Origin of the sequence: Aureimonas populi, from assembly GCF_017815515.1 — a bacterium.
In the GTDB taxonomy this organism is placed as follows: domain Bacteria; phylum Pseudomonadota; class Alphaproteobacteria; order Rhizobiales; family Rhizobiaceae; genus Aureimonas; species Aureimonas populi.
This window is the reverse complement of sequence record NZ_CP072611.1, coordinates 2,363,942-2,475,513: the sequence shown is the minus strand read 5'-3', so window position 1 is coordinate 2,475,513 and position 111,572 is coordinate 2,363,942. Positions and strand designations below refer to the sequence as shown.

108 protein-coding genes, 1 tRNA gene and 1 pseudogene (2 of these 110 running past the window's edge) are annotated in these 111,572 nt (G+C 68.0%); 53 read left to right on the top strand and 57 right to left on the bottom strand.

Annotation, left to right across the window (positions count from 1 at the left end; translation table 11 throughout):
• Positions 1-295, top strand: partial view of a phenylacetic acid degradation bifunctional protein PaaZ gene (gene paaZ / locus J7654_RS11570; protein WP_209740483.1) — the 3' portion only. Its footprint begins 1,748 nt before the window's first position; only the last 295 of its 2,043 coding nucleotides appear in the window; its start codon lies off the left edge, out of view; it ends in the stop codon at positions 293-295.
• 56 nt (positions 296-351) lie between these two features.
• Here paaZ and paaE read toward each other — a convergent pair whose 3' ends face one another.
• The 8 genes from paaE to J7654_RS11530 form a co-directional block, all read right to left on the bottom strand.
• Positions 352-1,428 (bottom strand): 1,2-phenylacetyl-CoA epoxidase subunit PaaE, encoded by a 1,077-nt coding sequence (gene paaE, locus J7654_RS11565; RefSeq protein ID WP_209736079.1) that lies wholly within the window; start codon positions 1,426-1,428, stop codon positions 352-354.
• Between the two features lie 7 nt (positions 1,429-1,435).
• Positions 1,436-1,936: a 1,2-phenylacetyl-CoA epoxidase subunit PaaD gene (gene paaD / locus J7654_RS11560; RefSeq protein WP_209736078.1), complete on the bottom strand. Its 501-nt coding sequence runs from the start codon at positions 1,934-1,936 to the stop codon at positions 1,436-1,438.
• The gene (gene paaC, locus J7654_RS11555) at positions 1,930-2,703 is read right to left on the bottom strand and encodes a 1,2-phenylacetyl-CoA epoxidase subunit PaaC (RefSeq protein ID WP_209736077.1); all 774 of its coding nucleotides are present in this window, start codon (positions 2,701-2,703) and stop codon (positions 1,930-1,932) included. The genes paaD and paaC overlap by 7 nt, the downstream gene beginning before the upstream one ends.
• A 73-nt stretch (positions 2,704-2,776) precedes the next feature.
• Complete coding sequence (gene paaB / locus J7654_RS11550; RefSeq protein ID WP_209736076.1) at positions 2,777-3,064, bottom strand: 1,2-phenylacetyl-CoA epoxidase subunit PaaB; 288 nt, start codon at positions 3,062-3,064, stop codon at positions 2,777-2,779.
• Between the two features lie 11 nt (positions 3,065-3,075).
• The gene (paaA, locus tag J7654_RS11545; RefSeq protein WP_209740481.1) at positions 3,076-4,068 is read right to left on the bottom strand and encodes a 1,2-phenylacetyl-CoA epoxidase subunit PaaA; all 993 of its coding nucleotides are present in this window, start codon (positions 4,066-4,068) and stop codon (positions 3,076-3,078) included.
• Between the two features lie 78 nt (positions 4,069-4,146).
• Positions 4,147-5,037, bottom strand: a complete 891-nt coding sequence (gene paaX, locus J7654_RS11540) for a phenylacetic acid degradation operon negative regulatory protein PaaX (protein ID WP_209736075.1) — start codon at positions 5,035-5,037, stop codon at positions 4,147-4,149.
• 8 nt (positions 5,038-5,045) lie between these two features.
• Positions 5,046-5,669 (bottom strand): TetR/AcrR family transcriptional regulator, encoded by a 624-nt coding sequence (locus J7654_RS11535; protein ID WP_209740479.1) that lies wholly within the window; start codon positions 5,667-5,669, stop codon positions 5,046-5,048.
• A 63-nt stretch (positions 5,670-5,732) separates the two neighbouring features.
• Entirely contained in the window at positions 5,733-6,224 is a 492-nt protein-coding gene (locus J7654_RS11530; protein ID WP_209736074.1) for an Lrp/AsnC family transcriptional regulator, read from the bottom strand.
• Between the two features lie 155 nt (positions 6,225-6,379).
• Between J7654_RS11530 and J7654_RS11525 the strand changes: the two genes are divergently transcribed.
• The 6 genes from J7654_RS11525 (at position 6,380) to J7654_RS11500 (ending at position 14,613) form a co-directional block, all read left to right on the top strand.
• Positions 6,380-8,464 (top strand): alpha-ketoacid dehydrogenase subunit alpha/beta, encoded by a 2,085-nt coding sequence (locus J7654_RS11525; protein WP_209736073.1) that lies wholly within the window; start codon positions 6,380-6,382, stop codon positions 8,462-8,464.
• 1 nt (position 8,465) lies between these two features.
• Entirely contained in the window at positions 8,466-9,704 is a 1,239-nt protein-coding gene (locus J7654_RS11520; protein ID WP_209736072.1) for a dihydrolipoamide acetyltransferase family protein, read from the top strand.
• Between the two features lie 123 nt (positions 9,705-9,827).
• A complete protein-coding gene (locus J7654_RS11515) occupies positions 9,828-10,973 on the top strand; it encodes an ABC transporter substrate-binding protein (protein WP_209736071.1) in 1,146 nt (381 codons plus the stop codon).
• 85 nt (positions 10,974-11,058) lie between these two features.
• Positions 11,059-12,096, top strand: a complete 1,038-nt coding sequence (locus J7654_RS11510; protein WP_209736070.1) for a branched-chain amino acid ABC transporter permease — start codon at positions 11,059-11,061, stop codon at positions 12,094-12,096.
• 4 nt (positions 12,097-12,100) lie between these two features.
• Positions 12,101-13,870, top strand: a complete 1,770-nt coding sequence (locus J7654_RS11505) for a branched-chain amino acid ABC transporter ATP-binding protein/permease (protein ID WP_209736069.1) — start codon at positions 12,101-12,103, stop codon at positions 13,868-13,870.
• Complete coding sequence (locus J7654_RS11500) at positions 13,870-14,613, top strand: ABC transporter ATP-binding protein (protein ID WP_209736068.1); 744 nt, start codon at positions 13,870-13,872, stop codon at positions 14,611-14,613. Before J7654_RS11505 ends, J7654_RS11500 begins: the two co-directional genes overlap by 1 nt.
• Positions 14,614-14,626: 13 nt before the next feature.
• Here J7654_RS11500 and J7654_RS11495 read toward each other — a convergent pair whose 3' ends face one another.
• Positions 14,627-17,278 (bottom strand): CHASE domain-containing protein, encoded by a 2,652-nt coding sequence (locus tag J7654_RS11495; RefSeq protein WP_209740477.1) that lies wholly within the window; start codon positions 17,276-17,278, stop codon positions 14,627-14,629.
• 328 nt (positions 17,279-17,606) lie between these two features.
• Between J7654_RS11495 and J7654_RS11490 the strand changes: the two genes are divergently transcribed.
• The 9 genes from J7654_RS11490 (at position 17,607) to argC (ending at position 25,550) form a co-directional block, all read left to right on the top strand.
• Complete coding sequence (locus J7654_RS11490; RefSeq protein WP_209736067.1) at positions 17,607-18,185, top strand: NADPH-dependent FMN reductase; 579 nt, start codon at positions 17,607-17,609, stop codon at positions 18,183-18,185.
• Between the two features lie 256 nt (positions 18,186-18,441).
• Positions 18,442-19,467, top strand: a complete 1,026-nt coding sequence (locus J7654_RS11485; RefSeq protein ID WP_245195478.1) for an SOUL family heme-binding protein — start codon at positions 18,442-18,444, stop codon at positions 19,465-19,467.
• A 136-nt stretch (positions 19,468-19,603) separates the two neighbouring features.
• Positions 19,604-20,872 carry a cytochrome P450 gene (locus J7654_RS11480; RefSeq protein WP_209736066.1) on the top strand — a complete coding sequence of 423 codons (1,269 nt, stop codon included), beginning with the start codon at positions 19,604-19,606 and terminating at the stop codon, positions 20,870-20,872.
• 17 nt (positions 20,873-20,889) lie between these two features.
• Positions 20,890-21,327, top strand: coding sequence for a PaaI family thioesterase (locus J7654_RS11475; protein WP_209736065.1), 438 nt, complete (start codon positions 20,890-20,892; stop codon positions 21,325-21,327).
• A 218-nt stretch (positions 21,328-21,545) separates the two neighbouring features.
• A complete protein-coding gene (rplM, locus tag J7654_RS11470) occupies positions 21,546-22,010 on the top strand; it encodes a 50S ribosomal protein L13 (protein ID WP_209736064.1) in 465 nt (154 codons plus the stop codon).
• Complete coding sequence (gene rpsI, locus J7654_RS11465) at positions 22,010-22,480, top strand: 30S ribosomal protein S9 (protein WP_209736063.1); 471 nt, start codon at positions 22,010-22,012, stop codon at positions 22,478-22,480. Before rplM ends, rpsI begins: the two co-directional genes overlap by 1 nt.
• A gap of 112 nt (positions 22,481-22,592) precedes the next feature.
• Positions 22,593-23,567, top strand: a complete 975-nt coding sequence (locus tag J7654_RS11460) for a magnesium transporter CorA family protein (RefSeq protein ID WP_209736062.1) — start codon at positions 22,593-22,595, stop codon at positions 23,565-23,567.
• Between the two features lie 28 nt (positions 23,568-23,595).
• A complete protein-coding gene (gene speB, locus J7654_RS11455; protein WP_209736061.1) occupies positions 23,596-24,570 on the top strand; it encodes an agmatinase in 975 nt (324 codons plus the stop codon).
• Between the two features lie 59 nt (positions 24,571-24,629).
• The gene (gene argC / locus J7654_RS11450) at positions 24,630-25,550 is read left to right on the top strand and encodes an N-acetyl-gamma-glutamyl-phosphate reductase (protein ID WP_209736060.1); all 921 of its coding nucleotides are present in this window, start codon (positions 24,630-24,632) and stop codon (positions 25,548-25,550) included.
• 4 nt (positions 25,551-25,554) lie between these two features.
• On the opposite strand, the gene J7654_RS11445 is transcribed toward argC, so the two are convergent.
• Positions 25,555-26,619, bottom strand: a complete 1,065-nt coding sequence (locus tag J7654_RS11445) for a COX15/CtaA family protein (RefSeq protein WP_245195477.1) — start codon at positions 26,617-26,619, stop codon at positions 25,555-25,557.
• Between the two features lie 115 nt (positions 26,620-26,734).
• Between J7654_RS11445 and J7654_RS11440 the strand changes: the two genes are divergently transcribed.
• Positions 26,735-26,944 carry a DUF2842 domain-containing protein gene (locus tag J7654_RS11440; RefSeq protein WP_209736059.1) on the top strand — a complete coding sequence of 70 codons (210 nt, stop codon included), beginning with the start codon at positions 26,735-26,737 and terminating at the stop codon, positions 26,942-26,944.
• Here the strand turns inward: J7654_RS11440 and J7654_RS11435 are convergent.
• Positions 26,910-28,277, bottom strand: a complete 1,368-nt coding sequence (locus J7654_RS11435; RefSeq protein WP_209736058.1) for a P-loop NTPase family protein — start codon at positions 28,275-28,277, stop codon at positions 26,910-26,912. The two genes, J7654_RS11440 and J7654_RS11435, sit on opposite strands and share 35 nt — an antisense overlap.
• Positions 28,278-28,461: 184 nt before the next feature.
• Between J7654_RS11435 and J7654_RS11430 the strand changes: the two genes are divergently transcribed.
• Positions 28,462-29,019 (top strand): polysaccharide biosynthesis/export family protein, encoded by a 558-nt coding sequence (locus J7654_RS11430; RefSeq protein WP_209736057.1) that lies wholly within the window; start codon positions 28,462-28,464, stop codon positions 29,017-29,019.
• A 94-nt stretch (positions 29,020-29,113) separates the two neighbouring features.
• Positions 29,114-30,655, top strand: a complete 1,542-nt coding sequence (locus tag J7654_RS11425) for an undecaprenyl-phosphate glucose phosphotransferase (protein WP_209736056.1) — start codon at positions 29,114-29,116, stop codon at positions 30,653-30,655.
• Here J7654_RS11425 and J7654_RS11420 read toward each other — a convergent pair.
• The 12 genes from J7654_RS11420 to pcaD form a co-directional block, all read right to left on the bottom strand.
• On the bottom strand, positions 30,649-31,524 hold the full coding sequence (locus J7654_RS11420) for a glucosamine kinase nucleotide-binding domain-containing protein (protein ID WP_209736055.1): 876 nt from the start codon (positions 31,522-31,524) through the stop codon (positions 30,649-30,651). The two genes, J7654_RS11425 and J7654_RS11420, sit on opposite strands and share 7 nt — an antisense overlap.
• Positions 31,525-31,529: 5 nt before the next feature.
• Positions 31,530-32,555 carry an ABC transporter ATP-binding protein gene (locus tag J7654_RS11415; protein ID WP_209736054.1) on the bottom strand — a complete coding sequence of 342 codons (1,026 nt, stop codon included), beginning with the start codon at positions 32,553-32,555 and terminating at the stop codon, positions 31,530-31,532.
• The gene (locus J7654_RS11410; RefSeq protein ID WP_209736053.1) at positions 32,552-34,123 is read right to left on the bottom strand and encodes an ABC transporter permease; all 1,572 of its coding nucleotides are present in this window, start codon (positions 34,121-34,123) and stop codon (positions 32,552-32,554) included. Before J7654_RS11410 ends, J7654_RS11415 begins: the two co-directional genes overlap by 4 nt.
• 17 nt (positions 34,124-34,140) lie before the next feature.
• Positions 34,141-35,133, bottom strand: coding sequence for an iron ABC transporter substrate-binding protein (locus tag J7654_RS11405; protein WP_209736052.1), 993 nt, complete (start codon positions 35,131-35,133; stop codon positions 34,141-34,143).
• A gap of 284 nt (positions 35,134-35,417) precedes the next feature.
• Complete coding sequence (locus J7654_RS11400; protein WP_209736051.1) at positions 35,418-36,461, bottom strand: 3-carboxy-cis,cis-muconate cycloisomerase; 1,044 nt, start codon at positions 36,459-36,461, stop codon at positions 35,418-35,420.
• Between the two features lie 4 nt (positions 36,462-36,465).
• Positions 36,466-37,671 (bottom strand): 3-oxoadipyl-CoA thiolase, encoded by a 1,206-nt coding sequence (pcaF, locus tag J7654_RS11395; RefSeq protein WP_209736050.1) that lies wholly within the window; start codon positions 37,669-37,671, stop codon positions 36,466-36,468.
• 2 nt (positions 37,672-37,673) lie between these two features.
• Positions 37,674-38,345 (bottom strand): 3-oxoacid CoA-transferase subunit B, encoded by a 672-nt coding sequence (locus J7654_RS11390; RefSeq protein WP_209736049.1) that lies wholly within the window; start codon positions 38,343-38,345, stop codon positions 37,674-37,676.
• Positions 38,342-39,076, bottom strand: coding sequence for a 3-oxoacid CoA-transferase subunit A (locus tag J7654_RS11385; protein WP_209736048.1), 735 nt, complete (start codon positions 39,074-39,076; stop codon positions 38,342-38,344). The genes J7654_RS11390 and J7654_RS11385 overlap by 4 nt, the downstream gene beginning before the upstream one ends.
• Positions 39,077-39,119: 43 nt before the next feature.
• On the bottom strand, positions 39,120-39,746 hold the full coding sequence (gene pcaG, locus J7654_RS11380) for a protocatechuate 3,4-dioxygenase subunit alpha (protein WP_209736047.1): 627 nt from the start codon (positions 39,744-39,746) through the stop codon (positions 39,120-39,122).
• Position 39,747: 1 nt separating this feature from the next.
• Positions 39,748-40,467 carry a protocatechuate 3,4-dioxygenase subunit beta gene (gene pcaH / locus J7654_RS11375; RefSeq protein WP_209736046.1) on the bottom strand — a complete coding sequence of 240 codons (720 nt, stop codon included), beginning with the start codon at positions 40,465-40,467 and terminating at the stop codon, positions 39,748-39,750.
• Positions 40,464-40,874 carry a 4-carboxymuconolactone decarboxylase gene (pcaC, locus tag J7654_RS11370; RefSeq protein ID WP_209736045.1) on the bottom strand — a complete coding sequence of 137 codons (411 nt, stop codon included), beginning with the start codon at positions 40,872-40,874 and terminating at the stop codon, positions 40,464-40,466. Before pcaC ends, pcaH begins: the two co-directional genes overlap by 4 nt.
• Positions 40,875-41,657: a 3-oxoadipate enol-lactonase gene (gene pcaD, locus J7654_RS11365; protein WP_209736044.1), complete on the bottom strand. Its 783-nt coding sequence runs from the start codon at positions 41,655-41,657 to the stop codon at positions 40,875-40,877.
• A 108-nt stretch (positions 41,658-41,765) separates the two neighbouring features.
• Here pcaD and pcaQ point away from each other — a divergent pair, with 108 nt between their 5' ends.
• Positions 41,766-42,719, top strand: coding sequence for a pca operon transcription factor PcaQ (gene pcaQ, locus J7654_RS11360; RefSeq protein WP_209736043.1), 954 nt, complete (start codon positions 41,766-41,768; stop codon positions 42,717-42,719).
• Between the two features lie 198 nt (positions 42,720-42,917).
• Positions 42,918-42,994 (top strand) — tRNA-Pro (locus J7654_RS11355).
• Between the two features lie 181 nt (positions 42,995-43,175).
• Here J7654_RS11355 and J7654_RS11350 read toward each other — a convergent pair.
• Positions 43,176-44,621, bottom strand: a complete 1,446-nt coding sequence (locus tag J7654_RS11350) for an aldehyde dehydrogenase (protein ID WP_209736042.1) — start codon at positions 44,619-44,621, stop codon at positions 43,176-43,178.
• 315 nt (positions 44,622-44,936) lie between these two features.
• Here J7654_RS11350 and J7654_RS11345 point away from each other — a divergent pair, with 315 nt between their 5' ends.
• The 3 genes from J7654_RS11345 to J7654_RS11335 all read left to right on the top strand — a co-directional run bounded on the left by J7654_RS11345 (position 44,937) and on the right by J7654_RS11335 (position 47,969).
• Positions 44,937-45,914 carry a tripartite tricarboxylate transporter substrate-binding protein gene (locus J7654_RS11345; protein WP_209736041.1) on the top strand — a complete coding sequence of 326 codons (978 nt, stop codon included), beginning with the start codon at positions 44,937-44,939 and terminating at the stop codon, positions 45,912-45,914.
• Positions 45,915-45,977: 63 nt separating this feature from the next.
• Positions 45,978-46,448: a tripartite tricarboxylate transporter TctB family protein gene (locus tag J7654_RS11340; RefSeq protein ID WP_245195476.1), complete on the top strand. Its 471-nt coding sequence runs from the start codon at positions 45,978-45,980 to the stop codon at positions 46,446-46,448.
• A 15-nt stretch (positions 46,449-46,463) separates the two neighbouring features.
• Entirely contained in the window at positions 46,464-47,969 is a 1,506-nt protein-coding gene (locus J7654_RS11335) for a tripartite tricarboxylate transporter permease (RefSeq protein ID WP_209736039.1), read from the top strand.
• 95 nt (positions 47,970-48,064) lie between these two features.
• Here J7654_RS11335 and J7654_RS11330 read toward each other — a convergent pair whose 3' ends face one another.
• The 6 genes from J7654_RS11330 to J7654_RS11305 all read right to left on the bottom strand — a co-directional run bounded on the left by J7654_RS11330 (position 48,065) and on the right by J7654_RS11305 (position 52,253).
• Positions 48,065-48,568: a MerR family transcriptional regulator gene (locus J7654_RS11330; protein WP_209736038.1), complete on the bottom strand. Its 504-nt coding sequence runs from the start codon at positions 48,566-48,568 to the stop codon at positions 48,065-48,067.
• A gap of 17 nt (positions 48,569-48,585) precedes the next feature.
• Positions 48,586-48,936: an integration host factor subunit alpha gene (locus tag J7654_RS11325; RefSeq protein ID WP_209736037.1), complete on the bottom strand. Its 351-nt coding sequence runs from the start codon at positions 48,934-48,936 to the stop codon at positions 48,586-48,588.
• Between the two features lie 89 nt (positions 48,937-49,025).
• Positions 49,026-50,003 (bottom strand): beta-ketoacyl-ACP synthase III, encoded by a 978-nt coding sequence (locus tag J7654_RS11320; RefSeq protein WP_209736036.1) that lies wholly within the window; start codon positions 50,001-50,003, stop codon positions 49,026-49,028.
• The gene (plsX, locus tag J7654_RS11315; protein WP_209740471.1) at positions 50,000-51,034 is read right to left on the bottom strand and encodes a phosphate acyltransferase PlsX; all 1,035 of its coding nucleotides are present in this window, start codon (positions 51,032-51,034) and stop codon (positions 50,000-50,002) included. The genes J7654_RS11320 and plsX overlap by 4 nt, the downstream gene beginning before the upstream one ends.
• A 111-nt stretch (positions 51,035-51,145) precedes the next feature.
• The gene (locus tag J7654_RS11310; RefSeq protein ID WP_209736035.1) at positions 51,146-51,712 is read right to left on the bottom strand and encodes a DUF177 domain-containing protein; all 567 of its coding nucleotides are present in this window, start codon (positions 51,710-51,712) and stop codon (positions 51,146-51,148) included.
• A complete protein-coding gene (locus tag J7654_RS11305; protein ID WP_245195475.1) occupies positions 51,702-52,253 on the bottom strand; it encodes a ubiquinol-cytochrome C chaperone family protein in 552 nt (183 codons plus the stop codon). Before J7654_RS11305 ends, J7654_RS11310 begins: the two co-directional genes overlap by 11 nt.
• Positions 52,254-52,413: 160 nt before the next feature.
• On the opposite strand from J7654_RS11305, the gene J7654_RS11300 reads away from it, so the two are divergent.
• A complete protein-coding gene (locus J7654_RS11300; protein ID WP_209736034.1) occupies positions 52,414-52,917 on the top strand; it encodes an outer membrane protein assembly factor BamE in 504 nt (167 codons plus the stop codon).
• Positions 52,918-52,960: 43 nt separating this feature from the next.
• Here the strand turns inward: J7654_RS11300 and nusB are convergent, their stop codons facing one another.
• The 9 genes from nusB to J7654_RS11255 all read right to left on the bottom strand — a co-directional run bounded on the left by nusB (position 52,961) and on the right by J7654_RS11255 (position 60,449).
• Positions 52,961-53,461: a transcription antitermination factor NusB gene (gene nusB, locus J7654_RS11295; RefSeq protein WP_209736033.1), complete on the bottom strand. Its 501-nt coding sequence runs from the start codon at positions 53,459-53,461 to the stop codon at positions 52,961-52,963.
• Positions 53,462-53,464: 3 nt separating this feature from the next.
• On the bottom strand, positions 53,465-53,911 hold the full coding sequence (locus J7654_RS11290) for a 6,7-dimethyl-8-ribityllumazine synthase (protein WP_209736032.1): 447 nt from the start codon (positions 53,909-53,911) through the stop codon (positions 53,465-53,467).
• A gap of 98 nt (positions 53,912-54,009) precedes the next feature.
• Positions 54,010-54,621, bottom strand: a complete 612-nt coding sequence (locus J7654_RS11285; protein ID WP_245195768.1) for a riboflavin synthase — start codon at positions 54,619-54,621, stop codon at positions 54,010-54,012.
• Positions 54,618-55,736, bottom strand: coding sequence for a bifunctional diaminohydroxyphosphoribosylaminopyrimidine deaminase/5-amino-6-(5-phosphoribosylamino)uracil reductase RibD (ribD, locus tag J7654_RS11280; RefSeq protein WP_209736030.1), 1,119 nt, complete (start codon positions 55,734-55,736; stop codon positions 54,618-54,620). Before ribD ends, J7654_RS11285 begins: the two co-directional genes overlap by 4 nt.
• A gap of 1 nt (position 55,737) precedes the next feature.
• Positions 55,738-56,223, bottom strand: a complete 486-nt coding sequence (gene nrdR / locus J7654_RS11275; protein ID WP_209736029.1) for a transcriptional regulator NrdR — start codon at positions 56,221-56,223, stop codon at positions 55,738-55,740.
• 3 nt (positions 56,224-56,226) lie between these two features.
• Positions 56,227-57,543, bottom strand: a complete 1,317-nt coding sequence (gene glyA, locus J7654_RS11270) for a serine hydroxymethyltransferase (protein ID WP_209736028.1) — start codon at positions 57,541-57,543, stop codon at positions 56,227-56,229.
• 165 nt (positions 57,544-57,708) lie between these two features.
• On the bottom strand, positions 57,709-59,037 hold the full coding sequence (locus J7654_RS11265) for a L,D-transpeptidase family protein (protein WP_209736027.1): 1,329 nt from the start codon (positions 59,035-59,037) through the stop codon (positions 57,709-57,711).
• Between the two features lie 304 nt (positions 59,038-59,341).
• Entirely contained in the window at positions 59,342-59,854 is a 513-nt protein-coding gene (gene ldtR, locus J7654_RS11260; protein ID WP_209736026.1) for a transcriptional regulator LdtR, read from the bottom strand.
• Positions 59,855-60,023: 169 nt separating this feature from the next.
• A complete protein-coding gene (locus J7654_RS11255; RefSeq protein WP_209736025.1) occupies positions 60,024-60,449 on the bottom strand; it encodes a DUF6163 family protein in 426 nt (141 codons plus the stop codon).
• Positions 60,450-60,628: 179 nt separating this feature from the next.
• Here J7654_RS11255 and hemB point away from each other — a divergent pair, with 179 nt between their 5' ends.
• From hemB to J7654_RS11240, 3 genes are all read left to right on the top strand, one after another.
• Complete coding sequence (gene hemB / locus J7654_RS11250) at positions 60,629-61,657, top strand: porphobilinogen synthase (protein ID WP_209736024.1); 1,029 nt, start codon at positions 60,629-60,631, stop codon at positions 61,655-61,657.
• Positions 61,658-61,717: 60 nt separating this feature from the next.
• Positions 61,718-62,197, top strand: a complete 480-nt coding sequence (locus tag J7654_RS11245) for an RDD family protein (RefSeq protein ID WP_209736023.1) — start codon at positions 61,718-61,720, stop codon at positions 62,195-62,197.
• A gap of 89 nt (positions 62,198-62,286) precedes the next feature.
• Positions 62,287-63,045, top strand: coding sequence for an arginyltransferase (locus J7654_RS11240; RefSeq protein WP_209736022.1), 759 nt, complete (start codon positions 62,287-62,289; stop codon positions 63,043-63,045).
• 226 nt (positions 63,046-63,271) lie between these two features.
• On the opposite strand, the gene parC is transcribed toward J7654_RS11240, so the two are convergent.
• On the bottom strand, positions 63,272-65,521 hold the full coding sequence (gene parC, locus J7654_RS11235; RefSeq protein WP_209736021.1) for a DNA topoisomerase IV subunit A: 2,250 nt from the start codon (positions 65,519-65,521) through the stop codon (positions 63,272-63,274).
• A gap of 199 nt (positions 65,522-65,720) precedes the next feature.
• Here parC and J7654_RS11230 point away from each other — a divergent pair, with 199 nt between their 5' ends.
• The gene (locus J7654_RS11230) at positions 65,721-66,890 is read left to right on the top strand and encodes a hypothetical protein (protein ID WP_209736020.1); all 1,170 of its coding nucleotides are present in this window, start codon (positions 65,721-65,723) and stop codon (positions 66,888-66,890) included.
• Between the two features lie 309 nt (positions 66,891-67,199).
• On the opposite strand, the gene aspS is transcribed toward J7654_RS11230, so the two are convergent.
• The gene (gene aspS, locus J7654_RS11225; RefSeq protein ID WP_209736019.1) at positions 67,200-68,990 is read right to left on the bottom strand and encodes an aspartate--tRNA ligase; all 1,791 of its coding nucleotides are present in this window, start codon (positions 68,988-68,990) and stop codon (positions 67,200-67,202) included.
• Positions 68,991-69,187: 197 nt separating this feature from the next.
• On the opposite strand from aspS, the gene rnd reads away from it, so the two are divergent.
• Positions 69,188-70,339, top strand: coding sequence for a ribonuclease D (gene rnd / locus J7654_RS11220; protein ID WP_209736018.1), 1,152 nt, complete (start codon positions 69,188-69,190; stop codon positions 70,337-70,339).
• Here rnd and J7654_RS11215 read toward each other — a convergent pair.
• From J7654_RS11215 to J7654_RS11200, 4 genes are all read right to left on the bottom strand, one after another.
• A complete protein-coding gene (locus J7654_RS11215; RefSeq protein WP_209736017.1) occupies positions 70,336-71,856 on the bottom strand; it encodes a Ppx/GppA phosphatase family protein in 1,521 nt (506 codons plus the stop codon). The genes rnd and J7654_RS11215 overlap by 4 nt on opposite strands.
• A complete protein-coding gene (locus tag J7654_RS11210) occupies positions 71,840-74,023 on the bottom strand; it encodes an RNA degradosome polyphosphate kinase (RefSeq protein WP_245195766.1) in 2,184 nt (727 codons plus the stop codon). The genes J7654_RS11215 and J7654_RS11210 overlap by 17 nt, the downstream gene beginning before the upstream one ends.
• Before the next feature lie 277 nt (positions 74,024-74,300).
• Entirely contained in the window at positions 74,301-74,996 is a 696-nt protein-coding gene (locus J7654_RS11205; protein ID WP_209736016.1) for a P-loop NTPase family protein, read from the bottom strand.
• On the bottom strand, positions 74,993-76,189 hold the full coding sequence (locus J7654_RS11200; protein ID WP_245195474.1) for an AI-2E family transporter: 1,197 nt from the start codon (positions 76,187-76,189) through the stop codon (positions 74,993-74,995). The genes J7654_RS11205 and J7654_RS11200 overlap by 4 nt, the downstream gene beginning before the upstream one ends.
• 123 nt (positions 76,190-76,312) lie before the next feature.
• Here J7654_RS11200 and purM point away from each other — a divergent pair, with 123 nt between their 5' ends.
• Positions 76,313-77,386: a phosphoribosylformylglycinamidine cyclo-ligase gene (purM, locus tag J7654_RS11195; RefSeq protein ID WP_209736015.1), complete on the top strand. Its 1,074-nt coding sequence runs from the start codon at positions 76,313-76,315 to the stop codon at positions 77,384-77,386.
• Positions 77,383-78,045, top strand: coding sequence for a phosphoribosylglycinamide formyltransferase (purN, locus tag J7654_RS11190; RefSeq protein ID WP_209736014.1), 663 nt, complete (start codon positions 77,383-77,385; stop codon positions 78,043-78,045). Before purM ends, purN begins: the two co-directional genes overlap by 4 nt.
• Here the strand turns inward: purN and J7654_RS11185 are convergent.
• Positions 78,042-80,150, bottom strand: coding sequence for a molybdopterin-containing oxidoreductase family protein (locus tag J7654_RS11185; protein ID WP_209736013.1), 2,109 nt, complete (start codon positions 80,148-80,150; stop codon positions 78,042-78,044). The two genes, purN and J7654_RS11185, sit on opposite strands and share 4 nt — an antisense overlap.
• Before the next feature lie 96 nt (positions 80,151-80,246).
• Between J7654_RS11185 and J7654_RS11180 the strand changes: the two genes are divergently transcribed.
• The 3 genes from J7654_RS11180 to J7654_RS11170 are packed head-to-tail and all read left to right on the top strand — an operon-like array spanning position 80,247 to position 82,238.
• Entirely contained in the window at positions 80,247-81,095 is an 849-nt protein-coding gene (locus tag J7654_RS11180; protein ID WP_209736012.1) for a 23S rRNA (adenine(2030)-N(6))-methyltransferase RlmJ, read from the top strand.
• A 47-nt stretch (positions 81,096-81,142) separates the two neighbouring features.
• The gene (locus J7654_RS11175; RefSeq protein ID WP_245195473.1) at positions 81,143-81,619 is read left to right on the top strand and encodes a hypothetical protein; all 477 of its coding nucleotides are present in this window, start codon (positions 81,143-81,145) and stop codon (positions 81,617-81,619) included.
• Between the two features lie 22 nt (positions 81,620-81,641).
• Positions 81,642-82,238, top strand: coding sequence for a glutathione S-transferase (locus J7654_RS11170; protein ID WP_209736010.1), 597 nt, complete (start codon positions 81,642-81,644; stop codon positions 82,236-82,238).
• 64 nt (positions 82,239-82,302) lie between these two features.
• Here J7654_RS11170 and J7654_RS11165 read toward each other — a convergent pair whose 3' ends face one another.
• On the bottom strand, positions 82,303-82,947 hold the full coding sequence (locus J7654_RS11165; protein WP_245195472.1) for an outer membrane protein: 645 nt from the start codon (positions 82,945-82,947) through the stop codon (positions 82,303-82,305).
• 308 nt (positions 82,948-83,255) lie between these two features.
• Here J7654_RS11165 and uvrC point away from each other — a divergent pair, with 308 nt between their 5' ends.
• The 4 genes from uvrC (at position 83,256) to J7654_RS11145 (ending at position 86,727) form a co-directional block, all read left to right on the top strand.
• Positions 83,256-85,289: an excinuclease ABC subunit UvrC gene (gene uvrC / locus J7654_RS11160; RefSeq protein ID WP_209740461.1), complete on the top strand. Its 2,034-nt coding sequence runs from the start codon at positions 83,256-83,258 to the stop codon at positions 85,287-85,289.
• A 91-nt stretch (positions 85,290-85,380) separates the two neighbouring features.
• Positions 85,381-85,965, top strand: a complete 585-nt coding sequence (pgsA, locus tag J7654_RS11155) for a CDP-diacylglycerol--glycerol-3-phosphate 3-phosphatidyltransferase (protein WP_209736009.1) — start codon at positions 85,381-85,383, stop codon at positions 85,963-85,965.
• A 49-nt stretch (positions 85,966-86,014) separates the two neighbouring features.
• A complete protein-coding gene (gene moaD, locus J7654_RS11150) occupies positions 86,015-86,266 on the top strand; it encodes a molybdopterin converting factor subunit 1 (protein WP_209736008.1) in 252 nt (83 codons plus the stop codon).
• Between the two features lie 5 nt (positions 86,267-86,271).
• Positions 86,272-86,727: a molybdenum cofactor biosynthesis protein MoaE gene (locus tag J7654_RS11145; RefSeq protein WP_209736007.1), complete on the top strand. Its 456-nt coding sequence runs from the start codon at positions 86,272-86,274 to the stop codon at positions 86,725-86,727.
• Between the two features lie 50 nt (positions 86,728-86,777).
• Here the strand turns inward: J7654_RS11145 and ndk are convergent, their stop codons facing one another.
• Entirely contained in the window at positions 86,778-87,200 is a 423-nt protein-coding gene (ndk, locus tag J7654_RS11140; protein ID WP_209736006.1) for a nucleoside-diphosphate kinase, read from the bottom strand.
• 141 nt (positions 87,201-87,341) lie between these two features.
• Between ndk and J7654_RS11135 the strand changes: the two genes are divergently transcribed.
• On the top strand, positions 87,342-89,240 hold the full coding sequence (locus J7654_RS11135; protein ID WP_209736005.1) for an ABC-F family ATP-binding cassette domain-containing protein: 1,899 nt from the start codon (positions 87,342-87,344) through the stop codon (positions 89,238-89,240).
• A 70-nt stretch (positions 89,241-89,310) separates the two neighbouring features.
• Positions 89,311-89,810 (top strand): annotated as a pseudogene (locus tag J7654_RS11130) (hypothetical protein).
• Positions 89,811-90,057: 247 nt separating this feature from the next.
• Here the strand turns inward: J7654_RS11130 and J7654_RS11125 are convergent.
• Positions 90,058-90,510, bottom strand: coding sequence for a DNA polymerase III subunit chi (locus J7654_RS11125; protein ID WP_209736004.1), 453 nt, complete (start codon positions 90,508-90,510; stop codon positions 90,058-90,060).
• A 6-nt stretch (positions 90,511-90,516) separates the two neighbouring features.
• Positions 90,517-92,019, bottom strand: coding sequence for a leucyl aminopeptidase (locus tag J7654_RS11120; RefSeq protein ID WP_209736003.1), 1,503 nt, complete (start codon positions 92,017-92,019; stop codon positions 90,517-90,519).
• Positions 92,020-92,407: 388 nt separating this feature from the next.
• Here J7654_RS11120 and J7654_RS11115 point away from each other — a divergent pair, with 388 nt between their 5' ends.
• The 6 genes from J7654_RS11115 (at position 92,408) to rsmA (ending at position 100,067) form a co-directional block, all read left to right on the top strand.
• A complete protein-coding gene (locus J7654_RS11115; protein ID WP_209736002.1) occupies positions 92,408-93,595 on the top strand; it encodes an LptF/LptG family permease in 1,188 nt (395 codons plus the stop codon).
• Positions 93,592-94,671: an LPS export ABC transporter permease LptG gene (gene lptG, locus J7654_RS11110; RefSeq protein ID WP_209736001.1), complete on the top strand. Its 1,080-nt coding sequence runs from the start codon at positions 93,592-93,594 to the stop codon at positions 94,669-94,671. Before J7654_RS11115 ends, lptG begins: the two co-directional genes overlap by 4 nt.
• Position 94,672: 1 nt before the next feature.
• On the top strand, positions 94,673-97,120 hold the full coding sequence (locus J7654_RS11105; protein ID WP_245195470.1) for an LPS-assembly protein LptD: 2,448 nt from the start codon (positions 94,673-94,675) through the stop codon (positions 97,118-97,120).
• A 162-nt stretch (positions 97,121-97,282) separates the two neighbouring features.
• Positions 97,283-98,209 (top strand): SurA N-terminal domain-containing protein, encoded by a 927-nt coding sequence (locus tag J7654_RS11100; protein ID WP_209736000.1) that lies wholly within the window; start codon positions 97,283-97,285, stop codon positions 98,207-98,209.
• Positions 98,206-99,249: a 4-hydroxythreonine-4-phosphate dehydrogenase PdxA gene (gene pdxA / locus J7654_RS11095; protein WP_209735999.1), complete on the top strand. Its 1,044-nt coding sequence runs from the start codon at positions 98,206-98,208 to the stop codon at positions 99,247-99,249. Before J7654_RS11100 ends, pdxA begins: the two co-directional genes overlap by 4 nt.
• Positions 99,246-100,067 (top strand): 16S rRNA (adenine(1518)-N(6)/adenine(1519)-N(6))-dimethyltransferase RsmA, encoded by an 822-nt coding sequence (rsmA, locus tag J7654_RS11090; protein WP_209735998.1) that lies wholly within the window; start codon positions 99,246-99,248, stop codon positions 100,065-100,067. Before pdxA ends, rsmA begins: the two co-directional genes overlap by 4 nt.
• On the opposite strand, the gene gmk is transcribed toward rsmA, so the two are convergent.
• From gmk to fabD, 7 genes are all read right to left on the bottom strand, one after another.
• On the bottom strand, positions 100,064-100,741 hold the full coding sequence (gene gmk, locus J7654_RS11085) for a guanylate kinase (RefSeq protein ID WP_209735997.1): 678 nt from the start codon (positions 100,739-100,741) through the stop codon (positions 100,064-100,066). The genes rsmA and gmk overlap by 4 nt on opposite strands.
• A complete protein-coding gene (locus J7654_RS11080) occupies positions 100,738-101,625 on the bottom strand; it encodes a YicC/YloC family endoribonuclease (protein WP_209735996.1) in 888 nt (295 codons plus the stop codon). The genes gmk and J7654_RS11080 overlap by 4 nt, the downstream gene beginning before the upstream one ends.
• A 30-nt stretch (positions 101,626-101,655) precedes the next feature.
• Positions 101,656-102,831, bottom strand: a complete 1,176-nt coding sequence (gene mltG / locus J7654_RS11075) for an endolytic transglycosylase MltG (protein WP_209735995.1) — start codon at positions 102,829-102,831, stop codon at positions 101,656-101,658.
• A gap of 76 nt (positions 102,832-102,907) precedes the next feature.
• Positions 102,908-104,173, bottom strand: coding sequence for a beta-ketoacyl-ACP synthase II (gene fabF / locus J7654_RS11070; RefSeq protein WP_209735994.1), 1,266 nt, complete (start codon positions 104,171-104,173; stop codon positions 102,908-102,910).
• 42 nt (positions 104,174-104,215) lie between these two features.
• Positions 104,216-104,452 carry an acyl carrier protein gene (locus J7654_RS11065; protein WP_185983259.1) on the bottom strand — a complete coding sequence of 79 codons (237 nt, stop codon included), beginning with the start codon at positions 104,450-104,452 and terminating at the stop codon, positions 104,216-104,218.
• Positions 104,453-104,590: 138 nt separating this feature from the next.
• A complete protein-coding gene (fabG, locus tag J7654_RS11060) occupies positions 104,591-105,328 on the bottom strand; it encodes a 3-oxoacyl-[acyl-carrier-protein] reductase (protein WP_209735993.1) in 738 nt (245 codons plus the stop codon).
• Positions 105,329-105,359: 31 nt separating this feature from the next.
• A complete protein-coding gene (gene fabD / locus J7654_RS11055) occupies positions 105,360-106,289 on the bottom strand; it encodes an ACP S-malonyltransferase (RefSeq protein WP_209735992.1) in 930 nt (309 codons plus the stop codon).
• 497 nt (positions 106,290-106,786) lie between these two features.
• Between fabD and rpsF the strand changes: the two genes are divergently transcribed.
• From rpsF to alr, 6 genes are all read left to right on the top strand, one after another.
• The gene (rpsF, locus tag J7654_RS11050; RefSeq protein ID WP_209735991.1) at positions 106,787-107,239 is read left to right on the top strand and encodes a 30S ribosomal protein S6; all 453 of its coding nucleotides are present in this window, start codon (positions 106,787-106,789) and stop codon (positions 107,237-107,239) included.
• Complete coding sequence (gene rpsR, locus J7654_RS11045; protein WP_209735990.1) at positions 107,240-107,488, top strand: 30S ribosomal protein S18; 249 nt, start codon at positions 107,240-107,242, stop codon at positions 107,486-107,488. It begins immediately after the preceding gene.
• A gap of 162 nt (positions 107,489-107,650) precedes the next feature.
• Positions 107,651-108,616, top strand: coding sequence for a hypothetical protein (locus J7654_RS11040; protein ID WP_209735989.1), 966 nt, complete (start codon positions 107,651-107,653; stop codon positions 108,614-108,616).
• Positions 108,617-108,634: 18 nt separating this feature from the next.
• Positions 108,635-109,231: a 50S ribosomal protein L9 gene (rplI, locus tag J7654_RS11035; RefSeq protein WP_209735988.1), complete on the top strand. Its 597-nt coding sequence runs from the start codon at positions 108,635-108,637 to the stop codon at positions 109,229-109,231.
• A 238-nt stretch (positions 109,232-109,469) separates the two neighbouring features.
• Positions 109,470-110,957, top strand: coding sequence for a replicative DNA helicase (locus J7654_RS11030; RefSeq protein WP_209735987.1), 1,488 nt, complete (start codon positions 109,470-109,472; stop codon positions 110,955-110,957).
• A 6-nt stretch (positions 110,958-110,963) separates the two neighbouring features.
• Positions 110,964-111,572, top strand: partial view of an alanine racemase gene (alr, locus tag J7654_RS11025; RefSeq protein ID WP_209735986.1) — the 5' portion only. 546 nt of this gene lie beyond the right edge of the window; the window shows 609 of its 1,155 coding nt (coding positions 1-609); it begins with the start codon at positions 110,964-110,966; its stop codon lies off the right edge, out of view.

Genomic DNA, 111,572 nt, shown 5'->3' with positions numbered 1-111,572 from the left:
CTTCCCCGGCCGCGTGGCGCATGGATACCTGATCCTGTCCTTTGCGGCGGGGCTGTTCGTGGACCCGGCGCCCGGCCCGCTGCTGGCCAATTACGGCCTGGACAACCTGCGCTTCCTCAAGCCCGTTTCGCCGGGCGACGACATTCGCGTGCGCCTGACGGTGAAGAACAAGCGCCCGGCGCGCGAGCCGGACTATGGCGAGGTGCGCTGGGACGTGGAGATATTCAACCAGGAGGACGAGACGGTGGCGCGCTACGACCTCCTGACCATGAGCGCGCGGCCAACCGCCCACTGAAACGGCGAGAACGCCGGCGTCGCGGCCGGCGTTCTCGCCGTTCGAGCCTGCCGGTCCTACATCGCGTCGAAATCGATCGTGATCCGGGGCGTCTTCGCGTGGGCCTGGCAGGTGAGTACGAAGCCGGCTTCCAGTTCCCAGGGTTCCAGCGAGTAGTTCACCGTCATTTCCGCCTCGCCCGCCACCACCTTGGCGCGGCAGGTGGAGCACATGCCGCCCTTGCAGGCATAGGGCAGGTCCATGCCGGCGCGCAGCGCCGCGTCGAGGATCGCCTCGCCCTCGGCCACCGGCACGTCCACACGCTTGCCGTCCACCACCATGGAGGCGACGGTCGCGGGCGGCTCGCCGGCCTTCACAGGCGGCTTCGGCCGTGGCTTGCCGCCCAGCGCCGAAACGAAGCGCTCCACATGGACCTGCTCCTCCGAGAGGCCCATTTCCCGGCACGCCGCCTCCACCTCATCGCTCATGCCGGCGGGCCCGCAGACGAAGACATGATCCACCGCGCTCGCCGGAACGAGGGAGGTGAGGAGCACCCGCACCTTCTCCGCGTCCAGCCGGCCGTTGAGGATGGGCACGTCCTGCTCCTCGCGCGAGAGAATGTGGAATACGGAGAGGCGGCCCATGAACCGGTCCTTCAGTTCCTCCAGCGCCTCGCGGAAGAGCATGTCGGCCATGGAGCGGTTGCCGTAGAAGAGGAAGAAGCGGCTCTCCTTCTCGCGCGCCAGGACGCCGCGCACGATGGACAGGATGGGCGTGATGCCCGAGCCGGCGGCAAAGCCCACATGGACCCTGCCCTCGCCACCCTCGGCCGCCAGGCCGAAGCGGCCGGTTGGCGTCATCACGTCCAGCGCGTCGCCGCGCTTCAATTCGCGCGTGACGTAGGAGGAAAACAGGCCGCCATCCACGCGCTTGACCGCGATGCGCAGCTCGCCCTCGCCCGGCCCCGAGCAGATCGAATAGGAGCGGCGCAGATCCTCCCCCTCCAGTTCCTTGCGCAGCGTCAGGTACTGGCCCGGCGCGAAGCCGTAGTCGGACGACAGCTCGCCCGGAATGTCGAAGGCGATCGAGACGGCGTCGGCCGTCTCGCGGCGCACGTCGGAAACGGTCAGCCGGTGGAAGCGGGGATGGGACATCGGGCTCTCAATGGCACTTGAAGTAGTCGAATGGCTCGCGGCAGCTCCGGCAGCGCCAGAGAGCCTTGCACGAGGTGGAGCCGAACTCGGACAGGACCTGCGTGTCGGCCGAGCCGCATTGCGGGCATTCCACCGCCTGCTCGCCGAACAGCGCGCGCCGGCCTGTGCCCGCCCCGGGCGGGGCGATGCCGTAGGCCCTCAGCTTGGCGCGGCCCTCCTCGCTCATCCAGTCCGTGGTCCAGGCGGGCGAAAGAACGGTGCGCACCTTCGGGCGCGCGATGCCCGCCTTCTCCAGCGCGATCTCGATCTCGAAGGCGATCATGTTCATCGCCGGACAGCCCGAATAGGTCGGTGTGATCGCCACCTCCACCTGGCCGCCCTCGCCCACCGTGACCTTGCGCAGGACGCCCAGATCCTCGATGGTCAGAACGGGAATCTCAGGGTCCACCACCTGCGCGGCCGCCTCCCAGGCGCGCCGGCACAGGGCCCGGTCCGGCTCGGCTACCATTTCGCGCCCGGCATGGAGCGCTGAAGATATTGCAGGTCCGACAGGATATGGCCGAGATGCTCGGAATGATGGCCTATCCGGCCGCCCTTCTGCATCCAGCTTCCCTGCGGCGGCGTGAGGGTAGCTTCCTCCAGCACGGCGGAGACGGTGCGCTCGAACCCGGCCCGCAGGTTCTCGGGGTCGACGATCCGTCCATCCGCGATCAGCGAGCGTTCGGCCTCGTCCACCTGGAACAGTTCTCCGGTGAAGGGGAACAGCGCGTCGAGCGCCTCCTGCGCGCGCCGGTGGCTCTCATCCGTGCCGTCGCCGAGCCGCAGCACCCATTCGGCCGAGTGGCGCAGATGATAGGCGCTTTCCTTCTCCGACTTGGCGGCGATGGCGGCCAGCGTCTCGTCCGAGCAGTCCATCATCGCGCGCCAGTAAGGGTCGGCGAACGCGGAGTAGAGGAACTGGCGCAGGATCGTGCGCGCGAAGTCGCCGTTCGGCTGCTCGACGAGCAGCAGGTTGCGGTACTGGCGCACGTCGCGCAGATAGGCCAGCGTGTCCTCGTCGTTCCCGCGCCCCTCGGCCCGGGCGGCATAGGCATAGAGTTCCCGTGCCTGGCCGATGAGGTCGAGCCCCATATTGGCGAGCGCCATGTCCTCTTCCATCATGGGCGCGTGGCCGCACCATTCGGAAAGCCTGTGGCCGAGGATGAGCGCATCGTCGGCGCGGCGCAGCGCGTAGAGAACGAGCGGCGTCTCCTCGACGGTGATCGAAGCGGTCATTTCATGCCTCCCACGCCGGCGGGCTGGCCGCGCGGCGCCTCCTTCAAAGGGATCGAAACGGCGGGTCGCCCGCCTACATGTGCCCGACTTCGTCCGGCACCTCGTAGAAGGTCGGGTGCCGGTAGACCTTGGTCTCGGCCGGCTCGAACATCATCGCCTTGTCGGCCGGGTCGGAGGCCGTGATCGCCTCGGAGGGCACGACCCAGACCGAGAGCCCCTCGCCCCGGCGCGTGTACAGATCGCGCGCCGCCTGGAGAGCCAGCGTCGCATCGGCGGCGTGGAGCGAGCCGACATGCTTGTGCGCCAGGCCGTTGCGCGAGCGGATGAAGACCTCCCAGAGCCTCGAATTGGGCGTCGCCATGCCTGCCTCCCTCACGCCGCGGCCCGGGCCGCGCGCGCCTCGCGCTTGGCGGCATAGGCGCTCGCCGCCTCGCGCACCCAGGCACCCTCCTCATGCGCCTTGCGGCGCGCGGCAAGCCGGTCGCGGTTGCACGGGCCATTGCCGGCCAGCACCGCCTTGAACTCCTCCCAGTCGATCTCGCCATAGCGCCAGTGGCCGGCTTCCTCGTCGAAGGCAAGGTCCGGGTCGGGCAGCGTCAGGCCCAGATATTGCGCCTGCGGCACGGTGGCATCGACGAATTTCTGGCGCAGCTCGTCGTTGGAGAAGCGCTTGATCTTCCATCTGGTGGACTGGTCCGAATGCTGGCTCGCGGCATCGGGCGGGCCGAACATCATCAGGCACGGCCACCACCAGCGGTCCAGCGCATCCTGCGCCATCGCCTTCTGCTCGGGCGTTCCCTTCGCCAGCGTCACCATGATCTCGTAGCCCTGGCGCTGGTGGAAGCTCTCCTCCTTGCAGACGCGGATCATCGCGCGGGCATAAGGCCCGTAGGAGCAGCGGCAGAGCGGAATCTGGTTCATGATCGCCGCGCCGTCCACCAGCCAGCCGACGGCGCCGATATCGGCCCAGGTCAGCGTCGGGTAGTTGAAGATGGAGGAATATTTGGCCCGTCCCTCCAGAAGCTGGTCCACCAGCTCCTCGCGGCTCGCGCCCAGCGTCTCGGCCGCCGCGTAGAGGTAGAGGCCGTGGCCGCATTCGTCCTGCACCTTGGCCAGGAGCGCGGCCTTGCGGCGAAGCGAGGGGGCGCGCGTGATCCAGTTGCCCTCCGGCAGCATCCCCACGATCTCGGAATGGGCGTGCTGCGAAATCTGGCGCGTCAGCGTCTTGCGATAGGCGGCCGGCATCCAGTCGTTCGGCTCGATGCGCTCCTCGGCGTCCACGCGCTCCTGGAAGCGGGCGGCAAGGCCGGCATCCTCCATGGGGCGGGCGTCCGTATCGGCCTGGTTGAGAGCCTGCGTGTACATGACAATGCCTCCCTGCATCTGGAACCATTATATGTTACGAAATCTCTCTGCGTCAATTCCATTTCGTAACATGTCGCATCAGGCGAAGCGCCGCGCGAGGGCGGGTCCGGCGGCAGGGAGCGGACCGTCCTCGTTCTCTCCATGCTCGTCCAGCCAGCGTTCGGAGGGAGCGAGAAGCTGCGGATAGACGATGCGGCACAACGCCCTCGCCTCGCCGCCCGGCCAGTGGGCCGGCAGAAGCTCCGCCGGCAGGATGGGATCGCGCAGGATGATGCGACGATACTCATGGATGAGAAGCAGACGCGCGGCCATTGCCTCCGGCGGCGCGAAAGCCTCGCCCGCTTCCAGCGCGCGGCGCAGCGGTGCGAAGGCTTCGATGAAATGGGTATAGGACTGCGCGAGGCGCGCCAGCGGCCATGTCGCCGCCGCCAGTCGCGCCGCCTCGCCCTCCACCAGCGTGGCCTCCAGGCGGAAGAGGCCCTTCGGCAAGGGCGCCTCGCGCCTCGGCGCGATCCAGAGCCCCGGCGCCGGGCTGCCGAAACCCGCTTCGGCCAGCCGGGCACGCAGGGCATCGCGCCCGCCCTCCTCCACATCCTCCAGCAGCAGCGTCAGCCGCCCGTCCCAGGCCGGCGGGTGCGGATCGTAGATGTGCCCGGAGGCCGCGCCGAACGTCTCGCGCCCGCGCTCGGTCAGGCGGTAGTGGCTGTTGCGCCCTCGCGCGGTGCGTTCCACCCACCCGTCGGCGGCCAGCCGCGACATGGCCGTGCGCACGACGCCCGGCCCGTAGCCGAGTTCGGCCAGAAGCGCCGTGAGCGTGCCGAGCCAGAGCGAGCCGCCGCGCGGGGCCACCGCGTCTCCGTAGAAGGTGACGATCAGCGACCATGCGCGGGAAGGGCGCGTGCGCAGCAGCGAGAGCCCTGGTTGCAGCGCCGGGTGGAGGGCGCCGGGTTCGGCGGGCACGGTGTCCATGGCCGGTGTCAGGCGGCCGGTTCGGGCTGCGGCGCGGCCACGCGCGCGGCTGCCCCGGCCAGCACGAGGTCGCGCACGAGGCGCGCATAGTCGCGCCGCGACATGCCCTTGCCTTCGCGGAACCAGAGATAATGCCAGTTCAACATGCCGAAGAGCGACATGGTCAATGGCTTCAGAAGCGCGGGCCGCCCGGCCAGCGCCGGCACGGCGGCCTCGATGGAGCCGGAAAAGATCGCCACGAGCCGGCGCTCCAGGCTCTTGAGCGCTTCCTGCCGCTCCGGCGAGAGAAGCTTGAGATTGGCCAGTTGCACCTGATGCTCCGCGTCCGCGTCACGATAGGCGTCCAACAGAGCGGCGCAGAGCGCGTCGAGCTGGTCGCCCGGCGACAGGTCGGGCCGCAACGCCGCTTCCGCGACCTCGACGAGCTCTCGCAGATGCGTGTCCACGATATCGAACAGCACCGATTCCTTGTCGCGATAGTAATGGTAGAGCAGGGCCTTGGAGACGCCGCAGGCATCGGCGATCATCATGATCGAGGCGCCGGTGAAGCCGCGCTCGGCAAAGAGGCGGGCCGAGCGCTTCAGGATCAGCGCGCGCTTCTCCTCGTAGTCCTGCGCCCTCGTCCGCGCCATGTCCTGCTCCGCCATGCCTTCCAGAATCCGCCGCAGGATAATCATGTCCGACCGTCCGGTCGATCAATTTATGCCGGGGCCCTCGGCGATGGGCAGGGCGCTGGTGTGCTTGATCTCGCGAAGCGCGAAGTTCGAGTTCACGTGCTGGAAGGCGGGGGAGGAGAAGATCACCTCCTTGAGGAAAGCCTCGTAATCCGCCGGGCTGCGCGTGACGATGCGCAGCAGATAGTCCGCCCCGCCCGTCATCGAATAGAACTCCAGCACCTCCGGGCGCGCGAGCACGACCGCTTCGAAGGCTTCCAGGTCCGGCCTGTTGTGGCGGGCGAGCACGATGTTGCAGAAGACGGTCTGCCCCAGTCCGAGCCTCTGCCCGTCCAGCCGCGCGACATAGTCGCGGATGAAGCCGCGCTGCTCCAGCGACTTCAGCCGCCTCCATGTCGGCGAGGGCGAGAGGCCGACGATCTCGGCCAGTTGCTGCACGCTGAGCCGCGCATCCTGCTGGAGAGCCACCAGGATCGCACGCTCGTGGCGGTCCAGACCTGCGATCTCATTCATCCCCCGCCTCGCTTCGCGAAATATTTTGCCCGAATTTACGCGGTTTCCGAAACAAACCGGTCCGCATTCTTCCTCATGGAGGCGGATGAGGCAAGCTTCCCCCCGCGAGCCGTCGCATCATGGTCTTGCTCATCAACGCTTCGGGAGGAACGGCCATGAGTCTGCCGGCACAGCGCGACGCCATCGAGGAGAACGACGCGCCCGCCGTGGACTGGCCGCGCGTGGTCCGCCTTCTCTCGCTCTCGCGCCGGCTCGACGAGGTGGAGGAAACGCGCCTCATCCCGCAGAAAAAGGTGCTCTACCAGTTCTCCGCGCGCGGCCACGACATGGCGCAGATCCTGCTCGGTCTCCAGCTCCACCACCGCCACGACGCCGTCGCCGGCTATTACCGCTCGCGCCCGCTGCTCCTGGCGCTCGGCGTCTCGCCCGAGCACGCACTGACCGGCTCCATGGGGCGCGAGGGCGGCTATTCGGACGGGCGCGACATCGGCGTCGTGTTCAACCATTCCAGCCGCGAGGGGCCGAGCGCGCTGCCGATGTGCGGCGGCGTCGGCACGCAGTACACGCCCGCCGCCGGCCATGCGCAGGCGGTGGAGTATCGCCGCACCGTGTTGCGGGACGCGGCCTATGAGGGCGCCATCGCGGTGGCGCTCGGCGGCGACGCCTCGGTGGCGACGAACGGCTTCTGGTCCGCCCTCACCATGGCGACAACGCTCTGCCTGCCCATGCTCTTCTACGTGGAGGACAATGGCTATGGCATCTCCGTGCCCGGCACGCTCCAGACCCCCGGGGCCGACATCGCGGCCAATCTCGCGAGCTTCAAGGGCCTGCACATCCTGTCCGGCGATGGCGTCGATCCCGTGGAAGCCGCGTGCCTCACCGCGCAGGCCGTCGCTTTCGTGCGCGAGCGCCGCGCGCCCTGCCTGTTGCGGCTGAGGGTGCCGCGCCTTCAAGGTCACAGCTTCCAGGACACGCAGGCCTACAAGCCGGCCGCGACGGTGGAGGCGGAGTGGGGGCGCGATCCCCTGCCGCGCCTCAAGAGCCATCTCGTGCCGGGCATGATGGGCGAGGCGGAATGGGAGCGGATCGAGAGCGAGGCGCGCGAGGCCGTGGAGGCCGCGCTCGCCCATGCGGAGGCCCAGCCCGTGCCGAGGCCCGACGGCATCACGCGCTTCGTGTTCTCCGAGGCCGAGCCGCAGGCGGCAGGCGGCCTTCGCGCCGAGGGCATCGAGCCGAGGGGCGGCACCGACACGCCCGCTCCGTCCGGCCCGCGCATCAACATGGTGACGGCGATCCGCCGCGTGCTGGACGCCGAGTTGGCCCTGAACGAGAGCATGGTGGTGTTCGGCGAGGATATCGGCCCGAAGGGCGGCGTCCACGGCGTCACGCTCGGCCTTCAGGCCCGGCACGGGGCTCACCGCGTCTTCGATACGAGCCTTTCGGAAGAAGGCATCGTGGGGCGCGCGGTCGGCATGGCGATGGCCGGGCTGATGCCCGTGCCGGAAATCCAGTTCCGCAAATATGCAGACCCGGCGATGGAGCAGATCAACGACGCCGGCACCGTGCGCTGGCGCACCGGCAACCGCTTTGCCGCGCCCATGGTGCTGCGGATGCCTATCGGCTTCTTCAAATGCGGCGACCCTTGGCACAGCCAGACCAACGAGGTGCAGTTCGTCCATTCGCCGGGCTGGAAAGTGGCAGTGCCTTCGAACGCGGAGGATGCGGTCGGCCTCCTGCGCACGGCGCTGCGCGGCGACGATCCGGTGATGTTCCTGGAGCATCGCGCCATGCTGGACGCGGGCTGGGCCCGGCGCGCCTATCCCGGCGACGATTACATGCTGCCCTTCGGGCGCGCGCGGACGACGATGGCGGGCGAGGCGCTGACCATCGTCACCTGGGGCGCCATGGTGGAGCGCTGCGAGGAGGCCGCGCGCCGGAGCGGGCATTCCGTGGAGGTGATGGACCTGCGAACCCTGATGCCGTGGGACGCGCGGGCCGTGCTGGCCTCTGTGCGCCGCACGCGGCGCTGCCTCGTGGTGCACGAGGATTTGAGGACCGGCGGCTTCGGGGCCGAGATCGTCGCCACCGTCGCCGAGGAGGCCTTTCTCGATCTCGACGCGCCGGCCTGCCGCCTCACCATGCCGGACATTCCCAGCCCCCACAGCCCCGCGCTGCTCGACCACGCCGTCCCCTCCGTCTCTCGGATCGCGGCCAGGATCGCCGAACTGGTGGAGTATTGAGATGAGCGCCCGGGAGACAGACGCCGCCATCGACGTGACCGCGCCGGTGGAGCAGGAAGGCACGAAGGCCGTGGTGCGCGCCTGGCTGAAGACGGTGGGCGAGCACGTTGCCGAAGGCGAGGCGCTGGTCGAGCTGGAAACGGACAAGGTTGCCGTCGAGGTGCCCTCCCCGGCTTCGGGAATGCTTGTCGAGATCGTCCTTGTCACCGACGAGGCCGCCGCGCCGGGCGCGGTGCTCGGGCGCATCTCCCCCGGTGAAAGCGGCTCGGTCGAAGCGCTCCCGCCCGAGAGCGCTCCTGACCGGCCCGCCCCTCCGGCAGCCGGGTGCGCCTCCATCTCCGATTTCGACCCCGCACTGCGGCTCTCTCCCTCCGTGCGCAAGCTGCTGATGGAGACCGGGCTCGACCCCGCGGGCCTCGACGGCACCGGCAAGGACGGCCGGCTGACACGCGCGGACGTCGCGGCCGCCGCCGGCGCGCCGGCGCCCGAAGTGGCGAAGCCCGCGCCCGGCCCAGCCGCCCGGCCCGCGCCGGGGCCTGCGGGGAGACGCGTGCCGCATAGCCCGATGCGCCGGCGGATCGCCGAGCATATGGCGCATTCGGTGGCGGTCGCGCCGCACGTCACGGCGGTGTTCGAGGCCGATCTGTCGGCCATCCTCGCCCATCGCGCGCGCCACAAGGCGGCCCTGGCCCAGAAGGGCGTCGGCCTGACGCCCACGGCCTATTTCATCGCAGCCAGCGTGGAGGCGATGAAGGCGGCGCCTGCCATCAACAGCCGCTGGCACGAGGACGCGCTGGAGCTTTTCGACGATTGCAATATCGGCATCGGAACCGCCCTCGCCGGGGGCGAGGGCCTGATCGTGCCGGTGGTGGAGCGCGCCCAGACCCTGTCGCTGGAAGGGATCGCCGCGCGCCTGACCGAACTGACCGGCAAGGCGCGCGCCGGCCGGCTGGCGCGCGAGGACGTGCGCAACGGCACCTTCACCATTTCCAACCACGGCGTGTCCGGCTCGATCCTGGCCAGCCCCATCGTCATCAACCAACCGCAATCGGCCATCCTGGGCGTGGGCAAGATGGAAAAGCGCGCCGTCGTGCGGCAGGTGGAGGGCACGGATGCGCTGCTCATCCGTCCCATGGCCTATGTCACCCTCACCATCGACCATCGGGTGGTGGACGGGGCCGAGGCCAATGCGTGGCTGACGCGCTTCGTGGAGGTGCTGGAAGGCTGGCGCGAGGGCTGAACCCGCTGCTTGCATTAACCGTCCGATTGGTCAATTATACCTTTGGCGAAGGGGACGGGGCAGGTACAGCCTTACCCCTGCGCCGGGAGGAATATCCGGTCGCGACCGGTACGGGAGGAAATCATGAAAGCTTTGTTTGCCGCCCTTCTGGGGACGGCCGCTCTGGTCGTGCCCGCAACCGCGCAGACGGTGAAGATCGGCGCGGTGATCTCCGAGACCGGCCCCGGCGCCTCGCTGGGCATCCCGGAGGCGAATTCGCTGCGCCTTTTGCCCACCGAGGTCGACGGGCACGACATCCAGTACATCATCCTCGACGACGGGTCTGACGCCACGCGCGCCGTGACCGCCATGCGCAAGCTCGTCGCGGAGGATCGCGTGGACGCGGTGATCGGCTCCAGCGTCACGCCGGCCTCGCTGGCCATGGTGGAGGTGGCGGGCGAGCTTCAGGTTCCCACCATCTCGCTCGCCGGCTCCGCCGCCATCGTCACGCCGGTCGAGGGCGCGCGCGAATGGATGTTCAAGACCGCCCAGAACGACGCGCTGATGGCCGGGGCCATCGCAGACCACATGGCGGCCAACGAGGTCGAAACGGTCGGCATCATCGCCTTCAGCGATTCCTACGGCGACAACTGGATCAGCGTCGTTACCCCGCTCCTGGAGGAGAAGGGCATCGAGATCGTGGCCAGCGAGCGATACGCCCGCACCGATACCAGCGTGACCGGGCAGATGCTGCGCGTCACCTCCTCCCGGCCCGACGCGGTGTTCGTGATCGGCGCGGGAACCCCGGCCGTCCTGCCGCAGCAGGCGCTGGTCCAGCGCAACTACCAGGGCCTCGTCTACCAGACGCATGGCGTGGCTAATTCCGATTTCCTGCGGGTGGGCGGCGCGGCCGTCAACGGCGCCATCATGCCGGTGGGCCCGGTGGTGGTGGCCGAGCAACTTCCGGACGACCACCCCTCGAAGGAGGCTGCCGTCGCCTACAAGGAATCCTACGAGGCGGCCCACGGGGCTGGCTCCGTCTCGGCCTTCGGCTCCTACGCGCACGATGCCGGCATCCTCCTGCAGAACGCCATTCCGGTGGCCGCCCGGAGCGCGGAGCCGGGAACGCCGGAGTTCCGCGCCGCGCTGCGCGACGCGCTGGAGGGGCTCAGCGACGTGACCTATGTCAACGGCGTCGCCACCATGAGCCCCACCGACCATATCGGCCAGGACGAGCGCGCCCGCGTCATCGTCACCATCGAGGACGGCGGCTGGAAGCTCCTGCCCTGATCTTCGGCGATCGAGACGCCTTCCGGCCGGCCGCGTCAGCCCCGGCCGGAACCGTTGCCGCTAGATAGCCCCGAAGGTCGGCCCGTTGGACTTCAGCATCTTCCTCATCCTCCTGCAGGACGGCGTCGTGAACGGCGCGATCTACGCACTTCTGGCGCTCGGCCTCGTCCTGATCTTCACCGTCACGCGCATCGTGTTCGTGCCCATCGGGGACTTCGTCTCCTATGGCGCCCTCACGCTCGCCGCGCTGGAGGCGGGGCGAGCGCCGGGAACGGTCTGGCTGCTCCTCATCCTCGGCGGTCTCTCCACGCTGATCTCTTTCTGGTTCGCCAGAAACGGCCTCACGGCGGCGCGCGTGGCGCGCATTCTCGGCGAGGGCGTCGTGCTGCCGCTCGTCGTGTTCCTGGCCATCCGCACCTTCTCCTTCGCGGAGGGTTCGCAATATGTGCGCGTGCTGGCGGCGCTCGCGGTCGTCACGCCCATCGGCCTCTATCTCTACAACATCGTCTATCGCCCCATCGCCCATGCCAGCGTGCTGGTGCTGCTCGTCGTCTCCGTGGCGCTGCATCTGGCCATGGTCGGGCTCGGCCTCGTCTTCTTCGGCGCGGAAGGGTCCGGCACCCAGCCGCTTTCCACGCTCACGCTCGAACTGGGGCCCTTGTTCCTCACCGGCCAGGCCATCGCCGTCGTCGCCGTCACGCTCGCGCTGATCGCGGGGCTCTTCGTGTTCTTCGACCGCACGCTGATGGGCAAGGCGCTGCGCGCCACGGCCGTCAACCGGCTGGGGGCGCGGCTCGTCGGCGTCTCGCCGGTGCTGTGCGGCAAGCTCGGCTTCGTGCTCGCCACCGCCATCGCGACGCTGTCGGGCATCCTCGTGTCGTCGCTCACGACGATCTACTACGACACGGGCTTCATCATCGCGCTGAAGGGCTTCGTGGCGGCCATCGTCGGCGGGCTCGTCAGCTACCCGATCTCGGCGCTCGCGGCCGTCCTCGTGGGCGTGGTGGAGGCCTTCTCCTCCTTCTACGCCAGCGCCTTCAAGGAAGTGATCATCTTCATGATGATCATCCCCGTTCTCCTGTGGCGCTCCTTCCGGACGCCCGTGGTGGAAGACGAGGAGTAGAGCGATGCGCAAGGTCCTGCCGCTTCTCGCCCTGGCGCTCGCCGCCGCGCTGGTGCCGCTCGTGCCTGGATTCCCGCCCTTCTGGGTTACGCTCCTGTGCTACATCGCGATCTTCGCGATCGTGGCCATCGGCATCGTGATCCTCACCGGGGTGGCGAACATCCTGTCCTTCGGGCAGGCGATGTTCATGGGCATCGGCGCCTACACGACCGCCGTCCTCACCACTCGCTACGGGGTCTCGCCGTGGCTCGGCCTGCCGGCGGCGATCCTCGTCACCGGAATTCTGAGCCTGTTCGTGGGGGCCATCACCCTGCGCCTGCACGGCCATTACCTGGCGGTCGCCACCATCGCCTGGAACATGAGCTTCTTCTACCTGGCGGGCAATCTCGACTTCCTGCGCCGCTATGACGGCATTTCCGGCATCCCGCCGCTGCGCTTCCTCGGCACCAGCCTGTCGGACCCGCGGGACTTCTGGTATCTGGCGCTCGCGGCGCTCGTCCTCGTGGTGGCGATGACGGCCAAGCTTCTCGATTCGCGCATCGGCCGCGCGGTGCGCTCGCTCCGGGGCGGGGCACTGGCGGCCGAATCCTTCGGCATCGACACCTATCGCGCGCGCGTCTTCGCCTTCGTCTATGCCGGCATCCTGGCCGCCGTCGCGGGCTGGCTCTACGCCCATCTCCAGCGCGCGGTGAACCCCTCGCCCTTCAGCCTCAACGCCTCCATCGACTTCCTGCTGATGGCGGTGGCCGGGGGCGTGGGGCATATCGGCGGGGCCATCCTCGGGGCCGGCCTCGTCACCATCGTGCGCGACCAGTTGCAAGGCATCCTGCCCGGGCTGATCGGCGCGCAGGGCAATTTTGAGATCATCGTCTTCGGCGCGGTGCTGATCCTCATCCTGCAATTCTCCCCGGAAGGCCTCTGGCCGCATGTGAGAAACCTGTTCTCCCGCCGCCGGCGCGAGAAGACGCGAGACCTCGCAGGCGCCGGGCCCCTGGAAAAGCGCGCGCAGCCGCAGCGAGGCCGGCCGCTTCTGACCGTCGAGGGCCTGCGCAAGCAGTTCGGCGGGCTCGTGGCGGTCGACGATATCGGCTTCGACATCCGCGCGGGCGAGATCGTGGGGCTGATCGGGCCGAACGGCGCGGGCAAGAGCACGAGCTTCAACCTGATCACCGGCGTCCTTTCGCCGACGGCCGGGGCGGTGACGCTGGCGGGCGAAGCCATTTCCGGCCGCCCCGCGCGCGCCATCGCCCGGCGCGGGGTCGCGCGCACCTTCCAGCACGTCAAGCTGGTCCACGGCATGAGCGTGATCGACAACGTGGCCATCGGCGCGCATCTGCGCGGCCGCGCCGGCCCCCTCCGGGGCATTCTGGGACTCGACGCGGACGAGGAAGCCCGGCTCTATGCCGAGGCACGGCGGCAGATCGCGCGCGTGGGGCTGGCCGCGCACGAGGGCGCGGTCGCGACCGACCTGGCGCTCGGCCAGCAGCGGCTGGTGGAGATCGCCCGTGCGCTGTGCCTCGATCCGGTGCTGCTTCTGCTCGACGAGCCGGCCGCCGGGCTGCGCCATGCGGAAAAGGAAGCGCTTGCCGGTCTTCTGGGCACCCTGCGCGCCGAGGGCATGGCCGTTCTCCTCGTGGAGCACGACATGGATTTCGTGATGGGCCTGACGGACCGCCTCGTGGTGATGAATTTCGGCTCCGAGCTCGCCAAGGGCCGCCCGGCCGAGGTGCAGGCGAACCCCGCCGTCATCGAAGCCTATCTGGGAGCGGCTTGATGGGCGATCTCATCCTCAAGGTTCGCGGCCTTCGAGCCGGCTACGGCCATGTCGAGGTCATTCCCGATTTGTCGCTCGACATGCGCGCGGGCCAGGTCGTCACCATCCTGGGGCCGAACGGCGCGGGCAAGTCCACCCTTCTGAACGCCCTGATGGGCGCCCTGCCCTCGCGCGGCTCGGTGGAGTGCTTCGGGGAGGCGTTCGACCGGCTCGACGTGGAAGAGCGCGTCGGACGCGGCCTCAGCCTCGTGCCCGAGCGGCGGGAGCTGTTCGTGACCATGAGCGTGGAGGACAATCTCAAGCTCGGCGGCTTCCGCCTGCGCCGCCAGGGGCGCGAGGCGCAGCGTCTGGAGCGGATGTGGGCATTGTTCCCCCGGCTTCTGGAGCGGCGGAAGCAGCTTGCGGGCACGCTTTCGGGTGGAGAGCGGCAGATGCTGGCCATGGCCCGGGCGCTGATGGGCGAGCCGAGGCTCCTGATGCTGGACGAGCCGAGCCTGGGCCTCGCGCCGCTGATCGTGCAGGACATCCTGTCCATCGTATCGGAGCTGCGCTCGCTCGGCGTTTCCATCCTGCTGGTGGAGCAGAACGCGCGGGCGGCTCTGCGCATCGCCGATTACGGCTATGTGCTGGAGGGCGGGCGCGTGGTGCTGGAGGGGGCCGCGCGCGACCTGGAAGGCGACGCGCGCGTGATCGAGACCTATCTCGGCACCAAGGCGCTCTCGCGCGCGGCCGCGCCCGCCTGAGGCCGATCCGGGCCTACGATTCCTCCGGCGGCTTTGCGGCGACCCTGGGCATCACCACCGTGAAGGTGGTTCCCGCGCCGGCCTGCGAGGACAGCTCGATGCGCCCGCCCAAGGCCCTCACCAGCGCCTTCACGTGGGCCAGCCCGATCCCCTCGCCCGGCCTGTCCTGCTGGCCGGCGCGGCGGAACAGGTCGAACACGCGATCGCGGTCCTTGGCCTCGATCCCGCGCCCATTGTCCTTCACGCGGTAGACGACGCGCTGGCCGCGCTCCTCACCGGTGATCCGGATGAGGGCGGGGCGGTCGGGATGCGAGTACTTGATCGCGTTGTCGATGAGGTTGCCGAAGATCTGCTCCACGCTGAGCCTGTCCGAGACCAGGCGCGGGAGGTCCGGCGCGATCTCGACCGTCGCCTCGATCTCCTCGGCCTGGTGGCGCTGCGCGTCGGCCAGCCCCTGCAGCAGAGTGGGCATGTCCAGTGGCTCGGGGGTAAAGGTGCGCCGCCCTTCGCGCGAGAGCTTGAGGATGGCGGCGATCAGCCGTTCCATCTTGACGATACCCGCCTTGATGAAGCCGAGCGCCTCGTCGAAGTCGCTCTCCGCCTCGATCCGGGCGGGATCGTCTGCCGGCTTGGAGGCCGAGGCCAGAAGCTCGTCCTTCACCGCCGAAAGCTCGCTGGTGAAGCCCATGACGTTCACCAGCGGCGCGCGCAGATCGTGGCTGACGATGTAGGCGAAGCGCTGGATCTCCTCGTTGGACTCCTTCAGCTCCGTCTGGGCCTCCCGCTGCTCGGTAATGTCCGTGTGGACGCCCACCCATTCGCGCACCGAACCGTCCGCATCGCGCACGGGCACCGCACGCACGGCGAAGGTGCCGAAGCTGCCGTCCACACGCAGCACGCGGTGCTCGTGCACGAAGGTGCGCTTCTCCTCCACAGCCGCGCTCCAGAGCTCCAGTGTCCGAGCCAGATCGTCCGGATGGATCGCCGCCGACCAGCCGCCGTCCTGGTATTGCTCGACCGCCTGCCCGGTCATGCTCTGCCATCCCGGCTGCTCGCCAACCATTCGCCCCTTCGCGTCGGTGGTCCAGAGGATGCCGCGAACGGCCTGCACCGCCGCCTTGAAGCGATCCTGCCCGGCCTTGACGGAAGCGAGCAGCCGGGCATTCTCCAGCGCGGCCGCCGCCTGGCCCGCGAAGCCGGCGATCAGCTTCTCCTCCTTCTCGGCGAACATACCTGGCTCGGGATGGCCGAACAGGAGCGCGCCCAGCCGCTCGCCGGAGCGGGAGACGACGGGAACGGCGAGATAGCTGCGAACCGGCAGGTGCCCCTTGGGCATGCCGCCGAGCGAACCGTAGCGTGCATCGCGCGAAACGTCGGCGGAGCGCACAACCCCGCCCCCCGCGAAGGTGGGGGAGAACAGGTCGGTGGGGCGCGGCAGGCCGAACCGCGTGAAGGCCTCGCGCGGGGCCCCGGCAAGGCTGAAGAGCCGCCAGGCCTCGTCCGGATTGCCGTCCACGCCCGGCGCGATCCGCTCGAAGAATGCGCCGTAGGCAGCACCGGAGAGGCTGGTCGCCGCCTCGATCACGGTGCGCACGAGGCGCTCCATGTCCAGTTCGGAGGCCAGGGCGTTGCCCACGCGGTTCAGCCGCTCCAGCCGCTCCGTTTCCTCCTGCAGGTCGGCGCGGGCCTTTTCCGCTTCCAGTGTGGTGCGCGCCTGCGCGAAGGCGGCCGCCGTCAGGAAGAGCGTTGCAAGAAAGCCGAGCCCGAACAGATAGGGCAGAAGGTCGGCGTAGGAGTCGCGCGCGAAGGACGCGCCGGGCGCGAAATCCACGGTCCAGCTCCGGCCCGCGATCTCTATCACCTGCCGCGTCGCCGTGCCCGTCGGCTCCCCGCCACCTTGCGTCCGCTCGAGCTCGGCGGAGCGATAGAGGAGATTGCCCGCCGAGGGCTCCAGGCCGTCATGGACGCTGTAGACGAGATCGCGCCCGCCGAAGGCGCCGGTCTTGTCGATGGCGCGGCTGAAGAGGTCGCGGGCGCGGAACGGGCTGTAGGCCCAGCCGGCCAGCAGCGCCCGCCGCTCCTCCACCGTCACGGGAAAGAGATTGTCCTCGTAGACCGGCAGGTAAATCAGGAAGCCGGGCTGCTTGTCCTGGTCGATCTCCTGGACCAGCTCCACCATGCCGGACAGCGCCGGGACGCCGTGATCGCGCGCGCGCTCCATCGCCTCGCGGCGCACGGGGTCCGTGTACATGTCGTAGCCGATCGCCGCCGCGTTCCGCTCGTCCTGCGGTTCCAGGAACACGATGGCGCTGTATTGCTCGCGCGGCTCGGGAGGTGTCACGCGGAACCCGGGGAAGCCCTCTTCGCGCATCTGCGTTTCCACGGCGCGGCGCTCGCCGGCGTCGAACCAGCCGGCGAAACCGATGCCCTGTATGCCCGGGTAAAGCTCGGCGACGGCCAGCCGCGCGACATAGCTGGCGAAATCCTGCCGGCTGACCGTTTCGTTGGCGGAAAACAGGCCGGCCGCACCGCGCAGGAGCGCGACATAGGTGTCGATCCGGTCCGAGATCGCCTCCACGCGCTGATCCACGAGGCGCTCGAACCGCTCCGCGTCTCGGGCGTCGCTCAGGCGCTTGAACTGGAGCGTGACCACCGCCGTGCCCATGAGGCCGACGAGAAAGACGAGCAGCGGCAGCCCGATGTGGCGCAGGCGGCGCATCTTCGCGAGCACGGGGCGAGGCTGCTTTCGGGCGGGCGCGGTGATGGCCGAAGCTCCTCTCCATCGGATGGAGAGCGTTCATCGCCTCCCCTTTCCGCTTGCTGCGGATCGGACCGGCTGTCAATCCGGGCATCTTACGCAAGACGCCCGAAAGGCCGGGCGAGGCGCCCGGTTCCCGGCACCGGAGCCGACGCATTGTTCAAGCCTTTCGGCTCTTGCAACGCATCCATGGCGGGCGCAAATGTCGAGAACGGGTTCACGGAAAGGCCATGCCATGAAGAACATTGCCGTCATCAACGGGTCGCTGCGCAAGGATTCGCTCAATCGCACGCTCGCCGAGGCGATCGCCGGCCTTGCAGCGGAATCGATGCGCTTTCAGTTCGTCGAGATCGGCGACCTGCCTCTCTACAACGAGGATTTGTGGGCGCAGCCGCCGGAATCCGTGCTGCGCCTGAAGCGGGAGGTCGAGGCGGCCGACGCCGTGCTCTTCGTCACGCCCGAATACAATCGTTCCTTCTCGCCCGCGATCAAGAACGCCATCGACTGGGGCACCCGCCCGTGGGGCCAGAATTCATGGGAATCCAAGCCGTCCGCCGTCATCGGCACGAGCCCGGGCGCAGGCGGGGCGATGGCCGGGCAGAATGCGCTGAAGAGCCTGCTGACCGTCGTCGATACGGTGCAGATGGGCCAGCCGGAGGTCTACTTCCAGTTCAAGCCCGAGCTGTTCGCGGCGGATGGCAGCGTCGCGGATGAGAAGACCCGCGAGTTCCTGATGCGGTGGGTGAGGCGCTTCGACGGCTTCATCGAGCGCGTCTCGCCGCCCAAGACGAGCGCGCAGGCCGACGCGGCCTGAAGAGGCCGTAAGAGGCGCAAAAAAGGGCGGCACGGGGCCGCCCAATTTGGCTGGAGTATCAGGTCATGAAGAACCTGATAACCTTAAATTCGCCAGGCGGCGGAAGGTTGCCATCCTTCCTCCTGGCCGCTTGCATCCGCTGGCGTGCGGCGCAACCATGCGGGGCATGAAGCGTTAAGCCGGTGGCACCTGTCGCGTGGGACCATCGCCGTTCCTCGCGCTCGCGACCTAAGAAGACAATGTTTGGCAGGAGAAGATGATGTTCCGCGACAAGCCATCGGCCTATGAACGCATGACGGACGCGCTCGGCGACATGGGGGAACGGATCGCCGAGCTTGAGGCCCAGCTCGTGGAGCGCGTGAACCCAAGGCCCTCCCGGCTGGAGCGGCTGCGCCGCACCGTCAGCCACGAGATCGGGCGCCTGCCCGGCCTGTCGCACGAAACGCCCGGCTACCTGCCCTCCTTCCTGTCCGGCCTCTCGCTTCCCACCGCGTCCGAGGCGCAGCGCTCGCTCAAGCGCGCGCAGCGCTCGCTTGCGGAGGGCGCGCACGAGGCGCGCGAGCATCTTCCCACCTTCTCCAACTGGCACTGGCCCGAGCTTCGCGCGCCGCGCTCCGTCAGCTTCCGGCGCGGCCGCGAAGCGCAGCGGGGCCTGGACTATTTCCGCGCCCGGCCCGAGCTGACCACGGCGCTGGTCGTGGGCGGCGCCGTGCTGGCGGTGGGGGCGACCTTCTACGTCACCAAGAAGATCGCCGAACATGCGGAAGAGCCGGACTACGAGACCGTGCGCAAGGATGGCGACGTCGAGATCCGCGATTATGACGCGATGATCATCGCCGAGACGGTCAAGAGCGGCTATCATGAGAAGGCGCGGCGCGCCGGGTTCGAGACGCTCTACGACTTCATCCGCGCCAACAACCGGTCCGGCAAGAAAATCGCGATGACGACGCCGGTTCTCCAGCAGCTTTCCGAGGGCGAAGGCCGCTCAAAAGGCTGGGCCGTGCGTTTCGTCATGCCGAAGAAATACACCAAGGCCAGCCTGCCCACGCCCGTTTCGGACGAGGTGACGATCGAGGAGATTCCGGCCCGGCGCATGGCGGCGGTCAGCTTCTCCGGCTCCTTCACCGCCTCGCTGGCCAGCAAGAAGCTGATGGCGCTCTACAACTACCTCGCGGACGAGGGGCTGAAGCAGAAGGGCGATCCGATCTATGCCTTCTACAACCCGCCGTGGGTGCCAGGCTTCATGCGGCGCAACGAGATTCTGATCGAAGTCGAGCGCTGAATTCCGGATCTTGCCGTGCCAACGCGCCCGCCCTTCGGCGGGCGCTTTGCATTGCGGCCCCCCAACGTTCCCGGCGTTCGCGGGGCAGGCGCGGCCCGTCTTGCCCTTTGCGCGCCGTTCGGCGACACAAGCTCATATGCGCCGCACAGACCCCTCCCCACCGACCGACCTTCCCGCCAGCCTCGTCTTCGGCCCGAACGAGGATTGCTTTCGCCTCGATCCGCGCGAACCGGTTTTCTACCTCGACCCCTACCCCGCTTACGCTGCCCTGCGCGAACGCACGCCGCTGGGCTTCTGGGAGGAGGCGGGCTGCATCGCGGCCTTCGAGCACACCACGGTCTCGCGACTTCTGAAGGACCGGCGGCTCGGCCGTATTCTGCCGGCGGGGCCGGACGGGCGGCCTGCCCGGGACGTGCCGGCGCATCTGGAAGCCTTCTACGCGCTGGAGGCCCACTCGCTCCTGGACCTCGAGGCGCCCACCCATACGCGCCTTCGCGCCCTGGTTTCCAAAGCCTTCGTCTCGCGCAATGTGGAGCGGCTGGAAGGAACCATCGAAACCCTCGCCAACAGGCTGATCGATGCATTCGAGGCGGACGGGGAGGTCGAACTGGTGACCGCCTTCGCCGAGCCGCTGCCCGTCGCGATCATCTCCGACCTCATCGGCGTGGATCGTTCGCACGCGCCGCTGCTCCTCCAGTGGTCGCACGCCATGGTCGCGATGTACGGCTTCCTGCGCGACCGCGCCGTCGAGGAGGCGGCGGACCGGGCGTCGCGCGAGTTCCGGGCCTTTCTGCAGGAGACGATCCGCCGCAAGAGGCGGTTTCCGGCGGACGATCTCGTCTCGGCGCTGATCGCGGCGGAAACGGAATCGGGACGCCTGAGCGAGGACGAGATGATCTCGACGCTGGCCGTCCTCCTGAACGCCGGCCACGAGGCCACTGTCCATGCCATCGGCAACGGCACGCGGGCGATCCTCGAAAGCGGCCTCGACCCGCAAGCCCTTTTCGCGGACGAGGCAAGCGGGGAAGCGAGCGTGGAGGAGGTCCTGCGCTTCGATACGCCTCTGCATCTCTTCCGCCGCGTCGCCTTTCAGGACATCGAGCTGGCCGAGGGCCGGTGGCTGAGGCGCGGCGAGGAGATCGCGCTGATGCTCGGCGCGGCCAATCGCGATCCGGCCGTCTTCGCCGCACCCGACCGGTTCGATCCGGCGCGCGGGCGCAACGGGCATGTCGCCTTCGGCGCGGGCATCCATTTCTGCATCGGCGCGCCCCTCGCCCGGCTGGAACTGCGCGTGGCGCTGGCCACGCTGTTTCGCCGCCTGCCGGCCCTGCGCCTTGCGGGCGAGCCGCGGGCGCGCGACAGCTTCCACTTCCGGGGCCTGCCGCGCCTCGACCTTGCGTTCTAGAAAAAGGCGAGGCCTCCATGTTCCGACCGGTCATGACCGCCCAAGAGGTCGTCGCGTTTCTGGACAGCGAGTTCCCGCAGATCAGGACGGGCCAGAGCCCGATCGAAGTCGATGCGGTGGGCCCCGGCACGGTTCATCTGCGCCTCGCGGCCGAGGAAAGCCACCTTCGGCCCGGCGGCACGGTGTCCGGCCCCAGCCTCTTCGCGCTTGCCGATGTCGGGGCTTACCTGGCCGTCGTCGCCCATCTCGGCCCACAGGCGAAAGATGTGGTGACGACGAACATGTCCATCAACTTCCTCAAGCGGCCCCGGCCGGGCCTGATCCGCGCCGAGGCTCGCCTCCTGAAGCTGGGGCGCCGTCTGGCCGTGGCGGAAGTGGCCGTTTTCGCGGCAGCCGATGACGAACCCTGCGCCCACGCCGTGGGAACCTACGCCATTCCGACGCTCACCACGTGAGGTATTGAAATACCATTATTGTGGTATAATAAAACCACAAACGGCAAGCTATTGAAATAAAGCGATTTTCTTCCGAGAAGTCATGTCTTCAAAGATGGATTTCGGCTTGCGCGCCGGGCGGATTGGCTCTAGAAGGCGGCTCTCGAAGCTGCGTCCGGCAAGGGCGCGGCGGATGCGCCGGTTTCCCCGGCGAAACGACATTACCCAAGGGTTCGACCATGAAGACCTTCTCGCAGAAGAACGAGACGGTGGTGAAGAAGTGGGTCCTGATCGACGCCGAAGGGCTCGTCGTCGGCCGCCTCGCCTCCCTCGTCGCGCTTCGCCTTCGCGGCAAGCACAAAGCCACCTTCACCCCGCATGTCGATGATGGCGACAACATCATCATCGTCAACGCGGACAAGGTCGTGTTCACCGGTAAGAAATACCAGGACAAGACCTACTACTGGCACACCGGCTATGCCGGCGGCATCAAGGAGCGCAAGGCGCGCGAGATCCTCGAGGGCCGCTTCCCCGAGCGCGTGCTCGAGAAGGCCGTCGAGCGCATGCTGCCGCGCGGGCCGCTGGGCCGCCGCCAGTTGAAGAACCTGCGCGTCTACGCCGGCGCGGAGCATCCGCATGAGGCCCAGTCGCCCGAGACGCTGGACGTCAAGGCGCTCAACTCGAAGAACACGAGGGCTGCATAATGGCCGATCTGAACTCTCTCCAGGACCTGGGCTCCGCCGAGGTGGAGACCGCCGCGCCGGTCCACGTCCAGAAGCTCGACGCGCAGGGGCGCGCCTACGCCACCGGCAAGCGCAAGGACGCGGTCGCCCGCGTCTGGGTCAAGCCCGGCTCGGGCAAGATCATCGTCAACGACAAGGAGTTCGCGGAGTATTTCGCGCGCCCCGTGCTGCAGATGGTGCTGCGCCAGCCGATCGTCGCGGCCGACCGTGACGGCCAGTTCGACATCATCGCCACCGTCGCCGGCGGAGGGCTCTCCGGCCAGGCCGGCGCGGTTCGCCACGGCATCTCGCGCGCCCTCACCTTCTACGAGCCCGGCCTGCGCGCCGTGCTCAAGAAGGGCGGCTTCCTGACGCGCGACTCGCGCACCGTGGAGCGCAAGAAGTACGGCAAGGCCAAGGCCCGCCGGTCCTTCCAGTTCTCGAAGCGCTAAGCTTCGGCGCTTTCTTCAAGACATCGGATGCCCGGCCTTTCGCCGGGCATTTTCTTTTGGCACTGCTCCATCATCTACTGCGCAGGACCCTGGCCACCGGACGCCGAGCGACATGCTGACCGCCTACGCCCACCGCAACCAGCACCTGGAAGAGCTGGCGCAGGACGATCCCGCCGATCCGGTCTGGATCGACCTCATCGAGCCTTCCCCGGCGGAGAGCGGCGCGGTGGAGAAGCGCCTCGACCTCACTCTGCCCACGCTCGCCGACATGCAGGAGATCGAGCTGTCCTCCCGCCTCTACGAGGAGGACGGCGCGCGCTTCATGACGCTGATCGCGCTGTTCGGGCTCGATACGGACGAGCCGGTCCGCACCCCCGTGACCTTCGCCCTGAAGAACGGGATTCTCGTCACCCAGCGCTACGCCGACATCAAGACCTTCATCGGCTACAAGAAGCGCGCCACGCGCTCCAAGGCGGGCCCCTGCGACTCCGGCGGGCTGGTGATGCTGGGGCTTCTGGAATCCATGATCGACCGGCTGGCCGATGCGCTGGAGCAGATCGCATCGGAGATCGACCTCCTGTCCCGCGAGGTGTTCCGCAACCGGCGGGGGCGCGAGAAGGCCAAGGAGCGGGACCTCGAGGGCCTGATCGGGCGAATCGGCCGCCAGGGCGAGTTGATCAACATGATCCAGGAAAGCATGGTCTCGCTCTCGCGCGTCGTGACATATCTTTCCGCGACGGAGACGGACGAGCGCAAGGTGAGCCGTGAAAGCCGCCAGCGCGTGAAGATGATGCAGCGCGACGCCACCTCGCTGGGCGAGCACGCTATCTTCCTTTCCGACAAGATCACCTTCCTTCTCGATGCCACGCTCGGCCTCATCACGCTGGAGCAGAACAAGATCATCAAGATCTTCTCCATCGTCTCCGTCTTCTTCATGCCGCCCACCATGATCGCCTCGATCTACGGCATGAACTTCGAGAGAATGCCGGAGCTTCAGTGGGCCGCCGGTTACCCTTATGCGCTCGGCCTCATGGCGCTTTTCGCGGTGCTGCCGTTCCTGTTCTTCAAGGGCAAGGGGTGGATGTGATAGGCGCTCCTTTCAAAGGAGCATGTCCATGGCCGGCAAGTGCATAGACCACGCCTTCACCGCGACGAGCGCGCTCGGGGCAGCGAGCGATCCCACCTATGCGGGCGCGCCCTCCTTCATGCGCCGCCGCTTCACCAAGGAACCGGACGGCGCGGCCGTGACCGTCTGGGGCGTGCCCTTCGACGCCTCCGTCTCCAACCGGCCGGGCGCGCGCTTCGGGCCGCAGGCCATCCGCCGCGCCTCGATGATCTTCGACAACGACCCGCAATACCCCTTCTCGCGCGACCTGTTCGAGGCGATGAGCGTGGTGGATTACGGCGACTGCCTCCTGGACTATCGTCTGCCGGAGACGGCGCACGAGGCGATCCGCACGCAAGCCGCCTGGCTTCTGGAGCGAACCGGATTTCTCCTGACACTGGGCGGCGACCATTCGATCACCTTCCCGCTTCTCCAGGCGCACGCCGGACAGCACGGGCCCCTCGCGCTCGTGCATTTCGACGCGCATCAGGACACCTGGCCCATCGCCGTCGCACCCTCCGGCGAAAGCCGCGTGGACCACGGCTCCTTCCTGATCGCGGCCGTGGAAGCCGGGCTGGTCGATCCGGCCGCCTCCATCCAGATCGGCATCCGCACCCACGCGCCGGAGAGCTGCGGGCTGGAGATCATGCACGGCGACGAGGTGGAGGACATGAGCGCCGCTGCCATCGCGGAGCGCATCGCCAGGCGCGTGGGCAATCGGCGCACCTATCTGACCTTCGACATCGACTGCCTCGACGTCGCCTACGCGCCGGGCACCGGCACGCCCGTCGCGGGCGGCCCTTCCAGCGCGAAGATGCTCTCGGTTCTGCGAAAGCTGGGAGTGCTCGACATGGTGGGCGCGGATGTGGTGGAGGTGGCGCCGGCCTACGACCATGCCGACATGACAGCTATCGCGGCGGCCACCGTCGCCATGTATATGCTGGGCTTGCGGGCGGAGGCGGCGGGCGGCTCGCCCGATGCATGAACGCGCTGACGACCTGATTCCGCCGGCCCGGCCAAGCGACTGAAAGCAGGAGACTTTCCATGAAACCGCGCATCTTCATCGACGGCGAGCACGGCACGACCGGCCTTCAGATCCGCGCACGCATGGAAGGGCGCGGCGATGTCGAGCTCCTGTCGATCCCGGAAGCGGAGCGGCGCAACGCGGCGATGCGCGAGGACCTCCTGAACGAGGCCGACATCGCGATCCTGTGCCTGCCGGACGACGCCTCGCGCGAGGCCGTCGCCTTCCTCTCCGGCAACAATTCCACGCGGATCATCGACACCTCCACGGCGCACCGGGTCGATCCGGCCTGGGTCTATGGCTTTGCCGAGATGACGAAGGAGCAGGCCGCGCGGATCGCCGCCGCGCGGCTCGTCGCCAATCCAGGATGCTACCCGACCGGCACCATCGCCCTCCTGCGGCCCCTGCGCGAGGCAGGCCTGCTGCCCGACGACTACCCCGTCTCGGTCAACGCCGTGTCCGGCTACACCGGCGGCGGCAAGCAGATGATCGCGCAGATGGAGGATGCGAGCCGCGAGGATCACATCGCCGCGCCGCATTTCCTCTACGGCCTCGATCTCGCGCACAAGCATCTGCCGGAGATGCGCGCGCACGGGCTGCTGGCACGCGAGCCGATCTTCGCACCCTCCGTCGGGCGTTTCGCACAGGGTATGATCGTGCAGGTGCCGCTACAACTCGAAAGCGCCTCGGCATCCGACCTGCACGCCGCGCTCGCGGCGCATTACGCGGGGCAGGATCTCGTGGAGGTCGTGCCCCTGGCCGAGAGCGCCGGCCTGAAGCGCCTCGACCCGACGGAGCTGGCCGGGACGGACCGCATGAAGCTCTTCGTCTTCGGCGCACCCTCGGGCAGCCGGGCGAACCTCGTCGCCCTTCTGGACAATCTGGGCAAGGGCGCTTCGGGCGCGGCCGTGCAGAACATGGACCTGATGCTGAGCGCCTGAACGATCAGGCCGCCACGGGGGCCGGATACGGCCCCTTCAGCCGCCGCGCGTGGACCACGGCGGCGGCCAGCACCACGATGGCCCCGCCCTGGTGCAGAAGCGCCAGATCCATCGGCACAGCCAGAAGCAGGGTGGCGATGCCGATGCCGGCCTGGATCGTCACCAGCGCCAGGAGCCAGCGCGTTTCGCGGGTGCGGGCCAGCAGCGCATAGGCCAGCACCACGCCGAAGAGCACATAAGCGCCGACGCGGTGCGTGAACTGCACCGTCATGACGTTCTCGAAGAAATTTCGCCAGAGCGGCTCCATACGCAGGAGATTGCCCGGCACCCACTGACCGTCCATCAGCGGCCATGTGTTGAAGGTCAGCCCCGCGTTCAGGCCCGCGACGAGCCCGCCCAGATAGATCTGCAGGAGCGACAGGCCGAGCACAGCGGCGGCGAGCGGAAACCGCCCCTGCCGCTCCGCCCGCCGGTCCGCCGCCAGCCCCTCCGCCACCCAGAGGACGGCGGTGAAGATGATGCAGGCCAGGGTGAGGTGGACGGCGAGCCGGTACTGGCTGACATCCGTGCGCTCGACGAGGCCGGAGGCCACCATCCACCAGCCGACCGCTCCTTGGAGCCCGCCCAGCGCCAGAAGCGCGAGAAGGCGTGGCTTCAGCCGGCTTTCCACGCGGCCGGTGAGCCAGAAGAAGGCGAGCGGGATGGCGAAGGCGAAGCCCACGGCGCGCGCCAGGAAGCGATGCGCCCATTCCCACCAGAAGATGACCTTGAACTCGTCCAGGCTCATGCCGCGATTGACGAGCTGATATTGCGGGATCTGCCGGTAGAGGTCGAACTCCTCCTGCCATTCCTGCGCCGACAAGGGCGGGACGATGCCGTGGATGGGCTTCCATTCGGTGATGGACAGGCCCGCCTCCATGATACGCGTGCCCCCGCCCACCAGGACGATGGCGAAGATCATCAGGGCGACGACATGAAGCCAGAGGCGGATGGCGCGGCGGTTGCGCACGTCTTCCAGCGTCAGGGCGGCCTCTTCGCGTTCGAGGCCCATCAGGGGCAGCGTGGTCATGGGCGTCTCGTCGGGCTTGCGCTCACGCGCTTCAACCGTCATGTGAACCCAAACGCGCGCCTTCGCAAGGAACGCGTTTCGTCGCAGGCTCATGACAGGGCCCGAGGAGAAGACGATGCCGGTACGGATGAAGAAGCTGATCGGGACCATCGTCCTGGTGCTTCTGGTGATGATCTACGCGATCTTCGCCACGGCCGTCGCATCGCTGTATCTCGGCGAGGCGAGCGGCCTGGTGCATCTTCTCTACTTCCTGTTCACGGGTCTGATCTGGATCGTGCCCGCGATGGTGCTCATCCGCTGGATGGAGCGCGAACCGAAGCGGTAGCGCGCGGAGGCGCTTCAGCGACGAGGACATCGCGCAATCCGGCTTCGGCCAGCCCGGCCAGGCGCCGGGCCCGCGCCGCCTGCGGCGTCTCGCCCGGCGCGAACAGCACCGCCGCGCCGGTGTCGGCCAGCGCCGCCACCTCGCCCGGCTCCATCGTTCCGCATTCCACCAGCACCTGCTCATAGGCCCGGCGCGCCGTGTCGAGTGCCGCCTCAATGCGGCCCGGAGCGCGCTCGCGCCAGCGCTTGCCCGCCGGCAGGAGATGCGCGCCGCTCATCCTGTCGCGGCGAACAAGAGCGGAAAGGTCGATGCCGGCGGCCAGCCCGTCCAGCCCCGGCGAGGCGACGCCCAGCGCGGCCGCGCTCCACACCTCCTGGGCCGGTGAAAGATCGACGAGCAGCACGCGCTGGCCCCGTTCGCTCAGGAGCCGCGCGAGATCGAGACTGGCCGGCGACGCATCCGGGGCCGAGAGGACAAGAAGCCGCGAGACCGGCTCATGCGCGAGCGCCTCGGCGAGATGATCCAGCGAGACGGGCTCGTCCCCGGCAGGCGGCTCGGGCAGTCTGCCGGCCGGAACGGCCTTCGGCGCGGGCGCCGCTACGGGCCGGGCCGGCGCGGGAGCGGGAAACGGCTCGCGGGCGGTCCAGCGCCGCGCGAGCGCGCCGAGGAGAACGCCGATCAGGCCGGCCAGCGCCCCGAAGGCACCGGCCGCCAGCGTGGTGGAAAGCACGGGGGGCGGCACGGCGCGCGCCTCGCCGGGCGGCCGGATCGCGGCGGCCGGCGCCAGTTCCCCGGTCTCCGCTTCCAACTGCGCGACACGCTCGTCGAGGTCGTTGAGGTGAAGCTCGACGATCGCCAGCCGGGGATGCCCGGGCGGAAGGGTTTGCGACAATTCATCGAGGCTCTCGCCGAGGCGCGCACGCTCGGCGCGAAGCCGGAGGAGTTCGGGCGAGGCCGCCGCCGCGACGCGCTGCTCCGCCCCGCTCTCATCCAACATCGTCGCCGCCTCCGCTTCGGCCCGCGCCAGCGCGCCGCGTCGCGCGGCTTCGGCCGAGGCGGCGCGGGCCGTCACGACAAGCGCATCGCCTTCCCGCGAGACGCGAACGCCCCCACGCCCCGTCAGCCCTTCGACCAAGGCGGGCGGAGCGGCCGGCACGGAACGGTCCACTCCGGCCGGCACATCGACCAACGCCACCGCCTCGAAGGAGGGCGCCACCAGTTGCAGGGCAAGGAAGGCGGCGGTGGCGAAGACGAGCGCGCTCGACAGGATCGTGCGCGCACCGCGCGCGATGCCCCGCCGCCTCCGCTTTCCCGCCCCCTCGCCGTCCTTCATGTCCTGCTCTTTTCGAATCGTCGCAGCAGGGTTGGCATTCCCTGCGCGGGTCGGTGCGAACGATAGTGAAGTGTCTTCAAGCAGCAAGCAAAAGGCGAATTTACGGTCATTTAACCTTAACGCGGATAATGCTGTGGATAGTCGTTCGACGCGCGAGCGGCGGGAGTTTCGGAGTTACAAGCCCATGCGGACGCGGATCTTCGCGCTCGGCCTCGCTCTGGCCGCCCTGCCTGCCTGCGCGAGCTACCAGCCCGTTCCCCCCGCCTTCCATGAGGAGCTGAACGGCCCGTACCATCTCGATTCCGGAGATCGCGTGCGCGTCACTGTGTTCGAGCAGGAGAGCCTGACCAACACCTATGCGGTCGATCAGGCCGGCTTCCTCGCCCTGCCGCTGGTGGGGCAGGTTCCCGCGCGCGGCAAGACCACGGGGGAGATCCAGTCGGTTCTGGCCTCGCGCCTCTCCGACGGCTTCCTGCGCGACCCGAATGTGGCGGTGGAGGTCGACCAGTATCGGCCCTTCTTCATCATGGGCGAGGTGCAGACCGGCGGCCAGTATTCCTACGTGCCGGGCATGACGGTGCAGAACGCCATCGCGGTGGCCGGCGGCTTCACCCCACGCGCCAACCAGCAGAGCGTGGACATCACCCGGCAGGTGCAGGGGCAGGTGATGACGGGGCGCGTGCTCGTATCGGACCCCATCGTGCCCGGCGACACGCTGTATGTGCGCGAGCGCCTGTTCTGATTGAGCGGACGCGCCCTCTCGTCTAAAAGGAAACGCAACCTTCGGCCACTAGCGTTCCCGCGATGGCATCGCGTCAGGTATATCGGACGAGCCCATGCGGAGGACGACAGCATCCGGCGAGAAGAAGGACGGCAATCTCGCGCCGGTCCTGACCGTCGTGCCGGGCGGCACGCCGGACCCGGAACTGAACCCCGCCGCCCTTCGGGCCGCCGGGCAATTCTCGCGCCGTGTCCTTTCCCCGCGCATGTTGACGGGCCTTCTGCGCCTGTTCGAGTTCTGCACTCTCTTCGCCATGGGCATGCTCGCCTACGCGCTTTATGTCGGGCATAGCTGGCTCTTCCTTCCGCAATACCTGTTTTCCAGCTTCGTCGCAGCGCTCGCCTCGGTCCTCGTCATCTGGGCATGCGGCGGCTATCGCCTTTCCGAGCTGCGCGGGCGGCTTCGGCAGACGGCGGCGCTCGCCTGCGGCATCGCCGGCGGCGCGGCCATCGTCGCGCTGGCGGTGTTCTTCGTACGGATGCAGGACGACTATTCCCGCGTCTGGCTGCTCCTGTGGTCGGCGCTCGGCTTCTGCACCCTCTTTCTTGCCCGCGTGGCCTTGAGCGCGCGCCTGCGCCATTGGGCGCGCAACGGAGTGATGGAGCGCCGCGCCGTGCTGGTCGGCGGCGGGGGCGCGGCCGAGACGCTGATCCGCAACCTGGAACGCCAGCGCGACAGCGACATCCGCATCTGCGGCATCTTCGACGACCGGGACGACCGCCGCTCGCCGCCACTGGTGGCGGGCTACCCCAAGCTCGGCAGCGTGCGCGAGCTGGTCCAGTTCGCCCGCATCGCGCGCATCGACATGCTGATCGTGACACTGCCGATGACGGCGGAAAAGCGCATCCAGACCCTGCTCAAGGATTTGTGGGTGCTGCCGCTCGACATCCGCCTTTCCGCCCAGTCCTCCGACCTGCGTTTTCGGCCGCGCACCTATTCCTATGTCGGGCAGGTGCCGTTCATCGACGTTCTGGACCGGCCGCTGGCCGACTGGGACTGGATCGCCAAACGCGCCTTCGACCTGGCCTTCGCCAGTCTCGCCCTCGTCGTCCTCTCGCCGCTGATGCTCGTGACGGCGCTTCTGGTGAAGCTCGACAGCCCCGGTCCGGTCTTCTTCCGGCAGAAGCGGCATGGCTTCAACAATCAGGTGATCGACATCATCAAGTTCCGCTCGCTTCGCCACGAGATGGCGGACCCCACGGCCAGCCGGATCGTGACCAGGAGCGACCCGCGCGTGACGCGCGTCGGGCGCTTCATCCGCAAAACCTCCATCGACGAGCTGCCGCAACTCTTCAACGTCATCACGGGCGAATTGTCGCTGGTGGGGCCTCGGCCGCACGCGGTCTACGCCAAGTCCAGCATGAACCAGGCCTTCGTCGAGATCGTGGAAGGCTATTTCGGCCGCCACAAGGTCAAGCCGGGGATCACGGGCTGGGCGCAGGTGAAGGGATGGCGCGGGGAGATCGACGACCCCGCCAAGCTCACCAAGCGCTTCGAGCACGATCTGCATTACATCGAGAACTGGTCGGTCCTGTTCGACCTCTATATCCTCGCCATCACGCCCTTCACGCTCCTGCGCTCCTCCAGCGCCTATTGAGGCAGCGTCTCGGCGGCGAGAACCAGCGCCCCGTCCAGCCCGTCGCCCAGCGGGGAAGCGAGGCACGAAATGATGTCCCCCGGCAGCAGCGGCGCGTAACGCCCCGCCATGCCGCCGAGCAGCGAGATGGCCGGCACGCCGAGCGCCAGCAGCCGGCGAAGGGCGGGCTCGACCGCCGCCAGCGCCCGCGCGACGATGGCCTCGGCCACCGCGTCCCCCGCATCCAGCCGATCCCAGACCAACGGAGCGAAACGGCCGAAATCGCCCGGCCGCGCCTTTCCGGCGAAGATCGCGAGATGAGCCGGATCGTTGTCGAACCCGCCCATCACCTCGTCCGTCAACGCGCTGCGCTCGCCGAGCCCGTCATGGGCGTCGAGCGCGGCGGCAAGGGCCGCGCGCCCGATATCCGCACCCGAGCCGCGATCAGAGACGGCCAGCCCCCAGCCGCCGAAGACCGTATGGCTCCCTTGCCGGCGAGCCACATAGGCCGTTCCCGTGCCGAAGATGGCGATGCCGCCATCGGCCCCGCCATGGGCGCCGAGGCAGGCGATCACGGCGTCGCTCGCCAGGCGATAGGACGCGAAGGGCAGCGGCTCGGCCGCGAAGGCACGCGCCGCATCCGGCACATTGGCCCCGGCAAGGCCGAGCCCGGCATGGCAGCGCGCCAAGGCGGTCGCATCGAGGCCAGCCGCAGCCAGGGCGTCCTCGACGGTCCGGCGCACGACGAGCGCCGCTCCGCCGGGGTCGGAGAAGATGTTGGCGCTGCCGCCCCGCGCCTCGCCGAAGACGAGGCCGTCGGCCGTCGCCACCCGCGCCCGGCAGTGGGTGCCGCCGCCATCCACCCCGACGAGAAGCCGCTGCCTGTCCATCCGTCCTACTCGGCCACGATCACGGCGGGCGCGCGCGCCACGAGGCGCACCGCATCGCCCGGCCGGAAGGGGCAGGTGAAGTCCGTGTCCACCTGGTACTGCTCCCCGCCGAGGCCCACCCAACAGGTCATGTCGTGCCCCTTGAACTCGCGTTCCAGAACCAGCCCGGCCCCGGCCTCGCCGTTCGTGGCCTCCGCCAGTTCCAGATATTCCGGCCGTATGGAAAGCAGCACTTCGCCCTCCCCCTCCCCTTCGACGGGAAGAGGCCCGAGCACGGTGTGGGCCATGCGCTCGCGAACCGTCGCCCGCACGAGGTTCGTGCGGCCGAGGAAGCTGGCGACGAAGGCGTTTTTCGGGCGGCTGTAGAGATCGGAGGGCTCGCCCGTCTGCTCGATGCGCCCGGCGCGCATGACGCTGACGCGATCCGCGAAGGACAGGGCCTCCTCCTGATCGTGCGTGACGAGGACGGCGCCGATGCCGCTCTTCTTGAGAAGCGCGCGGACCTCGCGCCGCGTCGCGTGGCGCAGCGAGGCGTCGAGATTGGAGAAGGGCTCGTCGAGGAGGATCAGACGGGGGCGGCCCGCGAAGGCCCGCGCCAGCGCCACGCGCTGCTGCTGGCCGCCGGAGAGCTGGTCCGGATACCGGCCGGCCAGATCCTCCAGTTCCACCATCTTCAGATAGGGCAAGGCCGCCCCTTCCCTCTCGCCGCGCCTGAGATCGGCCAATGCGAAGGCGACGTTGCGAAGGACCGTGAGGTGCGGGAACAACGCGTAGTCCTGAAAGACGATGCCGATCGCGCGCCTTTCGGGCGCCAGATGCTCGATCCGCTCGCCGCCCAGCGAGATTTGGCCTTCGTCCTGCGTCTCCAGCCCGGCGATCATGCGCAGGGTGGTGGACTTGCCGCAGCCGGACGGGCCGACGAGCGCCACGATCTCCCCCGGCTCCACGTGGAAACCGGCGCCCTCCACCGCCTTCACGCCCTCGAACGCCCTGGACAGGCCGCGAACCTCCAGTCGCGCCGCGCGGCTCATGAACGCCCTCCCTCATACCGCAGGATCAGGCCCACGAAGAGGCTGGAGAACAGGATGGTGACGAGCGCGTAAGGGGCGGCTTCGAGAAGCATCCCCTCGGAGGTGCGGGCAAAGACGTTCATGGAGAGCGTCGTATAGCCGGTCGGGGCCAGAAGGAAGGTGATCGGCAGTTCCTTCACGATGAGAATGAAGACCAGCATCCCGCCCGCCACGAGGCTGCGCGACAGGAGCGGCAGCGTAACCGAGGCGAAGGCGCTGGCGGGGCCACGGCCGAGGACGCGCGCGGCCTCCTCCACCCGCCCGCCCATTTGCAAAAGCGCGCTGCGCACCGGGCCCATGGCGAGAGCCACGAAGCTGAGCGCGTAGGAGGCCACGAGCAGCGGCAGCGTCTGGTAGAGGAAGGGAGCAAGGCCGAGCGCGAAGAACACCATGGCCAGCGCGAAGGCCAGCGGCGGCACGGCGTAGCCGAAATAGGCCAGCCGCTCGATGGCCCAGGAGGTGCGGGAGGGATAGCGCACCGTCAGGACGACGAGCGGCAGCGCCAGCAGCGCGGCCAGCACCGCCCCCGGCAGCGCCGCGCCGGCCGTGCGCAGCGCCGTTGCCCGCAGCAGCGCCCAGTCCACCTCCACCGCGCCGAAGCCGAACCAGAACAGGATGACCATCAGCGGCAGGCCGAGGGAGGCGGCGAAGACGAGCGCGAGGAAGGCATGGGCGAGCGGACGCCAGCGCCCGAGGGGCACGAGCGAGGCGCGGCGCGCGACGCCCGTGCCGACGCGCGAGAAGCGCCGCCCGCGCAGCGCCAGCCCCTCGGCGACGAGGAAGCCGAGCGTCAGCGCCATCAGCATCAGCGAGAGCCAAGCGGCATAGAAGCGATCGAAAGCGCCGGCATACTGGTTGTAGATGGCGAAGGAGAAGACCTCGTAGCGCATCAGCGCCACGACGCCGAAATCACCGAGGACGTAAAGGCCGATCACCAGCCAGCCGGAGAGAAGCGCGGGCACCAGATGCGGCAGCGTGACCGCGAAGAACGTGGCGCGCTGCGAGCGGCCAAGGCTTCGCGCCGTTTCCTCCAGCGCGGGATCGAGGCCCAGAAGCGCAGCGCGCAGGTTCAGGAAGACATAGGGAAACGTGTAGAGCGACAGCGCCACGGTCGCACCCGCCCAGCCCTGCAGGCGCGGGACGGTGAGGCCGAAGAAGTGATTGAGAAAGCCGTAATAGCCCGACAGGCCGATCAGCGCATAGGCCATCACATAGCCGGGCACGGCCAGGGGCATGACCGCCAGAATCGACAGGAGCTTCTTGTGGCGCAGGTCGCTGCGCACGATCAGCCAGGCGAGCGGCAGGGCGATGAGCGTGGTCGTGGCCAGGACGCCGGCCGTCAACTTCAGCGTGTTGAGAAGGAGGGTCGCCGTATAAGGGCGGAAGATGAGCGCCTGAACCGCGCTCCACTCCGCACTGAAGGCCCGCACCACGAGATAGACGAGCGGAACCGCAAGGCCCGCCCCGACGACCAGCGCCGGGACGAGCAGGAGAAGCGGGGGCCGCCGCGCGGCCGCGTTCGGGGACATCGGCGGCAGCAGGGCCCCTAGAGGAGGTTGGCCGACCGCAGGAGTTCCAGCGTGCCCTCCAGGTCGGACAGCTCGTCCAGCGGCACCTCCGGCGAGGCGGTCTCGACCGTGGAGACGCTGGCGAGCGTGGCGTTGGGAATCACGCCCGCGATCACCGGATACTCGTTGCCGGCCGAGGTGAAATATTGCTGCACGGCGGGCGTCAGGAGGAATTCGGCGAAGCGCTGCGCCTCCTCCTTGCTGTCGCTGGTCTCCAGGATGCCGACGCCGGCGACATTGATCAGATTGCCGATATCGCCTTCCGCGAAGAAGGTCTGCTCCACCGGGAAGCTTGAGTCCCGGCCCTTGAAGCGGCCCAGATAGTAGTTGTTCGTGAGCGCGACATCGATCTCGCCATCGGCAATGGCCTGCACGAGCGCCACGTTGTTGCGATAGGTCTTGGCGTTGTTGGCAACCATGCCATCGACCCATTCCTTCGCCGCTTCCTCGCCCTCATGCACGCGCATCGCCGTGACGAACGCCTGGAAGGAACCGTTGGTGGGCGCCCAGCCGACACGGTCGCTCCATTCCTCGGCGGTCAGGTCCTTCACGCTCTCGGGAAGCGTATCCTCCGGCGCGCGCTCCGGCGAATAGGCCAGCACGCGGGCACGGGCGCTCGTGCCGATCCACCGGCCCTCTGCGCTCTTGTAGCGGTCGGGCTGGTCCTCGCTCACGCTGGCCGGGATCTCCGCGAACAGATCCTGCGTCGCTCCCAGCGCGCCACCGTCCTGCGCCCAGAACACGTCCGCGGGCGAGTTCGCGCCCTCCTCCTGGAGAAGCGCTGCAAGCTCGGCGGTTCCGCCGTAGCGCACTTCGACATCGATCCCGGTCTCGTTTTCGAACATCTCGATCACCGGGGCGACGAATGATTCGCCGCGGCCGGAATAGACCGTCAGCTCCTGCGAAAAGGCGGCGCCGGTAGGCGCCAGGATCGCAAGGCCGGCCAGACCTGAAAGAAGGGCTCTCTTCATCGACGAATTCTCCTGACTACGATTCTCGGACGCCCGCAAAGCAGGGCGCCGGAGCCAGGGGAGCAGGCGCAGGATGCTGGAAATCCTCAAGCAGGAAGACTTTCCAGAATAGAGCCATTCTAATCTACGTCGAGATCGAACCTCTCATACACCTTGCAAGAATAACTATCCAACCCTCCCAGCTTCGGGAGGAGTTATATAAACCTGACAAGAGAGGTCAAGCTTGATTCAACGCGACACGCGACGGCCTGTCGATCCGACGACCTTATGATCAGGCAGACATACTATTGCGCAATTTCAGGAAAGGAGGCGCCCTCAAGCAGGGCAGCGGCATGGCGCAGGCTGGCGCCGGCGGTTTCCGCCATCTGCGGCAGCACCATCCATTCCAGGGTCCAGGCGGCGCCCGAACGCTCGTTCTCGTGAACCATGGACTGGTGAAGCGTGCCGAGCAGCCCGGCATTGAAACGCGCCAGCGCCACCAGGACTTCAGCCGAAACCGGGTTCTGCTTATGGGCCATGGCGGACGAGCCGCCGCCCCCCGAGAGCTTGAGCGTGGCCACTTCGTTCTGCGCCATCAGCGCGATGTCCTGCCCGATCTTGCCCATCGTGCCGGAGAGGAGCGCCAGCGCCTGCCCTACCTCCATCACAGGCTCGCGCGCGGACTGCCAGGGCAGGCCATCGGCAAGCCCGAGCCGTTCGGCCATGGCGGCGCGAAGGGCGGCAGCGTGGCCGCCGAAGCTCGACCCGTCCCCGACAGGGCCGCCGAGTTGGACCGGCAAGGCGGCGCGCACCTCCGCGAGCCGTTGCGCATGGCGGCTCAAGGGGTCGCGCCATGTCCGCAGCTTCGCGGCCACCGTGAACGGCAGCGCCGCCTGCATCCGGGTCTGCGCCATCAGCCTCTGGGCGCCATGGCGCCCGGCGAGCCGATCGAGGATCGACAGAAGCACCACGAGCCGCTCGTTCAGGAGGCCGAACACCGCCTTCAGGCGCAGCATCGAGCCGGTATCGACGATGTCCTGGCTGGTCGCCCCGACATGGACGTCGTCCGCATGGTCGCTATCGATGGCTGCCCGGAGCTGGCGGACGAGCTCGGGGACCGGCACGCCGTCGCGCACAAGGCCCCGGCGAATGGCTTCTTCATCCGGCCGGATATCCCGGCAGACGGACGCGATGCGCGCCGCCACCACCGGCGATAAGATGCCCAACGCCCCCTGCGCCTCGGCAAGGGCCGCCTCCACCTCCAGCATCGCGCGGATGTCTGCCTCCGGTGCGAAGAGCGCCGCGATCTGCGCATCGCCGGCGAGGCTGGAGAGAAGCGGCCCGCTCATCGGCTCAAGCCACCTCGAGCGCGATGGCGATGCCCTGCCCGACGCCGACGCACATGGTGGCGAGAGCGCGCTTGCCGCCGTTCAGCGACAGCTCCAGCGCGGCGGTGCCGGCGATGCGCGCGCCCGACATGCCGAGCGGATGGCCGAGCGCGATGGCGCCGCCATTGGGGTTCACATGGCCCGCATCCTCGGCGATCCCCAGATCGCGCAGGGTTGCGATGCCCTGGGAGGCGAAAGCTTCGTTGAGTTCGATCACATCGAAATCGCTCGGCGCGATCCTGAGCCGCTCGCAGAGCTTCCTCGTGGCCGGCGCGGGGCCGATGCCCATGATGCGCGGGGGAACGCCCGCAGCCGCCCCGCCGAGGATACGCGCGATGGGCGTCAGGCCATATTTGCGGGCCGCCGCCTCCGAGGCAACGATGAGGGCGGCCGCGCCGTCGTTGACGCCGGATGCGTTGCCGGCCGTCACCGAGCCGCCCTTGCGGAAGGGGGTCCTGAGCTTGGCGAGCCCTTCCAGCGTCGTGTCGGCGCGCGGATGCTCGTCCTTGTCCACCAGCTTCGGGTCGCCCTTGCGCTGGGGGATGGTGACGGGAACGATCTCGGCGGCCAGTCGCCCGTTCTCCTGCGCCGCCACCGCCTTCTGCTGCGAGCGCAGCGCGAAGGCATCCTGGTCCTGCCGCGATACGCCGAACTCCTCGGCCACGTTCTCGCCCGTCTCCGGCATGGAATCGACGCCGTATTGCTCCTTCATCAACGGGTTAACGAAGCGCCAGCCGATGGTGGTGTCGTGGATCTCGGCGTGGCGCGAGAAGGCCGCTTCGGCCTTGGGCATGACGAAGGGCGCACGCGACATGCTCTCCACGCCGCCGGCGATCATCAGCTCCGCCTCACCCGCCTTGATCGCGCGCGCGGCCATGATGACCGCGTCGAGCCCCGAGCCGCAGAGTCGGTTGACCGTGGTGCCGGGCACCTTTTCCGGCAAGCCGGCCAGGAGCAAGGACATGCGCGCGACATTGCGGTTGTCCTCCCCCGCCTGGTTGGCGCAGCCGAAGATCACGTCGTCCACCGCCTCGAAGTCCACGGACGGGTGCCGCTCGATCAGCGCCCGCAGCGGGACGGCGCCCAGATCGTCCGCCCGCACGGAGGAGAGGACGCCGCCGAAGCGGCCGATAGGGGTTCGCAGATAAGCGCAGATGAAGGCTTCAGCCATATTCAAAGCTCCGGGGCGGTCAGGTCGCCGATCATGTCCGGGAGCACGAGCTCGGCCCCGGTCCTGGCTTGCAATTCTTCCACCGAAAGGGCGGGCAGCTTCTCGCGCAGGACGAAGCGCCCGTTCTCGATATCGATCACCGCAAGGCTGGTGTAGACGCGCGTGACGCAGGAAACGCCCGTCAGCGGCAGCGCGCATCGCTTCACCAGCTTGGGTCGCCCGTCCTTCGTCACGTGATCGGTGATCACCGCGACGCGCTTTGCGCCATGCACGAGGTCCATCGCCCCGCCCACCGCCGGAACGCCCTTCGGCCCGGTCGACCAGTTGGCGAGGTCGCCCGTCTCGGCCACCTCGTAGGCGCCCAGGATCGCCACGTCGAGATGGCCCCCGCGCACCATGGCGAAACTGTCGGCGTGGTGGAAGAAGGCCGTGCCGGGCTTTTGCGTGACAGCCTTCTTGCCGGCATTGATGAGGTCCCAATCCTCCTCGCCGGCGGCCGGCGCGCCACCGAAGCCGAGAATGCCGTTCTCGGTGTGGAAGATGGCTTCACGGCCGGGAGGCTGGAAACGGGCCACCATCTCCGGCAGGCCGATGCCGAGATTGACATAGGCGCCGTCCGCGATGTCCTGCGCCGCGCGCCAGGCGATCTGGGCGGAAGAAAGTCGGTCCGTCATCGCGAAACCTCCGGATAATGGGCGTCTGCGCGGTTCAGCTCCTCCTCCTGCGCGGGGTCGGGCACCTCCACCACGCCCTGCACGAAGATGCCCGGCGTCACCACATGCTCGGGGTCTATCGCACCCGGCTCCACGATCTGCGAAACCTGCGCGATCGTCACCGCCGCCGCCATGCACATGACCGGATTAAAATTGCGAGCCGCCTTGTTGTAGATCAAATTGCCCAGCCGGTCGCCGCGCAGCGCCTTCACCAGCGCGAAATCGGCCTTCAGCCAGCGCTCGCGCACGTAAGGGCGGCCGTCGAACTCCTCCACCGGCTTGCCCTTCGCCAGATCCGTGCCGAAGGAGGTGGGGGTGTAGAAGGCCGGAATGCCGGCGCCGCCGGCCCTGATCCGCTCGGCCAGCGTGCCCTGCGGCACGAGCTCCAGCTCGATGCCGCCCGCTAGATACAGATCGGTGAAGACGCGCGGGTCCGCCGAGCGGGGGAAGGAGCAGATGAGCTTCTTCACCATGCCCTGCCCGATCAGCGCGGCGAGCCCCACATGGCCGTTGCCCGCATTGTTGTTGACCACGGTCAGGTCCTTCGGGTGGCCGGTCGCCACGTAGCGGTCGATCAGCGCGTGGATCAGCTCGATCGGCGCGCCCGAGCCGCCAAAGCCCCCGATCATCACCGTCGCCCCGTCCCCGACGCCCGCCACCGCGTCCCGGAGACTTGCGATCGTCTTGTCCAATGGATTTCTCCTTCGCTCTTGGTGCGCCGGTGAGCGTAGCGGCTTACATATCGAGGAAAACGGTTTCGCCCTCGCCCTGAAGGCGGATGTCGAAGGTGAAGACGGGCAGGCCGTCGCGCTCCGAGCGCGGGGCGATCAAGGTGCCGCGGCGCGCCGGATCGTCGATGCGGCCCAACAGCGGATCGGCCCCGTTCGCCTCCTCCTCGTCACCGAAATAGAGGCGCGTGTGCAGGCCGATATTGATGCCGCGCGCCACAATCCAGACGGTGACGTGGGGCGCCTGCGGACGCCCGTCGGGATAGGGCGCCGCGCCGGGGCGGATGGTCTCGAACCGGTAGAACCCCTCGTCCGCCGAAACGGGCTGGCGCGCCCATCCGGCAAAGTGCGGGTCCGCCTCGCCGCGCGTCTCGTGCGGCGAATTGTACAGGCCCTGCGCATCGGCCTGCCAGATCTCCACCAGCGCGTCGCGCACCGGCGCGCCGTTGCCGTCGTAGACATGGCCTTCCAGGATGACGCGCTCGCCCCTCGTCTGCGGCCCCACGATGGCCAGGCCGAGATCCTGGCTGTAGACGCCCGTGATCTCCACCCAGTTCGGGTTGGTGCCGATATGGACGTAGGGGCCGGCGGTCTGGGACGGGGATTCCTTCAGGTAGTCGAGCCGCTGGACCATCTCAGTTGCCCTCCCTGCGGTTCTCGAACATCGTGGAGCGCCGTCCGCGCAGGACGATGTCGAACCTGTAGGCCAGCGAATCCATGGGAATGGTTGCGTTGCGGTCGAGCGCGGCGACGAGTTGCTCGACCGCCGCCCTGTCGGGGATGGTCTGGACGATCGGGCACTGCCAGATCATCGGGTCGCCTTCGAAGTACATCTGCGTGATCAGCCGCTGGGCGAAAGCCTGCCCAAAGATCGAGAAGTGGATATGCGCCGGCCGCCAGTCGTTGACGCCGTTCGGCCATGGATACGCGCCCGGCTTGATGGTGCGGAAGGAATAGCGCCCCTCCCCGTCCGTGATGCAGCGCCCGCATCCGCCGAAATTCGGGTCGATGGCGGCCAGATAGCTTTCCTTCTTGTGCCGGTAGCGGCCGCCGGCATTGGCCTGCCAGAACTCGACCAGGGCGCCCGGCACGGGCCGGGCGTTCTCGTCCAGAACCCGGCCGTGGACGACGAGGCGCTGCCCGATCGCATCACCCGTCCTGGCGAAGTTGCGGATCAGATCGTTGTCCAGCTCGCCGATCGCATCATGGCCGAAGACGGGCCCCGTCATCTCGGAGAGGGTCGCCGGCAGCGAGAGAAGCGCGTTCCGGGGCGAGCGCAGAACCGAGGTCTTGTAGCCCGGCGTGTAAGCCGGAGGATGCCAGGCGCGGTCGCGCTGAAAGAAAGAACCGTTCACTTCGCCTCCTCCTTTTCCGCCTTCATCTCCGCCAGGGTCTTCTTGGCGATCCGGATCGCGCGGTTGGCGGCCGGCACGCCGGCATAGACGGCGACATGCATCATCGCCTCGGCGATATCGGCCTCGCTTGCTCCGGTGTTCCCCGTCGCGCGCACATGCATGGCCACCTCCTCGTCATGGCCGAGCGCGGCCAGCAGCGCGATGGTGACGATGGACCGCTCGCGCCGGGTGAACCCCTCGCCCGCCCAGACCGTGCCCCAGGCACCCTCGGTGATGAAGGCCTGGAAGCGCTCGTCGAATTCGGTGATCGCCGCGCTCGCGCGGTCCACATGCGCATCTCCCAGCACCGAGCGGCGAACCGCCATGCCGGCGCGATAGCGCTCGCTGGGCGGTCCGGCCTCGCTCATTCAGGCGTCCTTTCGAAAATGGGAGGCGATGAGCGCCGCCGTCTCGGCCGGCTTCTCGATACAAGGCAGATGCGCCGCGCCCGCGATCGTCTCGAAGCGGCAGCCGGGGATGAGCGCGGCGGTGGCGCGCACCAGATCGGGCGGCGTGGACATATCCTCATCGCCGACGATGGCGAGCGTGGGAATGGCGATACGCCCGGCCTCGGCCGTCAGATCGGCGTCCCGAATGGCCGCGCAAGTGCCGGCGTAGCCCTCGCCCGGCGTGCGCTCCAGCATGTTCAGCCAGCCGGCCCATTCGTCCGGACGCTGAGCCGCGAAGCCTTGCGTGAACCAGCGGCCGATCACGCTCCGGGAGATGGGGGGAAATCCCTGCCCCTCCACAGCCGCGATCCGCTCCGCCCACATCTCCGCCGTGCCGATCCTGGCGGCTGTGCCGCACAGGACGAGCGAGGACACTCGCTCGGGCGCGCGGGCCACGATCTCCTGCGCTATCAGCCCGCCGACGGAAAGCCCCACCAGAGCCGCATGGGGCCAGTCCAGCGCATCGAGGAGACCCGTCAGGTCGCCTGCGTGATCGGCAATGGTGTAGGGGGCGGGAGGCGCGTCCGACAGGCCGTGGCCGCGCTTGTCGTAGGCGAGAATCTCGAACTCGCCCGACAGGCGCTCCACCACCTCGTCCCAGATGCGCAGGTCCGAGCCGAGCGAGTTGAGGAGGACGACTCGCGGCCCGCTCCCCACACGCTTGTAATGCAGGACGACCCGACCGACGCGTTTGAATGACATGAACTTTCAGCGCTCCTCTCACTGAATGCCGCCCCGTGATAGACGCCTCGCCTCGTCATGTAAAATAATGATATGGGCGGGCAGTATAACCAGGAGGTTTTGCCTGCCGTGCTCGATCCCGCCGTGCGCCTGCGTCACTTGAGCGCTTTCGTGGAGGTGGCGCGCGCCGGGAGTCTGGTGCGCGCCGCGCGAACCCTCCACGTCACGCAGCCGGCCGTTTCCAAGACGATCCGCGAACTGGAGATGCTTCTGGAGGTGGAGCTTTTCGACCGCTCGCGGCGCGGCGCGGCCCTGACCCGCTTCGGCGAAATCTTCCTGCGCCACGCGGAGGCGGGCCTGCTCTCGTTCCGGGAGGGCGCGCGCTCCATCCAGGAGGCGAAGGCGCCGGGCGCGCTGCCCTTGCGCATCGGCGCGCTCCCCACCGTCTCGGCGCGGCTGATGCCGCTCGCGGTCAAGCGCTTCCTCGCCGAAGGGCTGGGCGCGGTGCCACGCATCGTCACGGGGCCGAACGCCTTCCTGATGGGCCAGCTTCGCGAGGGGGCGCTCGACATCGTGATCGGGCGCATGGCCGAGCCGCACGAGATGGATGGGTTCATCTTCGAGCCGCTTTATTCGGAGGAGCTTTGCTTCGCCGTTCGTCCAGGCCATCCGCTGCTGGCCGAGCGGCCATTCGACCCGAGCCGGATCGTCGAGCACGAGGTGCTGATGCCGCCGCCCGGCTCGGTGATCCGGCCGACGGTCGACCGCCTGTTCCTGGCCTCGGGCATCGCGCGGCCGCAGCGCACCATCGAAACGGTCTCGCTGGCGTTCGGCCGCAGTTACCTGAGGGTCAGCGACGCGGTGTGGATCATCTCGGAGGGGGTGGTTGAGGCCGACGTCGCCGAGGGCACGCTCGCCCGGCTTCCGATGGACACCTCGCAGACGCTGGGCGCCGTGGGCGTCACGCGACGCCGCACCGCGCAGATGACGGCCGCGCTGGAGATCTTCCTCAGCGAGGTGCGGGGCAGCGCCGCCGCGCTCGCCGGACACGAGACCGCAGCGCCCCGGCTGGCCCGCTCCTGAGCCGGAGCCGAATCGCCCGCAATCGACGGCGTTCCCGCCACGGTCTTTCGACCGCCTGGCGAACGCGGCGAACGCCCCGCCCACCTCGCTGTCGTGCACCGTTCCCCTGGCAGGCCCGGCGCTATACGATGAAAATCATGCTTCCGGGGACTCGAGACGAGTTGAGTTCGCGGCCCGGCGCGACTATAGAGAGCCAGTCGGAGCGTAGCGCAGCCTGGTAGCGCACCTGAATGGGGTTCAGGGGGTCGGAGGTTCGAATCCTCTCGCTCCGACCAATCACAGCCCAAGTGCAGATGAGCCGGGTTCGCGCCTCGATGGCGAATTCCGTGCCCTGCGCGTCTTTCCACGAACAATGCCCCGTCCAGTTTCGGCGTCCGCGCGGCACCTTCATGAGCCCAGGGGACGGGCGCCGCATCATGCGGCGGCCCTCTCCTGGTGCCGGGATCGTCGCGCGGGTCAGAACGGATAATGTTGGTTCGGGTCCTCGATGGTGATCCAGCGCAGTTCGGTGAACTCGGCGATGCTCGCGGTTCCGCCGAAGCGGCCGTAGCCGGAGGCCTTCATTCCGCCGAAAGGCATCTGCGCCTCGTCGCCGACCGTCGGCCCGTTCACGTGGCAGATGCCCGATTCGATGCGGCGGGCAACGTCGAGCGCGCGCGAGACATCGCGCCCGAACACGCCGGCCGAAAGCCCGTATTCGGTATCGTTGGCCAGCTCCACCGCGTGGTCCGCGTTTCTCGCGCGCACCACGCAGACCACGGGGCCGAAGCTTTCCTCGCGGAAGAGCCGCATCTGCGGCGTCACCTTGTCCACGATGGTGGCCGGCATGATGGTCGAGGAACTCGCCCCGCCCGTCGTCACGCTGGCTCCGGCCTGCACCGCGTCCTCGATCAGCTCCTCCACCCGCTCGACAGTGGAACGGGAGACCACCGAGCCGAGGACCACCTTGTCGCGAGGGTTCCCGAAGGGCAGCTTCGATGACTTGGCGGTAAACTTCTCCACGAAGGCGTCGGCCACCTTCTCGTCGACGATGATACGCTCCGTCGACATGCAGATCTGCCCCTGGTTCATGAAGGCCCCGAAGGCGGCCGCGTTCACGGCCGCGTCGAGATCGGCGTCGTCGAGGATCACCAGCGGCGCCTTGCCGCCGAGTTCCAGGAGCACGGGCTTGAGATACCTGGCGGCCTCGGCCGCGATGATCTTGCCGACCCTGGTCGAGCCCGTGAAGTTGATGCGCTTTACCTTCCTGTGGGCGATCAGCGCTTTGACGACCTCGGGCGCATCCTCGGCCGAATGGGTCACGACGTTCAGAACGCCCGCCGGCAGCCCCGCCTCGCCCAGCGTCTCGGCGATCATGCGGTGGGTGCGGGGGCACATCTCGGAGGCCTTCAGCACCACCGTGTTGCCGCAGGCGATGGGCATGGCGACGGCGCGCACCCCCAGGATGACGGGCGCGTTCCACGGCGCCATGCCGACGAGGACGCCCACGGGCTCGCGGTAGCCCATGGCCAGCGTGCCGGGCTTGTCGGACGGGATCACCTCGCCCTTGATCTGCGTGGTTGCAGCCGCAGCCTCGCGCAGGATCTTGGCGGCGAACATCACGTTGAAGCCCATCCAGGGACCGGTCGCGCCGGTCTCGGCGATGCCTGCCTCGATGAACTCGGCGGTCTTCTCCTCCAGAAGGTCAGCCGCCTTGTTCAGGATGGCGCGCCTTTCGGAAGGGCCGGTCCTCGACCAGGCGGGAAACGCACGGGCCGCCGCCTCCACCGCCGTGTCCACGTCGGCGGCGCGAGCGGCCGCCGCACGCGTGGCCACCGAGCCCGTCACCGGGTCGAGCCGCTCGAACGTGGCCTCCGCCGCCGCGTCGACATCGCGCCCGTCGATCAGCAATCCAATGTCCATTTCCAACCTCCCTCTTGCGGTGATGGCGTTGCCTGCGCCGCCAGCGCATGCCTGCCCCGCTTCTATAGGTAGAAGCCTCGGCGCGGCTTGTCATGAGCCTTGTCGGCGACCGCCACCGAACCTCCCGCGGCCCCGCAGGCCCGGTCTGTCACGAAATCTTGCAGCGGGCGACGGAATCGTATCGCAAACCGGCTGCAACGGGTTTATGACGAATCATCTCGTCTTGTCTGGTGGAGGTCCGAACATGCGGATCGGCAAGAACAGATGGTCTGTTACGGTCCCCGTCCAGGGCACGTTTCTTCAGGGAGGTATTTCATGACATTCAAGGCTCAGGCGTTGGCAGCCGTTGCGCTTGTCGCACTCGGTTGCGGTTCTGCGACGGCGCAGGACTATCCCACCCAGCCGATCACCATCGTCGTGCCCTTCTCGGCCGGTGGACCGACCGACACGGTGGCACGCCTGGTCGCCCAGTCGATGTCCTCCACGCTCGGCCAGCAGGTGCTGATCGAGAATGTCGGCGGCGCGGGCGGCACGCTCGGCGCTGGCCAGGTGGCGCAGGCCCAGCCGGACGGCTACAGGCTCCTCCTCCACCATATCGGCATGTCGACTGCGCCCTCGCTCTATCGCCAGCTCGCCTTCGATCCGCAGACCGACTTCACGCCCGTGGGCCTCATCACCTCGGTGCCCATGACCATCGTGGCGCGCAGGGACTTCGAGCCCACGACCGCCGAGGAGTTCATCGCCTACCTGCGCGAGAACGGCGAGGACACGACCTACGCCAATGCCGGCATCGGCTCCGCCTCCCATCTCTGCGGCATGTTGCTTCAGGAAGCGCTGGGCGTACAGATGATCACGGTTCCCTACCAGGGGGCCGCCCCGGCGATGACCGACATCCTCGGCAGCCAGGTCGATGTGCTCTGCGACCAGACGACCAACACCACCAACCAGATCAGGGGCGGCGAAGTGAAGGCCTATGCCGTCACCACGCCCGAGCGCATCGAATCCTTCCCCGATCTTCCCACCACCGCCGAAATCGACCTTCCCGCCTTGCAGATCGGCGTCTGGCACGGCCTCTACGGCCCGGCGGGCATGGACGAGGCCATCGTGGAGAAGCTGGAAGGCGCGCTCCAGACGGCCCTGGCGGACGAGACGGTGATCGCCCGCTTCGCCGATCTCGGAACGGCTCCCGTGACGGCGGAGGAGGCCACGCCGGCGGCCCTCGCCGAGGAGCTGAACTCCCAGATCGAGCTGTGGCGGCCGATCATAGAATCGGCCGGCCAATACGCCGACTGACGAAGGGACGGGCCGCGCTTCATGAGAAGCGCGGCTTTTTTTTCACCTATCGGAGGACCAGGGTTGCATAGTTCGACCCATACCAAATCGCAGCGCGACATCATCGCTGGCGGCATCTTCCTCGCCATCGCCGCCACCTTCGGCTTCATCTCCCTCGGCTACGAGATGGGCACACCGCTTCGCATGGGGCCGGGGTTCATTCCCCTGACCCTGGCCATCATCCTCGCCATCCTCGGCGTCGTCATCATCGTGTCCGGGATACGCAAGAACGAGACGGTCGAGACCAGCCCGGTTTCGTGGACCGGCAGCGCCCTCGTCGTCGCCAGCCTCGTCATCTTCGGCGTCTTCGCCCGGCAGCTCGGGCTCGTGCCGATCGTTTTCCTCTGCACGGCGCTCACCGCCTTCGCCTCGCGCAACAACACGCTCCTGTCGGCGCTCACCATCGCCGCGGCCATGTCCATCCTCTGCTATCTCATCTTCAAGATCGGGCTCGGCATCACGCTGCCGACCTTCGGTCCCCTCTTTGCCCTCTGACGGAGGCCGGGACTCATGGATCTCCTTGCGAATCTGGCCCTCGGCTTCGAGACGGCGCTGACGCCCGTCAACATCTTCTGGTGCTTCATCGGCGTCCTTCTCGGCACGCTGGTCGGCGTCCTGCCCGGCATCGGCCCCACGGCGACCATCGCCATGCTGCTGCCGATCACCTTCACCTTCTCGCCCGTCACCGCCCTCATCATGCTCTCCGGCATCTATTACGGCGCGCAATATGGCGGCTCGACCACGGCGATCCTCATCAACCTGCCGGGGGAAAGCTCATCGGCGGTCACGGCGATCGACGGCTACCAGATGGCCAGAAAGGGGCGAGCGGGCCCGGCCCTGGCCACGGCCGCGCTCGGTTCGTTCTTCGCGGGCTGCGTCTCGACGCTGCTCCTGGCCATCGCCGCGCCGCCGCTCGCGGCCGTCGCGCTCAATTTCGGCGCACCGGAATATTTCGCGCTGATCGTGCTCGGCCTCCTGGTGTCCATCTCGCTGGCGCACGGCTCGGTCGTCAAGGCGCTGGGCATGATCGTGCTCGGGCTCCTGCTCGGCACGGTGGGGCAGGACATCTACACCGGCACGCCCCGCTTCACCTTCGGCCAACTGGAGCTCTACCAGGGCATCAACTTCGTGTCGGTGGCGGTGGGCGTCTTCGGCGTCTCGGAGATCTTCCGGAACCTGGAGAACGAGCGCGACCGCGAGGTGATGGTGAAGAAGGTCTCCAACCTCTGGCTGACGAAGGACGACTTCAAGCGCATCACCATGCCGGTGCTGCGCGGCACGGCGCTCGGCTCCATCCTCGGCGTGCTGCCGGGTGGCGGCCACGTCCTGTCCTCCTTCGCCTCCTATTCGATGGAAAAGAACCTGTCGAAGAACAAGGCCGAGTTCGGCCATGGCGCCATCGAGGGCGTGGCGGGGCCGGAAAGCGCCAACAACGCCGCCGCGCAGACCTCCTTCATACCGCTTCTCACGCTCGGCATCCCGGCCCATCCGGTGATGGCGCTCATCGTGGGGGCGTTCATCCTCCAGGGCATCACCCCCGGTCCGAACGTCATCAATACGCAGCCGGCGCTCTTCTGGGGCATCATCGCCTCCATGTGGATCGGCAACGTCCTCCTGGTGATGCTGAACCTGCCGCTGATCGGCCTCTGGGTGAAGATGCTGACGATTCCCTACCGGGTGCTGTTCCCGGCGATCGTCCTCTTCGCCTCGATCGGCTGCTACTCGATCAACAACAATCCGTTCGACGTCTATGCCATCGCCGTCTTCGGCGTGCTCGGATACGTGCTGATCCGCATGGGGTGCGAGCCCGCGCCGCTGCTTCTCGGCTTCGTGCTCGGCCCGCTGCTGGAGGAGCATCTGCGGCGCGCCATGATCATCTCGCGCGGCAACGCGCTGGTGTTCCTGGAGCGTCCGATCTCCGCCATGCTGCTGGCCATCGGCCTCCTGGCCGTCGTCCTGGCGCTGATGCCCTCCATCCGCAGGAAGCGCGATGAGGTCTTCGTCGAGGAGGACTGATCGCCCTCCGGGTGTCGAAAAAAGCATGGCGCCGACGTCGGAAGACATCGGCGCCGTTTCGATTCCGGCCTTCGGACGCTGAAAGGATGATTCGGTCAGCGAACCTGATCGAGGATGCGTTTCAGTTCCAGAAGCTCCAGAAGCACCCGGTTGAGTTCGGCGGTCGGCCCGGGAGGAAGGGCAGAGCCGTTCCGATCCCTGTCCCGGCGCAGCAGCGCTGAAAGGCCCGAGCGGCTGCGCTCCGAGGGCGCGTCCTCGGCCTCCGCCTCATCCGGCTCGAAAACGGGCGCGGGCGGAGCGGAAGGCTGGTCGAGCCCGGAGAGATCGCCGGCGCCGACGGCGATCACGAAGCGATTGCCGTTCTCCTTCAGGATGCGTTGCACCCCCTTGATCGTGAAGCCACGCACATAGAGGAGGACGCGGATGCCCTTCAGCAGTTCGACATCGTCGGGCCGGTAATAGCGCCGGCCGCCGCCGCGCTTCATGGGCTTGATCTGGGGAAAGCGCGTTTCCCAGAAGCGCAGGACATGCTGCGGCAGATCCAGTTCTTCCGCGACCTCCGAGATGGTGCGGAACGCGTCTGCGCTCTTCTCCGACATTCAGGGGCGCTGCCGGCTCACTCGGCCGCGTTCAGGAGGTCGTGCGGCGCTTCGCCCCTCTCGCCTCGCTTGGCGTGCGCTTGCAGAATACGCGCCTTCATGACGTTGGACGGCTTGAAGACGGCGACCCGGCGCGGCGAGATGGGCACCTCCTCGCCCGTCTTCGGGTTTCGGCCGATGCGCTCGTTCTTCTCGCGCACCAGGAAAGAGCCGAAGGAGGAAATCTTGACGCTCTCGCCCCGAGCGATGGTTCCGCAGACCTCCTCGAGGACGGTTTCCACCAGATAGGCCGATTCCGTGCGCGACAAGCCGATCTTGCGAAACACCGCCTCTGCGAGATCGGCCCGAGTGATCGTCCGCTCTCCCATACCAACCCCTCTCGTCCTTCGCCGCCGGGCCGAACCCGCCATTGGCCCCGACAATACCGAATTCGCCAAGTCGTTCAAGGCACTCGCGCCTACCAGCGCACCAGCACGGCGCCCCAGGTGAAGCCGCCGCCCATCGCTTCGAGCAGCACCAGGTCGCCGCGCTTCAGGCGCCCGTCCCGCGCGGCGCGGTCCAGCGCCAGCGGAATCGAGGCGGCAGAGGTGTTGCCGTGGTCGTCCACCGTCACCACCACCTTCTCGGGCGCGATGCCCAGTTTCCTGGCCGAAGCGTCGATGATGCGCCGGTTGGCCTGGTGGGGCACGAACCAGTCGACATCCTCGGCGGTGATCGAAAGCGCCTCGAACGAATCCTCGATGACATCGGTGATCATGCCCACCGCGTGCTTGAAGACCTCGCGGCCTTCCATGCGCAGCTTGCCGACGGTGCCGGTGGATGACGGGCCGCCATCGACATAGAGCTTCTCGTGATGGGCGCCGTCCGAACGCAGCCTGGAGACCAGCACGCCGCGATCGGAGAGGCCGCCCTCGCCCTCGGCGGCCTCCAGCACCACGGCCCCGGCGCCGTCGCCGAACAGGACGCAGGTGGTCCGGTCGCTCCAGTCCACGATTCGCGAGAAGGTCTCCGCGCCGATCACCAGCGCGCGGCGCGCCATGCCGCTGCGGATGTAGAGATCGGCCGTGGTGATGGCGTAGACGAAGCCCGAGCAGACCGCCTGCATGTCGAAGGCGAAGCCATGGGTGATGCCGAGCCGCATCTGCACCTGCACGGCCGAGGCGGGGAAGGTACGGTCGGGCGTGGCGGTGGCCAGGACGATGAGGTCGATGTCGGAGGGCTGGAGATTTGCCGCCTCCAGCGCCTTGCGCGCGGCCGCCTCGCCCAGCGAAACGGTCGTCTCGCCCTCCCCCGCGATGTAGCGGTTCGCGATTCCGGTGCGCTGGCGAATCCACTCGTCGGAGGTTTCGACGATGCCCTCGAAGTCGAGATTGCTCATGCGGCGCGCCGGCAGGCTCGAGCCCGTGCCGATGACGATGGAACGACGAACGGTCATTGCGGAGCCTCCAACGGTTTCTGCGCCGCATCCGCCGACACGCTGAGATAAAAGTCCTGAAGATCCTTCTCGATCTTCTCACGCAACTGGGCCGAAGCCATGGCGAAGGCGACGTCGATGGCGGCCGCCGTGCCCTCCGCGTCCGAGCCGCCATGGCTCTTGATGACGATGCCGTTCAACCCAAGGAAGACGCCGCCATTGACCTTGCGCGGGTCCATCTTGTCGCGCAGCCGGTCGAAGGCGCCCTTGGCCAGAAGATAGCCGAGCTTGGCAAGCCAGGTGCGCGTCATGGCCGAGCGGAGATAGGAGGCGATCTGGCGGGCAGTGCCCTCGGCGGTCTTCAGCGCGATATTGCCCGTGAAGCCCTCCGTCACCACCACGTCCACCGTGCCCTTGCCCAGATCGTCGCCCTCCACGAAGCCGTGATAGACGAGGCCGGAGAGCCGCGCCTCCTTCAGGAGCCGCGCCGCTTCCTTGATCTCGTCCTGGCCCTTCACCTCCTCCACGCCGATATTGAGCAGGCCCACGCTCGGCCGCTCGACATGCAGCAGGGCGCGCGCCATCGCCGCGCCCATCATCGAGAAATCGACGAGCTGCTGGGAATCGGCGCCGATGGTGGCGCCCACGTCCAGAACGACGCTCTCGCCGCGCAGGGTGGGCCAGATCGCCGCGATGGCGGGCCGCTCGATATTGGGCATGGTGCGCAGGCAGAACTTGGCCATGGCCATGAGCGCCCCGGTGTTGCCGGCCGAGACCGCGACATCGGCCTCGCCCCCCTTCACCGCCTCCAGCGCCTTCCACATCGAGGATTTGTAGCGCCCCTGCCGCAGCGCCTGGCTCGGCTTCTCGTCCATGCGGATGGACACGTCGCAATGATGGAAGGTGGAGGCCGCCTTGAGCCTCGGATGCGCCTCCAGCACCGGGCGCACCGCATCTTCCTGGCCGAAGATGACGAAGCGCAGGCCCGGATGGCGCGTCAGGGCGATCTCGGCGCCCGGCAGAATGACGGACGGCCCATGATCGCCGCCCATCGCGTCGAGCGCGACGGTAATGCCCGATGTCACGTGAGAATCCCCAAACAATCTGCTTTCGGCACGGGAAGCGGCCGGACGGCGTCCATATGGGCGCGCGTTGCGCCGCTTTCATGACTCATGCGATTTCAGCCTGGCAAGCGCGGCGAAGGGAGAGACCGGGCGGTCCTGCGCCTCCTCTTCCCCGGCGTCGCCTTCGAAGACGATGTCCGGCTCGCGCGGATAGGGGTCGAGGCTCATGGCCACGATCTCGCGGAAGGCGGCGCCGAGGTCGAGGCGCTCGCCCGTGAAGGTGTCGGGGATGTCGTCGCCCTCGGGGTCGAGGTGGATTTCGCCCTCATCGGCCCCGCGAATGCGCGAAAGCTTGGAATTCTCGGGGATGAAAAGGCGGTCGACCTCCTCGTCGATCTCCTCGCGCACCGGCTCCAGCGTCACCACGCTGGCCTGCACGGCCGCCGCCTTCAGCCGGCCCTTCACCGAGACGCCGCCCTGGCGCCAGGGCGCCACGCGCACCTCGGCGGCAAGGCTTTCCACGGCCTCGATCCCAAGGAAGCGCGCCAGGGCCTCGCGCTCGGCCTCGTCCGCCTCGAACTCGACGGGCAGGCCCTCGCGCGGCAGGCGCGAGACGAGAACGGTGCAGGACAGCGGCTCGGCCGCCGCCGGATCGTCAGGCTGCATGTTCGGCACCTTCTTCCTTCAGACGGCCGGTGAGAAGAACGGCGTTCGCCACCTTGCGATAGGCGGCGTCGACCTCGATCATATAAGTTGCGATGACGGCCGGCGCCCCTCCGGGCTCGGCCACCTCCGCGAAGCTGCGCGCGGCCACGGCGCGGGTGAGTGCGGCCTCGTCGCCGCCCGCCAGCGGCGCCTCGAACTCGGCGACGCGCGCGTAGAAGCGCGCGGCGAGCTTGCGCATCCGGCGCGGCACGCCCTGATAGCCTATGCCGATCTCGCGAAGCGAATGGTCCATGTCGAGCATGAAGCGATCGACGACATCCTGCGCGAGCGGCGCCAGGGCACTGTCCCCCCGGCAGCGACGCAGGAACAGGAAGACCTCGATACACAGCGCCTCGTAACGGCCCATCACCGTGTCGGGCAACCCGCCATCCTCATAGAGAAACGGGTTTCTCGCGCGCGCCACGAGGGCCTCGTAGAGGCGATCGACGATTTCCCGGTTCCGCCTTCGGTTTCGCCAGCGCTCCAGCATCTGTCCTCTCAAGGAATCTTCCAGCGGCGTTCGCATGGCCGGCGGCCGATTGCAACGGTCCGGAAGGTCGTTTACGAAGCGGCATGTCCTCCGGCAGGCGGGGTGGGCGCCTCACTATCGCGCGCTTCCTTGGCCAGGATCGGCCGGAGAGACCTGCGAGGAGATCGACCGCGTGAAACCGTCAGCCCGTTCCGCCCGCCCGCTTCTTGCAGCCGCCGGGCTCGGCTCGCTTCTGGCGCTGTCCGCCTGCCAGACGGCGGAAGTCTATAATCAGGGGTATGTGATCGACGAGCAGTCGCTCTCGCTGGTGCCGGTCGGCTCCTCGCGAGAGCAGGTCGTGCTCGCGCTCGGCTCCCCCTCCACCACGGCGACATTCGACAACGAGGTGTTCTACTACATCTCCCAGAAGCGTGTTCGGCCCATGGCCTTCATGCAGCCGAGGCTGGTGGAACAGCGTATCCTGGCCGTCTATTTCGGCCCGGACAACCGTGTGCGCCAGATCGCCAATTACGGGCTGCAGGACGGCCGGGTGTTCGATTTCATCTCGCGCACCACGCCCACCGGCGGGCGCGACCAGAGCTTCCTCGGGCAGCTCCTGTCGTCGGACGCGCCGCCCATGGCCGGCGGTGTTCTGGGCCCGCGCCGCGACCCCGGCGACATCGGGCCGGAGCGCTGATCGAACGACAGTTAGAAAGCCGGGCCCAGCGCCCGGCTTTTTCCTACTTGTCTTCCAGCTCCCGCCCCCGCCCTTCGCCGCGCGACCGGCGCGCGACCCGGTCGAGCACCGCGTTGACGAGGCGCGGCTCGTCCTCGGCATAGAACGCCTTGGCGATATCGACATATTCGGCCACGATGACGGCGACAGGCACGTCCTTGCGGCTCGTCAGCTCGTAGGTGCCGGCCCGCAGGATGGCGCGCAGCGTGGTGTCGAGCCGCGAGAGCGGCCAGTCGGCCGTGAGCGAGGAGTGGATGAGCGGATCGACGAAGGTCTGCCCGCGCACCACGCCCGACACGATGTCGCGGAACCAGGCGGCATCCGCCTCCCGATAGGTTTCTCCGTCCACCTCCTGCCCGAGCCGGAAATTCTCGTACTCGGCCACCGTCTCGACGAGGCTCGTGCCGCCGACATCCATCTGGTAGAGCGCCTGCACGGCGGCGAGGCGCGCTGCGCCACGCTTGTTGGCCGGGCGCAGGGGCTTGGGCGTGGGAGCGGCGGTCATGGCTCAGGCTCCCAGTTTTTCGCGCAGCGCGATCATGGCCAGCGCCGCCGCCGCCGCGCCTGCGCCCTTGTTGAGGCGGTCGGGTCGGGCCCTTTCCAGCGCCTGCGCCTCGTTCTCCACGGTGAGGATGCCGTTGCCGATCGCGGCGTTCTCGGCAATCGCGATGTCCATCAGGGCCCGGCAGGACTCGTTGGCCACGATGTCGAAATGGTAGGTCTCGCCGCGAATGACGCAGCCCAGCGCGACGAAGCCGTCATAGGCGGTGCCACCGGCGCCCTCGCCCGTCAGCGCGAAGCCGATGGCGGCCGGCACTTCCAGCGCGCCCGGCACCGTCACCACCTCGAACGTGCCGCCCGCCTTCTCGATCTCGGCCTTGGCGCCTTCCAGCAGCAAGTCGGCGATATGGTCGTAGAACCGGGCCTCGACGATCAGGAGATGGGGTGCGGGCATGGACGGTCACTTCTTTCGGACAAAGGGGATCGCAGCAGCGGAAGAAGCCTTCCGCACAAGCGATCCTTGCAAAACTCAAACGAGGATCGGCGCGTGTCTCAGGCACGCGGGCCGAACAAGCGCTCCGCATAGCGCGCAATCTGATCGACCTCAAGGTTCACGCTGTCGCCCACGCTCCGCCGGCCCCATGTCGTGACGTCCAGCGAGTGGCGGATGAGGAGGACGTCGAAGACGTCGCCCTCCACGCCGTTGACGGTCAGCGAGGTTCCGTCGAGACAGACGGAGCCCTTCTGCGCCACGAAACGCGCAAGCTCGGCAGGCGCCTGGATGCGAAAGCGCCGGGCCTCGCCCTCGTCCTCCACCGACACGATCCGGGCCGTCCCATCGACGTGGCCGGAGACCAGATGCCCGCCCAGTTCGTCGCCCACCTTCAGCGCGCGCTCCAGGTTGATCGCGGCGCCCACCTCCCAGCTTCCGGCCGTCGTCAGCCGAAGCGCCTCCTCCCAGGCCTCCACCTCGAACCAGCGCGAATTGGCCCCCTGCTCGGGAAGCGCGGTGACGGTGAGGCACACGCCCGAGCAGGCGATGGAGGCGCCGATCTCGATGGAGGCGGGGTCGTAGGCCGTGCGGATGCGCAGGCGCCGCCCCTCATCCAGAGGCACGACGGCCTCGACTTCTCCGATATCGGTGACGATTCCGGTGAACATCAGCCGTCCTTCCGCATATATTCGAGCCAGAGATCATCGCCATAGCGCAGCTGGCGCCGCAGGTCGAAGCGGTGGCCGGCTTCCTGCGGGTCCAGCGGCGCGGGAACGCCGCCCTCCCCGATGCGCCCCGGAGCGACCACGAGGACGAGCCGGTCCACCAGATCCTCCTTCAGGAAGGAGCCGCCCAGCATGGCGCCGCCTTCCACCATGAGCGTCGAAATGCCGCGCGCGCCCAGATCGTCCAGAAGTTCGGGCAAGGCCACCCGGCCGTTCTCGTCCGGCTCGGCGGCGAGGAATTCGAAGCCGGCCTCGCGCAGCGCGCGGCCGCGCTGCGGGTCGGCGCCGGCCAAGGCGGCAAGGACGGTGGGCACACCCCGCGCGTCCGCGCCCAGCCGCGAGGTCGGAGGGGTCTCCAGTCTCGGATCGACCACGATGCGCATGGGCGAGCGTTCCTCCAGGCCCGGCAGCCGGCAGGTCAGCGCCGGGTCATCCGCCAGAACGGTGCCGATCCCCACGAGGATCGCCTCGGAGCGGGCGCGCATCAGATGGGTCTGAGCGTTCGCGACGGGGCCGGTGATCGCCACCCGCCCCTGCCCCCGTCGGCCGAGCATCCCGTCGGCGGAAAGCGCCATCTTGAGAGTCACTTCCGGGCGCTTTCTCAGCGCGCGCGCGAGGTAGCCGGAGAGGGTTTCGCGCGCCTCGCGCGCCAGCAGGCCGGGTGCCACCTCGATGCCCGCGGCACGCAGGATGTCGTGCCCCCTGCCGTCCACGCGCGGGTCGGGATCGGCGGCGGCCGAGACCACCCGCGCGATGCCGGCGGCCACCAGGGCCTCGGCGCAGGGGGGCGTGCGGCCATGATGGGCGCAGGGCTCTAGGGTGACATAGGCGCACGCGCCGCGCGCAAGCGCGCCGGCCTCCGCCAGCGCCACCGTCTCGGCGTGGGGACGCCCGCCCACGGCAGTGACGCCGCGTCCCACGATCAGCGGCACGCCGCCTTCGAAGCGCACGATGAGGGTGGCGACGGAAGGATTGGTGCCGGTGAGGCCGGCATGGCGCTCTGCATAACGGATGGCGGCCGCCATCAGCCGCCGGTCGGTCTCGCTGAAGCCCGGCTCCATCTCAGTTGTCGTCCTCGCGCGGGATGGGCGAGGCCGGGCTGTCGGCCAGTTCCTCCAGCAGCGCGCCGAAGTCCCCCGCCTCGCGGAAGTCCCGGTAGACCGAGGCGAAGCGCACATAGGCCACGTCGTCGAAGCCGCGAAGGGCCTCCATCACGAGGAGGCCGATATCGTTGGAGGAGACCTCCGCCTCGCCGCTCGATTCCAGCCGGCGGATGATGCCGGAGATCATCCGCTCCACCCGCTCGGGATCGGCCGAGCGCTTGCGCAGCGCGGTGTGCACGGAGCGCGCCAGCTTGTCGCGCTCGAAGGGAACCTTGCGGCCCGACTTCTTGGCCACCGTCAGCTCCCGAAGCTGGATGCGCTCGAAGGTGGTGAAGCGCCCGGAGCAATCGGGGCAGACGCGGCGGCGACGGATCGCCGCCCCGTCCTCGGCGGGGCGGCTGTCCTTCACCTGGCTGTCGAGCGAACCGCAGTAGGGACAGCGCATCGCTCAGAGCGACGGATAGATCGGGAACCGCGCCGTCAGCGCCAGCACCTTCTCCTTCACACGCGCCTCGACGGCCGCGTTGCCCTCTTCCGAATTGGCCGCCTTCAACCCGTCGAGCACCTCCACGATCAGGCGCCCGACCTCGCGGAACTCGGCTGGCCCGAAGCCGCGCGTCGTGGCGGCCGGGGTGCCCAGGCGGATGCCGGAGGTGATCGCCGGCTTCTGCGGGTCGCTGGGCACGCCGTTCTTGTTGCAGGTGATGCCCGCGCGGCCGAGGGCCGCCTCGGAAGCCTTGCCGGTCAGCATCTTGGGCCGGAGGTCCACCAGCATCAGATGCGTGTCGGTGCCGCCCGAAACGATGTCGAGCCCGCCTTCGCGCACGGTTTCGGCCAGGATGCGGGCGTTCTCGGCCACCGCCTTCATGTAGTCCTTGTAGGCCGGCTGCAGCGCTTCCTTGAAAGCCACCGCCTTGCCGGCGATGACATGCATGAGCGGGCCGCCCTGGAGGCCGGGGAAAATCGCCGAATTGATCTTCTTGGCGATGTCCGCGTCATTCGTCAGCACGAGGCCGCCGCGCGGGCCGCGCAGCGTCTTGTGCGTGGTGGAGGTAGCGACATGGGCGTGCGGGAACGGGCTGGGGTGCAGGCCCGTGGCCACGAGGCCCGCGAAATGGGCCATGTCCACCCACAGATAGGCGCCGACCGCGTTGGCGATCCTGCGGAAGCGCTCGAAATCGATGCGGCGCGAATAGGCGGAGCCGCCGGCCACGATGATGACGGGCCGGGTCTCCTGCGCCAGAGCCTCGACCTGGTCGTAGTCGATCAGGCCGGTCTCGTTGTCGAGTCCGTACTGGACGGCGTTGAACCAGCGGCCGGAGAGGTTCGGCTTGGCGCCATGGGTCAGATGCCCGCCCGCGTCCAGGCTCATGCCCAGGATGGTGTCGCCGGGCTTGGAGAGCGCCATGAGCACGGCCTGGTTGGCCTGGCTGCCGGAATTGGGCTGCACATTGGCGAAGCCACAGCCGAACAGCTCCCTGGCGCGGTCGATCGCGAGCTGCTCCACCACATCCACATGCTCGCAGCCGCCGTAATAGCGGCGGCCGGGATAACCCTCGGCATATTTGTTGGTGAGAACGGAGCCCTGCGCTTCCAGAACCGCCCGCGAGACGATGTTCTCGGATGCGATCAGCTCGATCTCGTGCTGCTGGCGGTGAAGCTCGTCCTTCATCGCCGCGAAGAGGTCGGGATCGCCCGCCTCGATGCCCTGCGAGAAGAAGGCGTCGTGCCGCGACGGCGTTTCGATGGCTCTGGCCTCGGACATCAGTCAGCTCCGGTGAGTGGGCCTCGTCATGGAGGCCGCCAACGTCACGCGGAGTGCGGCCCCGTCATGGCGCGCGCTCTATCACGGATACGTGGCCTTCGCCACATCGCATCCGCTCATGGGAGACATGCGAGGAGGGGCAGGCGCCCTCCCCGCACAGCGCGATCAGAACGGCAGGTCGGCGTAAGCCTGCTCGCCCGGCTGGTAGGCGGCCGGCTGCGCGTCCGTCATCGCCAGTTGCTCCGAGCCGTCGCGGCGATAGATGTCGTCGCGGAACTGCACCACCGTGGGATCGGTCGCCCAGGCGGTGATGTAGGAGAAGTGCAGCGGGATGGGACGCGTGAGGTCCACGTCCTTGCGCGTGCGCGCGGCGACGGTCTGTTCGATGGTCGCGCGGTCCCAGCCCGGCACGTCGCGCGCGATCCAGACGATCAGGTCGCGGATGTTCTGGATGCGCACGCAGCCCGAGGATTCGAATCGCATGAGCTGCGAGAACGTGCTCTGCTGGGGCGTATCGTGCATGAATACGGAGTGCGGGTTCGGGAAGTTGATGCGCACCGAGGACATGGCGTTGTTCGGCCCCGGCTCCTGCCGGAACAGGTAGCGCACCGCCTCTTCCGTGTTCCAGTCGATGCTGCTCGGCGGGATCACGCTGCCGTCGGAGGCGTAGATATAGATCTCGTTGCGCTCCAGATAGGTCGGATCCTCCCGCATCAGCGGGATGATGTCCTTGCGCACGATCGAGGCCGGGGCATGCCAGTACGGGTTGAGGTTGAGGTTGGTGATGCGCGACTGGAGGATCGGCGTCTGCCGGTCGACCTTGCCGACGACGGCCGTGTGGCGCTGGACGACGCGTCCGTTCTCCACCGCCTCCACGAAGGCGCCCGGAATGTTGACCATGACGAAGCGCGAGGGATCGACGCTCTCGGACTGGACGCGCGACAGATTGGTCTGCAACTGCCCGAGGCGAATATTGGCCGGCACGTTCATGGCCTTGAAGGTGTGCTCGGCGGCCACGCCGTCCGCCGGCAGGCCGTGGCGCCCCTGGAAGCGCTTCACGGCCGCGTCCACATAGGAATCGAAGGCCTGCCCATTGCCGGCCGCGCGCGGCAGGTCGCCGGAGATGGCGAGGCGCTCGCGCATCAACTGCACGTTGGGGTGCTGCATGCCGAGACGCAGCGTGGTGCCCTCCGGCACGGTGGGCCAGCCGCCCGCCATCACAATCTGGTTATAACCCTGGATGGCGCTCTGCATCGCCGAAACCGTGTTCTGCGAGAACACCGGCTGGTAGGAGGCGACGCTGCCGGAGCCGGCCGAGCGGGTATCGAATTGATCGTTCCAGCCGCCGCGCGAGGGAGCGGCAAGGACGCTGTCGATCGCAGACTGCGCGAAGGCCATGCCGGGCAGCATCGCGCCCGCCGCCGCCGCCGCGCCCGCGACGAATTGGCGGCGCGAGATGGTCGTGCGCCCGTTCTGCGGCTTGCCGTCGTCCATGAGAACCCCCTTGCCCGTTAGGCCGTTCGACTTGCCGCGCAGCTTACGGCGCGCATGGTAAATCAAACGACAATGTCGCGGCGCCAGAGAACACGCGCCGCCTCGGCTATCGAAGCCCAATATGGCCAAAGCGTGAACTTGGCGAGGGCCTCGGGCGCGAGACTGCGAGGTGCGGCGTCCTTGTCACACCGGGCGTTCACTCGGGAGTCCGTAAAAAGAGAGACCCCGCAGCCCGGACGAGGGCGCGGGGTCTTGGGCTTCGGGAGGCGGCTGGAGGGCCCCGTTCCCGAGGGACCGTTCACCCTTAAAGGCGATACATGATCGAATCGTTCCAGAAGCGGTCGAGGCGCTGGAGAGCCTTGTTCATTTTCTGGAACTCCTGCTCGTCGAGGCCGCCCACCTTGTCGATGGAGCCGATATGGCGCTCGTAGAGCTCGGCCACGATCTCGGCGATCTCCAGCCCTTCCTTCGTCAGGGAGACCCGCACCGAGCGACGGTCCACCCGCGACTTCTGATGGTTGATGAAGCCGAGCTCGACGAGCTTCTTCAGATTGTATGAGACGTTGGAGCCGAGATAGAAGCCGCGGGTGCGCAGCTCGCCGGCGGTGAGGACGGAATCGCCGATATTGAAGAGCAGCAATGCCTGGACGGCGTTGATATCGGTGCGGCCGTTGCGGTCGAACTCGTCCTTGATCACATCCAGAAGGCGGCGGTGCAGCCGCTCGACGAGTTGAAGAGTTTCGAGGTAAAGCGACTTCAGCTCAACCTTCTCGCCGCCCTGGGAAATGTCGTCGCGCTGGATCTTGGCGTTGGTCATAGTATCGGCTCCGCTGTTGCTTTGCGGGGCGCTTTTGCGACGGCCCCTTCTTGCACCCAAGATGAACCGACGCCTCTAAAATTCGACTTAAACCCCAGCCTTAATGCTGCGTTACGCCAATCCAATCAAACTATTGGCTAATGCAACGTATCCACGCGCTTAAGCAGTTCTACACCTTGAGCCTGCGTATCCGGCGGACCACGATCGGCCAGGCCTTGAGGGCCAGCAGCAGCACCAGCGCGCCGGCGTGGAAGGCGGCGATCGACAGGTCGGTGCCGAACGCCGCCGGGAGGGCGAGAACGCATCCGGCCTCGATGGCGGCGACGAGAACCCACACCACGACGCCCCAGGACGAGGGCATCCACAGCCCGACGCCCGCAATGGGATAAAGGACGGCAAGGCTGGACGCGACGATGCGCCAGCTCAGCGGCATCGTATCGAACCGCCAGAGCGGCCCGTCATAGACGCCCACAAGGCGCACCCAGTAGAAGACGCCGAGGGTGAACAGTGCGAGCGCGACGATCCGGCAAAGAAGCACGCCGAGCCGCTTGTCGAGGCTCGCTTCCTTGGTCCGGTTGAAGATCTCGATCGTCATCGCGCTCCCGAACCGGCTTACATCGTGCCCATGGCGGGCGGCGCGAAGCTAGAAGCCGGGCGGCGATGCGTCAACGCGGGTGCGGCGGGAGAGCGCATTGCGCAAAGCCTGTGGAATTTGTCGTTCGGCGCGCTTAGGGTCCGGCCGAATCCACTGGGAACGGCAAGGGGCCAGGCATCATGAGCGCAGGCGCGATCGACGAGGTGACCCGCAGGATTTCGGCGGCCACCGGCGGGCGACGGATGCGGCGCTTGCGCCAGGGCGACTGGACGCGCCGGCTCGTGCGCGAGACTCAACTTTCGGTGAACGACCTGATCTGGCCGATCTTCGTGCGCGAGGGGGCCGGCGCGGCCGAACCCGTGCCCTCGATGCCGGGGGTCGACCGCCTGTCGATCGAGGGATGCGTGGAGGCGGCGCGGCAGGCCGCGGACCTCGGAATCCCGGTCATCGCGCTCTTTCCTTACACCAGCGCCGAGGATCGCGACGAGCAGGGCAGCCGCGCGCTCGACCCGAACAACCTCGTCTGCTCGGCCGTGCGCGCGATGAAGAAGGCGGTGCCGGAGGTGGGCATCCTGTGCGACGTCGCGCTCGATCCCTATACGAGCCACGGCCATGACGGGATCGTGCGCGACGGGCGGATCGTCAACGACGAGACGGTCGAGATCCTGAGCCGGCAGGCCGTGGTGCAGGCGCAGGCCGGGTGCGACATCATCGGCCCCTCCGACATGATGGACGGGCGCGTCGCCTGCATCCGCGCCGCGCTGGACGAGGCCGGCCTGCCCGACACGATGATCATGTCCTATGCGGCCAAATACGCTTCGGCCTTCTACGGCCCGTTCCGCGACGCCGTGGGCTCCACCGGGGCGCTGAAGGGTGACAAGCGCAGCTACCAGATGGATTTCGGCAATTCGCAGGAGGCGCTGCGCGAGGCGCGACAGGACATCGCCGAGGGCGCGGACATGATCATGATCAAGCCCGGCCTGCCCTATCTCGACATCCTGTCGCGGGTGGCGCGCGAGCTGGACCTGCCGACCTTCGCCTACCAGACCTCCGGCGAGTACTCGATGATCATGGCGGCGGCCGAACGCGGCTTCATCGACCCGGACGCCGCGATGATGGAAACGCTCAGCGCCTACAAGCGCGCGGGCGCGGCCGGCATTCTCAGCTACTTCTCGCCCCGGGCGGCGGCCACGCTCCGGCGTGGCTGACATTGCGCCGGCCCCGCCGCATTCCCATCTTGTCTGGCGAACGAACGGAAGGAGCGCCAGATGACGAACACCGCCCCATCGAGCCCCCGCTTCGCCCAGGCCACGGCGCTGGACGATGTGCGCGCCTATGACGGCGTGCGCACGCGCCGCTCGCTGGCCTTCCTCTTCGATTACACGGCGATCCTGATCCTCTCCATCCCCGCCGCCCTCGTGATCGGCGTTCTGGGTGTCGTCACGCTCGGGCTGGGCTGGGCGCTCTACGCGTTCCTGCTTCCTGTCCTGGCCATTCTCTATGTCGGCTTCACCATGGGCGGCAGCGCGCAGGCCACGCCCGGCATGCGCCTGTGCGGTGTTCGCATGGCCAGGCTCGACGGGCAGGAGATCGACCCGGTCTACGCCGTTCTCCACGCCGTCCTGTTCTGGGCCTCCTGCTCGGTGCTGACGCCGTTCGTGCTCCTGATGGCGCTGTTCACGCGCAGAAAGCAGATGCTGCACGACTATCTCCTGGGTACCGTCGCCGTGCGCCGCCGGCCCGTCTGAATTCCCGACCAAGCGATGGCGTCTTCCCGTCCGGCCGGCTTTGCGCCAAACTGCCCCTCGCCCGCTTGGGCGAGGAAGGCTGAACGACCATGACGGCCCATTCGCAGACGCCGCAATTCTTCCTGACATCGCCCTCCGTCTGCCCCTATCTGCCTGGGCAGTTCGAGCGGAAAGTCTTCACCCATCTGGTGGGGCTGCGCGCGCCGGAGCTTCTCGACCTGCTGACGCAGGGCGGGTTTCGCCGCTCGCAGAACATCGCCTATCGCCCGGCCTGCGAGCGCTGCCGTGCCTGCGTTTCCGTGCGTATTCTGGTGAACGAGTTCGAGCCGACGCGCTCGATGCGCCGCACGCTGGCCGCCAATCGCGACCTGATCGGCCGAATGGCGCCCGCCACCGCCTCGTCCGAGCAATACGCTCTCTTCCGCCGCTATCTCGACGCCCGGCACAAGACGGGCGGCATGTCCGAAATGAGTGTCCTCGACTATTCGATGATGGTGGAGGACAGCCAGGTCGACACGCGCCTGATCCAGTACCGGCGCCGCGGCCCCGATTCGTCCTTCACCCCCCATTCGGACGGCGAGCTGACCGCCGTCGCGCTCACCGATGTGATGGGAGACGGGCTGTCGATGGTCTACTCCTTCTACGCGCCGGAGCAGGAGCAGCGCAGCCTCGGCAGCTACATGATCCTCGACCATGTCGAGCGCGCCCGCGCCATGGGCCTGCCCTATCTCTATCTCGGCTACTGGGTCGAGGGCTCGCGCAAGATGGACTACAAGATACGCTTCCAGCCCCAAGAGCACCTGCGCCCCAAGGGCTGGGAGCGGTTCGAGGCGCTGGAGGAGAAATGAGTTGCCGGTTCGGCGGGTCTGGGTGGTTCCCTGCCCGTCCGGTTTAGAGACGGGCAGGGCCCCTGAGAACGTTCACAGGCTAGCGGGATCACAACTGGAGAAGCAAGGAGCGAACCGTTGCGACATCGGAACGCCGCTTACAACCAAGATTTTCGAACCGCTGTACGACTTCGAAGGGTCGAAAGAAGGCAACTCCGCCCGCTTCTCCCCGCACTGCCGCCAGCCTCTATCCGGAGAACCTGCCGCTCTTGGGGAAGCCCTTGGGCACGAGGCGGCCGGCCTGTGCGCGGTCGCCGCGCCATTCCAGGAGGTCGTCGAAGGAGCGCTGGAATACCCGCCCGGCGGGATCGGTCCAGGAGAGCCCGTCCGCCAGGGAGAATATCTTGAGGTCGAGAATGCCGCCATCCTTGTAGCGCTGGAGGCGCACGCCCTTGCCGCGCGTCATCTCCGGCACCTGGATGAGCGGGAAGACGAGCATCTTGCGGTTTTCGCCAACAGTGGCGACGTGGTCGCCCGCCACCCGCTGCGCGAGCGCGAGGCGCACCTTGCCCGAGACGTTGAGAATTTGCTTGCCCTTGCGCGTGCCCGAGAGGAGCTCGCCCTCGCCCACCACGAAGCCGTTGCCGTCCGAGGAGACGACAAGCCGCTTGCAGGTAGGATCGACCACGAAGCCGGTCACGATGTCCTGCTCGTCCTCCAGCTCGAAGGCCAGCCGGATGGGGTCTCCCTGCCCGCGCCCGCCCGGCAGCTTGTCGGCCCCCAGCGTGAAGGCGCGCCCGTTCGTGGAGAGGAAGACCAGCTTGTCGGTCGTCAGCGCGTGGAAGGCCAGCTTCAGCCCGTCGCCCTCGCGGAAGGTCAGCCCGGAGAAATCTGCCAGATGCCCGCGCATGGCGCGCAGGAAGCCCTTCTGCGAAAGGACGATCGTCACCGGCTCCTTCTCGATGAGCGCGCCGGCGATGTCGTCCAGATTATGGGCCGGTGCATCAGCGAAGGTGGTGCGGCGCTTGCCGATCCTCGTCTTCTTCGAGAAGGTCTCCTTCACCTCGCGAATTTCGCCGGCGATCGCCTTCCATTGCAGTTCGGGCGAGGCGAGCAGCGCCTCCTTCTGCGCCTTCTCCTCGCGCAAGGCCGCATGTTCGCGCTTCAGCTCCATCTCCTCCAGCTTGCGCAGCGAGCGCAGGCGCAGGTTCAAGACCGATTCGGCCTGGAGGTCGGTGAGCTCGAAGGTCCGCATCAGTTCGGCCTTCGGCTCGTCCTCCTCGCGGATGATGCGGATCACCTCGTCGAGATTGAGGAAGGCGATCAGGTAGCCGGCAACGACCTCCAGCCGGCGGTCGATCTGCGCGAGCCGGAAGGCGGTGCGCCGCACGAGCACTTCGCGCCGATGCGCCAGCCACTCGGCCAGAACCTCCTTCAGCGTCATGACCTTCGGCACCTTGCCGCCGGACAGGACATTCATGTTCAAGGGCACGCGGCTTTCCAGGTCCGTGAGCCGGAACAGCGATTCCATCAGCAGCGCCGGATCGACGGTGCGCGCCTTCGGCTCGAAGACGATGCGCACGTCCTCGGCCGATTCATCGCGCACATCGGCCAGGAGCGGCAGCCGGCGCGCGTTGAGAAGCTCGGCGATCTTCTCGATCAGCTTCGACTTCTGCACCTGATAGGGGATTTCGGTGACGACGCAGACATAGCCGCCCCGCCCCTGCTCCTCCCGCTCCCAGCGGGCGCGCACGCGGAAGGAGCCGCGCCCGGTGGCATAGGCCTCGCGGATGACGGCGCGGCTGTCCACGATGATGCCGCCCGTGGGGAAGTCCGGCCCCTCCACGAATTTCAGCAGCGCGTCGATATCGGCCTCTGGCTTGTCGATCAGCTTGAGCGCGGCGTCGCAAAGCTCGGAGGCATTGTGGGGCGGGATCGAGGTCGCCATGCCCACCGCGATGCCCGAAGCGCCGTTGGCCAGCAGGTTGGGGAAGGCGCCCGGCAGGACGACGGGCTCCTCGTCCTCCTCGTTGTAAGTGGGCCTGAAGTCGATGGCGTTCTCGTCGATGCCGCGCAGGAGGAGCGTTGCGACATCGGTCATCCGCGCTTCAGTGTAGCGCATGGCGGCGGCCGAATCGCCATCCACATTGCCGAAATTGCCCTGCCCGTCGATCAGCGGGTAGCGGATGGCGAAGTCCTGCGCCAGGCGCACCAGCGCGTCGTAGATCGAGGCGTCGCCGTGCGGATGGAACTTGCCCATCACGTCGCCGACGATGCGCGCGCATTTCTTGTAGCCCTGCCCCGGATCGAGCTTGAGCACGCGCATGGCGTGAACGATGCGCCGGTGAACGGGCTTGAGCCCGTCGCGCACGTCCGGAAGCGCCCGCCCCATGATGGTGGAGAGCGCATAAGCGAGGTACCGCTCCTCGAGAGCGGCCTTCAGGTCGATCGGCTCGATATCGCCGCCGCCGGCGGGAGGGTCGACTGGCTTGCCCATGAATTATGGGCTAGCGCATCGTTTCGCCCGGAACAAGAGCGGAACAAACACAGTTTCCGCTTTCGGCCGGTCCATCCACATGGGCGGGCCTCTCCCCAGATGCCGCTTGCCGTCCTATCGGCTATTCCTAAGTCAGAACACGCAAACCGATTCCCCGGCGGCGCGAGCCGCCCCTCAAGCCATCCCCGAAAGGTTCCGCATGGTCCGCAACGGCATCACCCGACTGAGTGGCGGCCTCGCCCTTCTCCTTCTCGGCTCCACCTCCGCCCTCGCGGCGGAAGCGGACGCCTTCGCGGCCCGGCTGCAAAGCGTTTTCGCCGAACAGGGAACGCCGCTCGAGTTCTCCGCCGCGACGGCGGAGGGCGAGGATGTGATCCTGTCGGGCGTTCGCGTCGGGGCGGGTGAGGAATCGTTCGAGCTCGAGACCGTGCGATTCGAAACCGTCACCGGATCGAACGCCGAGGGCTGGCGCGTCGAGCGGGTGCCGTTCGAGGATATCGAACACGTGCAGGAGGGTGGCCGGACGCTGGTCTCCGGCATCATGTTCGAGGGGCTGACCATCGCGCCGGAAGGCGCCGAAGATGCCATGACGGATCTGCAGGCGGAGCGTGCCGGGCTCGAAACCATGATCGTGGAGCGAGAGGGCGGCGAGGCGTTCCGCCTGTCTGGGCTGGCCATAAACAACCAGCCGGGCCCGCAGGGCGGCTTCTCGGCTGATTTCACCGTTCGAGAATTCATGTTCGATTCAACCATCAGCCCCGATTCGGAGGGCGCGCGCACGATGGCCGAGATCGGCTATCCGCAGGTGCGCGGCGACATCTCCGGCAATGCGCTGTGGAACACGGAAACGGGCGAGCTCTCGCTCTCGCCGCTCGCCATCAATGTGCAGGACACGGGCGTGCTGTCCTTCGCCTACACCATCACCGGCTACACGCCGGCCTTCATGCAGTCGCTGGCCCAGCTTCAGAGCCAGATGGCCGCGAACCCGGACGGGCAGAACGCCACCGGCATGGCCATGATCGGGCTGATCTCGCAGCTCTACCTGAACTCGGCCGAGCTGACCTTCGACGACGCCTCGCTGACGAACAAGATCCTGGACTATTACGCCGAGCGGAACGGCCAGAGCCGCGACGCGCTGATCGACCAGTTGCTGCAGACCCTTCCGCTCGCGCTCGGCTATCTCCAGAACCCGCAGTTCCAGGCGGAGGTGACGCAGGCGGTCGAGAACTTCCTGCGCGCGCCCGACAACATCGTCGTCGCCATCGAGCCGCCTGCCCCGGTGCCGGCCACGCAGGTGATCGGCGCAGCCATGGGCGCCCCGCAGACCCTGCCCGCGGTGCTCTCGCTGACCGTGCGATCGAACGATTAGTGGATGACGCGCCCCTGATCGTCTCGCTGGCGCTCGGGGGCGCTTCGGCCTCGCTTTTCGAAACCATGCGCCGGCGGCATTTCCCGCCCGCGCGCGATATCGGAAAGGGCAGCCGGCCCTTTGCCGCCTCGCCAAGCGCCGCGACCACCGCCCGGGACTTCCAACCCTTTCGGCCCACGCGGAGGGGCTCCTGCTGTGGCGCTACCGCATGGGGCCGTGGAGCCTGCCGGCCGCTTCGCATTCCGATTCAGGAACCCGGCCTAAGCCCTTGCGAGGGGAATCGAAAAAGGGCGCCGGAGCGCCCTTTCTTCATGCCTTGGGGGCGGACGGTATGACGCGCAGCCCCAGTTCACGCATCTGCGCGGGGCTGGCCTCGGCCGGAGCGTTCATCAGAAGGTCATGGGCCTGCTGGTTCATCGGGAACATGGTGATCTCGCGCAGGTTCCTGACGCCGCAGAGCAGCATGACGATGCGGTCGATGCCAGCCGCCATGCCGCCATGCGGCGGCGGGCCGTACTGGAAGGCGCGATAGAGCGCGCCGAAGCGCTCCTCCACGTCCTGCCGCGTATAGCCGGCCACCTCGAAGGCCTTCACCATCGTCTCGGGCAGATGGTTGCGGATGCCCCCGGAGGCGATCTCGAAGCCGTTGCAGACGATATCGTACTGGAACGCCTTGATCGTCAGCGGCTCCTGCCCTTCCAGCGCCTCGATGCCGCCCTGCGGCATGGAGAAGGGGTTGTGCGAGAAGTCGACCTTCTTCTCGTCCTCGTTCCACTCGTAGAAGGGGAAGTCCACGATCCAGGCCAGCTCGAAACGGTCGCGGTCCACGAGGTCGAGTTCCTCACCGACACGCGTGCGCGCCGACCCCGCGAAGTCCACGAACTTCTCCGGCAGACCCGCGACGAAGAAGCAGGCGTCGCCCGCCTCCAGGCCGAGCTGGACGCGCACCGCCTCGGTGCGCTCCTCGCCGATGTTCTTGGCCAGCGGCCCCGCGCCCGTGACCTTGCCCTCCTCCTCGCGCCAGAAGATGTATCCGAGACCGGGCTGGCCCTCGCCCTGCGCCCAGGAGTTCATGCGGTCGCAGAAGGCACGGCTACCACCGGTCTTCGCCGGGATCGCCCAGACCTGCACCTTCGGATCGCTCGCGATCATGTTGGCGAAGACCTTGAAGCCCGAGCCGGCGAAATGCTCCGTCACCGGGCTCATCTCGATGGGGTTGCGCAGGTCCGGCTTGTCGGAGCCGTATTTCGCCATGGCCTCGGCATAGGGAATGCGGCGGAAGCTCTGGCTCACGGGCTTGCCGTCCGCGAACTCCTCGAAGATGGAGCGGATGACCGGTTCCATGGTCTGGAACACGTCTTCCTGCTCGATGAAGCTCATCTCCAGGTCGAGCTGGTAGAACTCGCCGGGCAGGCGGTCGGCCCGCGGATCCTCGTCGCGGAAGCAGGGGGCGATCTGGAAGTAGCGGTCGAAGCCGCTCATCATGATGAGCTGCTTGTACTGCTGCGGGGCCTGCGGCAGGGCGTAGAACCTGCCCTGGTGGATGCGGCTGGGCACCAGGAAGTCGCGCGCGCCCTCGGGCGAGGAGGCGGTGAGGATGGGCGTGGAGAATTCGGTGAAGCCCGCCTCCGCCATGCGCCGGCGCATCGCCGCGATGATCTGCGTGCGGCGCACGATGTTGCGATGCAGCGTTTCGCGGCGCAGGTCGAGGAAGCGGTAGGTGAGGCGGATGTCTTCCGGGTAGTCCGGCTCGCCGAAGACCGGCAGCGGCAGCTCCCTGGCCTGGGAAAGCACCTCGATCTCGCGGGCGAAAAGCTCGATCTCGCCCGTCGGCAGCCTGGCGTTCACGGTTTCGGGCGAGCGGGCCTTCACCTCCCCGTCCACGCGGATCACCCATTCGCCGCGCACGCTTTCGGCCACCTTGAAGGCCGGCGAATCGGGATCGACCACGATCTGCGTCAGCCCGTAATGATCGCGAAGGTCGATGAAGAGCAGGCCGCCATGGTCGCGGACGCGGTGCACCCAGCCCGAAAGACGGACATTCGAGCCGACATCGTCCTTGCGAAGGGCCGCACAGGTGTGGCTGCGGTAGCGGTGCATGGGCAGTCTTTCCGGATAGGTTCGCATCATCGGCGCGAAGCCACGCGCCTTTCAAATTCGCGGGACAAGCGCACGGGACGCCGCCGCCTGTCAAGATTTGCGGGCCTCGAGCGCCCGCGCAGGCGCTTCTATCGGATGGAAAAGCGCTTTAAGAGACGAAGGCAGACATTTTCGCCCCTCTCCAGTTCAGAGTGCGCATGAACCTCATCACCACCACCGCCGCGCTCCAGGGCGCCTGCGAAACCCTGGCAAGGGCGGAATTCGTCACCGTCGACACCGAGTTCATCCGCGAGACGACCTTCTGGCCGCAATTGTGCCTGATCCAGATGGCGTCGGACGATCTGGCTGTCCTCGTCGATCCGCTGGCGGAGGACATCGACCTCAAGCCCTTCTTCGCGCTGATGGCCGATCCGGGCGTGATGAAGGTCTTCCACGCGGCGCGCCAGGATATCGAGATCGTCTACAAGCTCGGCGACGTGATCCCCGCGCCGCTCTTCGACACGCAGGTCGCGGCCATGGTCTGCGGCTTCGGCGAGAGCATCGCCTACGACCAGCTCGTGGCGCGCACGACCAGCGGGCGGATCGACAAGACCTCCCGCTTCACCGACTGGCGCCGCCGGCCGCTGTCGGAAAACCAGCTCGAATACGCCCTGGCGGACGTGACGCATCTTCGCGACGTCTACCGGGCGCTGAGGTCCAGGATCGACGCGGAAGGGCGAGGCGACTGGGTGGCGCAGGAGATGAGCATCCTCTCCGCGCCCGAGACCTACGACCTGCATCCCGACGATGCCTGGACACGGCTCAAGCTGCGGGTGCGAAAGCCCCTCGAGCTGGCGGTTCTCAAGGAAGTGGCCGCCTGGCGCGAGCGCGAGGCGCGCCAGCGCGACCAGCCGCGCGGGCGCATCCTGAAGGACGACGCGATCTTCGAGATCGCCCAGCAGCAGCCGAAGGACGAAGAGGCGCTCTCGCGCCTGCGCACCATTCCGCGCGGCTTCGAGCGCTCGGCCGCCGGCAAGGAGATCGTGGCGGCCATCCAGCGCGCCCTGGCGATCCCCAAGGGCGAGCTGCCGCCCATCCCGCGCCCGCCGCAACCGCCGGAGGGCACGGCGGCGGCCGTGGAGTTCCTGCGCGTGCTCCTGAAGATCGTGACCGAGGAAAGCGGGGTCGCGGCGCGGCTTATCGCCTCCGGCGACGATCTGGAAAAGATCGCGGTACACGGCCCCGACGCCAAGGTGGCGGCCCTGGAAGGATGGCGGCGCTCCCTGTTCGGCGAGCGCGCGCTGGAACTTCTGGACGGCAAGGCCGCCCTCGCCTTCCGCGACCGCAAGGTGGCGGTGGTCGAGCTTTAGCGCACTTCCATGCGCAGCGTGCGCTCCACCACCTTGGCGAAGTGCTGGAGGCGCGCCTGCGGGCGCTCGCCGATCAGGCCCGCGAAACGCGGCGGCACGGCCAGGGTAAAGCCGCCGCGCGGGTCCTGTATCCAGGAAAGATGGGGCAGGATGCCGGGGGTTGCCGCCGTGAGGAGGTAGGCGACGCGAAAGAGCGAAGCGAGGATACGCGCCCGCTGCAGCAGGCGCGGCTCGATCAGCCGCTCGATCTGCGGCATGGAATCCTGGTCGAAATTGCCCTCGTAGCGAAAGTAGTTGGCGAGCCCGAGATAGGTGCGGCCGGCATGGTCCACGGCCGGAAAGTTCGAGTGGACGACCAGTTGCAGGCTCTGCCGGCCGCGATAATCGGGATGCGCGCGCCAGGAGACATCGGCGAGCAGGCAGGCGGCGGCTCGCAGGCGCTCCTCCTCCGGCGTCTCGTCTATGCCGAAGGCCACGAAGGTCTGCGCCGAGAAGGCGATCAGCTCCTCCTCGTGCGCGGGGGCGCGCGAGCGCAGCACGCAAAGCTCGCGCGCCGATTCGATGAGAGGGTCCCTGGCCTTCTCCGCCTCCGGGAGGCGCGCGTGGAGATAGCCCTCCCGTACGCCGTAGGCGGACATCAGCACCTCGGACGGGGCCAGATGGGCGATGACGCTCTGGAGCGCGACGGCGCCGTAGGCCAGGAGCGGGCGGCGCGAGCGCGAGACGGCGCGGATGCCCGGCAGCTTGTCGGCGTCCTCGCGCGCCACGCGATCCAAGAAGTCGGCGATGTCGTCCGGCTTCAGGCGGTAGCCGTGCATGACGTGCAGCGGGTAGCCGCTCTGCTCGATATGGAGCTTGGCGAGGTTTCGCCACGTGCCGCCGACGGCGAAGAAGGGCCGACCCTTGCCGCTCGCGGCAAAGGACACGGCGGCCATGTGCCTGTCGGCGATGGTGCGGGCCCTGGTCGTGTCGGAGCCCGAAAGGTCCTGGAGGCGCAGGCCGCCGAGCGGCATGGTGATGCCCTGCCCGATCTCGCCCCTGTCGATGGAGACAAGCTCGAGGCTGCCGCCGCCGAGATCCCCCGCAATCCCGTCCGGCGCATGGAAGCCGGCCACCACCCCCTCGGCCGCGAAGCGCGCCTCGTCCGGCCCGGAGAGGATGACGATCGGCCGGCCGATCGCGGCCTGGGCCGCCTCGATGAAGTCCGGGCCGTTCTGCGCCTCGCGCGCGGCGGCGGTGGCGATGGGATAAAGTTCCTCCACGCCGCTATGGCGCGCCAGAGCCGCAAAGCGCGTGAGCGCCTCCACCGCGCTCGCCACGGCCTTGTCGTTCAGGCGGCCCGTCTGGGCGAGGCCCTTGCCCAGCCCCGAGAGGACCTTTTCGTTGAAGAGGATGGAAGGCGCGCGCGCATTGCCTTCATAGATGACGAGGCGCACCGAGTTGGACCCGATGTCGACGACGGCGACGGGCTTTCGCCCGGCGATCCGCCCGCCCCTCGCCTCAATCGAATCGGCCATGCTCGGCCCGCTGCCTGGCAATGAGCTTCGGAGCATTGGACTTGAGGGCCTTTCCCCGACCCGAGAGACTCGGATTGGTCATGAAGTAGCGCTGGGCGTTGAACGGCGGCTCGCCCTCGGCCGGCGTCATCCGACGAGAGGTGCCATCGGACAGCACCGACCAGCTCTGCTGGTTGTCGAGCACATTGGCGAGCATGATCTGCGAGAGAACCTGGCTGTGCACGGTGGGCGTGTTGATCGGGATCATCGTCTCCACACGCCGGTCGAGATTGCGCGGCATCAGGTCGGCCGAACTCATGTAGACGATGGCGTGCTCGGACGGCAAGCCGTGACCGTTGCCGAAGCAGAAGATGCGGCTGTGCTCCAGGAAGCGGCCGACGATCGACTTGACGCGGATATTGTCCGAAAGGCCGGCGACGCGCGGCTTCAGGCAACAGATGCCGCGCACCACGAGGTCGATCTCCACGCCCGCCTGGCTGGCCCGGTAGAGCGCGTCGATGATATCGGCGTCCACCAGCGAGTTCATCTTCATCCAGATCTGGCCGGGCCGCCCCGCGCGCTCGTGCTCCACCTCGGCCTCGATGAGGGACAGGATGCGCTTGCGCAGATTGAGCGGCGAGATCGCGACCTTGCGCAGCTCCGTCGGCTCGGCATAGCCGGTGATGTAGTTGAAGATCTGCCCCACATCGTGCGCGATGTCCGGGTCGGCCGTGAAGTAGGACAGGTCCGTATAGATCTTCGCGGTGATGGGGTGGTAGTTGCCCGTTCCGACATGGACGAAGGAGGTGATCTTGCCCTCGTCCCGGCGCACCACGAGCGAGAGCTTGGAATGCGTCTTCTTCTCGATGAAGCCGAACACGACCTGCACGCCGGCTCGCTCCAGGTCGCGCGCCCATTTGATGTTGGCCTCCTCGTCGAAGCGGGCCTTCAGCTCGACCAGCGCCGTGACAGACTTGCCGGATTCGGCCGCGTCGATCAGCGCGCGCACGATGGGGCTGTCGTTCGAGGTGCGGTAGAGCGTCTGCTTGATGGCGACGACGCAGGGGTCCATCGCCGCCTGGCGCAGGAACTGCACCACCACATCGAAGCTCTCATAGGGGTGGTGGACGACGATGTCCTTCTCGCGGATGGCCGCGAAGCAATCGCCATTGTGCTCGCGGATGCGCTCGGGAAACCGCGGGATGTAGGGGTCGAACTTCAAATCGTCGCGCGGCAGCCGGACGATCTGCGACACCGAATCCAGCGCCAGCATCCCGTCCATCACCGAGACGCGGTTCTCCGACACGCCCAGCTCCGTGGCGACGAAATTGCGCAGGGATTCGGGCATGACCGAATCGAACTCGATGCGGATCACCGAGCCGCGCCGGCGGCGCTTCAGCGCCGTCTCGAACAGGCGCACGAGGTCCTCGGCCTCCTCCTCCACCTCGATGTCGGAATCGCGGATGATGCGGAAGGTGCCCTGCCCGCGCACCTTGTAGCCCGGGAAGAGCCGGCCGATGAAAGCGGCGACGACGCTTTCCAGCGGGACGAAGCGATACTGCCCGCCCTCCGTCACCGGCATCTCGATGAAGCGCTGGAGCGCCACCGGCAGGCGCAGCAGCGCGTTCATCTTGTGGTTGTCGCGCTCGCGCACCAGCGCCAGCGCCATGGAGAAGCCGAGATTAGGAATGAAGGGGAACGGGTGCGCCGGGTCGATGGAGAGCGGCGTGAGGACCGGGAAGATCGCCTCGTCGAAATGGCGCTGGAGCCAGGCGCGGTCGTCCTTCTTCAGGTCGCCGGCGGCGACGATCATGATCTTCTCGTGCTTCAGCTCGCGCACGAGGCTGGCCAGCGCGGCCTGCTGCTCCTCCTGGAGCACGCCCACCTCGTCCAGCACCTTGTCCAGCGCCTCCTGCGGCATCAGCCCGTCGTCGGAGCGCACGGGGATCTTCTCGCGCACCTGCCCCGCGAGGCCGGCGACGCGCACCATGAAGAACTCATCGAGATTGCCGGCGGAAATGGAGAGGAAGCGCACGCGCTCCAGCAGCGGGTGAGCCGGGTTGCCCGCCTCCTCCAGAACGCGGCGGTTGAACTGGAGCCAGGAAATCTCGCGGTTGATGAAGCGATCGGCCGGCAGCTCGGCCGGGGGAGCCGGCGGCAGTTCCGCGCTGGCCGGCACCTCGCCCATCGCCTCCATCAGGGGCCGTTCCGGCTCGGCCTCCCGCACGAGCACGATGTCGGGCGCGCGCTCGCCCGGCTGCGGCGCCGGTGCGCCGGGGGAAGGCTCGTCCGGCGCCTGCGTCACCACCACGCTTTCGCTGACGGAGGAGGTGCGCGGCGCACGGCGCTTGCGCTTGGGGCGCTCCCCCGTCTTGTCTGGCGTCTTGGCGGAGCGGGAGGATGACATGGGCGCACTCATGGGGACCGGACCGACCCTTCTTTAAAAGATGCTGGACCGGAGGGAGTTAGGGCACTTGCCTGACGGTTTCACGACGGTCGCCCTCCTTGTCGCCCATCTCGGCCAGAAGGTCGAGCACCAGCGCGCGCGTGGCCTTGCGGCCCGAGGCCAGCGTCTCCCGGTCGATCCGCTCCACCAGCCGCCGCGCGGCGTCCAGCGAGCGTTCCATGCGGGGCAGCATCGCCTCCACCAGGCGCGGGTCGATCTCGATCTGCCGGTCGGCGAAGAGCTTGACGAGAACACCTAAGAGAAGCGCCTCGTCCGGCACGCCGAGCGTAACCATGGTGGCGGCCTGGAGCCGGGACACGAGGTCCGGCAGGCGCAGGTCGAGCGTTGCCGGCGCGCCATGCGCCGCGACGAGCACCGTGCCGCCGCCCAGCCGCGCGGCGTTGAGGAGCGCGAACACCGCCTCCTCCGAACGGCGCGCGCGCCCCAGATCGTCGAGGAAGACGGCAAAGGGGGCCTCGCTCCGCTCGATGCCGGGGGCGAAGGGCAGCGCCCCGGACCTCTCGCTCCAGGCGGCGCCCAAATGGCTCTTGCCGGACCCTTCGGGCCCCGCGACGTAGAGGACCGGATGGGGCCAGTCGGGCCAGGCGTCCAGCGCGGCGACCGCCAGTTCGTTGGACGGGCCGACCACGAGGTCGTCCCGCGCGGTCGAGGGCCGGTGCGGCCACAGCAGCGGAAGCTGGCGCGAGCGGTTCACGCGGCGTCCCCCGGCTTCTCCTCCCCGGGCTCGAAGGTGGCCTTGAGGGCGCTCGAAAGGTCGTTGCTTTCGATGGCGGGCGGCACGGGGCCGGCCTCCACGGTGCGTCCGAAATACATTTCGCTCTCGAGATACTTGGTGATGGCAAAGCGCATGAGGACGCCGATGGCCGCCGCCGCCGGCACCGCGATGAGAAGGCCGACGAAGCCGAAGATTGCACCGAAGGCGAAGAGCGCGAACATGAGCCACACCGGATGCAGGCCGACCGAGGCGCCCACCAGCTTGGGCTGGAGGATGTTGCCTTCCAGAAACTGGCCCGAGAAGAAGACCGCGAGCGTGGCGACGATCCAGATCCAGTCCGGCGAGAACTGCACCAGCGCCACGCCCAGCGCGATGACGAGGCCGAGCGCCGAGCCGACATAGGGGATGAAGGAGATCAACCCCGCGAAAAGGCCGATGAGAAGGCCGAAATTGAGCCCCACCAGAGCCAGCCCCACCGCATAATAGGTGCCCAGGAGCAGGCAGACCGTGCCCTGCCCGCGCACGAAACCGGCGACGGAGCGGTCCACCTCCCGCGCCAGCCGGCGCACGGTGACGAGATGCTGGCGCGGCACCCAGCTATCGATCTTGTCGATCATCCGGTCCCAGTCGAGCAGCAGGTAGAAGGCGACCACGGGCGTGACGACGAAGAGCGCGAGGAAGTTCACCACCGCCAGGCTCGATGTCCAGATCTGGCCGACGAAGGAGGTGACGAAGGCCGAGCTGTCGCGCACGATGGCGTTGAAGTCCTGGCTCATCGTCTGCTCGGAATCCTCGAACAGGAAGGACAGCGGCCCGGCGCGCGCCTCGATGGCCAGTTCCTCCAGCCGCTGGAGATATTGCGGCAGGCGCTCGGCGAAGGCGGCCACCTGCCCGACGATGACCGGCACGACGACGAGCAGGATCGCCGCGAACAGGACGAGGAAAATGATGGTGATGACGATCGAGGCCATCAGCCGCGAGAAGCCGCGCTTGGTGAACCAGTCGGCGATGGGGTCCAGGAAATAGGCCAGCACCATGCCGAGCACGAAGGGCAGGAGAATGCCGCGGAACAGCCACAACGCCATCGACACCAGAATGGCGGTGATGCCCCAGAACAGAACCTGTCGGCGCAGGAGCCGGCTTCGGTCCGCTATCATCTTGGCCGTCTCCATGCGCGGCATCGTTGCCTTCCACGAGATAGGCGGGCGAAAAGTGGCGGGTCAAGGGCGGCGGGCTTGCCTCGCGCGTATCCGCGTGCCAACCGAGCGACCAATGGAACACGAGCGAGGCGCCGAATGAGTGCGGAAGGCAAGAACGGGCTGACCTATGCGCAGGCGGGCGTCGACATCGACGCGGGCAACGAACTCGTCCGGCGCATCAAGCCTCTGGTGCGCTCCACGCGCCGCCCGGGCGCGGACGGGGAGATCGGCGGCTTCGGCGGATTGTTCGACCTGAAGGCCGCCGGCTTCACGGACCCTGTCCTGGTGGCGGCCAATGACGGCGTCGGCACCAAGCTGAAGATCGCCATCGACACCGGCAAGCACGACACGATCGGCATCGACCTCGTGGCCATGTGCGTCAACGACCTGGTGGTGCAAGGCGCCGAGCCCTTGTTCTTCCTCGATTATTTCGCCACCGGCAAGCTCGATCCGGCGCAGGGCGAAGCCATTGTCACGGGGATCGCGGATGGTTGCCGGCAGGCGGGCTGCGCGCTGATCGGGGGCGAGACGGCCGAGATGCCCGGCCTCTACGCCAAGGAGGACTACGACCTTGCCGGCTTTGCCGTCGGCGCGGCCGAGCGCGGGCGCCTCCTGCCCTCGGCGGACCTCGCCTCCGGCGACGTGATCCTTGGCCTTGCCTCCTCCGGCTGCCATTCCAACGGCTATTCGCTGGTGCGCCGCATCGTGGAGACGAGCGGCGCGGCCTATGAGGCCCCCGCCCCGTTCGATGCCGGCCGCACGCTGGCCGAGGCACTGCTGGCGCCGACACGCATCTATGTGAAGCCGCTCCTGGCGGCGATCCGGGCGGGCGACGGCGTGAAGGCGCTGGCCCACATCACGGGCGGCGGCTTTCCCGAGAACATCCCGCGCGTCCTGCCCGAGCATCTGCGCGCCGAGATAGACCTCGGCGCCATTCCGGTGCCGCCCGTCTTCGGCTGGCTAGCGCGGGAGGGCGGCGTGGCCGTGCCGGAGATGCTGCGCACCTTCAACTGCGGCATCGGCATGATTGTCGTCGTCTCGGAGGCGGACGCGGTGGAGATCTCCGCGATCCTCCAGGGCGAGGGCGAGAGCGTGGTGCCGCTCGGCCGTATCCTGCCGCGCGAGGCGCGGGACGCCGTGACCTATGACGGCGAGCTGAAGCTTTCATGAGCACCGGCAAGACACGCGTCGCGGTAATGATCTCGGGCCGCGGTTCCAACATGAGCGCGCTGATCGAGGCGGCGAAGGACAACGACTTCCCCGCCGAGATCGTGCTCGTCGTCTCCAACAAGCCGGCGGCGGCCGGACTCGACATCGCCCGCAGCCACGGCATCGAGGCCGTGGCGGTGGACCAGAAGCTCTTCTCCTCCCGCGAGGCGCATGAGGAGAAGGTGGCCGAGGCCATCGAGGCCTCGGGCGCGCGGATCGTGTGCCTTGCCGGCTACATGCGGCTTCTGACGCCGCGCTTCGTGGCCCGCTTCGCGGGCCGCATGATCAACATCCACCCCTCGCTGCTGCCGCTCTTTCCGGGCCTCGACACGCACAGGCGGGCTCTGGAGGCGGGCATGCGCCTGCATGGCTGCACGGTGCATTTCGTGACCGAAGAGATGGATGGCGGCCCCATCATCGCCCAGGCCGCCATTCCCGTGCGCCCCGGCGACACCATAGCGAACCTGGAGAACCGCCTCCTGGCGGCCGAGCACCGGCTCTACCCCCATGCGCTGCGGCTGGTGGCCAGCGGCCGGGCCCGGATGGAGGGCGCGCGCGCGATCGTCGACATGGAGGAGGCGGACGGCGCCGGCCTCCTGATGTCGCCCGCCGCGAGCTAGAGCGCCGGGCGCAGCCAGACGGCCACGTCGTGGAAGGCGACTCCGCCGAAGGGCGCGGGCGAATCGGCGCCGACCAGCGTGTTGATCCCCTCGCCTCGCTCGAAGGCCGAGTTCGGCCACAGGCCTTCATGAAGCACCACGCCCGGCTTGACCGCATCGGTGATCTTCACCGGCAGCGCGATCTCGCCGCGCCGGTTGCCGATCAGCACTTTCTCGCCCTCCGCCAGGGAGAGGCGCGCGGCGTCCTGCGGATGCACCATCAGCTCCGGCCGCCCCTCGCGGGTGGCAGACCCCTTGGTCTCGCTGAAGGACGAGTTCAGGAACTGGCGGGCCGGTGCTGTCGCAAGCTTGAAGGGATGGGCCTCGTCCGCCGCCTCGTTCAACTCGGCATGGTCCGGGAATTGCGGCAGCGCCTCGACAGGCCCGAGCAGGCCCATGGAGGCCGGAGGGCGGTTCGGCCCCGCCATGCCCTTCCAGTCCGGCCTGAAGCGGAACCGGCCGTCCGGATTGTGGAAACCCTTCAGGAAATGCGCCTCCTCGAAGCTCGGCTGCACGTCGATCCAGCGCTCTGCCTCCAGCCGGTCGAGCCCGCCATAGCCGCTGATGCGCAGCAGCGCGTCCACCTGCTCGCGCTCGCTCAGGCCGAAGCCCGGCCGGTCGGAGACGCCGAGCCGCCTTGCCAGCTCCTCCACCACGAAATGGTTGCTGCGCACGGTCTCGGGCGCCTCCACCAGCCTGGGGCCGAAGAGGATGTGGCTCTGCCCGCCGCCGCGATAGATGTCGTCATGCTCCAGGAAGGTGGTCGCGGGCAGCACGAGATCGGCCATGGCGGCCGTATCGGTCATGAACTGCTCGTGCACGCAGACGAAGAGGTCCTCGCGCGCGAAGCCCTGCCGCACCAGCCGCTGCTCCGGCGCGACATTCATCGGATTGGTGTTCTGCACGATCATCGCCGCGACGGGCGGCCCGCCGGCCAGCGCCTGCGCCTCGCCGGTGAGAACGCGGCCGATCTTCGACTGGTCGAGATGGCGCACGGAGGGATCGCGGAATTCGTGGCCCTCGATGATCCTCTTGTCGAGATTCCAGATCGCGCCGTTATTGTGGAAGGCGCCGCCGCCCTCGCTCTTCCAGTGGCCGAAGACGGTCGGCACGCTGAGCGCCGCATGCATGGCCACCGCGCCGTTGCGCTGGCGGGTAAAGCCGTAGCCGAGGCGGAAGAAGGTGCGCGGCGTGGAGCCGATAAGGCCGGCGAAGGCCTCGATCTCCTCCGCCGACAAGCCGGTGATCGACGCCGCCCATTGCGGCGTGCGCGTTTGCAGATGCGCCTCGAGCCCCGCCGGGTCGTCCGTGTAGCGGGCCAGATAGTCGCGGTCGGCCGTGCCGTCGCGGAAGGCGACATGCATCAGCGCGCAGGCCAGCGCCGCATCCGTGCCGGGGCGCAGCTTCAGGCCCATGTCGGCCTGCTTCATCGTGGCGTTGTCGTAGATGTCGACGACGACGATCCGCGCGCCGCGCTCCTTGCGGGCGCGGATCGCGTGGGTCATCACGTTGACCTGCGTCGCCACCGCGTTGGTGCCCCAGATGACGACGCAATCGGATGCGGCCATCTCGCGCGGGTCGACGCCCATCAGCTTGCCGGTGCCGGCGACGAAGCCGGTCCAGGCGGTGTTGGTGCAGATGGAATCGAACTGGTTGGAATAGCCTTTGGCGTGGCGCAGCCGGTTGATGCCGTCGCGCTGCACGAGGCCCATCGTCCCGGCATAGAAATAGGGCCAGACCGCTTCCGGCCCGTAGCGGGCCTCGGCCTTCAGGAAGGCTTCGGCCACCAGGTCGAGCGCGTCCTCCCACGATATCTCGCCCCAGTCGCCGGCGCCCTTGGCACCCACCCGGCGCAGCGGCTTCATCAGGCGGTCCGGATGGTGGGTGCGCTCGGCATAGCGGGCGACCTTGGCGCAGATCACCCCGGCCGTGTAGCTGTTGCCGGCCGCCCCGCGCACACGCCCGATGGTGCGCGGGTCGAGAATATCGACCTCCAGCGCGCAGGTGGACGGGCAGTCGTGCGGACAGGCGGTGAAGCCCGTGCGGTGATCGAGCGGCTTGTTCATGGAATGCTTATAACCTGCGCCGCCGCCACGCCGAAATTCATTTCGCGAATGCAAGCCATCGCGATAGGGAGGAGCGTCCCAGCGGAGCCGCCATCCTTGAACTACCGCCACGCCTTCCATGCCGGAAACTTCGCCGATGTCGTCAAGCACGCGCTTCTGGCGCGGCTCGTCGCCTATCTGAAGCGCAAGGAGAAGCCGTTTCGCGTCATCGACACCCATGCCGGGCGCGGGCGCTACGACCTTTCCGGCGAGGAGGCGAGACGCACGGGCGAGCATCTGGGCGGCATCACCGCTCTCCTCGCCTCCCCGGCCGCCGGCCACCCTCTGCTGGCCGACTATCTCGCCGTGGTTCGCGAGGTGACGGCGCAGGCGCAAGGCGCGGCCTATCCCGGCTCGCCGCTGCTCGCCCGCCGCCTCCTGCGCCGGCAGGACCGCCTCTCGGCCTACGAGCTGCATCCGGTGGACGCGAAGGCCCTGGCCGCCGAGTTCGCCGGCGACGTGCAGGTCAAGGCCATCGAGCTCGACGGCTGGCTGGCGCTCGGCGCGCATGTGCCGCCGAAGGAGAAGCGGGGGCTCGTCCTCATCGACCCGCCCTTCGAGGAGGGCGGCGAGACGGAGCGGATCGTCCAGACCGTCGCCCGCGCGCACCGGCGCTGGCCGGGCGGCACCTACGCGATCTGGTATCCCATCAAGCGCCCCGCCGAGCGCGAGAAGCTGCATCGGCTGCTGCGCGAGAGCGGCATGCCCGATGTCCTGGCGGCCGAATTCTTCCGCGAAGGCTTCACGCCCGGCGAGACGCTGGTCGGCTCCGGGCTGGCCGTCGTCAACCCGCCCTTCGTCTTCGCACAGGAGGCGACGGACATCATGAAAGCGCTCCTGCCCGTGCTCGGCGTGAATGAGAGCGCCCATTGTGGCATCATTGCGCTGGCCAGCGAGGCGGGCTGATGCGATACCTTCCAGAGAATCGATGCGTGCGAGGAGGGGTCCCGCCCATGCTGAAACGTCTTTCGAGCGCGGCGATGGCCGCGTGCCTTGCTCTCTCCGGCCTCCAGCCCGCGCTGGCCGCCGATCTTCGCCCCCTGCCCGAGGCGGCCCCCATGGCGGTGCAGCCGGCCCTTGTTCCGGCGTGCGACGATCCGCGCGTTCTGGCGCAGGTGGAGGACCAATTCGAATATGGCGCGGTGCGCGTCATTCCCGCGCCGCTGGATGTGGCCGAGTTCGGCCGGCTGGCCGAGCGCGCCTACTTCCCCAAGGGAGGCCCGCGCCAGATCGAGCGGCGCTACTGCCAGGGCGAGGCCACCATCGCCAATGTGGACGTGAAGGACGGCTCGCCGCGCACCACGGTCTACTACGTGATCGAGCATCCGATGGGCTTTGCCTCCATCGGCTGGCGCGCGGAAGGGTGCTTCCTCGGCTACGACAAGTGGAAGATCTACGGCGCGAACTGCGAGTCGCTGCGCCGCTTCTGATCCTTTCGACACAGGGGCCACGATGCGTCTTCTCTGCTCTCCCGCCTCGCCCTACTCGGTGAAGGTGCGGCTCGCCGCCGAGCACTGCGACCTGCCGCTGGAGCTCGAGTTCGTCGACACGACCGACCAGCCCTCCGGCCTGGTGGCGGCGAACCCGCTCGGCAAGATCCCCACGCTGGTGCTGGAAGATGGCGGGACAGTCTATGACAGCCGCGTGATCTGCGAGTATCTCGACCGCATCAGCGGCAATCTGCTGATTCCGCAAACCACCGAGCAATGGCTCCAGGCCAAGCGGGTGGAAGCGCTGGCGGACGGCGTCGCCGATGCGGCCATCCTCGTCGTCTACGAGGAGCGCTTTCGCCCCGCCGAGAAGCGGCACGAGGGCTGGACGGACCGTCAATGGACCCGCGCCGTGCGTGGGCTGGACCGGCTCGAAGCGGAAGTGGACAAGCTTCCCGAGGCGCTCAATATCGGCCATTTCGCCTTGGCCGCCGTACTCGGCTGGCTGAATTTCCGCTTCAAGGGGAAATGGGAGGACGGCCATCCCGGGCTCGTGCTCTTCGTGGAGGACTTCGGACGGCGCTTCGCGCCCTTTACCGAGATCAGCCCCCGGGCCTGATGCCAGCGATTCAAATAAAAAAAGGCGCCCTTGGGCGCCTTTTTTTTCGATGCGCCCGTGCGGCTCAGAACTTCAGCGCAAGGCCGGCGCGGATCGAATGCTCGTCGAAGCCCGACGAGATGGTGACGTTACCGAGATTGTAGTCCTTCGATTCGAAATCCGAATAGCGGTATTCCAGCCGCGACGACAGATTGTCCGTTACCGCCGCCTCCACGCCCGCGCCGACCGTGTAGCCGAAATGGGTGTTTTGGTCGTCCGCCCCGGCCAGCGACAATTCGTTCCCGGACACGGCAAGGCCGCCGGTGGCGAAGAGCAGGATCGAATCGTAGGCCCAGCCCAGCCGCGCGCGCAGCGAGCCGAAGGCGTTCCCGTCCGATCCCACCGGCAGGCCGGCGGCATTGTTGAAGCCGCCCGCATCCACGTCCGAACCGCCGATGTCGGCCTCGAGGCCGTAGACGAGCTGGTCGGTCTGCAGATTGTAGCCGGCATAGACGCCGCCCACGAAGCCCTCGCCGTCGAAGTCGGCGCCGCCGCTCTGGTCGAAATTGGAGAAATTGTAGCCCACGAAGCCGCCGGCATAGGGGCCGGTCCAGGTGTAGAGCGCGGGAAGCGAAACGGACGGCGCGGCATCCTGTTCAAACACGGCATCGGCCCCCAGCGCGGACGCCGTAGACGCCGCCAGGGCGCCGAGAACCGAAAGGATGCGCAACGATCTCACCGTCACCACTCCGAAAGGGATCGCGAGAATGCCGCGACCCCGAACCTCTTCTTCGGGGAGAACCCCGTGCACCGAAGGCCGTTCCCGGCCGTGCCTTCGATCCTCGATGGGATGCCCGGCTCAGGCTGATATAGGCGAGCGAACGCTCCCCTGCCAATTGCATGGAGGATACACCGGCCTGCGAAAATCGCCTCGGCCCGCACCGGGCGGATGCGCCCATCGGGCGGGTGCAATCCCGGCCCGGGGCCGCCATATAGGGCGCGGGCGCGAGTCGCCCGGCGAGACGGGCAGAAGAAGGACTGGACTTGAGCGAGATCGACGACGATTTCGACGAGGCGGACGAGGATTTCCCGCCCGGCGAGGAGCCGGCGGCCGATCCCGTGCGCGCGCCATCCATCGACTGGAGCGACGGCGGCGTGGAGGAGATGGCGGGCCTCGCGGGGGCGGAGCTGATCGCCGCCTTCGTGAGGCGCCTGCCGAACCGGCCGGGCGTCTACCGCATGCTCGACGAGGCCGGCGAGGTTCTCTATGTCGGCAAGGCGAAGTCGCTGAAGAAGCGTGTCGCCTCCTATGCGCGGGGCGTGGGCCACAACAACCGCATCGTGCGGATGATCCGCGCGACGCGTCAGATGGAGTTCGTGACGACGCGCACCGAGACGGAGGCGCTGCTTCTCGAGGCCAACCTCATCAAGCGCCTGCGCCCCCGCTTCAACGTGCTGATGCGGGACGACAAGTCGTTTCCTTACATTCTGGTGGCGGAGGACCACGAGGCCCCGGCCATCATGAAGCATCGCGGCGCGCGCTCGCGCAAGGGCGCCTATTTCGGCCCCTTCGCCTCGGCGGGGTCGGTGGGGCGCACGGTCAACGCGCTCCAGCGCGCCTTCCTGCTGCGCACCTGCACCGACAGCGTCTATCAAAGCCGCACGCGGCCCTGCCTTCTCTACCAGATCAAGCGCTGCTCCGGCCCCTGCACCGGCGAGATTTCGATTGCCGACTATCGCGAGCTGGTGGGCGAGGCCAAGGGCTTCCTGTCGGGCCGTTCCAGCCAGGTGAAGCGGGGGCTCGCCGATGCCATGCAGGCGGCCTCCGCCGATCTGGATTTCGAGCGCGCGGCGATCTACCGCGACCGCCTTTCGGCACTCAGCCACATCCAGAGCCACCAGGGCATCAACCCGCAGGGCGTGGAGGAGGCGGACGTGTTCGCCCTTCACCAGGAAGGCGGGCTGACCTGCATCCAGGTCTTCTTCTTCCGCACCGGGCAGAACTGGGGCAACCGGGCCTATTTCCCGAAGGCGGACCCTTCCATAGAGCCGCAGGAAGTGATGGCGGCCTTCCTGGCTCAGTTCTACGACGACAAGCCGCCCGCCGCGCTGATCCTCCTGCCGATGGCGATCGAGGAGGAGGCGCTGCTGGCCGAGGCGCTGTGCGTGAAGGCGGGGCGCAAGGTACAGATCGCGGTGCCGGCGCGTGGCGAGAAGAAGGACCTCGTCGAGCACGCGGCCGCGAACGCGCGCGAGGCGCTGGGGCGCAGGCTGGCCGAATCCTCCTCCCAGACGCGGCTGCTCGCCGGCCTGAAGGAGACCTTCGCCCTACCCCACCCGCCGCGCCGGATCGAGGTCTACGACAATTCGCACATCATGGGCACGAACGCCGTGGGTGCCATGATCGTGGCGGGGCCCGAGGGCTTCGCCAAGGGGCAGTATCGCAAGTTCAACATTCGCGGCGCCGACATCACGCCGGGCGACGATTTCGGGATGATGCGCGAAGTGATGACCCGCCGCTTCTCACGCCTTCTCAAGGAACATGCGCAGGGGCCGCAGGCGCCGGCCGAGCCCGAGGGCTCGGAGGAGGAGGCGCAGGACAATGGCGAGATGCCGGCCTGGCCGGACCTGGTGCTGATCGACGGCGGAAAGGGCCAGATCTCGGCGGTGCGGGCGATCCTCGAGGAATTGGGCATTGCCGACAAGGTGACGACGATCGGCGTGGCCAAGGGCGTGGACCGCGATGCGGGGCGCGAGCGGTTCGTGGTGGAGGGGCGCGAACCCTTCTCGCTGCCCCCGCGCGACCCCGTGCTCTACTTCGTGCAGCGCCTGCGCGACGAGGCGCACCGATTCGCCATCGGCTCGCACCGGGCGCGCCGCAAGAAGGAGATGGTTTCCAACCCGCTGGACGAGATCGCCGGAATCGGCCCCTCGCGCAAGCGGGCGCTTCTGCATCATTTCGGCACGGCCAAGGCCGTGTCCCGCGCCGCGCTGGCCGACCTGCGCAAGGTGGAAGGCATCTCGGAAGCGATGGCCAAATCGATCTACGATCACTTCCACGATGCCGGATGAACGCGCCGTCGCCGAAATCTGCGCTGCGCGATGTTGACGCGGAGGCTCGCCCGCGTTTGAAAAGCTCGACTCGAAGAAGCGGACGCGACCCATGTCATCCAAGGCGTTGAGCCTGCCGAACCTCCTCACCTACGCGCGCATCGTCGCGGTGCCGCTGGTGGTGCTCTGCTTTTTCGTCGAAGAGGGCCGCCTGCACGACTCCGATACGGCGCGATGGTGGGCGCTGTTCCTCTTCATCGCGGCCAGCGTGACCGATTGGCTCGACGGCTACCTCGCGCGCATCTGGCAGCAGACATCGACCATAGGGCGTATGCTCGATCCCATCGCAGACAAGCTTCTGGTGGCGGCGGCGCTGATGGTGCTGGCGGTGCTCGAGACCATCGCGGGCTGGACGGTATGGGCCGCCATCGTCATCCTGTGCCGCGAAATCCTCGTCTCCGGCCTGCGCGAGTATCTGGCGGAACTGAAGGTTTCCGTGCCGGTCACACGCTTGGCCAAGTGGAAGACGGGAACGCAGATGGTCGCCATCGGCTTCCTTCTCGCCGGCCCTGCGGGCGACCAGATCGTGCCCTTCGTGACCGAGATCGGCATCTTCCTTCTCTGGGTTTCGGCCCTCGTCACCCTTTACACCGGTTACGACTACTTCCGCGCCGGCCTGCGCCATATCGACGTTTAGGCCGCGCGCACCATCTGAGGCCCTAACCGAGGATGAGGAGGGGGTACCGATGAAGCTCGTTTACTTCGCGTGGATTCGCGAGCGGATCGGATTGGCCGAGGAGGAGGTGGCGCTGCCGGCCGGCATCGTGACGGTTGCCGATCTCCTGCACTGGCTGAAAGGCCGTGGGCCGGGCTACGAGGCCGCGTTGCAGGCGCCCGAGATCGTGCGCGTGGCGCTGGACCAGGAGCATTGCCACCATTCCGACCCCATCGGGCAGGCGCACGAGATTGCCCTGTTCCCCCCCATGACGGGCGGCTGACCGTCATGATCGCCGTCGGGGTCCAGGCCGAGCGGATCGATATCGGCGCGCAGGCCGAGGCGCTGGGCCGCGACGGGAAGGCGGGGGCCGTCGTGACCTTCAGCGGCTATTGCCGTGATGAGGACGGCCGGCTCGAGGCGCTGGAGCTGGAGCACTATCCCGGCATGGCGGAGCGCGAGATCGAGGCGGTCTGCCGGGAAGCGGAGGCCCGCTGGCCTCTGATGGAGGTTCGCGCGATCCACCGCTTCGGCAAGGTTCTGCCCGGCGAGGAGATCGTCTTCGTGGCCTGCGCCGCGCGCCACCGGGGCGCCGCCTTCGAGGGCGCGGCCTTCATCATGGACTTCATGAAGACACGCGCGCCCTTCTGGAAGCGCGAGCACCTCAAGGACGGCACGGTCGGCGGCTGGGTGGCGGCGAAGGACACCGACGACCACGCGGCCGATCGCTGGCACCGCCTCTGAAACGAAAAACGCCGGCCTCGCGGCCGGCGTTTCGATCCCGATCCTGGCGTTCAGCCGACGATTTCGGTCTCGGAGAACCAGTAGGCGATCTCTGCCTTGGCCGTCTCCGGCGCGTCGGAGCCGTGCACCGAATTCTCGCCGATCGACAAGGCGTGGACTTTGCGGATGGTGCCCTCGTCGGCATTCGCCGGGTTGGTGGCGCCCATGATCTCGCGGTTCTTCAGGATCGCGTTCTCGCCTTCCAGCACCTGCACGACCGTCGGGCCCGACGTCATGGTCTCCACCAGCTCGCCGAAGAAGGGGCGGTCCTTGTGGACGGCATAGAAGCCCTCGGCCTGGCGCGTGCTCATGAAGACGCGCTTGGACGCGACGACGCGAAGACCGGCCTCCTCCAGCATCTGCGTGATCGCGCCGGTCAGGTTGCGCTTGGTCGCGTCGGGCTTGATCATGGAGAAGGTGCGTTCGATCGCCATACGGTCGTTCCTCGGATTGTCCGGTTTTAAAGGGGTGGGGCGCTCTATAGCGGCGCCTTCCCCCTGCGGCAAGTCGTGGACCGCGCGTCGTGGCGCCCTCGGGCCTTCCGCTCGGGCCGCGCGCGTGGCAAAAGCGTCCTCATGCTCCAGATCAACGATCTCTCGGCGCGCGTCGCCGGCCGCCTCCTCATCGACCATGCCAGCCTGACGCTGCCGGCCGGCACCAAGGCCGGGCTCGTCGGGCGCAACGGCGCCGGCAAGTCGACGCTCTTCCGCTGCATCACCGGCGAGATGGCGACCGAGACAGGCAACGTCTCGTTCCCGAAGAACACGCGGATCGGGCAGGTGGCGCAGGAAGCGCCTGGAACGCAGGATTCCCTGCTCGACATCGTGCTGGCCGCCGACGAGGAGCGCGTGGCGCTTCTGGCCGAGGCCGAGACGGCCAGCGACCCGCACCGCATCTCCGACATCCACCTGCGCCTGGCCGACATAGAGAGCCATTCGGCGGAGGCGCGCGCCGCCTCCATCCTGGACGGGCTCGGCTTCGACGCGAAGGCGCAGGCGCGGCCCGTTTCCTCCTTCTCGGGCGGATGGCGGATGCGCGTGGCGCTGGCGGCCGTTCTCTTCTCGCGGCCCGACCTCCTGCTTCTCGACGAGCCGACGAACTATCTCGACCTCGAGGGCACGCTGTGGCTGGAGAATTTCGTTTCCCGCTACCCCTATACCGTGCTGCTGATCAGCCACGACCGGGACGTTCTGAACAACGCGGTCAACTCCATCGTGCATCTCGACCAGAAGAAGCTCGTCTTCTATCGCGGCGACTACGACAGCTTCGTGCGCCAGCGCACCGAGAAGCTGGAGCTTCTGCAGAAGGCCATCGTCAAGCAGGACGCGGCCCGCAAGCACATGGAGGCTTTCGTCGAGCGCTTCCGCGCCAAGGCCTCCAAGGCCCGGCAGGCCCAGTCGCGCCTCAAGGCACTGGAGAAGATGAAGCCGCTGGGCGCCATCATCGAGGAGACGGTGATCCCCTTCACCTTCCCCGAGCCGGAGAAGATCCTGGCCTCCCCCATCATCCGCATGGAGCAGGTGGCGGTCGGCTACGAGCCGGGCCGCTCCATCCTGCGCGGGCTCGACCTTCGGATCGACGCGGACGACCGTATCGCGCTCCTGGGCGCCAACGGCAACGGCAAGTCCACCTTCGCCAAGCTCCTGGCCGAGCGCCTGACGGAGCAGGCCGGCACGATCACCCGCGCGCCGGGGTTGAAGATCGCCATGTTTGCCCAGCACCAGATCGACGATCTGAGGCCCAGCGAGACGGCCGTGCAGCATGTGCGCCGCTTCATGCCCGACGCGCCGGAGGCCAGGGTGCGCGCCAGGGTGGCGCGTATGGGCCTTTCCACGCACAAGATGGACACGGTGGCCGACGATCTTTCGGGCGGCGAGAAGGCGCGGCTGCTGATGGGGCTGGCCACCATCGACGCGCCGAACCTCCTGATCCTCGACGAGCCGACGAACCATCTGGACATCGAGGCGCGCGAGAGCCTCGTCCACGCGCTGAACGACTATCCCGGCGCCGTCATCCTCATCAGCCACGACCGGCACATGGTCGAGGCGACGATGGACCGGCTCTGGATCGTGGGCGACGGCACGGTCTCGCGCTACGATGGCGACCTCGACGACTACAAGAAGCTGATCCTTTCGGGCGCACGCGCCGGGGGCGGCAACCAGGGTACGACCTACGAGACGCCCGTCCCGCAGGTTTCCAAGGTCGACCAGCGACGCGCCGCCGCCGAAAGGCGCGAAGCGCTCAAGCCGCTGAAGAAGAAGATCTCCACGCTGGAGATCCAGATGGAGCGGCTGAACAAGACCATCGCCGATCTGGACGCAAAGCTCGCTGACCCCGCGCTCTACACCAGCGACCCCGCGAGGGCGGCGGACCTCGCCAAGCAGAAGGCCAATGCCGAGAAGACGCTGCAGAAGGCCGAGGGCGAGTGGATGGAGCTGACCGAGGAGCACGACGCGGCGATGGCCGCCGAGTAGTTTCCGGGCCCGGAGGGAACCCCCTCCCCCTCCGCCGCGCTGTGGGGCGAACCCTCACGGAGCGACGGACATGGGCAAGACCGCGAAACGGACCGACCCGGCGTTATGGGAGCGGGTGAAGGCGGAAGTCACCGCCGGCACGAAGGGAGGGCGCAAGGGCCAGTGGTCCGCCCGCAAGGCGCAGCTTGCCACGCGGCTCTACCAGGAGCGCGGCGGCGGCTATGAGGGCGGGAAGTCGCCCGACAACGCCCTCCGGCAATGGACGGAGGAGGACTGGGGCACCCGATCCGGCAAGGACAGCGGAAGGACGGGTGAGCGCTACCTGCCCAGGAAAGCGCGCGACGAGCTCTCCCATGCCGAGTACGACCGCACGACGGCGAAGAAGCGCCGCGACACGAAGGCGGGCAAGCAGTTCTCCGGCCAGCCCGAGATGTGAGGAAGAAGACCGCCAGAGCCCGAAAGGGAGAGCCGACGCGCGCGCAGCTCTACGAGGAAGCGAAGCGCCGGAAGATCGCAGGCCGCTCGACCATGACCAGGGCTCAGCTTGAACGGGCGTTAGGCGAGGGCTGAGCGGACGCCGCGGGAGAGCGCCTCATGCTGCTCTCGGAGGTGATCGGATCAAGAGACCTCCGCTCGCCCATGCAAAGTCGGCGGCCGTGCCGGGCGCCCTCGTCCTTCGACAGGCTCAGGATGAGGGCTGCTGAGACGGGATCAGAACGAGGGCTGCCGAGACCAGCTCGGGATGTGGGCTGTTGCGACGGGTTCAGGATGTGGGCTCTCGAAACGAACGGCGTCCAAAGACCGTCGGGACGCCGTATCACGCCTTCTTGGCCCAGCGGCGGTCCTCGGTCTGCTGCCAGTAGGTGACGGCGTGGCCGGCCGCCTTCTCGACCTTCCAGCGCGCGCGCGCGCTGGCCAGTTGCTCCTCGTCGTGGCCGTCGAAGAGATAGACGCCGCGCTCATAGCCCTCCAGCGTGGAGGGCACGGCGCCCTCCACCATGAAGCGCACCTGCGGATCGTTGGCGCGTGCTTCCGGCTCTATGGTGAGGAGGATGGGCTGCAACGCGCCGCTGCCCCCCACATCCGTGCCGTGCGGCAGGAAGCTGTCGTCCTTGTAGGTCCACAAATGCGCGTCCAGCGCGTCGCGCCGCTCCTCGCTCGCGGTCTGGACGACGACGCGCCAGCCGCGCGCGAGGCTGCGCTCCAGAAGCTCGGGCAGCGCCTCTTCCAGCCGGCTCTCGGTCAGGTGGTAGAAGAGGACTTCCGCCATGCCGCGCTACTTCGCCTCGTAATGCTCGGCCACCAGCCGGTCGAGCAGGCGCACGCCGAAACCCGAGGCCCAGGAGCGGTTGTACTCGCTCGAGGGCGAAGCCATCGCCGTTCCCGCGACGTCCAGATGCGCCCAGGGCACGTCGTTGACGAAGCGCTGGAGGAACTGGGCCGCCGTGATGGAGCCGGCCGCGCGCCCGCCGCCGATATTGCGGATGTCGGCGAACTTGCCCTCGATGAGCTTGTCGTATTCCTTGGCGAGCGGCAGGCGCCAGACCTTCTCGCCCGTGGCGCGCCCGGCCGCCGAAAGCCGCTCGGCCAATTCGTCGTTATTGGAGAACAGGCCGGCGTGATGGTGGCCGAGCGCCACGATGATCGCGCCGGTGAGCGTGGCCAGATTGACCATGAACTTCGGCTTGAAGCGATCCTGGCAGTACCAGAGCGCGTCAGCCAGCACGAGGCGGCCTTCCGCATCCGTGTTCAACACCTCGATCGTGGTGCCGGACATGGCGGTAACGATGTCGCCGGGGCGCTGGGCCTTGCCGTCCACCGCGTTCTCCACGAGGCCGACCACGCCCACCGCGTTGACTCTGGCCTTGCGGCCCGCCAGGGCGCGCATCAGACCGACCACGGCGGCCGAGCCGCCCATGTCGCCCTTCATGTCCTCCATGCCGGCGGCTGGCTTAATGGAGATGCCGCCGGTGTCGAAGACCACGCCCTTGCCCACGAAGGCGACGGGCGCCTCGTCGTTGTCCGCGCCGTTCCAGCGCATGATGCACAGGCGCGGCGGCATGGCCGAGCCCTGTGCCACGCCCAGAAGCGCATGCATCTTCAATTCGCGCATCTTCGCCTCGTCGAGAATCTCGACATCGACGCCCACCTGCGAGAGCTCGGCGATGCGGCTCGCATATTCGATGGTGGTGAGAATGTTGGCAGGCTCGTTCACCAGATCGCGCGCCAGGAGCACGCCCTCGGCCACCTCCTGCGAGGCGGCGAAGGCGGCGCGGGCCGCCTCCACGTCCGCCACGGCGAAGCGCAGGGTGGCCGGGGCCTTCTCCTGCGCCTCGTTCTCCTTCTTGCTGGCCTTCTCGGTCTTGTAGCGATCGAACTCATAGGCGCGCAGCAGGGCGCCCACCGCGATGGCCGAGACCTCGGCGGGAGAGAGCGGCCCGGCGGCCCGCTCGCCCCACACCGTCACGGATTCGGCCCCCTTGGCCTTGGCCGCGACGGTGCCGCCGAGCTTCAGCCAGTCCTCCTCGCCATAGGCGCCTTCGGCGTGGGTGCCGATCACCACGAGGCGGTCGATGCCCTGTCCTTCGGCCGTCACCGCCTCGACGGAAGACAGGCTCTTGCCCTTGAACTGGCCGACCGAGGACGCGCGGCCGGCAAGCGCGGAGAGGTCTTCGCCGAGCGAGGCCGGAAGCGCCGCGCCATCCTGCGCGAAGGCGACCAGCACGCCGCCGGCCGGGGTCTGGAGCGGGACGAATTCGATGATGGGTTTGGCGGCCATGAGAACTCCGGCACGAAAGGGGGAATCGCCGAAAGGCGCGCGGCGCTTGCCGCTCGGGAGCGCCTAACAGAACCTCCGGGCGCGGCCTTGTCGAGGGATTTTCGTGCCGGTGAGGCGCCGCGGCCCATGCAATGCATGGCCCGGCACGGCAACGACGCCCGATGGCGAAAAGAACCGACAAGCCGATCCCCGAGAGCCCTGTTGGACGCTCCAACGTCCCGCCTATCTTGGAAAAGCACGCGATCTTTGCAAGAGAAGGTTGGCGGCAGGACCGTTAACCACGTCTCTTTGCCCTTCTTTAGCCAAGCTGCCCCAGTCTAGGGGGAGTGGCGGGAGACCGGGGCGCCGGGCAGCGCATTCGCAAACGGCGGAGCATTACGGACGGTCGATGACGCTCATTGAACGCTACATCTTCGGCCGGGCCCTTCTCTACAGCCTGTCGTCGCTGGCTGCGCTCGTCACGGTGGTGTGGATCGTGCAGGTCCTCCAGCGCATCGATTTCGTGCGCACCAGCGCCAGCGCGGCCGGCGACATCTTCTGGATCGCACTGATGCTGATGCCCGACCTGATGGCCGGCGTGCTTCCCTTCGCCGTCGTCATCGGCGCGGTGCAGGCGCTCAACGCGCTGAACGCCGATTCGGAGCGGGCCGTGATCGCGGCGGCGGGCGCTTCCCGGATGGCGGTGGCCAATCCCATCCTCCTGCTCGGCCTTCTCGGCGGGCTTCTCGTGCTCTTCAACTCGCATGTCGTCGGCCCCGCCGCCTCCAGCGCCTTCCAGAACGGCCTGCGGACGATCAATGCCGACGCCATCAGCCTCTTCCTCCGGCCCGGGCGCTTCGAGACCATACAGGACGGGCTCGTCGTGGGCATCGAGGAGGCGCGCGGCCGGCAGATCGAGGGGCTCTTCCTGTCCGACACGCGCGACCCGGCCATCGACGTCCAGTACTTCGCGCGACAGGCGCAGATCGTGGAACAGGGCGCGCAATCGTTCCTGATCCTCCAGAACGGCCAGCTCCACCGCCGCACGCAATCGGACGGCGCGGTCTCGGTGATCGAGTTCCAGGCCTACGCCTTCGATCTGGCCACCCTGCGGCCGATGTCGAGCGGCGACTGGGTGCGCATGTCCGAGCGCTCCACCGCAGAACTCCTGCGCCCCGACCCCAGCGACCCGACACTGCAACAGAACCCCGCCCGCTTCTCCGAGGAGATCACCGCCCGCCGGACGGACTGGCTCTACCCGATCGCCTTTTCCTTCTGGGCCGTGGTCGTCGCAGGGCGCGCGCAGACCCATCGCCAGGGCACGGGCGCGGCCATGCCCATCGGCCTCGGCGCGGCGCTCATCGCAAAGGGCGGCGGCTTTCTCTCGCTCTCGCTCATCAGCGGCGACGTGCGCCTTGCGCCTCTCGCCTATCTCGTGCCCGCCGGGTTCTTCGCGATCAGCGCGGTCATCTTCCACTTCGACGTGAGCATCGTGGAATCGCGCCCCGTGCAGGGCTTCGTGCGCGCCCTGGAAGCGGGGCGCAACGCCATTGGGCGCCTGCTGCCCGGCTATGTCCGCGGCGGAGAGCGAGCATGACACGCACGCTCTCGCTCTACTTCCTCGGCCGCTTCCTTCTCGCCTTCCTGTCCGCGCTGGTCGCGGTGGCGGCGCTGGTCTATCTCGTGGATGTGATCGAGATCAGCCGGCGCGGCCGCTTCGAAAGCGTCGGCTTCAGCACACTGGCGCTTATCTCCGCGTTGCGCGTGCCCGCCTTCATGGAGCAGGCGTTTCCGTTCGTCGTCCTGTTCGCCGCGATCTTCACCCTCATCTCCCTGAACCGGCGCCTCGAACTCGTCGTGGCGCGCGCCGCCGGCGTTTCGATCTGGCAGATTCTCGCGCCGTTCCTGGCCGGCTCATTCCTCATCGGGGTCGCCGCCGCCACCCTCTACAACCCACTTGCGGCCATGGCGCAGGCCGGCTCGGCCCGCATAGAGACGCTGATCGCGGGCGAGGCAACGGTCCAGGATCAGGAGCGCCCCTCCTGGCTGCGCCAGCGCGGGGATGGGGTCGATTCGATCATCGGAGCGAAGGCGGTGGCCGATATCGGCCGCTCGCTCGGCGATGTCACCGCCTTCGTGTTCGACGATAACGGGAATGTGCGCGAGCGCATCGACGCACCGCTCGCAACCCTTGGCGACGGGCACTGGCTCCTGGAGAACCCGACCGTGCGGCGCGTGGGATATCCACCGGAATCGCGCCCCTCCATGGAACTTCCCACGACGCTCCTGCCGCAATATATCGAGCAGCGCATCGGCGATCCGGCAACGCTTTCCATCTGGGAGCTGGGGCCCAAGATCGAGGCGGCGCGGGCCTTGGGACTCAACCCCGACGCCTTTGCCATGCGCCTGCACACGCTGCTGGCCACGCCCGCGCTCTTCATGGCCATGACGCTGGTGGCCGCGACGGTGGCGGTGCGGTTTTCGCGCCTCGGCCAGTCGGCATCGACGATCGTCGGTGGCATCACGGCCGGCTTCGTGCTCTACGTCGTAACCTTCCTGGCGCAAGCGCTGGGATCGAATGCCGTGGTTCCTGCCGTCGCGGCGGCGTGGTTCCCGGTCGTGGCAGCAGGATTGTTCGGGACGACGATCCTGCTCCATCAAGAGGATGGATAGAATGAGGCCGAGGGGGTTCTCGCGCCATAGCCGGCCCATGTGGGGCCGCGCGAAGGGCGCGCTTCTGGTGGGCGTCGCGCTGGGGGCGCTGGCCGCCGCGCAGCCGGCGTTCGCGCAGGAATCGCTGGGCGCGCTCGGCGGCTCGGTATCCGTGCAGGAGGGCACGCAGCTCTTCCTGGAGGCCGACACCGTCAGCTACGACAGCGAAACCTCCACCGTCACCGCCTCGGGCGGGGTCCAGATCGACTATGGCGACTACCAGCTCGTCGCGCGCAACATCGTCTACGACCAGGCGACCCGTCGCCTCGTCGCGGCGGGCGATGTGGAGCTGATCGAACCGAGCGGCAACCGCATATATGCCGACGCCGTGGACATCACGGACGATTTCGCCGACGGCTTCGTGGAAGCGCTGCGCATCGAGACGCCCGACAACACGCGCTTCGCCTCCGCGCAGGCCGCCCGGCGGGACGGGGCGGTGATGACGCTGGAGCGCGGCGTCTACACCGCCTGCGAGGCCTGCGCCGAGCACCCCGAGCGCGCCCCGCTCTGGCAGGTGAAGGCGCGGCGGATCGTCTGGGACCAGGAGGCGCAGGTGGTGCGCTACTACGGCGCCCGCTTCGAGCTGTTCGGCGCCCCTATCGCCTACCTGCCCTACTTCGCCTCGCCCGACCCCACCGTGGAACGCCGCAGCGGTTTCCTGGCGCCGGAGTTCCGTGGGTCGAGCGATACGGGAACCGGCATCCGCATCCCCTATTTCTGGGCCATCGCGGACGACAAGGACGTCACCGTCGCCGGCACCTATTACACGAAACAGGGCTTCCTCGCCGAGGCGGAGTACCGCCAGGCGTTCGAGAGCGGCTATTTCACGCTGAAGGCCGCCGGCATCGCGCAGCGCGACCCGGAGGACTTCGACGACTATTTCTTCGACAGCGTCAATCCGCCCGTCCTGGACACGCCGTCGGACAATCGCGGAATGATCGGCTCGCAGGCCCAGTTCGCCATCAACGAGCGCTGGACCTTCGGCTGGGACGCGCTCGCTCAAACGGATTCGAACTTCTCCAACGTCTACGAGATCGAGGGCTTCAGCGACGTCTACCGGGCGTCGGAGATTTACCTGACCGGCCTTGGCGACCGGTCCTTCTTCGACCTTCGCGCCCAGCGCTTCGAGGCGCAGACCGAGAACACCTTCAGCGACGACATACAGCCCTATGTGCTGCCCTCGCTGGACTACGAATACATCTCCGAATCGCCCATTCTCGGCGGCGAGGTGGAGCTCGACATCAACGTCACCAATATCCGCCGCGACGATTCCTCGCCCGCCATGCTTCTGGTCTGCCAGTCGGCCTTCCTGAACAACGGCATCTGCGAGGGCGGCTCGATCGAGGACCGCTTCCGCACGGACGTGTTCCGCCGCACAGCGCTGGAAGGCGACTATGCCCGCGCGACGGCGGAAGCGCAGTGGCGCACGAGCACCGTGACCGATTTCGGCCTCGTGCTGACCCCGACGCTGACGGGGCGCGGAGACCTGCACCGCGCCGACATGAGTTCCCCCGGCTTCCCCTTCGATACCGCCACGCTCGGCGGGATCGAGGTGGACGAGACGGGAGGGCGCGCCATGGCGACGGCCGCCATCGAGGCGCGCTATCCCTGGCTGATCGAGACGGCCGGCACTTCGCACGTCATCGAGCCCATCGGACAGCTCATCGTGCGGCCCGACGAGATGGAGGCCGGCATCCTGCCCAACGAGGACGCGCAGAGCCTCGTCTTCAACACCACCAATCTCTTCTCGCTCGACAAGTTCTCCGGCTACGACCGGATGGAAGGCGGCACGCGGGCCAATGTCGGCGTGAAATATGCCGGCGTGCTCGGCGCGGGCTATTTCCTCGACGCGGTGGCCGGCCAGTCCTTCCATCTGGGCGGCGAGAACCCTTATGCGGTGGCCGACCTGGCGCTGCTGGGCTACGATTCCGGGCTCGAGACGGACCGTTCCGACTATGTGTCGTCGCTGGCCCTGACGACTCCGATCGGCCTCGTCTTCGGCGCCCAGGGGCGCTTCGACGAGGAGGATTTGTCGCTTCGCCGCGCCGACCTTTCGGCCGCCTATGGCACGGACAACCTTTCCGGCTCGCTCACCTACTCCAATATCGCCGAGCAACCCGTCTACGGCTTCGCGGAAGATCGCCAGCAGGTGACGGCCTCCGCCTCGCTGCGGTTGAGCGAGACGCTCAGCACCTTCGGCTCGCTGAGCTACGATATCGAGAACGAATCCGTGATCTCGCGTTCCTTCGGCGTGGGCTATGCCGACGAGTGCTTCAGCCTCATCGCGCAATACGAGAGCACCTCGGACCGCTATCAGCTGCAATCGGCCGAATCGCGAGTGATGTTCCGCCTGTCCCTCAGGACGCTGGTGGAGACCGAGTACAGCTACGACCTGGGAGACGACGGCTGATCGCGTCGTGCGCACGACAGCCCGAAAAGGGCCTTCAACAAGAAGGCGTGATGTTCTAGGAAGGGCAAAATCATTGTTTTGACAAGTCCATGCGCCAGAACGGCGCATCGATTTCGACATGCTGCGCGACTCCAGCGCGCCGACGGGAGCTCCGGTAAGCCGATGAGACGCCTTCTCGCTCAAACAGCCCTGATGGTCCTTCTGGCGACGTCCGGCACCATTCTCGCCGCCCCGCCGGCGGCGGCGCAGCAGTCCGAGGTTCGTGCGGTGGTCAACCGCGAGGCCATCACCAGCTATCAGATCTCCCAGCGCGCCGCGTTCCTGCGCCTTCGCCGCGCGCCGGCCTCCAACGAGGCGGCCCTGAACGAGCTGATCGACGAGCAGTTGAAGAAGCAGGAAATCCGGCGGCGCGGCATCAACATCCCCGACAGCGCGGTGGATGACGCCTATGCTAATTTTGCCGCGCAGAACCGCCTGAACGCCAGCCAGTTGAACCAGCTCCTGGGACAGGCCGGCTTCAGCCAGGCTGGCATGAAGGATTATATCCGCACCCAGATGGGCTGGGGGCAGGCCGTTCAGATGAACATCCGCCAGACCGAGATGATCAGCGAGCAGGATGCCGTGCAGCGGATGCTGCAACAGGGCGGCGACAAGCCCTCTACGACAGAATACACGCTGCAGCAGGTGATCTTCGTGGTGCCGGAGGCCGAGCGGTCTCGCATCATGAATCAGCGCACGCAGGAGGCCAACGCCCTGCGCCAGCGCTTCACCAACTGCCCGGCGACCTATCAGTTCGCGCAAGGGCTGCGCGACGTGACCGTGCGTGAGCTGGGCCGTGTCGCGCAGCCGGAACTGCCGCCCCGCTGGAAGGACGAGGTCTCCTCCCTCTCCGCCGGGCGGACCACGCGCCCGCAGACGACCGAACGCGGCGTCGAGTTCATCGCCGTCTGCTCCACCCGCACCATTTCGGACGACCGGGCGGCGACGCTGGTGTTCCAGGCGCGGGAGCTGGAGCAGCTCAGCCAGAGCGAGCCGGACGCCGAGTTCCTGAAGCAGCTACGGGACCGGGCCACCATCGTCCGGCCATGAACGCGCACGCGGCGCGCGGCGCGCTTCTGGCCGTCAGCGTCGGCGAGCCTTCCGGTGTCGGGCCGGACCTTGCGCTACTGGCCTATCGGCGGAATCGGGAGGCGGGGCTGCCGCCCTTCTTCCTGCTGGCCGACCCGACGATGCTGGCCTCGCGCGCAGCCCGGCTGGATATCGACATCGCCATCGAACCCGTGGAAACCGCCGTTCAGGCGGCTTTTGTCTTCCCGCGCGCGCTGCCCGTGCTGCCACTCGTCAACCGGCATGTCGACAGTCCGGGCCGGATCGAGCCGGCAAACGCCTTCGGCACCGTCGAGGCCATAGATCGGGGCGTGCGGCTGGTGATGGGCGGCGAGGCCGCCGCGCTGACCACCTTACCGATCGACAAGAAGGCGCTCTACGATTGCGGCTTCGCCCATCCTGGCCACACGGAGTATCTGGCCGCGCTTTGCCAGGAACTGACCGGCAAGCAGGCGATGCCCGTCATGATGCTGACCGGCCCGGAGCTTTCGGCCGTACCCGTCACCATCCATGTGCCGCTGGCCGATGTTCCAAGGCTCTTGACGACGGAGTTGATCCTGGAGACCGCCCGGATCGTGGTGCGTGACCTGAAGGAGCGCTTCGGCATAGCGGCCCCGCGGCTGGCTCTCGCGGGCCTGAACCCGCATGCGGGCGAAAGGGGTGCGATCGGGCAGGAGGACGAGGCGGTGATCGCACCGGCCGTCGCGATCCTGCGTGCGCAAGGGTTCGACGCGGTGGGGCCCCTGCCCGCCGACACCATGTTCCACCCCCCTGCCCGTGCGCGCTACGACGTGGCCCTTTGCATGTATCACGATCAGGCGCTGATCCCGGCCAAGACGCTGGCCTTCGACGAAACGGTCAATGTCACGCTCGGCCTGCCGCTGGTGCGCACCTCGCCGGACCACGGCACGGCGGCCGACATCGCCGGGACGGGCTCGGCACGGCCGCAAAGCTTCTTCAGCGCCCTGCGCCTCGCCGCTCGTATGGCCGGGCTGCCTCGCGAAAAGGCCGCTGCCTCGTGAGCCTCGACACGCTGCCGCCGCTGCGCGAGGTGCTAGCCCAGCACGGGCTCGATCCGAAGAAGGCGCTGGGGCAGAATTTCCTGCTCGACCTGAACCTCACGGGAAAGATCGCGCGGCAAGCCCTGCCTCTGGAGGGCGAGACGGTTGTCGAGATCGGCCCCGGCCCCGGCGGGCTGACGCGCGCGCTGCTTGCCCACGGCGCATCGCGCGTCGTGGCGGTGGAGAAGGATCCGCGCTGCCTTTCCGCACTGGCCGACATCTCGGCTCACTATCCCGGACGGCTGGAAGTGGTGGAGGCCGACGCGTTGAAGGTGGACCTGGCAGCCCTCGCCGGCGGGCCCTTCAAGGTGGTGGCGAACCTTCCCTACAATGTCGGCACGCAGATCCTGCTCGATCTCGTCGCGGCGCCGTCATGGCCGCCGCTTTGGAGCGAATTGGTCCTGATGTTCCAGAAGGAGGTCGCGCAGCGCATCGTCGCCCTGGAGAACGACCCGCATTTCGGCAGGCTCGGCGTGCTGTGCGGCTGGCGGACGGAGGCGCACATCCTGTTCGACGTTCCGCCGGCCGCCTTCACGCCGCCGCCCAAGGTCACTTCATCTGTCGTGCGCCTCGTGCCCCGGCCCGCCCCATTGCCCGCCGAGCTGGCGACCTTGGAGAAAGTGACGGCGGCCGCCTTCGGGCAACGGCGCAAGATGCTGCGGCAGAGCCTGAAGAGCCTGGGCGGAGAAGCGCTGCTCGGCCGCGCCGGCATCGACCCGCAACGGCGCGCGGAGACGCTTTCCGTGCCCGAATTCGTGAGCCTTGCGAACCTCCTTTAGGAGGTTTGCAGGGTCTTGGCTTCTTCCAGCAACTGCGCGGTGAAGTCGAACAGGCCAGGCCGCCTGTCGCGCCGCAGCCGCTCGGCATTCACGATGGAAAGCACGGCGGAGAAGGCGCGGTCGAGGTCGTCATTGACCACGACATATTCGTAATCCCGCCAGCGCTCGATCTCGACGCTGGCGTTCTTCATGCGCATGGCGATCGTGTCGCCCGAATCCTCGGCCCGGCGCAGGAGGCGCGCCCTCAACTCCTCCATGGAGGGCGGCAGGATGAAGATGGAAACGATGTCCGTCTTGGCCTGCTCGACAAGCTGGCGCGCTCCCTGCCAGTCGATGTCGAAAAGCATGTCGCGCCCCTCGCGCATCGCCTGCTCGGCCGCCTCGCGCGGGGTGCCGTAGAAATTGCCGTGCACCTCGGCCCATTCCAGCAGCGCATCGCCCGCGCGCAGGCGCTCGAATTCCTCATGGCCGATGAAATGGTAGTGCACGCCGTCGATCTCGCTGGCGCGGCGCTTCCTCGTGGTCACGCTGACGGAGAGCGAGAAGCGCTTGTCGAGTTCCAGGAGATTGCGGGCGATCGTCGACTTGCCGGCGCCCGACGGAGAGGAGATGACCAGCATCAGCCCGCGGCGGGCGATGGGGATCGGGGATTCGGTGTCGAGGATCGGCCTCATTCGATATTCTGTACCTGTTCCCTGAACTGATCGATCACGACCTTGAGCTCCAACCCGGTGCGGGTGAGCGACGACGAGTTCGATTTAGAACAAATCGTGTTCGATTCGCGATTGAATTCCTGCGACAGGAAATCGAGCTTGCGCCCGACCGGGCCCTCGGCCGCCAGAAGCGCGCGCGCGGCCGCGATATGGGCAGAGAGGCGATCCAGTTCCTCGCGAATGTCGGCCTTCGTGGCCAGGATCGCCGCCTCCTGCGCAAGGCGCGCTTCGTCCACCGGCGTACCGGCCGACAGGAGCGCGCCGACCTGCGCGCGAAGGCGCTCGGCGATGGCGCCCGCGCTGCGCGACGGGTCGGCCTCGGCCGCGCTCGCCAGCGCTTCCATCTCGTCCAGCCGCAGACCGAGAGCTTCGGCCAGCCGCGCTCCTTCTGCCGCGCGCGCGGCCACCAGGGCATCCAGCGCCCCGCCGAAGGCATGGAGGGCAGCCTGCCGCAACGGCTCCTCCGGCGCGGTGGCGCTCGCGCTTTCGCCGCTCTCGATCACGCCCCTGAGGGCCAGGAGGCCATCGGCGCTCGGCTGCACCGCATGGCCACCGCGCACCAGCTCGTCAGCCAGGGCCACGAAGCGCGCCAGCACGTCCTCGTTGACGGCGATGGAGCCGGGCGCGCTGGCTCCGCGCAGCTGGAGCGAGATCTGAAGATTGCCGCGCGAAAGCCGCGCAGCGGCCAGACGCCTGATCTCCGGCTCCAGCGCATCGAAGCCGGGCGGCAGGCGCAGGCGCAGGTCCAGCCCCTTGCCGTTCACGGAGCGCAGCTCCCACACCAGCGCAGCGCCGGCAGCCTCGCCTTCCGTGCGGGCAAAGCCCGTCATGCTGGCCACGGGCATTCGCTCACCCTTCCGGTCGCATCGGCGCGCTCACTCGACCAACGTCGCGTCTTCCTCGGCCTCGGCCTGCACCTCGGCGCTCGCCGCGCGCTCGGCCATCAGGGCGCGATAGGCCCGCACATTGGCGTTGTGCTGGTCCAGCGTCTGGGCGAAGGCGTGCCCGCCGGTGCCGTCCGCCACGAAGTAATAGTCGTTCGTATCCAGCGGATGAGCCACCGCTTCCAGCGAGGCGCGGCCGGGATTGGCGATCGGGCCGGGCGGCAGGCCGTTGATCACATAGGTGTTGTAGGGCGTGTCGCTCTGGATGTGCGAGCGGCGCAGCGGCTCGCCCGGCGGCTTTCCGGCTCCGCCCCAGATGCCGTAGATGAAGGTCGGGTCGGATTGCAGGCGCATTCCGTCGCGTAGGCGATTGATGAAGACGGAGGCGACATGGGGCCGCTCCTCCGCCACGCCGGTCTCTCGCTCGACGATGGAAGCGAGGGTGACGAACTCCTCGATCGTGTCGATGGGCAGGCCCTCGTCGCGCCCGGCCCAGATCTCCTCGACCACGGACGCGTGAGCCTCGGTCATCTGGCGAACGATGTCGGCGCGCGTGGCGCCGCGCGTGAAGACGTATGTGTCGGGCAGGATGGTGCCTTCGGCCGGCTTTTCCGGCAAGTCGCCGGCCAAGGCGTCGTTGGCCGCCAGTCTTTCCCACACCCGGTCCACCGTCCAGCCCTCGGGAACGGTCACGGCGTGCTGGATGGAGCGGCCGGCGACCAGCGCATCCATGACCGAGCGCATCGAGACGCCGGGCTCGAACGCGTACTCACCGGCGCGCAGGCCGCTGCCGGCGCCGGATACGCGCACCCCCGCCTGGAAGATCTCCGCGCTGGCGATGATCCCCTCACGCTCGAGGCCGGCCGAAATGCTGGCGAGCCCCCCGCCCCTGGGCACCATGAAGGTGGCTTCCTGGGTGAGTGGGCCGGGGCGCTCGAACTGCGCCTTGCCCCAATAAAGCACCGCCGCACCGCCCAGAAGGCCGATGACCGCGAGGCTGAACAGGAAATTGAGGAAGATGACGAAGCCGTTCCGGGCGCCGCGCGAGGGCCGTCTGTCCTTCGGCCGGCGAGAGAAGAACCCGCGCCGCGCGGGGCCGTTTTCGGTTCGATCCACCACGTTCTCGTTCCCCTCCGTCTTCCGCCCTTCGCCAGCCTGCCGAAGCATCACCCTTTTGTGGCGAAAGACGGGACATCAGAAAGGCCCGGCAAGAGCCGGGCCTTCGAAGTTTCCAGATACGCGGCTACGCCTCGACGCGGCGCAGGACGAGCGAGGCGTTCGTGCCGCCGAAGCCGAAGGAATTCGACAGCACGACGTCGATCTGCTTCTCGCGCTTCCTGTGCGGTACGAGATCGATCTTCGTTTCCACGGACGGATCGTCCAGATTGAGCGTAGGGGGCGCCACATTGTCGCGGATCGCCAGCGCCGAGAAGATCGCTTCCACCGCGCCGGCGGCGCCCAGAAGGTGGCCGACGGCAGACTTGGTGGACGACATCGAGATGCCGGCCGCAGCATCGCCCAGAAGCCGCTCGATCGCCCGCAGCTCGATCTCGTCGCCCAGCGGGGTCGAGGTTCCGTGGGCGTTGATGTAGTCGATCTGCGAAGGCTCGATGCCGGCGCGCTTCAACGCGGCCTTCATGCAGCGATAGGCGCCGTCTCCGTCCTCCGCCGGGGCGGTGATGTGGTAGGCGTCGCCCGACAGGCCGTAGCCGATCACCTCGGCATAGATGCGCGCGCCGCGTGCCTTCGCGTGCTCGTAATCCTCCAGCACGACGATGCCGGCGCCCTCGCCCATGACGAAACCGTCGCGGCCCTTGTCGTAGGGGCGCGAGGCGGCGGTGGGATCGTCGTTATAGCCGGTGGAGAGCGCGCGGCAGGCGGCAAAGCCGGCCAGCGACAGACGGCAGACGGGCGATTCCGCGCCGCCCGCCACCATGACATCCGCGTCGCCGAGCGCGATGAGGCGCGCGGCGTCGCCGATGGCATGAGCGCCCGTCGAACAGGCCGTCACCACCGAATGGTTCGGGCCCTTCAAGCCGTTTCGAATCGAAACATGACCGGAGGCGAGATTGATCAGCGCCCCGGGAATGAAGAAGGGGCTGATGCGCCTCGGCCCCTTCTCCGCCAGGATGAGCGACGTCTTCTCGATGCCTTCGAGCCCGCCGATCCCCGATCCGATCAGAACGCCGGTGGCGATCTGGTCCTCGTAGGATTCCGGGTGCCAGTTGGCATCGTCCAGAGCCTCGGCGGCCGCTGCGACGGCGTAGACGATGAAGTCGCCGACCTTGCGCTGCTCCTTGGGCTCCATCCAGAGATCCGGATTGAAGCTCCCGTCGGTGCCGTCGCCCAGGGGAATACGGCAGCCGATGCGGCAGGGAAGATCGGAAACCTCGAATTCCTCGATCTTGCGTGCACCGCTCCGGCCATCCAGAAGGCGCTTCCAGGTCACGTCGACATTGGCGCCGAGAGGGCTGACCATGCCGACGCCGGTTATGACGACTCGTCTCATCCTACTCCCTTTCGTTTCAGCGGACAGCTTCCGCCCGAAACGTCAGGCCTGGTTCTTCTCGATGAACTTGACCGCGTCGCCGACCGTGAGGATCGTCTCGGCCGCATCATCGGGGATCTCGACGCCGAACTCTTCCTCGAACGCCATGACGAGCTCGACCGTGTCGAGGCTGTCCGCGCCAAGGTCGTCGATGAAGCTGGCGTTCTCCGTCACCTTCTCCTGTTCGACGCCCAGATGTTCGACGACGATCTTCTTCACCCGCTCGGCGATGTCGCTCATGTTCATTCCTCTATTGAGATTTCCCTCGTCGCCCTCGTTAGACGCGGGGAAGCTGTTAATCAAGCTGCCCACCGCCCCGGCCGCATGGCGACCGGGGACAGGGAGCGTCGGAACCCGATTTTGCCGGGCTTTGTTCCGTCAGATCATCGCCATGCCGCCGTTGACGTGCAGGGTCTGACCGGTGACGTAGCCGGCCTCCTCGGATGCCAGGAAGAGGGCGGCCGAGGCGATGTCCTGCGATTCGCCCATGCGGCGCATCGGGATCGCGCCCATGATGGCGCCCTGCTGCTTCTCGTTGAGCTTGTCGGTCATGGCACTGCGGATGAAGCCGGGCGCGATGCAGTTGACCGTCACGTTGCGCGAGGCGATCTCCTGGGCAAGCGACTTGGAGAAGCCGATCAGGCCCGCCTTGGCCGCACAGTAGTTCGTCTGGCCGGGATTGCCCGTGACGCCGACGATGGAGGTGATGTTGATGATGCGCCCGTAGCGTCGGCGCATCATGGCGTGGGTCAAGCCGCGCGTCAGCCGGAAAGCCGCCGTGAGATTGACCTCGATCACCTTGTCCCAGTCCTCGTCCGACATGCGGACGAACAGGCCGTCCCGGGTTATACCGGCATTGTTGACGAGGATATCGACGCCCTCCAGCGTCTCCTCTGCCCTGGCGGCGAGTTCCTTCTGGTCCTCGCGCGCGGAAAGGTCGGCCGGAAGCACCACGGCGCGCTCACCCAGCGAGCCGGCCAACTCCTCCAGCTTCTCGCGGCGCGTACCGTGCAGGCCAACTGTGGCGCCCGCCGCATGAAGCGTGCGGGCGATCGCCTCGCCGATGCCGCCGCTGGCACCGGTGACGAGGGCCTTGCGGCCGGTCAGATCGAACATGTCGTTTCCTTCCAGGAGATGTCCTTGGCCTTCAGGCCAGGGCAGCGTCGATATCGGCAGGCGTGCCGACGCTGCGGGCCGAGAGGCGCTTGTCGATGCGTTTGGCAAGTCCGGCCAGAACCTTGCCGCTGCCGATTTCCAGAAGCTCGCTCACGCCCTCATCCGCCAGGAAGCTCATGCTTTCCCGCCAGCGGACCCGCCCCGTCACCTGCTCGACGAGACGGGCGCGGATATCCTCGGGGTCCTCGATCGGCGCCGCCAGGACATTGGCGACGAGGGGCACCTTGGGGGCCGCGATCCTCGCCTCGCGCAGCGCCTCGGCCATGCGCTCGGCAGCCGGCTGCATCAACGCGCTGTGGAAGGGCGCGGAGACCGGCAGCGCGATGGCGCGCTTGGCGCCCCGCGCCGAGGCCAGCGCCATGGCCCGCTCCACGGCCGCCTTCTTGCCGGAGATGACGAGCTGGCCGCCGCCATTGTCATTGGCGATCTGGCAGACCGAGCCTTCGGCGGCCTCCTCGCAAAGCGCGGCGAGCGCCTCGGCCTCGAGGCCGATGATGGCCGCCATGGCGCCCTCCCCCGCCGGCACCGCCGCCTGCATGGCCTCTCCGCGAACGCGCAGGAGCCGGGCCGTGTCCGCCACCGAGAGGGAGCCGGCGGCGGCGAGGGCGGAATATTCGCCGAGCGAATGCCCGGCCACGAAGGCGGCCCGCGACAGATCGAACCCGCGCGACTCCATGCTGCGCAACGCGGCCAGCGAAACGGCCATCAGTGCCGGCTGCGCATTGGCGGTCAGGGTCAGCGTCTCCTCGGGCCCCTCGAAGATCGTGGCACTGAGCCGCTCGCCCAGCGCCTCGTCCACCTCCTCGAAAACGGCGCGCGCTTGCGGATAGGCGTCGGCCAGCAGTCGGCCCATGCCGACCGTCTGGCTGCCTTGCCCGGGAAAAACGAGTGCGAGGCTCATCGCCGTTACCTTCCGTTCACACTTTCGCGGGCTGAATGGGTGCGCGACCCCTCCCATGTCAAGCGCGCAACCGGCGCGGAGGGTGCCTTCGCGCCCTCGAACGCCCATTCTACGGGCCTTCACCGGGCCGAAAACAACTGGCGCGGTCCGCGTGGCGGACCGCCCTTTCGCCACACCAGGCCCGGGCGGGGGCGCGGAACCGAGGGCGCGCGGGAGATCCGCCCCCCCTCGCTTGCGGGCGGAGACACAATGCGCTAAGGAGCGCCCGTCACTGCCTGCGGTTCGGCCGGGAGCTGAACGGAAGGCGCGTGGGCCCATTTCCCACGCGGATGGCGATCCGACGATCGCCTGCTTCCCGTGTTCCCGCTCTCGACCGTCTCGATGACGCGCCTTTCCTTCCCGAAGATTCCGGTCTTCCCTCGGAGAGTCGCAGAGGCTTAGCCGCCGGACCCGGGCAGAGCGAAACGGAAACCCGAAGGAAAGGCGAGAGACCGCTCATGGCGCTCTACGAGCACGTTTTCCTTGCACGACAGGACATCAGCGGCCAGCAGGTCGAGCAGCTCGTGGAGAATCTCCGCGGGATCCTCGAGGCCAATGGCGGCAAGGTCGGCAAGGTCGAGAACTGGGGTCTGAAGACTCTCACCTACCGGATCAAGAAGAACCGGAAGGCTTACTACACCCTCATGAACATCGACGCTCCGGCGGCGGCTGTCCAGGAGATGGAGCGCCAGATGCGCTTCAACGAGGACATCCTGCGCTACCTGACCATCAAGGTCGAGGAGCACGACGAGGGCCAGTCGGCCATGATGCAGAAGCGCGACGACCGTCCGCGCCGTGGCGGCCGCGATGACCGTCCCGGCCGTGAAGACCGCCCGCGCCGGGACGACGATCGCCCGCGCCGCGAGGACGACGACCGCCCGCGCCGTCCGCGCAACGAGGAGGCCGCGTAAATGGTCGACATCGCACAGCTTCCCACGCGCCGGCCGTTCCATCGCCGCCGCAAGTCCGATCCGTTCGCCTCGGGCGAATCGCCGAAAATCGACTACAAGGACGTGCGCCTTCTGCAGCGCTACATCTCCGAGCGCGGCAAGATCGTGCCCTCGCGCATCACCGCCGTCTCGCAGAAGAACCAGCGCGAGCTGGCCAAGGCGATCAAGCGCGCGCGCTTCCTGGGCCTTCTGCCCTACGTCCTCAAGTAGGACCGGGGGCGCCCTCAAGGCGCCCCGAACCGAGATTCGTCCGGCGCGTCCATCGCGCCGGCCATCCTCCCGCCCTCGTTCGGCGCCGGTCGGGAGACGGATGCACACAGCCGAGTTGAGGCGCGATGCCTCTAACTGCGAAAGCGCAGGACAGCGAGCGACATGGCCCCTCAATCGATCCTTGTCGGCATTCTGGCCGGACTTGCGAGCGCCCTCCTCTTCGCGGGGATCGTGACGCAATCGGTGAGCGCGGTCGGCCTGTCGCTCGCGGCGCCCATTCCCATTCTTCTCGCCAGCCTCGGCTGGGGCAGCGCTTCCGGCTTCGTGGCCGCCTTCGCGGCGGCAGGCGCGGTCTCGCTCTTCACCGGCACTTCGGCGGGTGGGCTGATGATCCTGGCCTCCACGGGCCTGTCCTCAGCCGTCGTGGGTCATCTGGCCGGCCTCGCCCGCCCCAGCGACGACCCCACCCGGCAATCGACGCCGCCGCTCGTCGGCCCCGCGCCCGTGCCGCTCGACTGGTATCCGCTGGACCGCATTCTCCTCGCCATCACGCTGTCGGCCGCGCTCGGCTGCCTGTTCCTCGGCTGGCTCGTGGGGTTCGATCCGGCGGACGCCGCCCCGATGCTGACGGAGGCGCTGGTCGCGCAGGGCGCGGCGGGCCTCGATACCAACGAGGCCCAGATCGCCATGCTGGCCGAGACCGTCGTGGCGCTCGTGCCCTTCGTGCAGCCGGCCTTCCTCGTCGGCACCCTCGTCGCCTCGCTCTACCTCGCCGCCGTCATCGCGCGGGCGAGCGGGCGGCTGCAGCGGCCGCGCGACGACGTGCCGGCCGGAGCCGGCCTGCCCCGCGCCTCGCTGGCGGTCTTCGCGCTGGCGCTGGCGGGCTCCTTCCTCGACGGCTCCGCGGGTGCCATCGCCGCCGTGTTCGCGGGCGCCTTCGCCTGCGCCTTCACGCTGGTCGGGCTCGCCGGGTTCCACCTGCGCACACGCGGGCGGCCGGCGCGCGGGCTGCTGCTCTTCCTCCTCTACGCGGCGATCGTCATCCTGACCTTCCCGCTCATCGCCTTCCTCGTCTACGGCGTCTTTCGAACGGCGCGCGCGGACGAGGCTCCGACAAGCCATCCATAGAACCGAAGGAACATATCCATGGACGTCATCCTCCTCGAACGCATCAGCCGCCTCGGCGGCCTCGGCGACACCGTGCGCGTGCGCGACGGCTACGCCCGCAACTATCTTCTGCCGACCGGCCGCGCCCTGCGTGCCAACGAGGCCAACCGCGCCAAGTTCGAGGCGCAGAAGAGCCAGCTCATCGCGCGCAACGAAGAGCGCAAGAGCGAGGCCCAGAAGGTCGGCGAGACGCTGGACGGCAAGAGCTTCGTGATCGTGCGCTCGGCCGGCGAGACCGGCCAGCTCTACGGCTCGGTCTCGGCCCGCGACATCTCCGACCTGCTCAAGGCCGAGGGCTTCGCCGTGAACCGCAACGCGGTGGAGCTGAACCTGCCGATCAAGACCATCGGCCTGCACAAGGTGGCCATCGGCCTCCATGCCGAGGTCGAGATCGAGGTGACGATCAACGTCGCCCGCTCGCCCGACGAGGCCGAGCGCCAGGCGCGCGGCGAGACCCTGACCTCGGCCGACGCCATCTACGGCATCGACGAGGAGGAAGAAGAACTGCCGGCCGAGGAGGAGACCTTCGAAGGCGAGGAAGAGGCCGCCGAGGCGGTCGAGGAAGAGGCCCGCTAAGGCGCGGGTCCAGGAGCCCGCGGGCGGTTGCCCACAGGCGTTCCACAGCTTATCTACAGGAAGGCCCGGCGCTTCATCGCCGGGCCTTCCCCGTTTGGGGCCGATCCTGTGGAAAGGCCGCATGGCGGCGGAACCGCCTTCGCCCGATGCCCGATGCGCCGGGCGGGGGCAGGCGCTACAAGGGACGCGGCCCCCGGCGGCCACGTTTCCCGCATCGAAGATCTGGAAGGGTCGCGACATGGCTGAGCCCGCGCGCAAGTTCGAGGAGGAGGCCGCGCTCTATCGCGAGGCGCCGGCCAATATCGAGGCCGAGCAAGCACTGATAGGCGCGATCCTCGTCAACAACGACGCCTATTACATCGTCCACGATTTTCTCAAGCCCGAGCACTTCTTCGAGCCGCTGCACCGGGAAATCTTCTCCAAGACCTCCGAGATGATCCGGATGGGCAAGATCGCCAATCCGGTGACGATCAAGACCTTCCTGGCCGCCAACGACCGCGTCGGCGACATGAGCGTGGCGCAGTATCTGGCGCGGCTGGCGGCCGAGGCCACCACCATCATCAACGCCGCCGACTACGGCCGGGCGATCTACGACCTGGCGCTGCGCCGCTCGCTGATCGGCATCGGGGAGGAGATGGTGAACACCGCCTTCGACGCCCCCCTCGACACGCCCCCCAAGGTGCAGATCGAGGAGGCGGAGCGGCGGCTGTTCGAGCTGGCCGAGACGGGCCGCTACGACGGCGGCTTCCAGGCCTTCACCGACGCCATGTCGCTTGCCATCGAGATGGCGGGCGCGGCCAAGGACCGGGACGGCGGCCTCTCCGGCATCTCCTCCGGCATCCGCGAACTCGACCGGCGCATGGGCGGGCTTCAGCCCTCCGACCTCATCATCCTGGCCGGCCGCCCGGCCATGGGCAAGACCTCGCTCGTCACCAACATCGCCTTCAACATTGCCGGCGCCTACGAACCGGCCGAGCAGGCGGACGGCACCTTCAAGGCCAAGAACGGCGGGGTCGTCGGCTTCTTCTCCCTCGAAATGAGCGCCGAGCAGCTCGCCACGCGCATCATCTCCGAGCAGAGCGAGGTCTCCTCCTCCAAGATCCGGCGCGGCTCCATCACCGATGCGGAATATTCCAAGCTGGTCGCCTGCACGGAGATGATGCAGCGCGCGCCGCTCTATATCGACCAGACCGGCGGCATCTCCATCGCCCAGCTGGCCGCGCGCGCGCGGCGGCTCAAGCGCCAGCGCGGGCTCGACGTCATCATCATCGACTATGTGCAGCTCATGCAGGGCTCCTCGCGCAAGGCATCGGAAAACCGCGTGCAGGAGATTACCGAGATCACCACCGGGCTGAAGGCGCTGGCCAAGGAACTGCACGTTCCCATCGTCGCGCTCTCGCAGCTCTCGCGCCAGGTGGAGAACCGCGAGGACAAGCGCCCCCAGCTCTCCGATCTTCGCGAATCGGGCTCCATCGAGCAGGATGCCGACGTGGTGATGTTCGTCTATCGCGACGAATACTACCTGCAGAGCAAGGAGCCCAAGGAAGGCACCGACGAGCATCTCAAATGGCAGCAGGCCATGAACGAGGCGCGCGGCAAGGCCGAGGTCATCATCGCCAAGCAGCGCCACGGCCCGACCGGGACGGTGCCCCTCGCCTTCCAGGCCGAGTTCACCCGCTTCACCGACCTTGCCGAGGAAAGCCATCTCCCCGAGCGTTTCGAGTAGACAGACATGAGCGAGACCGCCTCTTTTCCCGCCGACGCCACCACGATCTCCACCAGCCTGCACGCGGCCCCCGCGGCGGGGCGCCGTCCCTTCGTGGAGATCGATTCCTGGGCGCTCAAGGCCAATTGGCGTTCGCTCGCCATGGCAAGCGGGCGTGCGCGCACCGCCGCCGCCGTGAAGGCGGACGCTTACGGGCTGGGCGTCGAGACCACGGCCAAGGCCCTGTTCGGCGCGGGCTGCCGCGACTTCTTCGTGGCCTATGCCGAGGAAGGCGCCAGCGTGCGCGAGGCGATGCCGGGCAAGAACTTCCGCGTTTTCGTTCTTCAGGGCCTCGACCCGCAGGCGGCCGCCATCTGCCGGCGGCATCGGCTGATCCCCGTTCTGTCCACGCCCCAGGACATCGCCACTTGGCAAGAGACGGCGGCCGGTGAACTGCCGGGTGTCTGCGCCCTCCAGCTCGAAACCGGGATGAACCGCCTCGGGCTCGACGAGGCCGAGGCGAAGCGGGCCGCCCGGCTGGCGGCCGAAGGCAAGCTCGACCTCGCTCTGGTGATGAGCCATCTGGCGAGCGCCGACGACCGCGACGGAACGCAGAGCCAGGGCCAGCTCGAGCGC

Bases quoted from the DNA above. Each gene is read 5' to 3' on its own strand.
- J7654_RS11230 (WP_209736020.1), top strand. From the start codon at position 65,721: ATGGTCCGCAACGGCATCACCCGACTGAGTGGCGGCCTCGCCCTTCTC.
- J7654_RS11520 (WP_209736072.1), top strand. From the start codon at position 8,466: ATGAGCGCCCGGGAGACAGACGCCGCCATCGACGTGACCGCGCCGGTG.
- paaD (WP_209736078.1), bottom strand. From the start codon at position 1,936: ATGGTAGCCGAGCCGGACCGGGCCCTGTGCCGGCGCGCCTGGGAGGCG.
- J7654_RS11170 (WP_209736010.1), top strand. From the start codon at position 81,642: ATGCGTCTTCTCTGCTCTCCCGCCTCGCCCTACTCGGTGAAGGTGCGG.
- rplM (WP_209736064.1), top strand. From the start codon at position 21,546: ATGAAGACCTTCTCGCAGAAGAACGAGACGGTGGTGAAGAAGTGGGTC.
- plsX (WP_209740471.1), bottom strand. From the start codon at position 51,034: ATGGGCGGCGATCATGGGCCGTCCGTCATTCTGCCGGGCGCCGAGATC.
- J7654_RS11145 (WP_209736007.1), top strand. From the start codon at position 86,272: ATGATCGCCGTCGGGGTCCAGGCCGAGCGGATCGATATCGGCGCGCAG.
- J7654_RS11440 (WP_209736059.1), top strand. From the start codon at position 26,735: ATGCCGGTACGGATGAAGAAGCTGATCGGGACCATCGTCCTGGTGCTT.
- rpsR (WP_209735990.1), top strand. From the start codon at position 107,240: ATGGTCGACATCGCACAGCTTCCCACGCGCCGGCCGTTCCATCGCCGC.
- J7654_RS11515 (WP_209736071.1), top strand. From the start codon at position 9,828: ATGAAAGCTTTGTTTGCCGCCCTTCTGGGGACGGCCGCTCTGGTCGTG.
- J7654_RS11185 (WP_209736013.1), bottom strand. From the start codon at position 80,150: ATGAACAAGCCGCTCGATCACCGCACGGGCTTCACCGCCTGTCCGCAC.
- J7654_RS11245 (WP_209736023.1), top strand. From the start codon at position 61,718: ATGACGAACACCGCCCCATCGAGCCCCCGCTTCGCCCAGGCCACGGCG.
- pcaF (WP_209736050.1), bottom strand. From the start codon at position 37,671: ATGGCTGAAGCCTTCATCTGCGCTTATCTGCGAACCCCTATCGGCCGC.
- lptG (WP_209736001.1), top strand. From the start codon at position 93,592: ATGACACGCACGCTCTCGCTCTACTTCCTCGGCCGCTTCCTTCTCGCC.
- J7654_RS11345 (WP_209736041.1), top strand. From the start codon at position 44,937: ATGACATTCAAGGCTCAGGCGTTGGCAGCCGTTGCGCTTGTCGCACTC.
- nusB (WP_209736033.1), bottom strand. From the start codon at position 53,461: ATGACCGCCGCTCCCACGCCCAAGCCCCTGCGCCCGGCCAACAAGCGT.
- J7654_RS11475 (WP_209736065.1), top strand. From the start codon at position 20,890: ATGTTCCGACCGGTCATGACCGCCCAAGAGGTCGTCGCGTTTCTGGAC.
- J7654_RS11480 (WP_209736066.1), top strand. From the start codon at position 19,604: ATGCGCCGCACAGACCCCTCCCCACCGACCGACCTTCCCGCCAGCCTC.
- J7654_RS11320 (WP_209736036.1), bottom strand. From the start codon at position 50,003: ATGACCGTTCGTCGTTCCATCGTCATCGGCACGGGCTCGAGCCTGCCG.
- pgsA (WP_209736009.1), top strand. From the start codon at position 85,381: ATGTCATCCAAGGCGTTGAGCCTGCCGAACCTCCTCACCTACGCGCGC.
- J7654_RS11125 (WP_209736004.1), bottom strand. From the start codon at position 90,510: ATGGCGGAAGTCCTCTTCTACCACCTGACCGAGAGCCGGCTGGAAGAG.
- J7654_RS11135 (WP_209736005.1), top strand. From the start codon at position 87,342: ATGCTCCAGATCAACGATCTCTCGGCGCGCGTCGCCGGCCGCCTCCTC.
- paaB (WP_209736076.1), bottom strand. From the start codon at position 3,064: ATGGCGACGCCCAATTCGAGGCTCTGGGAGGTCTTCATCCGCTCGCGC.
- argC (WP_209736060.1), top strand. From the start codon at position 24,630: ATGAAACCGCGCATCTTCATCGACGGCGAGCACGGCACGACCGGCCTT.
- J7654_RS11405 (WP_209736052.1), bottom strand. From the start codon at position 35,133: ATGAAGAGAGCCCTTCTTTCAGGTCTGGCCGGCCTTGCGATCCTGGCG.
- fabF (WP_209735994.1), bottom strand. From the start codon at position 104,173: ATGAGACGAGTCGTCATAACCGGCGTCGGCATGGTCAGCCCTCTCGGC.
- J7654_RS11415 (WP_209736054.1), bottom strand. From the start codon at position 32,555: ATGAGCCGCGCGGCGCGACTGGAGGTTCGCGGCCTGTCCAGGGCGTTC.
- ndk (WP_209736006.1), bottom strand. From the start codon at position 87,200: ATGGCGATCGAACGCACCTTCTCCATGATCAAGCCCGACGCGACCAAG.
- J7654_RS11505 (WP_209736069.1), top strand. From the start codon at position 12,101: ATGCGCAAGGTCCTGCCGCTTCTCGCCCTGGCGCTCGCCGCCGCGCTG.
- J7654_RS11445 (WP_245195477.1), bottom strand. From the start codon at position 26,619: ATGACCACGCTGCCCCTGATGGGCCTCGAACGCGAAGAGGCCGCCCTG.
- ldtR (WP_209736026.1), bottom strand. From the start codon at position 59,854: ATGACCAACGCCAAGATCCAGCGCGACGACATTTCCCAGGGCGGCGAG.
- J7654_RS11325 (WP_209736037.1), bottom strand. From the start codon at position 48,936: ATGGGAGAGCGGACGATCACTCGGGCCGATCTCGCAGAGGCGGTGTTT.
- rpsI (WP_209736063.1), top strand. From the start codon at position 22,010: ATGGCCGATCTGAACTCTCTCCAGGACCTGGGCTCCGCCGAGGTGGAG.
- J7654_RS11255 (WP_209736025.1), bottom strand. From the start codon at position 60,449: ATGACGATCGAGATCTTCAACCGGACCAAGGAAGCGAGCCTCGACAAG.
- J7654_RS11265 (WP_209736027.1), bottom strand. From the start codon at position 59,037: ATGGACGACGGCAAGCCGCAGAACGGGCGCACGACCATCTCGCGCCGC.
- aspS (WP_209736019.1), bottom strand. From the start codon at position 68,990: ATGCACCGCTACCGCAGCCACACCTGTGCGGCCCTTCGCAAGGACGAT.
- paaE (WP_209736079.1), bottom strand. From the start codon at position 1,428: ATGTCCCATCCCCGCTTCCACCGGCTGACCGTTTCCGACGTGCGCCGC.
- J7654_RS11210 (WP_245195766.1), bottom strand. From the start codon at position 74,023: ATGGGCGAGGTGCCGGCCAGCGCGGAACTGCCGCCGGCTCCCCCGGCC.
- J7654_RS11535 (WP_209740479.1), bottom strand. From the start codon at position 5,669: ATGGCGCGGACGAGGGCGCAGGACTACGAGGAGAAGCGCGCGCTGATC.
- J7654_RS11080 (WP_209735996.1), bottom strand. From the start codon at position 101,625: ATGCCCGTGGCCAGCATGACGGGCTTTGCCCGCACGGAAGGCGAGGCT.
- J7654_RS11240 (WP_209736022.1), top strand. From the start codon at position 62,287: ATGACGGCCCATTCGCAGACGCCGCAATTCTTCCTGACATCGCCCTCC.
- paaA (WP_209740481.1), bottom strand. From the start codon at position 4,068: ATGTACACGCAGGCTCTCAACCAGGCCGATACGGACGCCCGCCCCATG.
- J7654_RS11350 (WP_209736042.1), bottom strand. From the start codon at position 44,621: ATGGACATTGGATTGCTGATCGACGGGCGCGATGTCGACGCGGCGGCG.
- J7654_RS11490 (WP_209736067.1), top strand. From the start codon at position 17,607: ATGAAGAACATTGCCGTCATCAACGGGTCGCTGCGCAAGGATTCGCTC.
- J7654_RS11500 (WP_209736068.1), top strand. From the start codon at position 13,870: ATGGGCGATCTCATCCTCAAGGTTCGCGGCCTTCGAGCCGGCTACGGC.
- nrdR (WP_209736029.1), bottom strand. From the start codon at position 56,223: ATGCGCTGTCCCTACTGCGGTTCGCTCGACAGCCAGGTGAAGGACAGC.
- J7654_RS11435 (WP_209736058.1), bottom strand. From the start codon at position 28,277: ATGAAGGACGGCGAGGGGGCGGGAAAGCGGAGGCGGCGGGGCATCGCG.
- gmk (WP_209735997.1), bottom strand. From the start codon at position 100,741: ATGAGGCCGATCCTCGACACCGAATCCCCGATCCCCATCGCCCGCCGC.
- rpsF (WP_209735991.1), top strand. From the start codon at position 106,787: ATGGCGCTCTACGAGCACGTTTTCCTTGCACGACAGGACATCAGCGGC.
- speB (WP_209736061.1), top strand. From the start codon at position 23,596: ATGGCCGGCAAGTGCATAGACCACGCCTTCACCGCGACGAGCGCGCTC.
- J7654_RS11460 (WP_209736062.1), top strand. From the start codon at position 22,593: ATGCTGACCGCCTACGCCCACCGCAACCAGCACCTGGAAGAGCTGGCG.
- J7654_RS11310 (WP_209736035.1), bottom strand. From the start codon at position 51,712: ATGCAGCCTGACGATCCGGCGGCGGCCGAGCCGCTGTCCTGCACCGTT.
- J7654_RS11100 (WP_209736000.1), top strand. From the start codon at position 97,283: ATGAGACGCCTTCTCGCTCAAACAGCCCTGATGGTCCTTCTGGCGACG.
- pcaD (WP_209736044.1), bottom strand. From the start codon at position 41,657: ATGTCATTCAAACGCGTCGGTCGGGTCGTCCTGCATTACAAGCGTGTG.
- J7654_RS11495 (WP_209740477.1), bottom strand. From the start codon at position 17,278: ATGGGCACGGCGGTGGTCACGCTCCAGTTCAAGCGCCTGAGCGACGCC.
- hemB (WP_209736024.1), top strand. From the start codon at position 60,629: ATGAGCGCAGGCGCGATCGACGAGGTGACCCGCAGGATTTCGGCGGCC.
- rnd (WP_209736018.1), top strand. From the start codon at position 69,188: ATGAACCTCATCACCACCACCGCCGCGCTCCAGGGCGCCTGCGAAACC.
- J7654_RS11175 (WP_245195473.1), top strand. From the start codon at position 81,143: ATGCTGAAACGTCTTTCGAGCGCGGCGATGGCCGCGTGCCTTGCTCTC.
- moaD (WP_209736008.1), top strand. From the start codon at position 86,015: ATGAAGCTCGTTTACTTCGCGTGGATTCGCGAGCGGATCGGATTGGCC.
- J7654_RS11290 (WP_209736032.1), bottom strand. From the start codon at position 53,911: ATGCCCGCACCCCATCTCCTGATCGTCGAGGCCCGGTTCTACGACCAT.
- pcaG (WP_209736047.1), bottom strand. From the start codon at position 39,746: ATGGTCCAGCGGCTCGACTACCTGAAGGAATCCCCGTCCCAGACCGCC.
- J7654_RS11215 (WP_209736017.1), bottom strand. From the start codon at position 71,856: ATGGCCGATTCGATTGAGGCGAGGGGCGGGCGGATCGCCGGGCGAAAG.
- ribD (WP_209736030.1), bottom strand. From the start codon at position 55,736: ATGGAGCCGGGCTTCAGCGAGACCGACCGGCGGCTGATGGCGGCCGCC.
- J7654_RS11425 (WP_209736056.1), top strand. From the start codon at position 29,114: ATGCGGAGGACGACAGCATCCGGCGAGAAGAAGGACGGCAATCTCGCG.
- J7654_RS11200 (WP_245195474.1), bottom strand. From the start codon at position 76,189: ATGGAGACGGCCAAGATGATAGCGGACCGAAGCCGGCTCCTGCGCCGA.
- J7654_RS11030 (WP_209735987.1), top strand. From the start codon at position 109,470: ATGGCTGAGCCCGCGCGCAAGTTCGAGGAGGAGGCCGCGCTCTATCGC.
- J7654_RS11335 (WP_209736039.1), top strand. From the start codon at position 46,464: ATGGATCTCCTTGCGAATCTGGCCCTCGGCTTCGAGACGGCGCTGACG.
- J7654_RS11420 (WP_209736055.1), bottom strand. From the start codon at position 31,524: ATGGACAGGCAGCGGCTTCTCGTCGGGGTGGATGGCGGCGGCACCCAC.
- parC (WP_209736021.1), bottom strand. From the start codon at position 65,521: ATGGGCAAGCCAGTCGACCCTCCCGCCGGCGGCGGCGATATCGAGCCG.
- J7654_RS11065 (WP_185983259.1), bottom strand. From the start codon at position 104,452: ATGAGCGACATCGCCGAGCGGGTGAAGAAGATCGTCGTCGAACATCTG.
- paaX (WP_209736075.1), bottom strand. From the start codon at position 5,037: ATGGACACCGTGCCCGCCGAACCCGGCGCCCTCCACCCGGCGCTGCAA.
- J7654_RS11485 (WP_245195478.1), top strand. From the start codon at position 18,442: ATGATGTTCCGCGACAAGCCATCGGCCTATGAACGCATGACGGACGCG.
- rplI (WP_209735988.1), top strand. From the start codon at position 108,635: ATGGACGTCATCCTCCTCGAACGCATCAGCCGCCTCGGCGGCCTCGGC.
- fabD (WP_209735992.1), bottom strand. From the start codon at position 106,289: ATGAGCCTCGCACTCGTTTTTCCCGGGCAAGGCAGCCAGACGGTCGGC.
- J7654_RS11525 (WP_209736073.1), top strand. From the start codon at position 6,380: ATGAGTCTGCCGGCACAGCGCGACGCCATCGAGGAGAACGACGCGCCC.
- J7654_RS11330 (WP_209736038.1), bottom strand. From the start codon at position 48,568: ATGTCGGAGAAGAGCGCAGACGCGTTCCGCACCATCTCGGAGGTCGCG.
- J7654_RS11105 (WP_245195470.1), top strand. From the start codon at position 94,673: ATGAGGCCGAGGGGGTTCTCGCGCCATAGCCGGCCCATGTGGGGCCGC.
- pdxA (WP_209735999.1), top strand. From the start codon at position 98,206: ATGAACGCGCACGCGGCGCGCGGCGCGCTTCTGGCCGTCAGCGTCGGC.
- pcaC (WP_209736045.1), bottom strand. From the start codon at position 40,874: ATGAGCGAGGCCGGACCGCCCAGCGAGCGCTATCGCGCCGGCATGGCG.
- J7654_RS11390 (WP_209736049.1), bottom strand. From the start codon at position 38,345: ATGACGGACCGACTTTCTTCCGCCCAGATCGCCTGGCGCGCGGCGCAG.
- J7654_RS11400 (WP_209736051.1), bottom strand. From the start codon at position 36,461: ATGAGCGGGCCGCTTCTCTCCAGCCTCGCCGGCGATGCGCAGATCGCG.
- paaC (WP_209736077.1), bottom strand. From the start codon at position 2,703: ATGACCGCTTCGATCACCGTCGAGGAGACGCCGCTCGTTCTCTACGCG.
- fabG (WP_209735993.1), bottom strand. From the start codon at position 105,328: ATGTTCGATCTGACCGGCCGCAAGGCCCTCGTCACCGGTGCCAGCGGC.
- J7654_RS11120 (WP_209736003.1), bottom strand. From the start codon at position 92,019: ATGGCCGCCAAACCCATCATCGAATTCGTCCCGCTCCAGACCCCGGCC.
- purN (WP_209736014.1), top strand. From the start codon at position 77,383: ATGAGCACCGGCAAGACACGCGTCGCGGTAATGATCTCGGGCCGCGGT.
- J7654_RS11040 (WP_209735989.1), top strand. From the start codon at position 107,651: ATGGCCCCTCAATCGATCCTTGTCGGCATTCTGGCCGGACTTGCGAGC.
- J7654_RS11430 (WP_209736057.1), top strand. From the start codon at position 28,462: ATGCGGACGCGGATCTTCGCGCTCGGCCTCGCTCTGGCCGCCCTGCCT.
- mltG (WP_209735995.1), bottom strand. From the start codon at position 102,831: ATGCTTCGGCAGGCTGGCGAAGGGCGGAAGACGGAGGGGAACGAGAAC.
- purM (WP_209736015.1), top strand. From the start codon at position 76,313: ATGAGTGCGGAAGGCAAGAACGGGCTGACCTATGCGCAGGCGGGCGTC.
- glyA (WP_209736028.1), bottom strand. From the start codon at position 57,543: ATGTCCGAGGCCAGAGCCATCGAAACGCCGTCGCGGCACGACGCCTTC.
- J7654_RS11115 (WP_209736002.1), top strand. From the start codon at position 92,408: ATGACGCTCATTGAACGCTACATCTTCGGCCGGGCCCTTCTCTACAGC.
- J7654_RS11410 (WP_209736053.1), bottom strand. From the start codon at position 34,123: ATGTCCCCGAACGCGGCCGCGCGGCGGCCCCCGCTTCTCCTGCTCGTC.
- J7654_RS11530 (WP_209736074.1), bottom strand. From the start codon at position 6,224: ATGAATGAGATCGCAGGTCTGGACCGCCACGAGCGTGCGATCCTGGTG.